The 115,343-nt window shown below is 64.5% G+C and carries 97 protein-coding genes and 1 tRNA gene (2 of these 98 cut by a window edge); 58 read left to right on the plus strand and 40 right to left on the minus strand.

Going from position 1 to position 115,343, the window contains the following annotated elements; translation table 11 throughout:
* The 5 genes from ffh to rimM form a co-directional block, all read left to right on the plus strand.
* Positions 1 to 323: the end of a signal recognition particle protein gene (gene ffh / locus EG244_RS02490; RefSeq protein WP_124963437.1), read on the plus strand. The gene continues 1,192 nt to the left of window position 1, outside the view; the window shows 323 of its 1,515 coding nt (coding positions 1,193-1,515); its start codon lies beyond the left edge, outside the window; its stop codon occupies positions 321 to 323.
* Positions 320 to 871, plus strand: a complete 552-nt coding sequence (locus EG244_RS02495) for a GNAT family N-acetyltransferase (protein ID WP_124963438.1) — start codon at positions 320 to 322, stop codon at positions 869 to 871. Before ffh ends, EG244_RS02495 begins: the two co-directional genes overlap by 4 nt.
* 17 nt (positions 872 to 888) lie before the next feature.
* Positions 889 to 1,185, plus strand: a complete 297-nt coding sequence (locus tag EG244_RS02500) for a chorismate mutase (protein ID WP_124963439.1) — start codon at positions 889 to 891, stop codon at positions 1,183 to 1,185.
* A 41-nt stretch (positions 1,186 to 1,226) separates the two neighbouring features.
* A complete protein-coding gene (gene rpsP / locus EG244_RS02505; protein ID WP_124963440.1) occupies positions 1,227 to 1,577 on the plus strand; it encodes a 30S ribosomal protein S16 in 351 nt (116 codons plus the stop codon).
* A 74-nt stretch (positions 1,578 to 1,651) separates the two neighbouring features.
* Positions 1,652 to 2,158 (plus strand): ribosome maturation factor RimM, encoded by a 507-nt coding sequence (gene rimM / locus EG244_RS02510; RefSeq protein ID WP_124963441.1) that lies wholly within the window; start codon positions 1,652 to 1,654, stop codon positions 2,156 to 2,158.
* Positions 2,159 to 2,161: 3 nt separating this feature from the next.
* Here the strand turns inward: rimM and EG244_RS02515 are convergent, their stop codons facing one another.
* The 5 genes from EG244_RS02515 to EG244_RS02535 form a co-directional block, all read right to left on the minus strand.
* A complete protein-coding gene (locus EG244_RS02515; protein WP_124963442.1) occupies positions 2,162 to 2,647 on the minus strand; it encodes a hypothetical protein in 486 nt (161 codons plus the stop codon).
* 76 nt (positions 2,648 to 2,723) lie between these two features.
* Entirely contained in the window at positions 2,724 to 3,977 is a 1,254-nt protein-coding gene (locus EG244_RS02520) for a DNA polymerase IV (RefSeq protein WP_124963443.1), read from the minus strand.
* Between the two features lie 39 nt (positions 3,978 to 4,016).
* Positions 4,017 to 5,378, minus strand: a complete 1,362-nt coding sequence (locus tag EG244_RS02525) for an FAD/NAD(P)-binding protein (RefSeq protein WP_124963444.1) — start codon at positions 5,376 to 5,378, stop codon at positions 4,017 to 4,019.
* Between the two features lie 253 nt (positions 5,379 to 5,631).
* Positions 5,632 to 6,183, minus strand: coding sequence for an RBBP9/YdeN family alpha/beta hydrolase (locus EG244_RS02530; protein WP_124963445.1), 552 nt, complete (start codon positions 6,181 to 6,183; stop codon positions 5,632 to 5,634).
* A gap of 102 nt (positions 6,184 to 6,285) precedes the next feature.
* The gene (locus tag EG244_RS02535) at positions 6,286 to 6,759 is read right to left on the minus strand and encodes an Lrp/AsnC family transcriptional regulator (protein ID WP_124963446.1); all 474 of its coding nucleotides are present in this window, start codon (positions 6,757 to 6,759) and stop codon (positions 6,286 to 6,288) included.
* 349 nt (positions 6,760 to 7,108) lie between these two features.
* Between EG244_RS02535 and EG244_RS02540 the strand changes: the two genes are divergently transcribed.
* The 7 genes from EG244_RS02540 to EG244_RS02570 all read left to right on the plus strand — a co-directional run bounded on the left by EG244_RS02540 (position 7,109) and on the right by EG244_RS02570 (position 14,128).
* Positions 7,109 to 7,339 carry a hypothetical protein gene (locus EG244_RS02540; RefSeq protein ID WP_124963447.1) on the plus strand — a complete coding sequence of 77 codons (231 nt, stop codon included), beginning with the start codon at positions 7,109 to 7,111 and terminating at the stop codon, positions 7,337 to 7,339.
* Positions 7,340 to 7,556: 217 nt separating this feature from the next.
* The gene (locus tag EG244_RS02545; protein WP_124963448.1) at positions 7,557 to 8,654 is read left to right on the plus strand and encodes a sulfate/molybdate ABC transporter ATP-binding protein; all 1,098 of its coding nucleotides are present in this window, start codon (positions 7,557 to 7,559) and stop codon (positions 8,652 to 8,654) included.
* Positions 8,651 to 9,652, plus strand: a complete 1,002-nt coding sequence (locus EG244_RS02550) for a sulfate ABC transporter substrate-binding protein (protein WP_124963449.1) — start codon at positions 8,651 to 8,653, stop codon at positions 9,650 to 9,652. The genes EG244_RS02545 and EG244_RS02550 overlap by 4 nt, the downstream gene beginning before the upstream one ends.
* A gap of 10 nt (positions 9,653 to 9,662) precedes the next feature.
* Positions 9,663 to 10,505, plus strand: a complete 843-nt coding sequence (cysT, locus tag EG244_RS02555) for a sulfate ABC transporter permease subunit CysT (protein WP_124963450.1) — start codon at positions 9,663 to 9,665, stop codon at positions 10,503 to 10,505.
* Complete coding sequence (gene cysW, locus EG244_RS02560; RefSeq protein ID WP_124963451.1) at positions 10,502 to 11,323, plus strand: sulfate ABC transporter permease subunit CysW; 822 nt, start codon at positions 10,502 to 10,504, stop codon at positions 11,321 to 11,323. The genes cysT and cysW overlap by 4 nt, the downstream gene beginning before the upstream one ends.
* A 221-nt stretch (positions 11,324 to 11,544) precedes the next feature.
* Positions 11,545 to 13,065, plus strand: a complete 1,521-nt coding sequence (amaB, locus tag EG244_RS02565) for an L-piperidine-6-carboxylate dehydrogenase (RefSeq protein ID WP_124963452.1) — start codon at positions 11,545 to 11,547, stop codon at positions 13,063 to 13,065.
* A gap of 73 nt (positions 13,066 to 13,138) precedes the next feature.
* Positions 13,139 to 14,128, plus strand: coding sequence for an aldo/keto reductase (locus EG244_RS02570; protein ID WP_124963453.1), 990 nt, complete (start codon positions 13,139 to 13,141; stop codon positions 14,126 to 14,128).
* On the opposite strand, the gene EG244_RS02575 is transcribed toward EG244_RS02570, so the two are convergent.
* The 3 genes from EG244_RS02575 to EG244_RS02585 all read right to left on the minus strand — a co-directional run bounded on the left by EG244_RS02575 (position 14,119) and on the right by EG244_RS02585 (position 18,201).
* Entirely contained in the window at positions 14,119 to 15,375 is a 1,257-nt protein-coding gene (locus EG244_RS02575) for a Wzz/FepE/Etk N-terminal domain-containing protein (protein WP_124963454.1), read from the minus strand. The genes EG244_RS02570 and EG244_RS02575 overlap by 10 nt on opposite strands.
* Positions 15,376 to 16,224, minus strand: a complete 849-nt coding sequence (locus tag EG244_RS02580) for a CpsD/CapB family tyrosine-protein kinase (protein ID WP_124963455.1) — start codon at positions 16,222 to 16,224, stop codon at positions 15,376 to 15,378.
* A gap of 1,221 nt (positions 16,225 to 17,445) precedes the next feature.
* Entirely contained in the window at positions 17,446 to 18,201 is a 756-nt protein-coding gene (locus tag EG244_RS02585) for a WecB/TagA/CpsF family glycosyltransferase (protein ID WP_124963456.1), read from the minus strand.
* Positions 18,202 to 18,331: 130 nt separating this feature from the next.
* Here EG244_RS02585 and EG244_RS02590 point away from each other — a divergent pair, with 130 nt between their 5' ends.
* From EG244_RS02590 to EG244_RS02620, 7 genes are all read left to right on the plus strand, one after another.
* A complete protein-coding gene (locus EG244_RS02590) occupies positions 18,332 to 19,714 on the plus strand; it encodes a hypothetical protein (protein ID WP_124963457.1) in 1,383 nt (460 codons plus the stop codon).
* Between the two features lie 96 nt (positions 19,715 to 19,810).
* The gene (locus EG244_RS02595) at positions 19,811 to 26,110 is read left to right on the plus strand and encodes a type I polyketide synthase (protein WP_233588898.1); all 6,300 of its coding nucleotides are present in this window, start codon (positions 19,811 to 19,813) and stop codon (positions 26,108 to 26,110) included.
* Positions 26,107 to 27,057 (plus strand): glycosyltransferase family 2 protein, encoded by a 951-nt coding sequence (locus EG244_RS02600; protein ID WP_124963458.1) that lies wholly within the window; start codon positions 26,107 to 26,109, stop codon positions 27,055 to 27,057. The genes EG244_RS02595 and EG244_RS02600 overlap by 4 nt, the downstream gene beginning before the upstream one ends.
* Positions 27,058 to 31,605: a MupA/Atu3671 family FMN-dependent luciferase-like monooxygenase gene (locus EG244_RS02605; protein WP_124963459.1), complete on the plus strand. Its 4,548-nt coding sequence runs from the start codon at positions 27,058 to 27,060 to the stop codon at positions 31,603 to 31,605.
* Positions 31,602 to 32,303, plus strand: coding sequence for a 4'-phosphopantetheinyl transferase family protein (locus EG244_RS02610; protein ID WP_124963460.1), 702 nt, complete (start codon positions 31,602 to 31,604; stop codon positions 32,301 to 32,303). Before EG244_RS02605 ends, EG244_RS02610 begins: the two co-directional genes overlap by 4 nt.
* A complete protein-coding gene (locus EG244_RS02615) occupies positions 32,285 to 33,256 on the plus strand; it encodes a hypothetical protein (protein WP_124963461.1) in 972 nt (323 codons plus the stop codon). The genes EG244_RS02610 and EG244_RS02615 overlap by 19 nt, the downstream gene beginning before the upstream one ends.
* Positions 33,257 to 33,446: 190 nt before the next feature.
* Positions 33,447 to 34,280 carry a glycosyltransferase family 2 protein gene (locus tag EG244_RS02620; protein WP_124963462.1) on the plus strand — a complete coding sequence of 278 codons (834 nt, stop codon included), beginning with the start codon at positions 33,447 to 33,449 and terminating at the stop codon, positions 34,278 to 34,280.
* Here EG244_RS02620 and EG244_RS02625 read toward each other — a convergent pair.
* From EG244_RS02625 to surE, 6 genes are all read right to left on the minus strand, one after another.
* On the minus strand, positions 34,277 to 35,482 hold the full coding sequence (locus tag EG244_RS02625; RefSeq protein WP_124963463.1) for a glycosyltransferase: 1,206 nt from the start codon (positions 35,480 to 35,482) through the stop codon (positions 34,277 to 34,279). The genes EG244_RS02620 and EG244_RS02625 overlap by 4 nt on opposite strands.
* 72 nt (positions 35,483 to 35,554) lie before the next feature.
* Positions 35,555 to 36,151 (minus strand): LysE family translocator, encoded by a 597-nt coding sequence (locus EG244_RS02630; RefSeq protein WP_124963464.1) that lies wholly within the window; start codon positions 36,149 to 36,151, stop codon positions 35,555 to 35,557.
* A gap of 67 nt (positions 36,152 to 36,218) precedes the next feature.
* Positions 36,219 to 36,557 carry a YnfA family protein gene (locus EG244_RS02635; RefSeq protein WP_124963465.1) on the minus strand — a complete coding sequence of 113 codons (339 nt, stop codon included), beginning with the start codon at positions 36,555 to 36,557 and terminating at the stop codon, positions 36,219 to 36,221.
* On the minus strand, positions 36,557 to 37,822 hold the full coding sequence (locus tag EG244_RS02640) for a peptidoglycan DD-metalloendopeptidase family protein (protein ID WP_124963466.1): 1,266 nt from the start codon (positions 37,820 to 37,822) through the stop codon (positions 36,557 to 36,559). The genes EG244_RS02635 and EG244_RS02640 overlap by 1 nt, the downstream gene beginning before the upstream one ends.
* A 71-nt stretch (positions 37,823 to 37,893) precedes the next feature.
* Complete coding sequence (locus EG244_RS02645) at positions 37,894 to 38,625, minus strand: protein-L-isoaspartate O-methyltransferase family protein (protein ID WP_124963467.1); 732 nt, start codon at positions 38,623 to 38,625, stop codon at positions 37,894 to 37,896.
* Complete coding sequence (gene surE, locus EG244_RS02650) at positions 38,622 to 39,410, minus strand: 5'/3'-nucleotidase SurE (protein ID WP_124963468.1); 789 nt, start codon at positions 39,408 to 39,410, stop codon at positions 38,622 to 38,624. Before surE ends, EG244_RS02645 begins: the two co-directional genes overlap by 4 nt.
* 257 nt (positions 39,411 to 39,667) lie before the next feature.
* Here surE and EG244_RS02655 point away from each other — a divergent pair, with 257 nt between their 5' ends.
* The 7 genes from EG244_RS02655 to EG244_RS02685 are packed head-to-tail and all read left to right on the plus strand — an operon-like array spanning position 39,668 to position 49,577.
* Complete coding sequence (locus EG244_RS02655) at positions 39,668 to 43,606, plus strand: PAS domain S-box protein (protein ID WP_158617221.1); 3,939 nt, start codon at positions 39,668 to 39,670, stop codon at positions 43,604 to 43,606.
* A gap of 54 nt (positions 43,607 to 43,660) precedes the next feature.
* Positions 43,661 to 45,025: a hypothetical protein gene (locus tag EG244_RS02660; protein ID WP_124963470.1), complete on the plus strand. Its 1,365-nt coding sequence runs from the start codon at positions 43,661 to 43,663 to the stop codon at positions 45,023 to 45,025.
* Between the two features lie 30 nt (positions 45,026 to 45,055).
* Entirely contained in the window at positions 45,056 to 46,330 is a 1,275-nt protein-coding gene (locus EG244_RS02665) for an ABC transporter substrate-binding protein (RefSeq protein ID WP_124963471.1), read from the plus strand.
* A gap of 47 nt (positions 46,331 to 46,377) precedes the next feature.
* Positions 46,378 to 47,256, plus strand: a complete 879-nt coding sequence (locus EG244_RS02670; RefSeq protein WP_124963472.1) for a branched-chain amino acid ABC transporter permease — start codon at positions 46,378 to 46,380, stop codon at positions 47,254 to 47,256.
* The gene (locus EG244_RS02675) at positions 47,253 to 48,188 is read left to right on the plus strand and encodes a branched-chain amino acid ABC transporter permease (RefSeq protein ID WP_124963473.1); all 936 of its coding nucleotides are present in this window, start codon (positions 47,253 to 47,255) and stop codon (positions 48,186 to 48,188) included. The genes EG244_RS02670 and EG244_RS02675 overlap by 4 nt, the downstream gene beginning before the upstream one ends.
* A complete protein-coding gene (locus tag EG244_RS02680; RefSeq protein WP_124963579.1) occupies positions 48,185 to 48,895 on the plus strand; it encodes an ABC transporter ATP-binding protein in 711 nt (236 codons plus the stop codon). Before EG244_RS02675 ends, EG244_RS02680 begins: the two co-directional genes overlap by 4 nt.
* A complete protein-coding gene (locus tag EG244_RS02685) occupies positions 48,882 to 49,577 on the plus strand; it encodes an ABC transporter ATP-binding protein (RefSeq protein ID WP_124963474.1) in 696 nt (231 codons plus the stop codon). Before EG244_RS02680 ends, EG244_RS02685 begins: the two co-directional genes overlap by 14 nt.
* A gap of 19 nt (positions 49,578 to 49,596) precedes the next feature.
* Here EG244_RS02685 and EG244_RS02690 read toward each other — a convergent pair whose 3' ends face one another.
* Together EG244_RS02690 and EG244_RS20315 are read right to left on the minus strand one after the other, a co-directional pair.
* Positions 49,597 to 50,295, minus strand: coding sequence for a sugar transferase (locus EG244_RS02690; RefSeq protein ID WP_124963475.1), 699 nt, complete (start codon positions 50,293 to 50,295; stop codon positions 49,597 to 49,599).
* A gap of 521 nt (positions 50,296 to 50,816) precedes the next feature.
* On the minus strand, positions 50,817 to 50,990 hold the full coding sequence (locus tag EG244_RS20315) for a hypothetical protein (RefSeq protein WP_158617222.1): 174 nt from the start codon (positions 50,988 to 50,990) through the stop codon (positions 50,817 to 50,819).
* A 231-nt stretch (positions 50,991 to 51,221) separates the two neighbouring features.
* Here EG244_RS20315 and EG244_RS02695 point away from each other — a divergent pair, with 231 nt between their 5' ends.
* The gene (locus EG244_RS02695; protein ID WP_124963476.1) at positions 51,222 to 54,680 is read left to right on the plus strand and encodes a chromosome segregation SMC family protein; all 3,459 of its coding nucleotides are present in this window, start codon (positions 51,222 to 51,224) and stop codon (positions 54,678 to 54,680) included.
* A gap of 95 nt (positions 54,681 to 54,775) precedes the next feature.
* Here EG244_RS02695 and EG244_RS02700 read toward each other — a convergent pair whose 3' ends face one another.
* Both EG244_RS02700 and EG244_RS02705 read right to left on the minus strand, forming a co-directional pair.
* Positions 54,776 to 55,747, minus strand: a complete 972-nt coding sequence (locus EG244_RS02700) for a quinone oxidoreductase family protein (protein ID WP_124963477.1) — start codon at positions 55,745 to 55,747, stop codon at positions 54,776 to 54,778.
* A 161-nt stretch (positions 55,748 to 55,908) separates the two neighbouring features.
* Positions 55,909 to 58,239 (minus strand): Tex family protein, encoded by a 2,331-nt coding sequence (locus tag EG244_RS02705; protein ID WP_325050379.1) that lies wholly within the window; start codon positions 58,237 to 58,239, stop codon positions 55,909 to 55,911.
* Positions 58,240 to 58,365: 126 nt separating this feature from the next.
* Between EG244_RS02705 and EG244_RS02710 the strand changes: the two genes are divergently transcribed.
* On the plus strand, positions 58,366 to 59,529 hold the full coding sequence (locus EG244_RS02710; RefSeq protein ID WP_124963479.1) for an amidohydrolase: 1,164 nt from the start codon (positions 58,366 to 58,368) through the stop codon (positions 59,527 to 59,529).
* A 121-nt stretch (positions 59,530 to 59,650) separates the two neighbouring features.
* Here the strand turns inward: EG244_RS02710 and EG244_RS02715 are convergent, their stop codons facing one another.
* Positions 59,651 to 60,001, minus strand: coding sequence for a hypothetical protein (locus tag EG244_RS02715; RefSeq protein WP_124963480.1), 351 nt, complete (start codon positions 59,999 to 60,001; stop codon positions 59,651 to 59,653).
* A 226-nt stretch (positions 60,002 to 60,227) separates the two neighbouring features.
* Here EG244_RS02715 and EG244_RS02720 point away from each other — a divergent pair, with 226 nt between their 5' ends.
* Genes EG244_RS02720 through EG244_RS02735 form a run of 4 tightly spaced genes read left to right on the plus strand, consistent with a single transcriptional unit; the run spans position 60,228 to position 63,493 of the window.
* Positions 60,228 to 61,406, plus strand: a complete 1,179-nt coding sequence (locus EG244_RS02720) for a lytic murein transglycosylase (protein WP_124963481.1) — start codon at positions 60,228 to 60,230, stop codon at positions 61,404 to 61,406.
* Positions 61,406 to 62,356: a glycosyltransferase family 2 protein gene (locus EG244_RS02725; protein WP_124963482.1), complete on the plus strand. Its 951-nt coding sequence runs from the start codon at positions 61,406 to 61,408 to the stop codon at positions 62,354 to 62,356. Before EG244_RS02720 ends, EG244_RS02725 begins: the two co-directional genes overlap by 1 nt.
* A gap of 8 nt (positions 62,357 to 62,364) precedes the next feature.
* The gene (locus tag EG244_RS02730; protein ID WP_158617223.1) at positions 62,365 to 63,150 is read left to right on the plus strand and encodes an SDR family oxidoreductase; all 786 of its coding nucleotides are present in this window, start codon (positions 62,365 to 62,367) and stop codon (positions 63,148 to 63,150) included.
* Positions 63,143 to 63,493: a dihydroneopterin aldolase gene (locus tag EG244_RS02735; RefSeq protein ID WP_158617224.1), complete on the plus strand. Its 351-nt coding sequence runs from the start codon at positions 63,143 to 63,145 to the stop codon at positions 63,491 to 63,493. Before EG244_RS02730 ends, EG244_RS02735 begins: the two co-directional genes overlap by 8 nt.
* 157 nt (positions 63,494 to 63,650) lie before the next feature.
* Here the strand turns inward: EG244_RS02735 and EG244_RS02740 are convergent, their stop codons facing one another.
* The 7 genes from EG244_RS02740 to EG244_RS02770 form a co-directional block, all read right to left on the minus strand.
* Positions 63,651 to 63,992 carry a DUF2853 family protein gene (locus EG244_RS02740; RefSeq protein ID WP_124963485.1) on the minus strand — a complete coding sequence of 114 codons (342 nt, stop codon included), beginning with the start codon at positions 63,990 to 63,992 and terminating at the stop codon, positions 63,651 to 63,653.
* 109 nt (positions 63,993 to 64,101) lie between these two features.
* Complete coding sequence (locus EG244_RS02745) at positions 64,102 to 64,677, minus strand: class I SAM-dependent methyltransferase (protein ID WP_124963486.1); 576 nt, start codon at positions 64,675 to 64,677, stop codon at positions 64,102 to 64,104.
* Between the two features lie 112 nt (positions 64,678 to 64,789).
* Entirely contained in the window at positions 64,790 to 66,178 is a 1,389-nt protein-coding gene (gene ahcY, locus EG244_RS02750; protein ID WP_124963487.1) for an adenosylhomocysteinase, read from the minus strand.
* Positions 66,179 to 66,600: 422 nt separating this feature from the next.
* Positions 66,601 to 68,640, minus strand: coding sequence for a DNA helicase RecQ (recQ, locus tag EG244_RS02755; protein WP_124963488.1), 2,040 nt, complete (start codon positions 68,638 to 68,640; stop codon positions 66,601 to 66,603).
* A gap of 3 nt (positions 68,641 to 68,643) precedes the next feature.
* Positions 68,644 to 68,928 carry a YggT family protein gene (locus EG244_RS02760; RefSeq protein WP_124963489.1) on the minus strand — a complete coding sequence of 95 codons (285 nt, stop codon included), beginning with the start codon at positions 68,926 to 68,928 and terminating at the stop codon, positions 68,644 to 68,646.
* A 119-nt stretch (positions 68,929 to 69,047) separates the two neighbouring features.
* Positions 69,048 to 69,872, minus strand: a complete 825-nt coding sequence (gene trmD / locus EG244_RS02765) for a tRNA (guanosine(37)-N1)-methyltransferase TrmD (protein WP_124963490.1) — start codon at positions 69,870 to 69,872, stop codon at positions 69,048 to 69,050.
* 48 nt (positions 69,873 to 69,920) lie between these two features.
* Entirely contained in the window at positions 69,921 to 70,790 is an 870-nt protein-coding gene (locus EG244_RS02770) for an N-formylglutamate amidohydrolase (protein WP_124963491.1), read from the minus strand.
* 187 nt (positions 70,791 to 70,977) lie between these two features.
* Between EG244_RS02770 and EG244_RS02775 the strand changes: the two genes are divergently transcribed.
* Together EG244_RS02775 and ykgO are read left to right on the plus strand one after the other, a co-directional pair.
* Positions 70,978 to 71,052: transfer RNA gene (locus tag EG244_RS02775), tRNA-Val, on the plus strand.
* Positions 71,053 to 71,125: 73 nt separating this feature from the next.
* Positions 71,126 to 71,251, plus strand: a complete 126-nt coding sequence (gene ykgO / locus EG244_RS02780) for a type B 50S ribosomal protein L36 (RefSeq protein WP_096520058.1) — start codon at positions 71,126 to 71,128, stop codon at positions 71,249 to 71,251.
* 64 nt (positions 71,252 to 71,315) lie between these two features.
* Here ykgO and EG244_RS02785 read toward each other — a convergent pair whose 3' ends face one another.
* Positions 71,316 to 72,029 carry a response regulator transcription factor gene (locus tag EG244_RS02785; protein WP_124963580.1) on the minus strand — a complete coding sequence of 238 codons (714 nt, stop codon included), beginning with the start codon at positions 72,027 to 72,029 and terminating at the stop codon, positions 71,316 to 71,318.
* 2 nt (positions 72,030 to 72,031) lie between these two features.
* Positions 72,032 to 73,978 (minus strand): hybrid sensor histidine kinase/response regulator, encoded by a 1,947-nt coding sequence (locus tag EG244_RS02790; protein WP_124963492.1) that lies wholly within the window; start codon positions 73,976 to 73,978, stop codon positions 72,032 to 72,034.
* 278 nt (positions 73,979 to 74,256) lie between these two features.
* Between EG244_RS02790 and EG244_RS02795 the strand changes: the two genes are divergently transcribed.
* The 14 genes from EG244_RS02795 (at position 74,257) to EG244_RS02860 (ending at position 89,892) form a co-directional block, all read left to right on the plus strand.
* Positions 74,257 to 76,176 (plus strand): AMP-binding protein, encoded by a 1,920-nt coding sequence (locus EG244_RS02795; RefSeq protein WP_124963581.1) that lies wholly within the window; start codon positions 74,257 to 74,259, stop codon positions 76,174 to 76,176.
* A gap of 2 nt (positions 76,177 to 76,178) precedes the next feature.
* Entirely contained in the window at positions 76,179 to 77,003 is an 825-nt protein-coding gene (locus EG244_RS02800) for an ABC transporter ATP-binding protein (RefSeq protein WP_124963582.1), read from the plus strand.
* A complete protein-coding gene (locus EG244_RS02805) occupies positions 76,996 to 77,982 on the plus strand; it encodes a branched-chain amino acid ABC transporter permease (protein WP_124963493.1) in 987 nt (328 codons plus the stop codon). The genes EG244_RS02800 and EG244_RS02805 overlap by 8 nt, the downstream gene beginning before the upstream one ends.
* A 150-nt stretch (positions 77,983 to 78,132) precedes the next feature.
* Positions 78,133 to 78,354 carry a hypothetical protein gene (locus tag EG244_RS02810; protein ID WP_124963494.1) on the plus strand — a complete coding sequence of 74 codons (222 nt, stop codon included), beginning with the start codon at positions 78,133 to 78,135 and terminating at the stop codon, positions 78,352 to 78,354.
* 84 nt (positions 78,355 to 78,438) lie between these two features.
* The gene (locus EG244_RS02815) at positions 78,439 to 79,515 is read left to right on the plus strand and encodes a branched-chain amino acid ABC transporter permease (protein ID WP_124963495.1); all 1,077 of its coding nucleotides are present in this window, start codon (positions 78,439 to 78,441) and stop codon (positions 79,513 to 79,515) included.
* 68 nt (positions 79,516 to 79,583) lie between these two features.
* Positions 79,584 to 80,867 carry an ABC transporter substrate-binding protein gene (locus EG244_RS02820; RefSeq protein WP_124963496.1) on the plus strand — a complete coding sequence of 428 codons (1,284 nt, stop codon included), beginning with the start codon at positions 79,584 to 79,586 and terminating at the stop codon, positions 80,865 to 80,867.
* Positions 80,868 to 80,928: 61 nt separating this feature from the next.
* A complete protein-coding gene (locus tag EG244_RS02825; RefSeq protein ID WP_124963497.1) occupies positions 80,929 to 81,750 on the plus strand; it encodes an ABC transporter ATP-binding protein in 822 nt (273 codons plus the stop codon).
* 13 nt (positions 81,751 to 81,763) lie between these two features.
* Positions 81,764 to 82,960: a phenylacetate--CoA ligase family protein gene (locus EG244_RS02830; protein WP_124963498.1), complete on the plus strand. Its 1,197-nt coding sequence runs from the start codon at positions 81,764 to 81,766 to the stop codon at positions 82,958 to 82,960.
* A 274-nt stretch (positions 82,961 to 83,234) separates the two neighbouring features.
* Entirely contained in the window at positions 83,235 to 84,068 is an 834-nt protein-coding gene (locus tag EG244_RS02835) for an ABC transporter ATP-binding protein (RefSeq protein ID WP_124963499.1), read from the plus strand.
* Positions 84,065 to 84,949 (plus strand): branched-chain amino acid ABC transporter permease, encoded by an 885-nt coding sequence (locus tag EG244_RS02840; protein WP_124963500.1) that lies wholly within the window; start codon positions 84,065 to 84,067, stop codon positions 84,947 to 84,949. The genes EG244_RS02835 and EG244_RS02840 overlap by 4 nt, the downstream gene beginning before the upstream one ends.
* Positions 84,950 to 85,993, plus strand: coding sequence for a branched-chain amino acid ABC transporter permease (locus EG244_RS02845; protein ID WP_124963501.1), 1,044 nt, complete (start codon positions 84,950 to 84,952; stop codon positions 85,991 to 85,993).
* Positions 85,994 to 86,043: 50 nt separating this feature from the next.
* Positions 86,044 to 87,231 carry an ABC transporter substrate-binding protein gene (locus tag EG244_RS02850; protein WP_124963502.1) on the plus strand — a complete coding sequence of 396 codons (1,188 nt, stop codon included), beginning with the start codon at positions 86,044 to 86,046 and terminating at the stop codon, positions 87,229 to 87,231.
* 3 nt (positions 87,232 to 87,234) lie between these two features.
* Positions 87,235 to 88,053 (plus strand): ABC transporter ATP-binding protein, encoded by an 819-nt coding sequence (locus tag EG244_RS02855; RefSeq protein ID WP_124963503.1) that lies wholly within the window; start codon positions 87,235 to 87,237, stop codon positions 88,051 to 88,053.
* A 9-nt stretch (positions 88,054 to 88,062) separates the two neighbouring features.
* A complete protein-coding gene (locus EG244_RS02860; protein ID WP_124963504.1) occupies positions 88,063 to 89,892 on the plus strand; it encodes an AMP-dependent synthetase/ligase in 1,830 nt (609 codons plus the stop codon).
* Between the two features lie 131 nt (positions 89,893 to 90,023).
* On the opposite strand, the gene EG244_RS02865 is transcribed toward EG244_RS02860, so the two are convergent.
* From EG244_RS02865 to regB, 11 genes are all read right to left on the minus strand, one after another.
* Positions 90,024 to 90,527, minus strand: coding sequence for a L,D-transpeptidase family protein (locus EG244_RS02865; protein ID WP_124963505.1), 504 nt, complete (start codon positions 90,525 to 90,527; stop codon positions 90,024 to 90,026).
* A gap of 97 nt (positions 90,528 to 90,624) precedes the next feature.
* A complete protein-coding gene (locus EG244_RS02870; RefSeq protein WP_124963506.1) occupies positions 90,625 to 91,848 on the minus strand; it encodes a class I SAM-dependent RNA methyltransferase in 1,224 nt (407 codons plus the stop codon).
* Between the two features lie 74 nt (positions 91,849 to 91,922).
* Positions 91,923 to 93,752 (minus strand): ABC transporter ATP-binding protein, encoded by a 1,830-nt coding sequence (locus tag EG244_RS02875; RefSeq protein ID WP_124963507.1) that lies wholly within the window; start codon positions 93,750 to 93,752, stop codon positions 91,923 to 91,925.
* Positions 93,753 to 93,824: 72 nt separating this feature from the next.
* Positions 93,825 to 94,145, minus strand: a complete 321-nt coding sequence (trxA, locus tag EG244_RS02880; protein ID WP_124963508.1) for a thioredoxin — start codon at positions 94,143 to 94,145, stop codon at positions 93,825 to 93,827.
* Between the two features lie 38 nt (positions 94,146 to 94,183).
* On the minus strand, positions 94,184 to 97,522 hold the full coding sequence (addA, locus tag EG244_RS02885) for a double-strand break repair helicase AddA (protein WP_124963509.1): 3,339 nt from the start codon (positions 97,520 to 97,522) through the stop codon (positions 94,184 to 94,186).
* Complete coding sequence (locus EG244_RS02890) at positions 97,519 to 100,452, minus strand: PD-(D/E)XK nuclease family protein (protein ID WP_124963510.1); 2,934 nt, start codon at positions 100,450 to 100,452, stop codon at positions 97,519 to 97,521. The genes addA and EG244_RS02890 overlap by 4 nt, the downstream gene beginning before the upstream one ends.
* On the minus strand, positions 100,449 to 101,129 hold the full coding sequence (locus tag EG244_RS02895) for a nucleotidyltransferase family protein (RefSeq protein ID WP_124963511.1): 681 nt from the start codon (positions 101,127 to 101,129) through the stop codon (positions 100,449 to 100,451). Before EG244_RS02895 ends, EG244_RS02890 begins: the two co-directional genes overlap by 4 nt.
* Positions 101,105 to 102,115, minus strand: a complete 1,011-nt coding sequence (locus EG244_RS02900) for an aminoglycoside phosphotransferase family protein (protein WP_124963512.1) — start codon at positions 102,113 to 102,115, stop codon at positions 101,105 to 101,107. The genes EG244_RS02895 and EG244_RS02900 overlap by 25 nt, the downstream gene beginning before the upstream one ends.
* Positions 102,112 to 102,612 carry a tRNA (adenosine(37)-N6)-threonylcarbamoyltransferase complex ATPase subunit type 1 TsaE gene (gene tsaE, locus EG244_RS02905; RefSeq protein ID WP_124963513.1) on the minus strand — a complete coding sequence of 167 codons (501 nt, stop codon included), beginning with the start codon at positions 102,610 to 102,612 and terminating at the stop codon, positions 102,112 to 102,114. The genes EG244_RS02900 and tsaE overlap by 4 nt, the downstream gene beginning before the upstream one ends.
* Positions 102,613 to 102,673: 61 nt before the next feature.
* Positions 102,674 to 104,239 carry a nitrogen regulation protein NR(II) gene (locus tag EG244_RS02910; RefSeq protein WP_124963514.1) on the minus strand — a complete coding sequence of 522 codons (1,566 nt, stop codon included), beginning with the start codon at positions 104,237 to 104,239 and terminating at the stop codon, positions 102,674 to 102,676.
* A 65-nt stretch (positions 104,240 to 104,304) separates the two neighbouring features.
* Entirely contained in the window at positions 104,305 to 105,705 is a 1,401-nt protein-coding gene (regB, locus tag EG244_RS02915; RefSeq protein WP_124963515.1) for a sensor histidine kinase RegB, read from the minus strand.
* Positions 105,706 to 105,814: 109 nt separating this feature from the next.
* On the opposite strand from regB, the gene EG244_RS02920 reads away from it, so the two are divergent.
* The 4 genes from EG244_RS02920 (at position 105,815) to EG244_RS02935 (ending at position 108,769) form a co-directional block, all read left to right on the plus strand.
* A complete protein-coding gene (locus EG244_RS02920; protein WP_124963516.1) occupies positions 105,815 to 106,435 on the plus strand; it encodes an SCO family protein in 621 nt (206 codons plus the stop codon).
* Between the two features lie 69 nt (positions 106,436 to 106,504).
* Positions 106,505 to 107,059 (plus strand): ActR/PrrA/RegA family redox response regulator transcription factor, encoded by a 555-nt coding sequence (locus EG244_RS02925; protein ID WP_124963517.1) that lies wholly within the window; start codon positions 106,505 to 106,507, stop codon positions 107,057 to 107,059.
* A 142-nt stretch (positions 107,060 to 107,201) separates the two neighbouring features.
* On the plus strand, positions 107,202 to 107,537 hold the full coding sequence (locus EG244_RS02930) for an H-NS histone family protein (protein ID WP_124963518.1): 336 nt from the start codon (positions 107,202 to 107,204) through the stop codon (positions 107,535 to 107,537).
* Positions 107,538 to 107,740: 203 nt separating this feature from the next.
* The gene (locus EG244_RS02935; RefSeq protein ID WP_199737748.1) at positions 107,741 to 108,769 is read left to right on the plus strand and encodes an LLM class flavin-dependent oxidoreductase; all 1,029 of its coding nucleotides are present in this window, start codon (positions 107,741 to 107,743) and stop codon (positions 108,767 to 108,769) included.
* 36 nt (positions 108,770 to 108,805) lie between these two features.
* On the opposite strand, the gene EG244_RS02940 is transcribed toward EG244_RS02935, so the two are convergent.
* Positions 108,806 to 110,434, minus strand: a complete 1,629-nt coding sequence (locus EG244_RS02940) for a long-chain fatty acid--CoA ligase (RefSeq protein ID WP_233588900.1) — start codon at positions 110,432 to 110,434, stop codon at positions 108,806 to 108,808.
* A gap of 256 nt (positions 110,435 to 110,690) precedes the next feature.
* On the opposite strand from EG244_RS02940, the gene EG244_RS02945 reads away from it, so the two are divergent.
* The 6 genes from EG244_RS02945 to EG244_RS02970 form a co-directional block, all read left to right on the plus strand.
* The gene (locus EG244_RS02945; protein ID WP_124963520.1) at positions 110,691 to 111,038 is read left to right on the plus strand and encodes a RidA family protein; all 348 of its coding nucleotides are present in this window, start codon (positions 110,691 to 110,693) and stop codon (positions 111,036 to 111,038) included.
* A gap of 120 nt (positions 111,039 to 111,158) precedes the next feature.
* Positions 111,159 to 112,553 carry an aspartate aminotransferase family protein gene (locus EG244_RS02950; protein ID WP_124963521.1) on the plus strand — a complete coding sequence of 465 codons (1,395 nt, stop codon included), beginning with the start codon at positions 111,159 to 111,161 and terminating at the stop codon, positions 112,551 to 112,553.
* Positions 112,550 to 113,194, plus strand: coding sequence for a GntR family transcriptional regulator (locus tag EG244_RS02955; protein ID WP_124963522.1), 645 nt, complete (start codon positions 112,550 to 112,552; stop codon positions 113,192 to 113,194). The genes EG244_RS02950 and EG244_RS02955 overlap by 4 nt, the downstream gene beginning before the upstream one ends.
* A gap of 74 nt (positions 113,195 to 113,268) precedes the next feature.
* The gene (clpS, locus tag EG244_RS02960) at positions 113,269 to 113,613 is read left to right on the plus strand and encodes an ATP-dependent Clp protease adapter ClpS (protein WP_199737750.1); all 345 of its coding nucleotides are present in this window, start codon (positions 113,269 to 113,271) and stop codon (positions 113,611 to 113,613) included.
* Between the two features lie 16 nt (positions 113,614 to 113,629).
* Entirely contained in the window at positions 113,630 to 114,628 is a 999-nt protein-coding gene (locus tag EG244_RS02965) for a class I SAM-dependent methyltransferase (protein WP_124963523.1), read from the plus strand.
* Positions 114,625 to 115,343, plus strand: the 5' portion of a protein-coding gene (locus EG244_RS02970; protein WP_124963524.1) for an SDR family NAD(P)-dependent oxidoreductase. Its footprint extends 91 nt past the window's final position; the window shows 719 of its 810 coding nt (coding positions 1-719); it begins with the start codon at positions 114,625 to 114,627; the stop codon falls past the right edge of the window. Before EG244_RS02965 ends, EG244_RS02970 begins: the two co-directional genes overlap by 4 nt.

Consider the following 115,343-nt stretch of genomic DNA (forward strand, 5'->3'; position numbering starts at 1 on the left):
GCCGCAAAAAGCGGATCGCGGCCGGTGCCGGCCTTGATGTGGCTGAACTCAACCGTCTTTTGAAAATGCACCGTCAGATGGCGGATGTGATGAAGAAGATGGGCAAGGGTGGCATGATGAAACAGGCCATCAAAATGATGATGTCCAAAAAGGGCATGCCTGACCCGTCGAAAATGAGCCCCGATCAGCTGGCAGAGCTGTCGAAGGGCATGCAGGAAGGCATGAATATGCCGGGTCTCGGCGGTATGGGCGGCGGTATGCCTGGCCTGCCGCGCGGCATGTCGCTGCCTTCGGGCCTTTCGGGGCTGATGAAGCGCAAATGATCACCCTCGCCAACACCCCTGTGCTGGAGACGGAACGTCTGATCCTGCGGGCACCGCAGGCGGATGATTTCGCGCCCTACGTTGCCTTTATGGCGGGCGATCGCGGCGGGTTTGTTGGGGGGCCGCTGGCGGCGGATCTGGCCTGGCGCGGCTTTGGCCATATCATCGGCCATTGGGTGATGCGCGGTTACGGCTTCTTTGTGATCACGGATAAGGCCTCGGGCCGGGCGATCGGCACCGTTGGTCCCTGGTGCCCCGAGGGCTGGCCGGAGCCGGAAATCGGCTGGACGCTCTGGGATCCGGCGTTTGAAGGCAAAGGCATCGCCCGCGAAGCGGCTGAAGCAGCCCGTGCCTTCGTCTATGGCCAGCTTGGCTGGAGCACGGCGATCAGCCTGATTGCGCCCGATAATGCCCCCTCTGCTGCGCTGGCGCGCCGGATGGGTGCGCGCCCGGACGGGCAGTTTGAGCTGCGCGGCACTGTGGTCGATATCTGGCGTCATCCGTCAGCCGATCAGCTGGCCGATGGCAGCCCCGAGGCTTACGCATGACCCAGGGAGGGGCCCCTATGACCGACGCCGTCAGCCGTGCCGCAGAGATTTTGCGGACGCATCGTGAATCCATCGACCGGCTCGATGCCGTTCTGGTCTTCACTCTGGCGGAGCGGTTCAAGCACACCCAGGCCGTGGGGAAACTGAAGGCTGAACACGCGCTTCCCCCCTCGGACCCCTCGCGCGAAGCGCGTCAGATCGAGCGTCTGGAACGGCTGGCCAAAGAGGCCGATCTGGACCCCGAATTCGCCAAGAAGTTCCTGGCGTTCATCATCTCGGAAGTCATCCGGCATCACGAGACCTTTCAACAGTAATCCGGTGTTGCCGGTCCTAACATCCTTAAGGAGATACCCTCATGTCCATGAAAATCCGTCTCGCCCGTGGTGGTTCGAAAAAGCGTCCGCACTACGCAATCGTTGCTGCTGACGCTCGCATGCCGCGCGACGGCCGCTTCATCGAGAAGCTGGGCACCTACAACCCGCTGCTGGCAAAAGACGCAGAAGACCGCGTCAAACTGAACGTTGAGCGCGTTCAGTACTGGCTGTCGCAGGGCGCACAGCCGACCGACCGCGTTGCACGCTTCCTGGAAGCTGCAGGCCTGAAAACCAAAGCTGTTCGCAACAACCCGAAATCGGCTGTTCCGGGCAAAAAAGCCACCGCACGCGCTGCTGAAAAAGCTGCAAAAGCGGAAGCTGCTGCTGAATAATGATCCCTGCGGATCAGTGATATCTGCCGGGTGCCTTCGGGCGCCCGGCTTTCTGCTTTCTGAGGACAGGACAAATGGCCGGATCGGATCGGATTTGCGTCGGCGCCATCGGGGGCGCCTTTGGTGTCAAAGGCGAAGTGCGCCTGAAAAGCTTTTGCGCGGACCCCGCCGCGATCGCGGATTACGCGCCGCTCTACTCGGAAGACGGCAAGCGGGAGTTTGACCTGGTTCTGACCGGCATTCTCAACAATGGCCTCTCCGCCCGGATGAGCGGGATCACCACCCGCGATCAGGCCGAGGCCGCCCGTGGCCTTCGTCTCTTTGCGGATCGCTCGCGGCTGCCTTCGCTGCCGGATGACGAGTTCTATCACACCGATCTGATCGGTCTGACGGTGCTTGATACCGGCGGCACGGAGCTTGGCAAGGTGAAGGCTGTGCTGAATCACGGCGCGTCCGACCTGCTGGAGATCATGGGCCCGGGGATGAAATCGCCGATGCTGCTGCCCTTCACCCTGGCCGTGGTGCCGACGGTGGATCTGGCCGGTGGCCGGATGATCGTCGACCCGCCGGAAGAGGTCTGAGCCTCAGAGCATCGCTGCGGCGCGCGAGTGCCGCAGCAGGATGCCGTATTGATCTGCGGCCTTTTGCTCATCCAGCACCGAATGCCCGTAATTCGCGGGCCGCCATTTCTCGCCGTTGAAATTCTTCCAGTCGCGCTGCGTTTCAGCCCAGCGGTGCAGCACAGTCTCGCACTGCAGGCGCAGAGCGGGATCTGCCAGGCGCGGATCGGTGGAAAGCGCAAAGGTTTCCAGTCCCAGGTCTCCCCAGTCCTTCGCATGATTGGCCAGCGGACCAGAGCGCTGGCTGCGGTTGCCGGTGCCCTTTTTCATGCTGCGCATCCAGGTCTTATGACCCCGATGCCGGGCGGCGATGTTTTGCGACACGCCAATGCGGATGCCGCGCACCGGCCAAAGCACCTCGCAGTAAATACCGTGAAGTTTTGGCAAGGCCGCTTCCGGGCTGTGACCCTGTTGCCAGGACATGTCAAAGCGGATGCCTTCGATGATCATCGCGAGTCCCTTCGGGCGAAGTGCGCTCCCGAGCATCCTGCTCTGTTGTGGCCTGATTATGGCGCAGCGGGAGGTTTTAGCGCAGGGCGCGGCCTTTGATGATCGCATCGGCTCCGAATTTCGCTCGGATGCGGTCGGCGGCCCGCTCGGCCGCGGCGCGGCGGGCGGCGTCGGGATCCAGCAGATCGCCCGCAGGATCGCGGCCCGATGCCGTGGTAAGATCCGAGATCCCCACGCCCAGCAGCCGGAAGGGCGCTTTGGGGGCCAGTTCGCGCAGCAGATCTTCCGCCACCCGCCAGATGGCATCGGCGAGCTGCGCAGGCTCGCGCAGGCTGCGGCGGCGGGTGAGGATGCGGTGATCGGCCTGTTTTACTTTGACGGTGACAGTCTTGCCTTCCAGCTCTTTGGCTTTGGCGCGGTCGGCCACCTGTTCGGTTAAGCGCCAAAGGTGGCTGAACAAAAGTTCGGTATCTGTCAGATCCTGGTCGAAAGTGGTCTCTTTTGAGATGGATTTCGGCCGGTCATGCGGGCTGATTTTGCGCGTATCAATGCCGCGCGCCAGATGCCACAACCGCTCTCCGGTCTGCCCGAAGCGGTCGGTCAGATCGCGCAGATCCCAATCCAGGATGTCGCTGACCGAGCGGATCCCGGCCTGCTCCAGCGCGCCCTGGGTGGAAAGCCCCACGCCCCAGAGAATGCGCAGGGGTTTGCCCTTCAGAAAGGCCGCGGTTTCCGAACGCCCGATCACCGAAAATCCGCGCGGCTTATCGAGGTCTGAAGCGATCTTCGCCAGAAACTTGTTATGCGACAGCCCGACCGAGAGGCTGATCCCCAGATCGCGCTCCACCTCATGGGCGAGACGGGCCAGAAGATGCGCGGCGGGGGCACCGTGCAGACGCTCGGTGCCGGTCAGATCGAGAAAGGCTTCATCGAGGCTCAGGGGCTCCACCGCGGGGGTCAGCGCCTCCATTCGGGCGCGAAGGGCGCGTGAGACTTCGGCATAGACCGACATCCGCGGCGGCACGATCACCGCTTCGGGGCAGCGCTTTCGCGCCTCAAACATCGGCATGGCCGAGCGCACGCCATAGATCCGCGCGATATAGCAGCAGGTCGAGACCACGCCGCGCGTGCCGCCCCCCACGATCAGCGGTCTATCCCGCAGCTCGGGGTTTAAGTGCTTTTCAACGCTGGCATAAAAGGCATCGCAATCGAGATGCGCGATGCTGAGGTCATGCAGTTCCTCATGCGCAATCACCCGCGGGCTGCGGCACTTCGGGCAGCGCGGGCCGGTCGTCAGCGGGGTCAGGCAGTCGCGGCAAAGGGCGGGCATGCGCCAGATATGCGCCTTTTGCCCGCCCCCGCCAAGGGCTCAGGCGGGGGCCAGCGCTGCGGCCAGCGCGGCGGCCTGGGCGCGGATATCGGGGATCGCGGTGATCTCCCACAGCGCGGCACGGGTGGGCGGGCCCAGGGCCACGACACCGGGCATCAGCGCCCCGCTTTGGGTGATCAGCCGCCCGTCCGTCGTCACATCCGGGCCAATGCTCAGGGGGTCTTTTCGCGCGAAGCCACGGGCAAAGAGATCCGCGAGAACCGGCGAAGCATGGGCGACCGGATCGCGGCGGATCCCGCGGCAGTCGACGATAAAGGCGGCCGGAACCTCCGTCAGAACCCCACTGCCGCGCGGCCGCAGAGTGGCGGTCAGGCTGCCGTCCCCGGCGCGGCCTGCGCTCTGAAAGCCTGCGCGCAGAATGCTCAACTGCCCGTCCTTCATGGCCTGGCGCAGACGCAGGTCAGAGGCATCGGGGATCCGGTGGCGGTGCACCTCCCACCAGGAGCTGCCGTGGCGCAGAAAGCGGCGGCGCTCTGCCTCGGGCCAGGCCTGCCAGATTTTTGCGATGAAGGGGCGGATCGCATCCACCACATCGCGCCAGGTGCCGCCCGCCGCCTCTGCCGCCCGCGCTTTGGCGCGCAAAAAGCGCAGCAGTTGCGAGACGCCCTGGTCCAGCGGCAGATCCTCAGGCACCAGCTTCAGCGGCTGCGACGGCGCATGGGCCAGCGGCAAAAGCCCCCGGCGGGAGACCGCCAGAATGGGCCCGCGGTGGCCTTTGTTCAGAAGCGACAGGGCCTGGTCGACCATCGACAGCCCCGTGCCGATGATGACGACCTGCGCCTCCTGGTCGGCGGGGGCGCGGAAATCCCAGGCGCCGGTCACCGGATCATCGGGATTGCTTTCGGGCAGCGCATGGCCGGTGGCCAGCACCGTCAGATCCGCCGTCACCACCCGCCCGGAGGCGAGGGTCACGCTGAGGCCATCTTCTGAAAGATGCAGCGCCTGATCTGCGATGATCTCCAGCCGGCCGCTGTCTTTCCAGGGGCTGGCAAGTTCGGTGAGATAATCGCCATAAAGGCAGCGGCTGATGAAATCCTGCGGGCCTTTATCTGAGGTCTCGGGGCGCGCCCGCAGCCAGGTCAGCAGATGCTCGGGCGCCTCAGGCCAGGCGGACATCTGCATGACGCGGGTGTTCAGCAGATGGTCAGGATCGCGGGTCGAATAGGCCAGGCCGCGGCCAGGCTCAAAGCGGCCCTCTATCAGGGTCACGTGAAACTGCGCGGTGTCTTTTGACAGAAGATGCGCCGCGATCAGCATGCCCGTGGCACCGCCGCCGATAATCGTGATCCGCGCCCCGGCGTGCAGGGGCGTCATCGGTGGGGCAGCGGGGCTGGGCGTCATAAGATCGGAGTTCCTGTCTGGCTGAGCGGTCCCACAGCGGGCCGCAGGGCAGGGACTGCCACCGGCGCAACCGCAGCGGGACCCGCGGTGCGGCCATTCTGGCCCTGCCGACAGGGGAAAAGCAAGGCGGGACGGGCATTTCCGATCACTCAGGACAGCAGGATAAAGTCCGCCAGAGAGATCAGCGTAACAACGGCGATGGCGAGCCCGGCATAATCCGGGAAATCCGGATTGGGATTGCGGAAAAACCCCTTCATGACGCTGCCCTTTGCTGTTCGGGATCAAAGCTGCGCAGAAGGTCATCGCGCAGCGCCTTACCCTCAGGCCAGGGGCCAAAGCCCGAGGCCACATTCACATGGCCGGCAAAGCCCAGATCGTGAAGGTTAGCCCCCCAGATTTTCGCAAGGCTGTCGGCCTGAGAAAAGGACATCCAGGGATCATTGCGGCTGCCCGCCAGGGTGACCGGCCCCGGAAGGGCCACCTGGGGAATGCCGCCGAAAGGCGAGGTGCGGGGGCTGACCGAAGGCTCTGCCGGGGCGACCAGCAGCGCGGCCCGAACGCGCAGCTGCGGCCAGCGGGCCAGCACCCGGGCGGAAAGAACCGCGCCCAGCGAATGACCGACCAGAATGGAATCAGGATGTTGCAGCAAAAGCCCCGCGAGTTCGGCCTCCCAGGTCTCGGGGTCGGGATGCGCGGGGTTTGACAGATCCACCATCAGCGCGGTCGGGTCCGTCACCGCCCACCAGTGCTGCCAGTGGGGGGGCTCTGATCCGTCAAGGCCAGGAACCAGAAGGGTGCGATGCATGGCGGTCTCCGGAGTACAGTCTGCTCACTACGGCCTGACTCTACTCCGGAAGTCGTGTTTCGGCACTTTCAAAGAAAATGTTGAAAAGAGAATAAAATTCCCTCAGCGGTCGCGGGTGTTGACCGGATAGGCCGTGGTAAACTTCATCCGCTCCATCGCGAAATGCGAGGTGACGTTCTTAATCGGCACCGCATCGGTCAGGCGTTTGTAAAGCCCGTCGAAAGAGCGGATGTCGGGAATAGCGACCCGCAGAAGATAATCCATCTCACCCGCCATCCGGTAAACTTCCATAATTTCCGGGATGTTAGTGGTGACATTCTCAAAGTTCTCACGCCACTCCGTGGAGTGATCCGGGGCTTCGATCCCCACAAAGACCGTCAGCCCGAAGCCCAGTCTGTTGGGGTCCGCCAGCGCCACGCGCCCGGTCAGAATGCCATTGGCCTCAAGCTTTTGGATGCGTTTCCAGCAGGGTGTCTGTGACAGTCCCACCCGATCCGCGATCTGGGCCACGGGAAGGGTCGCATCCCGCATCAGTTCGGCGATGATCTTCCGGTCTATGAGGTCAAGATCGTCCATGCTGCCACTCTCCTGAGGCTGAGGCCGATCTGGCCTGCGCGGGCGGAAAGATGACATTTGGCCTGAAAATGTCCAGTTTCATTCGCCAAAGAACCAGAATTTGCTCTCTGACGGGTCTTTGCGGGAAGAAACTTTCCCGGCGGCCGTGAGTCGTGCTGTTTTTATGCTGCGAAGGGCGCGCGGCCGCGTTGCAACGCGGAAAAGAGAATGGGCCTTTCGGGGGTGGAGAAGATTCCACCTAAAAGACGATTAACTTAGACGTGAATATTCTGTTGCCAAAGACGACCAGACGAGTCGATATTTGCTTCCGGAACGCCGCGGATGCGGTTTGACAGGGGAGACATGGGCTATGTCAGGCAGGGATGTGAAAGCTTACGCGGCACCTGGACCACGCCCCCGCGCTGAGGCTCTGGTTCTGGTGCAGCTGACCGATCGGCGCACGGGGGCGGTGCACCGCGTCGATGGTCGCCCGCTTGCCTCCTGGGTGCCGCCTTCGGGAATCGGAGAGGCTTCGGCGCAACTGATGGCAGGGCGTGATCCGCGGGTCTGGAGCGTGCGGGTGATGGAAATGACGCCCTGAGGCGCCCCCTTGTCAAATCAGAACAAGGGCTGGTCCGCAGCATCCAGGCTGGTCAGACGTCCCGGCCGGGATGCACAGGGTCGGGCAACTGCTCTGAAAGTCGCGCCGTGAAGGGGAAAACTTCCCTCTCATGCGGGAACTTAATGCCAATATTCCAGTCTGTTTTGCTTGATTGGCGATAGTTCAGGAACTATTTCCCATTCCCGGAGGTGCCCCCATGGCCATTGAGATCAGCGATATCAGCAAACAGTTCGGCAAAACGCAGGTTCTGCGCGGTATTGATCTGTCGATCATGGACCGTGAGCTTGTGGCGCTGCTGGGCCCCTCGGGCTCGGGGAAGACCACGCTTTTGCGCATCATCGCGGGGCTTGAATGGCCCGATGCCGGTCAGCTTGTGGTGGCGGGCGAGGACTGGATGCAGCTGGGGGCCAAAGACCGCCGCATCGGCTTTGTCTTTCAAAGCTATGCGCTTTTTCCCCATATGACGGTGCGCGAGAACCTGGCCTTTGGCCTGACGGTGCGCCCCAAAGCGCAGCGCCCCTCTGCGGCGCAGATCACATCGCGGGTGGATGAGCTTTTGACCCTGCTGCAGATCGATACGCTGGGCGAGCGCTACCCCGCGCAGCTTTCGGGCGGTCAGCGTCAGCGGGTGGCGCTTGGTCGCGCGCTGGCGATTGAGCCGCGGGTTTTGCTGCTCGATGAGCCTTTCGGCGCTTTGGATGCCGCGATCCGCCGCGATCTGCGCCGCTGGCTGCGTGAGGTGCATGAGCGCACCGGCTCGACCACGATTTTTGTGACCCACGACCAGGAAGAGGCTTTTGAGCTGGCCGACCGCGTGGTGGTGATGGAGCAGGGCCGCATCGCCCAGATCGGCACCGCCGATCAGATCCACGACCATCCGGCGACGCCCTTTGTGGCGCGCTTCATGGGCGCGGTGATTGAACTTCCGGTGACCCTGCGGGCCGGGCGGGCGGAATTGAAGGGCGTCGACACTTCGGCCCTGCCGCGCCGTCCGCTGGGCGATGGTCCGGCGACGCTCTTTCTTGCCCCCGATCAGGTGGCGCTGGAGGCCGATCCCGCCAGCCCCTTCCTGGTGACGGCTGTCAGCTCCACCGGCAAGCTTTTGCGCGTGACGCTTGAGGCCCCGGGACTGCCCGTCGTTGATCTTGATCTGCCGCGCCTTCAGGCGCGCGGCGTGGCTGTTGGTCAGAATTTCCGCCTGCGTCCGCTGGCTGGAGCGGTCTTTTCGGCACCGCGCAGCGCCAGCCCTGCAGGCCTCATTGAGATGACTCCGGTAAAGGAAAACATTGCATGAAACGCTCGATTTTCCGTGTCGCTGCTTTGGTTGCGGGCCTGACGGCCGCCGCTCCGGCGCTGGCGCAGGACAGCCTTCTGAACGTGTCTTATGACGTCGCCCGTGAGCTTTTTGAGGATCTTAATCCGAAATTCATCGCGCAGTGGAAGGCTGATAAGGGCCGCGATCTGACGATCGATCAAAGCCACGGCGGCTCGTCGCGCCAGGCGCGGGCGATCCTTGAAGGGCTGGCCGCCGATGTGGTCACCTTCAACCAGGAGACCGATATCGACGCCCTGGTTGAGGGCGGTCTGGTCGATCAGAACTGGCGTGAGGCTTTCCCCAACGGGGCCTCGCCCTATTACTCGCTTCCGGCTTTCCTCGTGCGCAAGGGCAACCCCAAGGGCATTCAGGACTGGGGTGATCTGGCGAAAGAGGGCGTGCAGCCGGTCTTCCCGAACCCGAAAACCTCTGGCAATGCGCGCTATACCTATCTCGCGGCCTATGCCTGGGGGCTGAATGAATTCGGCGGCGATCATGCGAAAACCCAGGAGTTCGTGAAGAATCTCCTCTCGAATGTGCCGGTGTTTGACACCGGTGGCCGCGCCGCAACCCAGACCTTTGCAGAGCGTGAAATCGGCGATGTTCTGGTCACCTTTGAGGCTGAGACCGGCGGGATTGCCGCTGAATATGCCGATAAAGGCTTTGAGCGGGTGACGCCCTCGATCTCGCTGTTCTCGGCCTTCCCGGTGGCTGTTGTTGCTGAATACGCGAAGAAAAAAGGCTCGGAAGAGGTGGCGACGGCCTATCTGAACTGGCTCTATTCGCCGGAGGCGCAAAAGGCGCTGGCAGAGCATTACTACCGCGTCACCGACAAAGATGTGGCGGCAGACTATGCCGACAAACTGCCTGAGGTGAAGCTTGTCACTGTGGATGAGATCTTCGGCGGCTGGGCGAAAGTCCGCGCTGAGCATCTGGCCGATGGTGGCATTCTTGACCAGGTCTTCGTTAACCGCTGAGGCTTTATACATGACCGCTGCCGCTCCGATCCGGGCGAAGCGCGTGCTGCCGGGGTTCACACTGAGCCTCGGCACAACGCTTTTATACCTGACCGTTGTCATCCTGATCCCGGTGCTGGCCCTGGTGCTGAAAGGCGCCGATATCGGGCCGCAGCGGTTCTGGGCCATTGTCACCTCTGCCCGCGCGCTGGCGGCCTTTCAGGTCACGCTGACGGCGGCGCTGATCGCGACGCTCTTTAACGCGCTTTACGGTCTGCTGATGGCCTGGGTGCTGGTGCGCTATGAGTTTCCGGGCCGCAGGCTGCTGGATGCGCTGATGGATATTCCCTTCGCGCTGCCAACCGCTGTGGCGGGGCTCTCGCTGACGGCGCTGTTCTCGGCCAATGGCTGGTTCGGGCAGTTCCTGGCGCCGCTGGGGCTGGCGCCGGTTTACACCATCTGGGGGGTGGCGATTGCCATGGCCTTCACCTCGGTCCCCTTTGTGGTGCGCACCGTTCAGCCGGTGCTGGAGGATCTGGATCCCGCTTATGAGCAGGCGGCCCGCACGCTTGGGGCCTCAGACTGGGCGATCTTCCGGCGGGTGGTCTTTCCGCAGATCCTGCCGGCCTTTCTGGCGGGGGTGACGATCTCCTTTGCCCGCTCGCTGGGGGAATTCGGGGCCATCGTTTTCATCGCCGGAAACCTGCCCTTTAAGACCGAGATCGCCTCGCTGCTCGCCTTCATCCGGCTGGAGGAATACGACTACCAGGGGGCTGCCGCCATTGCGCTGGTGCTGTTGATGTTTGCGGTGGTGCTTTTGGTCATCTCCAACCGGCTGCAGGCCTGGGCCGCGCGCTATCGGGGGCAGGCATGAGCATTGCGCATCACAAAGAAAGCCGCCTGGTGCCGCGCCTGCTGATCGGGCTGGCCGTGGCGCTGACCCTGCTGATGGTGGTGGCGCCGCTGGCCTTTATCTTCTGGAGTGCCTTTTCCAGGGGCTGGAATGTCTATGTTTCAAACATCCTCCATCCCGTCACGCTGCATGCGATCTGGCTGACCACGCTGGTGGCGCTGATCGTGGTGCCGCTGAACGTGGCCTTTGGGGTCGCGGCCGCCTGGGCGGTGGCGCGGTTTAAGTTCCCCGGGCGCGGGCTGGTGCTGACGGCCATTGAGATCCCCTTTTCGGTCTCTCCGATCATCGCAGGCATTTGTTACCTTTTGCTTTACGGCCGCCAGGGTCTGCTGGGCCCCTGGCTGATGGAGCATGAGATGCAGGTGCTGTTCGCGCTGCCGGGGATTGTGCTGGTGACCATGTTCGTCACCTCTCCCTTTGTGGCGCGCGAAGTGCTGCCGCTGATGCAGGCCCAGGGGTCTGAGCAGGAGCAGGCGGCGGTGACGCTGGGCGCGAACGGCTGGCAGATCTTCCGCCGGGTAACGCTGCCGAACATCCGCTGGGCGCTGCTTTATGGCGCGGTTCTGTGCACCGCGCGGGCGGTGGGGGAATTTGGCGGCGTCTCGGTGGTCTCGGGCAATATCCGGGGTCAGACCAACACGCTGCCGCTGCATGTGGAGCTGCTGTTTAACGATCTGAACGCCGTGGGGGCCTTTGCCGCCGCCTCAACGCTGACGGTGATTGCCCTGGTGGCGCTGGTGGTGAAATCCGTGCTGGAGAGCCGCCGCCATCAGGCATGAGGTCTGACAGACCAGAGGAAAAGGGGCCACATCTCTGACCGGGGTGTGGCCCTTTTCTGTCTCCTGACCCCGGGCGGGGCAACGTGGGGACCGCCTGAGATCATTCCGTTCCCGCATCATCCCAGGTGGAAACTTTGGATTTTCTCTGGCGGAGCAGGTGCTACACTGCCGCCAGTCATTCGGCCCGTGCACAGTCCGGGCCACAACTAAAGGACCCTGCCATGACCGCAGCGCTTCCCGCTTCCACCCGCGATCTGATGGCGAAATTCGGCATTGAGGCCGCGATTTTTACCGGCGGTCCCATGGCCAGTTTCAGCCCGCTGACCGGCGAGCAGATCGCCGGTCTGACCCCGGCCACCGAGGCCGAGACCAATGCCGCCATCGACCGCGCCCATGAGGCTTTCCTGAAGTGGCGCTCGGTGCCCGCCCCGCGCCGGGGCGAGCTGGTCCGTCTGCTGGGCGAAGAGCTGCGCGCCGCCAAGGACGATCTCGGCCGTCTGGTCTCGATTGAGGCGGGCAAAAGTGCCTCTGAGGGCTTGGGCGAAGTCCAGGAGATGATCGACATCTGCGATTTCGCAGTCGGTCTCTCGCGTCAGCTTTACGGTCTGACCATCGCGACCGAGCGTCCTGGTCACCGCATGATGGAAACCTGGCATCCGCTGGGCGTGGTCGGCATCATTTCGGCCTTCAACTTCCCCGTGGCGGTCTGGTCCTGGAATGCCGCGCTGGCGCTGGTCTGCGGCGATCCGGTGGTCTGGAAGCCCTCAGAGAAGACCCCGCTGACCGCATTGGCCAGCCAGGCGATCCTTGACCGCGCGCTGAAGCGCTTTGGGGCCGATGCGCCTGAGGGGCTGAGCCAGGTTCTGATCGGCGGCGCCGATGTTGGTAACGCCCTGGTGGTGAACCCGAAGGTTGCGCTGGTCTCAGCCACCGGCTCGACCCGCATGGGCCGGATCGTCGGCCCGAAAGTGGCGGAGCGCTTTGGCCGCACCATTCTGGAGCTGGGCGGCAATAACGCAGGCATCGTCACGCCTTCGGCCGATCTCGATATGGCGCTGCGCGCGATTGCCTTCGGGGCCATGGGCACTGCGGGTCAGCGCTGCACCACCATGCGCCGCCTTTTTGTGCATGAGAGTGTGTATGACACCCTGGTGCCGCGCCTGATCAAAGCCTATGCCTCGGTCTCGGTCGGCAATGTGCTGGAGACCCAGGCTCTCGTCGGCCCGCTGATCGACAAGGACGCCTATGACGGCATGCAAAAAGCGCTGGAGGCCGCAAAGGCGGCGGGCGGCACGGTTCACGGCGGCGCCCGTCAGCCCGTTGGTCCGGACACGGCTTATTATGTGAAACCCGCGCTGGTGGAGATGCCCTCGCAGACCGGTCCGGTCTCGCAGGAAACCTTCGCGCCGATCCTTTATGTGATGAAATACAGCGACTTCGATCAGGCGATCGGGATGCATAACGCCGTGGGTGCGGGGCTCTCGTCCTCGATCTTCACGCTGGATATGCGCGAGATGGAGAGCTTCCTGTCGGCCGCAGGTTCGGATTGCGGGATCGCCAACGTCAATATCGGCACCTCGGGTGCGGAAATCGGCGGGGCCTTTGGCGGCGAGAAAGAGACCGGGGGCGGTCGTGAATCCGGCTCGGACGCCTGGCGCGCTTATATGCGCCGTGCGACCAATACGGTGAACTACTCCCGCGCCCTTCCGCTGGCTCAGGGCGTGGTTTTCGACATCGACTGATCTCAGGCCCGCATTGGCTTGACCCTGCCCCGGTGCCCATTAGGGTGCCGGGGTTATCTTTTGGGGGACGGCCATGAAGCAACTCACTCTCGGCGCAAAGGGGCCGCAGGTCTCGCAGATCGGCCTTGGCTGTATGAGCATCGCCGGAGCCTATGGCCCGACCACCGAAGCGCAGGCCTTCGCCCTTCTGGATGCCGCCTGGGAGGCGGGTGTTACCTTTTATGACACCGCCAATATCTATGGCATGGGCCGCTCGGAGGAGATCCTTGGCCGCTGGATGGCGGACCGCCGCCCCGAGGGGCTGGTGCTGGCGACCAAGGCCTCAATCATTCCCGGCCCCCCGCGTGAGATCGACAATTCCGCCACCCATCTGCGGTCTGAGCTGGAGGGCTCGCTGAAGCGGCTGGGGCTGGAGCGGGTGGATCTCTTTTACGCGCATCGCCGCGACGCCCGGGTGGAGCCTGAGGTTCTGGCCGAGACCATGGCGGCGCTGGTGCGTGAGGGGAAGATCGACGGCTATGGCGTCTCGGAGTGGTCGCCCGCCAGCCTGCGCCGCGCGCATGCGGTGCATCCGGTCACTGCGGTGCAAAGCGAATATTCGCTCTGGACCCGCCAGCCCGAGCTTGGGATGATCCAGGCCTGTGAGGCGCTTGGGGTGGGCTTTGTGCCCTTCTCGCCCCTGGCGCGCGGGATCCTGACGGATGACGTGCAGCAGCCTGTGGATTATGCGAAGGGCGATTTCCGCACCCGCAACCCGCGTTTCCTGCCCGGCAGCTTTGAGCGCAATATGGCGGCCATCGCCCCCTTCCGGGAGTTTGCCGCCGCGCGCGGCACGGCCACGGCGACCCTGGCCATGGCCTGGGTGCTGGCCCAGGGCAACGGGCAGATGGCCCCCATTCCCGGCACCCGCAGCATCGCGCATCTGCGCGAATGCCTGGCCGCGGCAGAGGTGAAGCTGAGTGCTGAGGATCTGGCAGAGATTGCCCGCCTGCTGCCCGCCGGCTTTGCCGAAGGCGGCCGCTATGCTGAGGCGCAGACGGCAGGGGTGGAAAGCTACGGCTGAGGGACGCGGCGACCAAACAGCCGCGACAGCAGGCCTCGCCGACGGGCGGGGCCAAGTTCCGGCAGGGCGATGACCGGGCGGATCTTCAGCACGCTTTCCATCTGCCGGGCCGTTCGGATGGCGGGGTTCTTCAACTCCAGCAGGAACGCCAGGCCCACGGCCAGCAGCCCCGAGGCCAGGCCACCCGCCGCCATCACTTTGCGCCTGCCGCTGGACATCGCGTAATCCGGGGGCAATGCCGCCTCCAAAAGCGTAAAGTGCTCAGTCTGTTGCTCACTGTCGAGCCGCTGCGAGGTCTCGGCCTCGGCGCGGCGGCGGTTGATAACGGAATACTGGTCCTGCAACTGCTGCTGGCGGCGCAGATAAGTGCCGAGGCGGCTCTCGACCATCGGGGTGAGGGTGATCGATTCCTGCAGATCGCTGATGCGCGCGTCAACGGACTTCTGGCGGCTCTGCAGAGCCTCCATGCGCGATTCGAGCAGGGTCATGCGCCGCTGTTCCACCACGCGGGGGGCCACCACGGCCTGCAGCGGCAGGAGTTCCTGTTGCAGGTCCATGATCTGGCGGTCAAAGTCGCGGATCTGCTCTTCAAGCTGCGACAGTTCCTGACGGCGCGCCGAAAGGCTCTCCGGCAGAGCCGCAATCTGGGCGTTTTTGAAGGCGGTCATCTCAGCCTCAAGGGTTGCGAGCTCCCCCGAAATGCGTCGTTCCTCACTGGCAAAGAAGTCGAGCGTTTCACGCGCCACGGCGCTTTTGCGGGTATTGGTGCTCTCGAGAACCTGTGAAGCCAGCTCATTGGCCATATCGGCGGCAGTGACCGGATCCGGCATGACAACGCGGATCACGATGGCTGACACGGCGGTCTCAGAGTTGAAGCTATGCGGTGCCCGGATCGAGTCGAGTATGACCGAGTTGCGCATGATCGCAAGGCGCTGCCCGATCGGCAGATCCGGGATGGCGTCGAAGAGCCCGTGGCGATCCGCCAGGGCCAAAAGCGAATCCCGGCTGCGGATCTGCTGTTCAAGAAGCTGCATCCGCTGGCCGGAATGCGTCACCGATTCCGCAGCCGTGGCCCCCGCGATGCGCGGCATCTCCATCTGCAAAACCGCTGTGCTCTCATAGGAACGCGATTTCTGCATCGCCATGTAGAAAGAGATAACCGAGCCGATCAGAAAAATCGTCACGATCAGCACGATGCGGCGGCGGATCATGGCCAGAAGATCGGTAAGACTGCGGATATTGCCCATTCAGAACCACCGCCTCCTGCGGGCCGGGCTGTCATCGGCCCGGTTAAGAACCACCCCGATCAATTCACTGCGCTCGCGGATCATGTCCTCACAGCGGCGGATGTCGGCGGGCACAGAGCGTTTGCCATCGGTCACCAGAAGCACCCCGTCCACCTCTGGCAGAAAGCCAAAGACGTCATCGCTTTCAAGGAGTGGCGGCAGATCATAAAGGATAACATCCGGCCGCAGATCTTCGACCATATGATCGAGCGCCAGCGCGGTCGAAGGCTCCTGCAGCAGTTCGGCGGAATCACTTTCCGCCTGCTGGTTCAGGCCAAGCGCCAGATTGCGGCCATAGCGCAGGAAGTGGCTTTCGACCGCGTTCTGTCCGGTCAGCAGATCGCGCATGACCCCGGGCTCGGTCACGCCAAAGCGCTTGTGCAGCGAGGGCCTGCGCAGGTCAAAGTCCAGAAGCGCCGTCCGTCCCGAGGGCCGGCGCGCCAGCGAGAGCGCCAGATTGGCCGCCACCGTGGTGGTGCCACAGCCCCGGGTGGGCGCGGTGATCGCCACCCGCCGCCAGCCGCGCTCGCTCAGCGCATGAAGCAGCCGGGTTCGAAGATGGTCATAAAGCAGCCCCACCGGATCGTCGCGATGGGTCGCAATCAGATGGCGGCCAGCGGCAGATTTAGAATCAAGCGGTACCGGGGGCAGGCTGGCCCAGATCTGTGAGGTGGCCGAGCGCAGCGCATCATCGCCCGCCGGAGGCAGCACGACGGCTGCCGTGCGACGCCCGCCAAACGGTGTAAGCCCGCTGCTGCGAACTCTTTTCCCGCCTTCGGGCTCTTCGGTCGATTTGCCTGCCTTCATCATTTATTCTCAAATTCCGGGACTCGTAAAATACTGAGCGTCCCTGCCTGTCGGCCACGACTGCCCTGCTGGTAATGCGCAGGGGGCCAAACGGTTGCCTGACTTTAGCGGATTGGGAGCATTTGAGAAAGACATTCATCCGGAAACGGTTTGACGCCAGCCTGTGAAAACCGGGGTCATACCGGAAGGGTCCGGCGGCGGCGGGGCATGGCGGGGCAGATCTGTGATGCGGTGATCACCGGACGCAATGAGGGCCAAAACCTGAGGGCCTGCCTGAGCTCTCTTCTCTGCATGTTCCGGGGGGATCTGTGTCGGCGGTGGCTGCGGCGCCCGATCTCCCGGTGGCTTTTCCCGCGGTCCCTGGCCGGAAGGCGGGCTTTGCATGCCCCACCCGATTGCCGCCGAAATCATCGCCGCAGGGCGTGCAGGCCTGACCCAAAGCGGTGGTTGATTGAGCCTCAGCCCGCAAACCTGCCCGCCGATACCATCCGCTGCGCCTGATTTTGGCTTTTTAAAAATACTCCCGGGTGGGGTCCGGGGCGGGCAGGCAGCCCGCCCCGGCGATTCTGTGCAGTTTCCCCGAAGGCGACTGCCGGCTCGCTCCGCTCCGGCTGCTGCAGGCGGTGGGGTTTTTCTGGCGCGGCCCGATGTGGCGGTTGCCCGCGGGCGACGGCGCGAGAGTGCGCCTGGTGCCTCGGTCTGTAACCTTTCTGCCGATGCGGGCGGCTGTCGCGGGGATCTGATCGCCGGAGAAAAGCCGGAGCTCTGTCGCCGCTGTGGCAGGCATCTGCAGGAGGCTGCGATGACGCTGCACGAGGCTGCCATGCGCGGCTGTCGCAATGCTGGCAGCGGATCCGGCGCGGGCCAGGCCTTTGCAGAACATGCATGATCCAGACCTTTTCAGAGGTACGCTTTTGCAGCGCCTCAACCATCGGACGGCAAAGGTCTTTGGAGAAAGTGCCGGTCAGCTGGCGTTTGACGCCCGAAAGCAGCCCGGCACGGCACCCCGCCAGTGTTTGGGGGGGGGCGGCATTGCCGCTGGTCACGGTGATCGGCGGGTTTCGTTGCGCGCAACTTTGGGTTTTGCTGGTCATCTGGCCGCTGCATTGGTTGCGGCTGAGCCGAAGGCCGGGCGCAAAGCGGGGGGCTTCACTCTGCCCGGCTGCTTTTCCGAGGCGCCGGGCGACCATTGGCAAAGCCTCCGCCCTGATCGCACAGACATAATCAGCCGCTCTGCCGCAGCTTCAGGGCATCGCGGATGAGCGCGGGCAGCAGCAGCGCGCAGCGCAGATAGCGCCCCGCCAGGCGGCGCGGGGAAGACAGCATCCGCCAAAGCCATTCCATCGCGATCTTCTGTACCCAGACCGGCGCGCGCTTCTGATGTCCGCCAAGGAAGTCGAGGCCTGCGCCCACCGAGGCAAAGCCGGTCTGCGGCGCGATGTTGCGGGCGCGGGCGGCCAGGATTTCCTGGCGCGGTGCGCCAAGTGCCAGAAAGCACAGCCCCGCGCCGCTGTCGCGGACCTGCGCCAAAAGCGCATCTGCCGCCGGACTTTTCGGGTCAAATCCCATCGGCGGCGCAATGCTCGCGCTGATCTTCAGCCCGGGCAATCTGCGGGTCAGGCTCTCGGTGGCATCGGCCAGCGCCTCAGGGGAGGAGCCAAAGAGCGCCACGCTGCGCCCGCAGTCGCGCGCCAGCTGCGCCAGGGGCACCACCAGTTCGGATCCCGGCACCAGGCTGACCGGGCGGCGGGCAAGCCGCGAGAGCCAGACCACCGGATTGCCATCCGCCACCACCAGGTCCTGGGCCAGATAGGCGGCCCGGAAATCCGCATCATCGCGCAGCTTGACCAGGTGATCGAGGTTGAGCGTGGCCAGCGCAAAGCCCTGGTGCTCCGTCAGCCGCAGCCGCAGCTCTGCCATCAACCGCGCCCGATCGGGGATATTAACCCTGAGGCTGCGGTCCCCGATGCGAAATTCCATAAAACCCTCCAGACAGCGGCCCTGTCAGGGGAGCCGAAATCGCGTGTTACGGCAAGCCCATGCCGCTTAATTCGTTGTGAGACGCTGTGGCCATGCTACTCTGCCGGTCGCCGCGCTGCCAGAGACCCGAATGCCCAACCTGCTTGCCTATACCGTTCTGCTGCTCTGGCCGCTGGTCGTCCTGGTGCTTTTCAAAAAGCTGCCACCGGGGCGGGCGCTGATCTGGTCCGTGCTGTCGGGCTATATGTGGCTGCCACCGGTGGCCAATTTTGACCCGCCGGTTCTGCCGCCCTTTGATAAGAACACGATCACGATTCTTGCCTGCTGGTGCGCCGCCTGGTCGGTCACCGGCCAGCGGGCCGGGTTCATCCCGAAGGATCCGGCGGGGCGCATCCTTGGACTTGTTTACCTGTTCTGGCCGGTTGTCACGATCCTGAGCAATGCCGCGCCGGTGCCACTGGGGCGGTTTCCTCCACTGCCGGGGATGACACTGGTGGATCTGCCGTCGCTGATGTTTGAGCATTTCTTCGGGTTGGTGCTGCTGGGCCTTGCGCGACAGTTCCTGACCCGGCGGGAAGATCTGTATGATCTGCTTTACGCGCTGATGCTGGCGGGGCTGATCTATTCCGCCCCCATGGTGGTTGAGGTGGTCCTCAGCCCGCAGCTCAACACCTGGATCTTCGGGTTCTTCCAGCATGACTTTGGACAGATGATGCGCCAGGGCGGCTTTCGCCCGATCGTCTTCATGACCCATGGCCTCTGGGTGGCCCTCTTTGCGGCCTCGTCGCTCTGGGCGGCACTGGCACTGACGCGCCACGCACCAGAGTCGCAGCGCGCGGTTCTGATGGCCAGCACGCTCTGGTTGATGTTTGTGCTGGTCCTGTGCAAATCGCTGGGGGTGCTGATCTATTCTGCGCTGCTGATCCCGGCGATCTGGCTGATGCCGCCGCGGCTGCAGCTACGCATTGCGCTGATCCTCGCTCTCCTCGCGCTCTGCTATCCGATCTTTCGTGCCTCGCCCGGCTTCCCGGAGGCCTGGCTGATTGAGACCGCCGCGCGGATTGAGCCGGCCCGCGCGCAGTCGCTGGAGTTCCGTCTGGTCAATGAGACCATCCTGCTGGACCGCGCGGGGCAGATGCCCTGGGCAGGCTGGGGCGGATACGGGCGCAATATGACGTACAGCATCTGGGATGGTCGGATCGAATCCGTGACAGACGGCCGCTGGATCATCATGCTGGGCATGTTTGGCTGGCCCGGGTTCCTGGCCGAATTTGGCCTTCTGTCCCTGCCGATCCTGCGGGCGGGTCTGCGGCGGCAGTCAGAGGCCTGGCCGGTTTTCTCAGCACTGGCGCTGATGCTCGCAGCGAATATATTTGATCTGCTGCCCAATGCCACGCTGACGACGATTACCTGGCTGATCGCCGGAGCACTTTGGGCGGGGGTGCCCCCTGCGGAGGAGGAGAGTCAGAAAATTCGGGATCCCTTTCAGCGCGAAAAGCGTACACTTATCTGATGACCTGCATATAGGCCGGGGCGGCTCTCATTATTATTGCAGCATAAATTCCTTTCGCCGTGTCCTGGCCCGGGATGATTTTGAAAGATTACAGCAGTGGATTTGAACGAGCATCCGGACGGTGACATTGCCATTATCGGCATGGCGGCGCATCTGCCGGGGGCAAAAGATGTCGCCGGTTACTGGCAAAACCTCTGTGCGGGTCTCGAATCGATCCGCCGCCTCAGCCCGGAAGATCTGGCGCAGGCCGGGGAAGATCCCGCCCGTATGCGGCGCAGCAATTATGTGCCTGCCGCCGTGGTGCTCGACGGATTTGAAGAGTTTGATGCTGAGTTCTTCGGGCTTTCCCCGAAAGAGGCCGCCATCATGGACCCCCAGCACCGCCAGTTCCTGGAGGTGTCCTGGGAGGCGCTGGAAGACGCAGGCCACCCGCCAGGCAGTTTTGCCGGACCCACGGGGGTCTTTGCGGGCTGCGGGATGGGGAGCTATTTTTACTTCAACATCTGCTCCAACCCGGATCTGGTGCAGAACACCGGCATGTTTCTGCTGCGCCATACCGGCAATGACAAAGACTTCCTGCCCACCCGCGTCAGCCATATCTTCGATCTGAAGGGCCCCTCGATCACGGTGCAGACCGCCTGTTCCACCTCGCTGGTGGCGGTGCATCTGGCGGTGCAAAGCCTTCTGAGCGGCGAAAGCGATATGGCGCTGGCCGGGGGCGTCACGATTGAGCTGCCCCATGGCCGCGGCTATCTTTATCAGGACGGTGAGATCCTGTCGCCGGACGGGCATTGCCATGCCTTTGATCACCGCGCGCAGGGCACGATCTTTGGCTCGGGCGCGGGCTGTGTGGTGCTGCGCCGCCTGAAAGACGCCCTTGCGGACGGCGATCAGATCCATGCCGTGATCCGCGGCACCGCGGTGAACAACGATGGTGCGGCCAAGGCGGGCTATCTGGCCCCTTCGGTCGATGGTCAGGCGGCGGCGATCCGCGAGGCGCATCAGATGGCCGGGGTCGCGCCTGAGACCATCGGCTATGTCGAATGCCATGGCACCGGCACCTGGCTTGGGGATCCCATCGAAGTCGCCGCCCTGACAGAGGCGTTTCGCACAGGGACCGACCGCGGGAATTTCGCAAAAATCGGCTCGGTCAAAACCAATATCGGCCATCTTGATACCGCCGCCGGTGTCGCGAGCCTGATCAAGGCCAGCCTTGCCGTGCGCGAGGGGCAGATCCCGCCCAGCCTCGGCTATGAGGCGCCGAACCCCGCGATTGCCTTTGAGGGCTCGCCTTTCTCCGTCAACGACAGGCTGTCTGAATTTCCGCGCCTTGGTGCGCCGCGTCGCGCAGGGGTGAACTCGCTGGGCGTGGGCGGCACCAATGCCCATGTCATCGTCGAAGAGCCGCCCGCACGGCCCGCGCCGGAGGAATCTGACTGGCCGTTCCAGCTGCTCACCCTCTCGGCGCGCTCGAAAAAGGCGCTGGATGCGGCCTCCCTGGGTCTGGCGACCCATCTTCGCGCGCAGCCTGATCTGAACCTTGCCGATGTGGCCTTCACCCTGAAAGAGGGCCGCCGCCCCTTTGAGCATAACCGCGTTCTGGTGGCCGAAAGCCCGCTCCAGGCGGCGGAGATGCTGGAGACAGGCGATCGGTACCGCGTCTTTACCCAAAGCCGCGCCGGGACCCCGCCTGAGGTGGTCTTCATGTTCCCCGGCGGCGGCGCGCAATATATCCATATGGCCCACGACCTCTATGAGACCGAGCCGGTGTTTCGGGAGTGGATGGACCGGGGCTTTGCCGTTCTGGGCTCCGGGGCCGGGGATGAACTCCGCCGCCTCTGGCTGCCCGCGCCCGGGGAGGAAGCGGCGGCGGCCGCTGATCTGACCCGCCGCCCGTCGCGTCAGTTGCCGCTGATCATGATGGTGGAATATGCCCTCGCGCAGCTCTGGATGAGCTGGGGGGTGGAGCCCGATTATCTGATCGGCCATTCCATGGGCGAGAACACCGCCGCGGCCCTGGCGGGGGTGATGTCCTTTGAGGATTGCCTGCGTCTTGTGCGCCTGCGCGGCGAATTGTTCGACAGCATCCCGAAAGGCGGCATGCTCTCGGTGCCGCTGCCTGAGGCGGAGCTGCGCCGTGAGCTGGGCGACAGCCTGGACCTGGCCTCGGTCAATGCGCCGGGTCTGTGCGTGGTCTCAGGCCCCGATGCCGGGCTTGAGACCCTGGCGCAGCGCCTGGCCGGGCGTGGGATCGACACCATTCGGGTGCCGATCGACATCGCCGCCCATTCGAGAATGCTTGAGCCGATCCTGAAACCCTTTGGGGATTTTCTGCGCAGCATAAATCTTGCTGCGCCGCAGAAAATCATCATCTCCAACCGCAGCGGCAAGCCCCTGACGGCGGCTGAGGCGATGGATCCGGACTATTGGGTCATGCATCTGCGCGGGACGGTGCAATTCGCGGCCGGGATCTCCTGGCTCTCCGCTGAGCCGCGGATTTTCCTCGAGGCGGGTCCTGGTAAGGCCCTGTCTTCATTGGCACAAGCCAATGGCCTGGCGGCGGAGCGGGTGGTGTCTTCACTGCGCCATCCGGACCAGATCCTGGGCGATGATCTGCATTTCGTGACCATGTTCGGCCGTCTCTGGGGGCTTGGACTGCCGCTTGACTGGGCGCCGCTCTGGGGCGGCATGGCGCGGCGGCGGCTCTCTCTGCCGACCTATCCCTTCCAGCGCAGCCGCTATTTCATTGAGCCCGGACAGGCGCATGCTGCGCAGCATTCCGCGCCAATGCTGCAGCGCAGCGATGATCTGTCGACCTGGGGCTGGCAGGGGCAATGGCGTCCGCGCGAAACCGGCGGCGCCATCGCGGCCGAGCTTGCGGCTATGCCTGCCGAAGACTGGCTGATCTTTGCGGATGCGGGCGGCGTGATGGCGGCGCTTGCTGATCGGCTGCGCGGGGCGGGGCAGCGGGTGGTGACGGTTGCGGCAGGCGACCGCTCCGGTGGCTTTGGTACGGATCGGATCACCCTCGCGGCCGAGCTGGGGCGTGAGGGCTATGACCTTCTGATCCGCGATCTCTCTGAGCGCGGGCAGATGCCGCGCCGCATTCTGCATGGCTGGCTGCTGGACGGCGGCGCGGGCCCGCGGCCCGGATCAGATCTCTTTCAGCAGCATATGGAGCAGGGCTTCTGGTCGCTGTTCTGGCTGTCGCAAAGCCTGATTGAGACCGGGATTTCGGCCCCTGTGCAACTCACTGCCCTGACTACGGGGGCGGTCTCTGTTTCCGGCGAAGCTTTAGCTTTTCCGCAAAAATCGACGATTGACGGGGTGCTGAAGGTTCTGCCGAGAGAGCTGCCGGGGATGAGCTGCGCGCAGCTTGATCTGGCCCTGCCCCTTGAAAATGCAGATCTTCTGCTGGAAGAGGCTCTGGCCGCGCCGCTGTCCGGGCAGGCGGCTCTGCGGGGCGGGCGGCGTTTTGCGGCGCAGCTGCGCCCGATGCCGCTGCCTGCGCCGGTGGATGTAAAGCCCGGCGCGGTGGTGCTGATCACGGGCGGTTTTGGCGGGATCGCGCAGAGCCTGGCGGCGGATCTGGCGACCCGCTCGAAGGCCAGGATCGGTCTTTTGTCGCGCCGCCCGCTGCCGCCGGAAGCGGAGTGGGACGCCGTTTTATCGCGCAGTCCGGCAGGCCCGGAGGCCGCGCGTATCCGGCAGATCCGCGCTTTGCAGACGGCAGGGGCGCAGGTCCTGGCGCTGACAGGCGAGGTGAGCAACCTTCAGGATATGCAGGCCGCAAAGGCCGCGCTGCAGGCGGAGTTTGGTCCGGTCGATCTGGTGATCCATGCCGCAGGCACGGTGGATGACGGCCCGCTTTTGTCGCGCAGCGAGGCGGCGATTGATCAGGTCTTTGCGCCGAAGATCCAGGGCACCCGCGTGCTGGATGCGGTCTTCCCGGCGGATGCGCCCTGCACCATCGTCGTCTTTGCCTCGACCTCGACGGTGATCGGGGCGGCGGGGCAGGTGGATTATGTGGCGGCCAATGCCTTCCTGAACGCCTGGGCGCAGGCCCGGACCGGGGGGGCACGCCGCGTTGTGGCGCTGAACTGGGGGATCTGGGCGGATATCGGGATGGCGGCTGCAGCTGCCGGAGAAACCGCGTCAGATCAGCCGCTTGAGGGTGCGCCCCTGCTGTCGTCTCTGCGGCGTGAGGCGGATGGCCGGCTGATTTTCAGCGGGCATTGGACGATCCGGGACTGGTGGCTCGATGGCCACCGCACCCGCGCGGGTGAGGCGCTTTTGCCGGGCACCGGGTCTTTTGATCTGCTGGCCTCGGCGCTGGCGGCCAGCGGTCATGCGGGGGGCTTTACCCTGCGCGACATCAGCTTCCTCAGCCCGCTTGCGGTGACCGACAGCCGCGATATCCGTCTGGTTCTGCGCCCCGCAGCGGGGGGCTGGCGGTTCACGCTGCAGTCCAGGGTTCAGGCGGGCGGCACCGCGGGCTGGCAAAGCCACAGCGAGGGAGAGGTTGATCTTTCTGCGCCTGCAAAGGGCATTGTCGATCTGGCTTCGCTGCGCCTTCGCTGCGGTGCAGCAATTGCCGGTGAGGGGCTGCGCAGTCCGCAGGAGGCGCATCTCTCCTTTGGCCCGCGCTGGCGTGTGCTGCGCTCTCAGGCCATGGCCGGGGGAGAGGGTCTGGCGGAACTTCAGCTGCCCGAGGCTTTTGCGGGCGATCTGACGGCGGGGCACCGCGCGCATCCGGCGCTGCTGGATCTCGCCACCGGCTGGGCGATGGCGCTGATCCCGGGGTATCGCCCCGATCACCTCTGGGTGCCGGTGAGCTATCATGAGGTGAGTTTCCTCGCGCCGCTTCCGGCGCGGATCTTCAGCCATGTGCGGCTCTCTGAGACCGGCCATGCCGAAAGCGGCTCGGTGCGGTTTGATGTGACGCTGACCGACCCGGAGGGGCGGGTGCTGTGTGAGGTGACGGGCTTTGAGATCCGCCGCCTCGATCACGGCCTCAGCTTCCCGGCCCCCGATCCGCGCAGCCTCGAGCCGCTGGCAGAGAGCATCCATCACTCCCCCGGCCAGGAGCGGCTGCGAGAGGCGCTGGCGCTTGGCATCCGCGCCGCCGAGGGGGGAGAGGCCTTCCGCCGCGCCCTCGCTGCCGGTCAAAGCCCGGTCTATGTCACGCCGGTGCCGCTGCCCGATCTGATCCGCGCGGCGGATGCCGAGGCCACTCCGGCCCCGGTGTCAGAGACCGGCTTTGCGCGGCCTGAGCTGGACAGCGATTTCATCGCCCCGCGCAGCGCCGTTGAAAAGCAGCTGGCCGCGCTCTGGAGTGAGCTGCTGGGGGTGGCTGAAGTCGGGGTTGAAGACAGCTTCTTCGATCTGGGCGGGCATTCGCTGATCGCCGTGCGGCTCTTTGCGCAGATCCGCAGGCTCTGGTCGGTGGATCTGCCGATGTCGGTTCTCTTTGAAGCGCCGACCATCGCCGCCTGTGCCGCGCTGATTGAGGCGCGCATCGGCCCGCAGGACGGGGGCGACGCCGCCGTCCCCGCAGCCGCCGCGCCCGTGGTGCGCCGCACCCATCTGGTGGCCATGCATCCGGCCACTGCGCCCATGGATCAGGCGCCGCTCTTTGTGGTGGCGGGGATGTTCGGCAATGTGCTGAACCTGCGCCATATGGCGCAGCTGATTGGTAAGGACCGCCCCTTCTACGGGCTGCAGGCCCGGGGTCTCTTTGGCGATGCACAGCCGCATGACGATTTCGTTGAGGCCGCAACGGATTACCTCGCTGAGATGCGTGAGGTGCATCCCGGTGGCCCCTGGCTTTTGGGGGGCTTTTCCGGGGGTGGTCTGATCGCCTGGGAAATGGCGCGCCAGCTTGAGGCGGCGGGAGAGGTCGTGGCGGGGGTCGTGCTTCTGGATACACCCCAGCCGCTGGCGCCAAGAATGACGAAGTCGGATGCGGTGCGGGTGCGTCTGCAGGGGCTTTTGCGCGGCGGTGCTGGTTACTGGCGCGCCTGGCAGGAAGAAAAGCGGGCCTATGCCCGGGAACTTGCGCTGGCTGAGCGCGGAGAGGCCGAGGGCCAGCACCAGAACCGCGCCATTGAGGCTGCCTTCCGCGCCGCTCTGCCGGGTTACAGCGTCGAGCGCCGGGAGGGGCCGGTGATGCTCTATCGTCCCGCGCCCGATCCGCGCTGGCAGGTCGGCGGGCGGATGATCGCTGCGAACCGCGATTATATCTATCCCGACAACCTCTGGACCCCCTATGCGCCGGGGCTGGAGATTATTGAGGTGCCGGGCGATCACGACAGCATGGTGCTGGAGCCCAATGTCCGTGTACTCACCGCAGATCTGCGCCGCCGCCTGCGCGCAGTAAGCGGGGCCGGGGCATGAGCGCCCGGGTTCTGACGGTCATCCTGAACTGGCGCACGCCTGAGATGACGCTCCAGGCCGCTGAGACGGCGGTGGCGGCCATGACGGGTGTTGAGGGCGGGATCATCATCGTCGACAACGACAGCGGCGACGGCTCGGAAGCGCAGATCCGCGCGGGCGTGGCGGCGCGCGGCTGGGACCGGGTGCAGGTGCTCCAGGCGGGCCGCAATGGCGGCTTCGGGGCCGGGAATAACGTCGGCATCCGTGCCGGTCTGCCCGGCGGGCAGCTGCCGGATTACGTCTATCTGCTGAACTCCGACGCTTTTCCCGCGCCCGAGACCATCACGCGGCTGCGCGATCATCTGGACGCTCATCCGCGGCTTGGCATGGCGGGGGGCTATGTCGGCGGCCCGGACGGGGTGCCGCATCAGACGCTCTTTCGCTTCCCCTCGATCGCCTCGGAGTTTGAGGGCGCGGCCCGCACCGGCCCGGTCACCCGGCTTTTGCGCCGCCATGTCGTGCCGCTGCCGATCCCGCAGGTCCCCGTCTCTCCGGCGGATTGGAGTGCGGGATGCTCGCTGATGCTGCGCCAGCAGATGCTCGATCAGATCGGCCTCTTTGATGAGACCTTTTTCCTTTATTTTGAGGAAACCGACCTCTGCCGCCGTGCGGCCGGGGCGGGCTGGGGTCTGGACTATCTGCGCGATGCGCCGGTGGTTCATATCGGCTCTGAGAGCACGGGCATGAAGCGCTGGGCGCGCACGCCGGGCTATTGGTTTGACAGCCGCTGGCATTATTTTCGCAAACATCACGGGCGCAGCGGGGCGGTTTTCGCCACGCTGTCGCATCTGGCGGGCGGTCTGCTGCACCGGATGCGCGCGGCGCTCAGCGGCGGGGCGGTAGGGGATCCGCCCCATTTCCTGAAGGACCTTGCACGGCATATGCTGCGCCAGGGTAAGGGGGGTTAAATGCACAAGGCATTGTTTATCGGTAATGAATCGCTGCTGGCGGAATGCGTGTCGCTTTGGCGTGCGGCGGGGCATCAGGTGGCGGCGGTCATCACCCGCAACGCGGCCCTGGGTGCGCGGCTCTCGCAGGAGGGGATCACCGTCAGGGCCCCGGGAGAGCCGGTGCCCGAGGCGGGCTATGACTGGCTTTTCTCCATCGCCAATCTCTCGCTGGTGCCAGAGGATCTGCTGGCGAGGGCGCGTCATGGCGCGATCAACTTTCACGATGGTCCGCTGCCGCGCCATGCCGGGCTGAACGCGCCGGTCTGGGCGCTGCTGGAGGGGGAGAGCCGCCACGGAATCACCTGGCATTTCATCGAGGGCGGCATTGACGAAGGCCGCATCCTTCTGACGCGCGGCTTTGACATTGCCCCCGATGATACGGCGCTGACGCTGAACACCCGGGCCTTTCAGGCGGCGCTGGAAAGCTTTGGCGATCTGGTGGCGCAGATCACCGAGAACCGCCTGCAGCCCCGGGCGCAGGACTTCAGCCAGCGCAGCTATCACGCCCGCGATGACCGCCCCGAGGCGGCGGCCCGGCTGGATTTCAACCGCCCCGCAGGGGAGCTGGCGCGGCTGGTGCGCGCGCTTGATCATGGCAGCTATACCAACCCGCTGGCCCTGCCGAAAATCCTCGGCGGCGGGCAGATCCTTGCGGTCAGCAGCGCCGAAGAGGTGCCGGGGCAGGGGGCCGCGGGAGAGATCCTTGCGCTTGATGCGGCTGGCCTGACGGTGGCCTGTGGCGGCGGCACGGCGCTTCGGCTGGGCGGGTTGCGCGATCTTCAGGGCGCGGCTTTCACCCCGCTGCAGGCTTTGCGCCAGGGTGAGGTGCTTCCCGCCCTCACCACCGGGGAGGCCGCGCAGATCACCGCCGCCCTCGCCGCCGTGACCCCTTCTGAGGGGCGCATTCGCGCGCTTTTGCGCCGCTTTACGCCGCTGGAGGTCACCCAGGTGCCTGCGGGCGCGGTTTCTGACTGGCAAAGCCTGCCACTGCCGCCGATCTCGGATGGGGCCATTGCGCTCTGGGCCTGTCGGATGGCGGGGGCAGAGACGGCGGATCTTTCCTTCAGCACCCAGGGCCTGCCGCAGGCGGCGGGCTATGTGGTGCCCTGGGCGCCGCTTCGTCTGACGGCGGTGGCCGGGGCGATGCCTGTCGATCATCAGGCCGCCCAGGGGGCTGCAGTGGCGCGGGCGGCGGGCGGGGCGGGCTTTGCGGCGGATCTGCCGCTTCGCACCCAGGGGGTGGCCCAGGTGCTGCAGCCGCAGGTCGCACTGTCAAAGGGCGGTGCGGTGGCGGGCAGCGTGATCACGCTTTCTCCGGGGGCGTTTCATTTTGACGCCGCCCGGCTGGACCCGGCGCTGGCGCGGTTGCTGGCCGACCGTCTGTTCGCCATGGAAGAGGCGCTGTCGCACGCGCCTGCGCGCCTCGGCGATATCCCGGGCCTGACCGGGGCAGAGCGGGATCTGGTGCTGAACGCCTGGAATGCCACCGCCGCGCCCTATGAAGCGCTGAGCATGTCTGCCGCCTTTGAGGCACAGGTTGCCCGCAACCCCGAGGCAGTGGCTCTGATCCATGAGGACCAGAGCCTGAGCTATGATGCGCTGAACCGCATGGCGAACCGTCTGGCGCATCTGCTGCGCGCGCGGGGCGTCGGGCCGGGGATGCTGGTGGGGCTGTCGCTGCGCCGCTCTCCCTGGCTGGTGGCCGGGGCGCTGGGCATTCTGAAGGCCGGGGCGGGCTATGTGCCGATGGACCCGTCTTATCCCGCCGACCGGCTGGCGCTCTTTCTGGAGGACAGCGGCGCGCCCCTGGTGGTGACGGACCGCGCCAGCCAGGCGCTGCTGCCCGAAGGGGCGGTGGCCCTGGTGGTGGAAGATCTGCCGGAGGCGGCGCAGAGCAATCCCGAAGGCGGTGCGGGTCCGGAAGATCTGGCTTATCTCATCTATACCTCCGGCTCGACCGGGCGGCCCAAGGGGGTGATGCTGACCCACCGCAATGTGGCCAATTTCTTCGCGGGTATGGATGCGCGCATCGGCACCGATCCGGGCACCTGGCTGGCGGTCACTTCGCTTTCCTTTGATATCTCTGTTCTTGAACTGTTCTGGACCCTGTCGCGCGGCTTTCGCCTGGTGGTCATGGGAGAAGAGGAGCGCAGTCTGGTCGCAGGGGGCGGCACGGCCACCGCCGCTGTTGCGGGTGGCATGGAGTTCAGCCTCTATTACTGGGGCAATGACGACGGCGCAGGCCCTGCGAAATATCATCTGCTGCTGGAGGGCGCGCGCTTTGCCGATCAGCATGGCTTTACCGCCGTCTGGACGCCGGAGCGGCATTTCCACGCCTTTGGCGGCCCCTATCCCAACCCTTCGGTGACCGGGGCTGCGGTGGCTGCGGTGACCCGCAATCTCGCCGTGCGGGCAGGCTCCTGCGTGGCGCCGCTGCATCATCCGGCGCGGATCGCTGAGGAATGGGCGGTGATCGACAATCTGACCAATGGCCGGACGGGGATTGCCATGGCCTCCGGCTGGCAGCCGGAAGACTTTGTGCTGCGTCCTGAGAACACGCCCCCCGCCAACCGCAAAGCACTCTTTGACAGCATTGAGACCGTGCGCAGGCTCTGGCGCGGAGAGGCGGTGGAATTTCCGCAAAAAAGCGGTGAGATGCTGCCGGTTATCACCCAGCCCCGCCCGGTCCAGGCCGAGCTTCCGGTCTGGGTCACCACCGCCGGCAATGCCGAGAGCTGGCGTGAGGCCGGGCGCATCGGTGCCCATGTGCTGACCCACCTCCTGGGCCAGACCCTGGCAGAGGTGCGTGAGAAGATCGCCATCTATCACCAGGCGCTCAGAGAGAATGGCCGTGACCCGAAAGACCACAAGGTCACCCTGATGCTGCATACCTTCCTTGGCACCAGCACCGAGGAGGCCCGCCGCATCGCCCGGGAGCCGATGAAGGACTACCTGCGCTCGGCAGCGGGGCTGATCAAGCAATATGCCTGGGCCTTCCCGGCCTTCAAAAAGCCCGCGGGGGTGACCGATCCCGGTGCGCTCGATCTGCGCGATCTCGGCGAGGAGGAGATGGAGGCGATCCTCGACTTCGCCTTTGAGCGCTATTTCGCGGATTCGGGCCTCTTTGGCACGGTAGAGCAGGCGCTTGCGCGGGTGGCAGAGGTTCAGGCCATCGGCGTGACCGAGATCGCCTGTCTGATCGATTACGGCATCGCGCCGGAGGTGGTGCTGGCCGGGCTGCGCCCGCTGGCGCAGGTGGTGGCCAAGGCCGGGCCTGCCGCAGGGGGGGCAGCACCTGAGGCGGGGGATTACTCCATCGCCGCGCAGATCCGCCGCCATGGGGTGACCCATCTGCAGTGTACCCCCTCAATGGCGCGGATGATCGCCATGAATGAGCAGAGCCGCGCCGCGCTGGGGCAGCTCTCGCTGATGATGATCGGCGGAGAGGCGCTGCCCGGGGCCCTGGTGCGCGATCTGCGTCAGGCGGGGGTGGGGCGCATCCTCAATATGTATGGCCCGACCGAGACGACGATCTGGTCCACCACCGAGGAAGCCTCTGAGGGCGAGGCCGTGGTGAATATCGGCACCCCCATCCTCAACACCCGGGTCTATGTGCTGACCGAAGAGATGGAGCCCTGCGCCATCGGCGTGGCGGGCGAGCTGTGGATCGGCGGCGAGGGCGTGGCGCGTGGCTACTGGCAGCGCCCGGACCTCACGGAGGAGCGGTTTAAGCCCGATCCCTTCCATGCCGGGGGCCGCATCTACCGCACCGGCGATCTGGTGCGCTGGCGGGCGGATGGCAGGCTTGATTTTCTGGGGCGGGCCGATTTCCAGGTGAAGCTGCGCGGCTACCGCATTGAGCTGGGCGAGATTGAGGCGGTGCTGGAGGCCGCGCCCGGAGTGCGGCAGGCGGTGGTTCTTGCGCGTGAGGATGTGCCGGGGGATCTGCGGCTGGTGGGCTATGTGACCTCCGACAGCTGGCTGGTGCCCGAAACGCTGCTCTCTGAGGTGGCAAAGCAGCTCCCCGCCCATATGGTGCCGGGGCAGATCGTAAAGCTGGCCGCCTTTCCGCTGACGCCGAACCGCAAGGTTGACCGTAAGGCGCTGCCCGCGCCTCAGGTCGCTGCCGTGCGGGCTGAGGCATTCGAGGCGCCGGAGGCCGGGGTCCAGGGTGTCATTGCCGCCGTCTGGCAGAAGGTGCTGAACCTGCCCCAGGTCAGCGCCCAGGACAATTTCTTCGCGCTGGGCGGGCATTCGCTGCTGGCGGTGCAGGCCCATCGGGAAATCCGCGAGGCGCTGGGCACGACGCGGCTCTCGATTACCGATATCTTCCGCTTCCCGACCCTGAAGGCGCTGGCGGATCACCTCGGGGCGGCCCGGACACCGCCGCCTGCCGCCCCTGCGGCCTCTGCCCTGGCCGCTCCTGCGGCAGAGACCGGCAACAGCCGCCTTGATGCCATGCTGGCCCGCCGCGCGCTTCGCGCCAGCCGGGGGCAGTCGGCATGAGCAGGAAGGCCGCCGCTCTGACGCTGCTGCGCGGGCTCTTTCCGGGGGCCGTGGCGGGCTTTGGGGCCGCTGAGGCCGCAGAGGGCGGGCAGCTTTACCCGGGCGAGCAGGCGGGCACTCCGGGGCGTGTGGTGCCCCATCGTCAGGCCGAGTTTCTGGCCGGGCGCATGGCCGCCCGCGCCGCCATGGCGGATCTCGGCTTTGCCCCTGCGGCGGTGCCACGCGGGGCGGATCGGGCACCGCTCTGGCCGGAGGGGCTTTGCGGCAGCCTGACCCATACCGAAGGGCTGGCCCTTGCGGTGGTCCTGCGGCAGGGGCTGCTGAGCCCGGGGCTTGATCTCGAACCGGCGACGGATCTTCCGGCGGAGCTGATCCCCGCGATCCTGACCCCGGCAGAGCGGATCTGGGCCGCCGCGCAGCCGCAGCCGGGCCTGGCCGCGCGGCTGATCTTCGTGGCCAAAGAGGCGGGCTATAAAGCACAATACCCCCTCAGCCGCAGCCTTCTGAGCTTTCAGGAGGCCGAGTTTGAGCAAACCACCCCCGGCCGGTTCCGGCTGCGCCTTTTGCGCGCGGCAGGGGGGCTGCCCGCAGCCACGGTGCTTGAGGGCCGCTGGGATGCGGGCTCGGGGTTCATTCTGGCGGGGGCCACGCTGCCCGCCCTGACGACGGAGGGCTGCCAATGCAGCGGCGCAGCATGATCGGTGCAGGGCTTGCCCTGCTGGGACTTGGGGCGGCGGGGGGCGGCTATGCGCTCTGGCGTCGCAAAAGCGGCAGGCTGCCGCTGCCGCCGCTGCCACCCATGGCCGAAGAGGCCGCTTTCCTGGCCGATTTCAACGCTCCCCTGACGCCGCCGTCCGGCCCGCTGCGGGTCTTTCACATCGGCCATTCGCTGGTCGGGCGCGAGATGCCGGCCTTTCTGGCGCAGATGGCGGGGCATGAATATGAAAGCCAGCTCGGCTGGGGCACCTCGCTGCGCGAGCATTGGGAAGAGCGTCTGACCATCAACGGCTTTGATGTGGAGAACGCCCATCCCCGCTATCGCCCGGCCCGGGCGGCGCTGGCCTCGGGCGAGTATGACGCCCTGGTGCTGACGGAGATGTCTTCGGTGGCTGACAGTCTGCGCTGGCATGCCACGCCGAATTACATCGCCGAATGGGCAAAGGCGGCGCGGGCCGGACGGCCGGATATCAGGGTTTATCTCTATCAGTCCTGGCCCAATCTCGACACCCCCGGCGGCTGGGAGGCGCAGACCGATGCGCAGCTGCCGCAGTATTGGATCGGTGAGTTTCTGCGCCGCGCCCATGCCGCAGGCTCAGGCCCCGTGCATCTGATCCCGGCGGGGGCGGTCCTGCTGGCTGCCGTGCGCGCGGCAGAGGCCGGGCAGATCCCCGGCGTCACCGAGCGCCAGGCCTTCTTTTCGGTGTCGCCCGAGGGGGTGCCCGATACGGTGCATATGAGCGATCTGGGGGCCTGGCTGGTGGCCCTGACCCATTTCGCGGTGCTTTATCATCAGGTGCCTGAGAGGCCGCTGACAGAGGTGAGCCACCCCGATGGCCGCAGCTTCTCGCTGAGCCCGGAGACCGCGCAGGCCCTGGCGGGCGTGGTGCGCGGCGTGATCGCTGGCCAGCCGGGAACCGGAGTGGTGCTGTGAACCCTGCCTTTCGGGCGCTTCCCCCCTTGATGCGGGGGGCTGCGAAAACCGGGCGCGGCCTGATCCCGCGCCGGAGCCATGGCCCGAAGCTCAGATCTCTGACCTGGGCGCGCGGCCTCGCAGAGGGCGCATCGCTGTGCAGCCCTGGCGGCCGTCAGACGGGAGAAAAGCTGTCCCGGAGGGCGCGGGCATGAAACTCTCGGTGATCCTGCCCGCCAGCAATGAGGCGGAGTATATCGGCAGCTGCCTGCAGGCGCTGCTGGCCTCTGAGCCGGTCGCGGGCGGGGCCGAGGTGATCGTGGTGGCCAATGGCTGCCGCGATGCGACCGCCGATGTGGCGCGCAGTTTTGCCCCTGCAGCGGGGACAGCAGGCTGGGGCCTGAGGGTGCTGGAGCGTGCAGAGGGCGGCAAAACCGCCGCGCTGACCTCCGGAGACGGCCTGGCTCTCGGGGAGATCCGCGCCTATCTGGACGCCGATGTCTGCGTCTCTCCTCCGCTGATGGCGGCCCTGACGCGCGCGCTCGCCGGGCGCAGCGGCGCAGCCTATGGCAGTGGTCAGGCGGTTTTGCCGCCTGCGAAATCCATGCTTTCGCGGGCCTATGGGCGTTTCTGGCAAAGCCTGCCCTTTAATCGCGACACCACGGCGCCGGGCTATGGGCTTTTTGCGGTGAATGAGGCGGGCCGCGCCCGCTGGGGGGCTTTTCCGCAGATCATTTCAGATGACACCTTTGTGCGGCTTTCCTTTGCCCCGCCTGAGCGGCTCTCGGTGCCTTACAGCTATACCTGGCCGCTGGCCGAGGGCTTTGCCCGCCTTGTGCGGGTGCGGCGGCGGCAGAACCAGGGGGTGGCTGAGATCGCGGCGCTTTATCCGCATCTGCTGGCCAACAGCGATCACCCGCGGCTCAGCGCCGGGGGGCTTGCGGCTTTGGCATTGCGCGAACCGACAGGCTTTCTCGCCTATGGCCTGGTGGCCCTGGCCGTGCGGCTGGGCCGGGCAGAGCGCGGCTGGACGCGCGGGCGTTAACGGGCGAAGGCCGCGGCGAGTTTGGCCGCCTCGCGGGCAATGTCATGGCGTTGCAACACCCGCTCGCGCCCGCGCAGGCCCATGGCTTCCAGCTGCGCAGCGGGCGTCTGCGCCAGCTCCAGCATCGCCGCAGAGAGGCCCGCCGCATCGCCCGCCGGGATCAGCCAGCCGGTCGCACCGGGCAGCACAAGCTCGGGGAGGCCCGCGATATAGGTGGCGAGAACCGGGCGGGCGGCGGCCATGGCCTCCATCACCACCATCGGCAGTCCTTCGGCAAAAGAGGGCAGCACCAGGGCATGGGCGCGGGCGAGTTCCGCACGCACCCCCGCCTCATCAAGCCAGCCGGTCAGGGTGACACGGTCCTGCAACCCGTGACGGGCAATCGCCGCCTCAATGGGCACCCGCAGCGCCCCATCGCCGACCAGCGTAAGATGCAGATCGGCAGAACGCGGCGCAGCGAGAGCCAGCGCCTCAATCAGCAAAAGCTGGCCCTTTTGCCCGGAAAGCCGCCCGATTGAGACCATGCGCCCGCGCCCTTCGGGCAGCGGAAGGGGGCTTGCGAATTTCAAAGGCTCAATGCCGCAGTGCACCACTTCGAGGCGCTGCCAGTCCTCAGGTGCCGACCAGCGCATCAGCTGCGAGCGGCCAAAATCCGAGATGGCGGCCACGAATTTCGCCGAGGCGATCTTGGCCGGTAAAGACAGCGGCAAAGGCGCGTCAAATTCTTCGGGTCCGTGCAGGGTGAAGCTATAGGGCAGCCCGGAGATTTGATGCGCCAGATGCGCCACCATGGCGGCATTGGTGCCGAAATGGGCGTGCAGATGGCTGGCCCCTTCGGCCTTTGCGATCTGCGCCACCCGCGCGGCCTCTGCCAGATAAATCAGATGGCGCAGACGCCCGCCGGTGCCCGGCACCCCTGCGCCGCTGCCGGCCTTTCCGGCGGCCCAGGCCCGGGGCAGCGCCGCCGCCACGCCGCGGGCTTCGGCCAGCATGGCCTTCAGCAGGGGGCCCGCGCCTTCGCGCAGCAGATGGCGGGTGCGGGTGGCCTCTTCGCGGTCCCCCGCATCTTTCAGGGGGGCGCTGTCGGCGCGCATCGCCAGACGCAGCACCTCATGGCCCTGGGCCTCAAGCGCGCGGATCTCGCGGCGGATAAAGCTGTGCGAGGGGCTGGGATAGGTATTCAGAACATAGGCAATTTTCATTCCGGCACCGACTCCGCATGGCTCATCGGCCTGACCATAGCGGGGGATGACGGCTTTGCCGCGCAAAAAATCTCAACTCAGCAGGGCGGGCCAGAGCGAAAGCACCAAAAGCCCCGCCATCAGCCAGTTAAAGATCTTCAGCCGGACCGGATCCTGCAGCCAGCGCCGCATCAGCGTGCCCGCCAGCGCCCAGGTCGAGACCGAGGGCAGGTTCACCGCCCCGAAGACCGCCGCCACCAGCAGCACCTGACCCGTGGCCTGCCCCGGCGCATAGATCGGGATCGCGCTCAGGGCCATGATCCAGGCCTTGGGGTTCACCCATTGAAAGGCCGCGGCCTGAAGAAAGGTCATCGGCCGCCCGCCGGGCCTTGTCTCACCCTCAGGGGCTGAGGATTGTGAGATCTTCCACGCCAGCCACAGCATATAGACTACGGCCACGACCTTCAGCAGGATCTCCAGCTGCGGCAGGCGGGCGAAAATCCCGCCAAGCCCGAGGCCCACCAGGACCAGCATGACGGTAAAGCCGATGCCGATGCCCAGCATATGCGGCAGGCTGCGCCGGAAACCGAAATTCACCCCTGAGGCCATGAGCATCAGGTTGTTCGGTCCCGGCGTGATCGAGGAGACGAGCGCATAAAGCGTGAGGGCTGAGAGCATGTGCAGATCCATGCCGCAGCTTTGCGCGGAGGCGGGCCGACTTGCCAGAGGGCAGCGGGATTTTGGGTGAAATATTTCCTCAGCCGCTGCGCGCGCCCGACAGGATCAGCGCCGCGCCGCAGAGGCACAAAAGCGCCCCCGCCAGATCGCGCAGCCCCGGGGCCTGGCCCTCAACCGCCCAGAGCCAGCCCAGCGAGCACAGGATATAGATCCCGCCATAGGCCGCATAGGCGCGGCCCGCGAAATCGCTTTCGGCCCGCGTCAGGAGCCAGGCAAAGAGCAGCAGGCCGCCCAGCCCCGGCAAAAGCCAGAGCGCGGATTGCTCCATCCGCGCCCAGGCCCAGAAGGCAAAGCAGCCTGCAATCTCCGCCAGGGCCGCCAGCGCAAAAAGTGCCAGCGTCGGGGCGGCGCTGCCCATCAGGGCAGCATGCTCATCGGATCGACGCTGTCGGCCCCGCGTCGCACCTCAAAGTGCAGGAAGGCCGGATTACCCGCGCGGACCTGGCCGATGGTCTGTCCCCGGCGCACAGTGGCGTCTTTGGCCACCGAAAGGCCGTCGACATTGGCATAGACCGTCAGCAGGTTATTGGCGTGGCGGATCACCACGATCGGTACCTGCCCGGTGTCGCGGGTGATGGCGGCCACGGTGCCGTCGGCTGCGGCACGAACCGGGCTTCCGGCGGCGGCCCCAATGCCGATGCCGTCGTATTTGCCCTTCTGATAGGCGCGGATCACCTTGCCATCCGCAGGCATCGCCAGACGCGAGGCCGTGCTGCTGGTGGTCGGCAATACCGGAGAGGCAGGGGCCGCTCCGGTATTGCCGCCGCCGGCGCGGGTCGGGTTCTCTTTTGGCAGCGGCTTATTGGCCGAGGGCGGCTGCGGCGTGGGCGAGCTTTGCCCCGGCGGATTGACCATCGGCGCGGTGGCCACCGGAGCCGGGGCCGGGGCCGCAGCGGCACTGCGGGTCGCGGTCGGCGGGATCAGCAGATATTGCCCCTCGCGCAGCGTCAGGCTGCTGTTGAGCCCGTTCCAATCCGCCAGCGCCGAGGTGGTCACGCCATATTGCCGCGCGATGGCCTGCGCCGTTTCACCCCGGGCCACGCGGTGACGCGCAGGCTCTACCCCGCCTGCGGTGCTGCCGGAGGTGCCAAAGGGCACCTGGGTGCTGCGCGGCGGCGCGCTGCTTTGTGCCGTGCTGCCGCCGCCTGAGGGGACGCGGTCCAGCGCGGTGGTGGCAATCGCGCCGATATTGGCGGAGCCTCCGGACTGCGCGGGGGCCATCGGCTGGCTCCAGGAGGGGCCACCGCCGCTTTCGGCAACGCGGCCCGGCAGAACCAGAAGCTCGCCGCCCTGCAGCATGATGTCGGGCTGAATGGCATTGGTGCGCGCCATCTGATCGGCGCTGACGCCCAGGCGCGAGGCGATGGTGCCCACGGTCTCGCCGCGCCGCGCCACCACGACCTGATAGCCCGGATAGGAAATGATCCCACGGCTGTCGACCTGCGGACGGCTCATCGAGGCCGACCGCGCCGCATCGGCCGTCGAGCCGAACTGCTGCGGGCGCAGATCCCAGTCCATCGGCTGGCCGTTCTGCGGCATACAGCCCGACAGCATCAGCGCCACCGCGCTTAATGCGACTGCGCCACGCAGCACGGAAGCCTGCCGGGGGGAACGAAGGGTCATGGAAGTGGACATACCTGCTCTGCCTCGTCACCTGGCCGGTTTGATCCCGGCACTGTTTCTCCTGCGGCGGATTACTCCGGCGCGATACCTTCTGTCAGAGGAACGAAGCGCACGGGCCTCAGTTCCTCATAGGCGAAGCCCTCATCAAGGCGGCGCACACGCACCAGCTGCTGCACGGCGTCAGACTGCCCGACGGGGAGAACCATTATACCGCCGATCCGCAACTGGTCCAAGAGGGTGGGGGGCGGATCCTCGGCGGCGGCGGTGACGATGATGCGATCAAAGGGCGCCTGATCGGCAAAAGGCGCCACCGCTTCGCGGCGCGGCGGCACCACCGGCAGATCTGCGCGCGCAGGCGGCAAAGGCCCCAGACTGCCATCGCCGGTGCGGGCGGTGATGTTATGCAGGCCAAGCCGCGCGAAAACCTCTTCGGCCTCGCGCACCAGCCGGCGGTGACGGTCGACGGTATAAACCCGCCGCGCCAGCTGGCTCAGGACCGCTGCCTGATAGCCCGATCCGGTGCCGATTTCGAGCACGATATCGCGCGGCCCGACCTCCAGCGCCTGGGTCATCAGCCCCACGACAGAGGGCTGCGAGATGGTCTGCCCGCAGGCGATCGGCAGCGGCATATCTTCATAGGCCCGCCCGGCGAAATGACCGCGCACGAATTCGCCGCGGTCGATCTTCTCCATGGCCGAGAGCACGGATTTATCCGTCACCCCGCGCGAGCGCAGCGCGAAGAGGAAGCGCATCTTGCGCTCTGCGAGGGTTTCTTCCGTTTCAGAACCCTCGTCTGCGCTCATGTGAACCGTGCCTCAAGATCCGCCAGACGGTCATGCGCCGTCAGATCGCAGCGCATCGGCGTGATCGAGATATAGCCCTCAAGGTTCAGCGCCACATCCGCCCCCGGAGCGGTCTCAGCGCGCTGATCCGCCGAGCGGATCCACAGGAAACGACGGCCCGAGGGGGAGAAATGCGGCTCAACCCCATAGCCGGTGCCCTGGCGGAAGCCCTGGGTGGCGATCTTCACGCCCTTCACATCTTTTGAAGCCCGCGGCGGGAAGTTGACCGAGTAGAAGATCCGGTAATCGCGGTCCTCCTCCCAGATGCCCTTGTCCAGCAGATCGCGGACGACCTGCACGCCGTAGTCGCGGGCCACCTCAAATTCATCTTCCAGGTCTTTGGTCTCCGGGCCGAGAAACTGTGACAGGCCAATGGCTTTGACGCCCTGAAGCGCCCCCTCCATTGCCGCACCCAGGGTGCCGGAATAAAGCGTGTTCTCGCCCGAGTTATTGCCGCGGTTGACGCCTGAGAGGATCAGATCGGGCTTTTGCCCCTCCAGGACGTCAAAGATGCCGACCAGCACGCAGTCTGCGGGGCTGCCCTCGGTCGCATAACGCTTTTCGGCCAGTTTTGAGACCATCATCGGATGGGTATAGCTGATGCAATGCCCCACGCCCGACTGCTCAAAAGCCGGGGCCACAACCCAGACTTCGCCCCCGGGGCCCGCCACCTCAGTGGCAATGGCGATGAGGGTCTTCAGACCCGGTGCATTGATGCCGTCGTCATTGGTCACGAGTATGCGCATGATGATCCTGAGGTCTTTCCGTCTCTCCCGAATAGGGCAGACTTAAAGCCTGCGCATGAAAAAGGGAATTCAAGTGAGGGTTTTTCGCGGCCGGGCCCGCCGGGGGGCGGCATAAATCCCGATCTGTGTTCTTTGCGCCGCAGAAGCCTGCGTTTTTATCGGGCAGAGGCTGATCGCGCAGGATCGCTGCCCGCTTCAGCCTTCCTTAAGACCGTCGGGTCAGAATGGGCGCGTTCACCCCGGGCAGGGAGAGGCGCGTGACCGAATTAAAGCCGGAGCGGCGGGGCGGTTTTCCCCGGAAAGGATCGTCCGACGCGGTCTCAGCGCTGGTGCTGCGCGCGCTGCGGCAGCCTGCGGATCTGGCGGTGCAGACCCTGCTGGCGGGGGCGGTGCGGCTGTGTCCGGGGGCTGTGGGGGCGACACTTCTGCGCCCGCCCGGCGGGGGGCAGCCCGCCTTTCTGCCGGATGAGCATTTTGGCGGTACCGGCCCGCCGGTGGAACTCTGCGCGGATCATCTGAAGGCCTTCCGGCAGGGCCGCAGTTTTTGTGCGCAGGACAGTCTGTTTCTGCCGGTTCCTGGCGACGTCCGGCCTGCGGGTCTGCTGCGTCTCCATCTTTCGCCCGGGGCTGCGGCCCCGACGGCCGCGACCTGCAGGGCCCTCGGCCTGCTGGCCGGGGTTCTGGCGGCGCTGCTCCTGCGGCTTGAGAGTGAGCGTGCCGCACAGGCTGCAGCCCTCGCGCTGGAGGCGACAAAGCAGCGGCTCCACGCCACGCTGCGGGCGATGCCGGATCTGGTGCTCGAAGTCGATGACGACGGGGTCTACACCGATATTCACACCTCTGAACCCGCGCTGCTGGCCCAGGTGCGCGAACAGATGCTGGGCCGTTCTTACCACGACGTGCTGCCCCCCGATGTCGCGGACATCGTGGGAGACGCCATGGAGCGTGCGCGTCATGCGGGGCGGGCACACGGCTGTCGCTACATGCTGAAGATCGCGGGCGGTGAGCGGTGGTTCGAAGCCTCTGTCGGCCGCACCCGGCCCGCGCCGCACCAGCCCGGCGGGGGCTTTGTCGTGGTCGTGCGCGATATCACCGCCGAAGAGCAGCGGCGGACGGAGCTGATCGGGCTGGGCCACGTCGCGCGTCAGATGAGCAATTATGCCCTGATGATGGATGCCGGGTTTCGCGTCACATGGGTGAACCGCGCCTTTGAAGAGCGCTGCGGTTACCGCCTGCCGGAACTTCTCGGCCGTGACCCGCGGGAGGTGCTGCGCCACGCCGAGGCTGACAGCGCCAGTACCGCGCGGATGGATGCGGCCATCGCCGCCTGCCGCCCCGAGCGGGTGGAGGTCTGCAACGCCGATCGCAGCGGCCAGGCCTATTGGGTCGACAGCAGTCTCACGCCGATCCGCGATGAGGCGGGCGGTCTGATCGGCTTTGTCGCGGTTGAGGTCGATATCACCGAGCGGCGCGCCCAGGATCAGGCGCTGGCCGCCGCCTCAGCAGAGGCGGTGCGCGCGCGCGATATCCTGGAAGCTGCAATCAATGTGCTGCCCGATGCCTTTTCGATCTATGATGCGGAGGATCGTCTGGTTCTGTGCAACGAAAAATATCGCGAGTTTTTCGCCCCCATCTCAGATGAAGTAAGGCCCGGTGCCACCCGGGAGGCGCTTTTGCGCAGCGGCCTGCGCCACGGTCGTCACCCGGAAGCCGTGGGGCGCGAAGAAGATTTCATTGCCGAACGGGTGGCCCGCGCCCGCATCTGCCCGGGTGTGGAAGAGGTTCGTCTGGGTGACGGGCGCTGGTATCGCCTTTGGGACCGGCTGACCCCTTCGGGTGAGCGGGTCGGGATGCAGATCGACATCACTGACATCCGCATGACGCAGCAAAAGCTTGAGGATGTGCTCGCGGTTTCGGCAGCGGGGACCTGGGAATATGACAATATGACCGATGTTCTGACCTTCAATGACCGCTGGGCGGAGATGCTGGGATTTGACCCCGGCGCCCTGACGGATGAGGTCCGACGCGCCTGGACAAAGCTGATCCATCCCGAAGATAAAGTCTGGCTGCGGCCGATCTTCCGCGCGCTGGCCACCGGGGAGATCGATGATTTTGCGGTGGAATATCGCCTGCGCCACCAGGAGGGACACTGGATCTGGGTGCAAACGCGCGGCCGGGCGATGCTGCGCAGCCACGACGGCACCTCGCGGCGGCTGGTGGGTGCGAATTTTGACATCACGCCCCTGAAACAGGCCTCGGCCCGGATTGAGCAGATCATCCGCGGCGCTGCCGTCGGCACCTGGGAAGAGGATGAGCGCAGTGGCGAGACCCGCGCCAATGATCTCTGGTGGCAGATGCTGGGCTATGACACCGCGGTCGAGAATTTTGGCGACTGGCGGCGGCTGTTGCATCCCGATGACCGCCGTCAGCTTGACGCGGTGCTTGAACGCGTTCGCACAGGCGAGCAGGAGCAGTTTGAGATCACCATGCGCCTGCGTCACCGCGAGGGGCGATGGGTCTGGGTGCTGTCGCGCGGGCAGGCCACGCAGCGCGCAGATGATGGCCGCACCGAGGTGCTGTCGGGAATCCATATCGATGTCACCGCCGCCAAAGCGCGGGAGATTGATCTGCAGCAGGCCAATGCCAGGCTGCGGGAGGCCCTGGCCGGGCGCGATCTGGCCGAGCGGCGCTTTGCCGATATCGCCGCCGTCTCGCCCGACTGGTTCTGGGAGACTGACAGCGACAGCCGCTTCACCTTTGTTTCCGACGGGTTCGCCGCGCAGACCGGGCGCCCGGTTGCCCGCCTGATGGGTATGGATCTGCGCAGTTTTGCGCGGATGTCTCCCGCCGTCCCGCCTTCAGCCGGTGGCCGTGACTTTGAAGAACGGCTCCGCTGCGGTGAGGTTTTTCGTGATTTCGTCTGGCTTTATCCGGCCCGGCTGGAGGGGGAACGCGAAATCTGGGTCCGCAGCAGCGGGCTGCCCTTCTTCGATGCCGATGGCATCTTTATGGGCTACCGCGGGGTCTCCTCGGATATCACCGATCTTTATCTGGCGAAGGAACGCGCAGAAGCCGCCAGCCGCGCCAAATCGCAGTTTCTGGCCAATATGAGCCATGAAATCCGCACGCCGCTGAACGGTGTTCTGGGCATGGCCGATCTGCTGGCAGCGCGGATCAAAGATCCCGAAGAGCAGTCGATGATCGCCACCATCCGCGACAGCGGAGAGGGTCTTTTGACCGTTTTGAACGACATTCTGGACATCGCGCGGGTGGAGGCCGGAAAGCTTTCCGTGGTGCGGGAGCCGTTCCGCCCCGCCGATCTCGCGGACCGGCTGACGGCGGTCTATGCGCTGCGCGCAGAGCAGCAGGGGCTGTGGTTCACCCTCTGCCGCGATGCCGGGGCCTCCGGGTACCGCTACGGCGATGCCCACCGTCTGCTGCAGGTGCTTTATAATCTGGTCAGCAATGCGCTGAAATTCACGCATGCGGGCGGGGTGGATGTGGCGCTTGTCACTGATGAGGCCGGGGGGCTCTGTATCACGGTGCGCGACAGCGGGATCGGCATGTCGCCCGCGAAACAGGCGCGCGCCTTTGAGGATTTTGAGCAGGCGGATGGGGCCATCACCCGGCGCTATGGCGGCACGGGTCTGGGTCTTGCGATCTCGCGCCGGCTGATCGCGCTGATGGGAGGAGAGATCACTCTGAAGAGCCAGGAGGGCGAAGGGACTGAAATGACGGTGCGCCTGCCCCCCGACCCTGTCCCTGCCGATGCGCTGCCGGGCGAGGTGCGAGCGCAGGCGGATCTGACGGGGATGCGGGTGCTTTTTGCCGACGACAATGCCACCAATCGGTTGATTTTGAAGTCTATGCTTACTCGTCTGGGGGTGGATGTAACGCTGGCCACTGACGGGGGTGAGGCTGTGGCGCTGTCGCAGACCGGGCAGTTTGATGCGCTGCTTCTTGATATCTCCATGCCGGATCTCGATGGGGTGAGCGCGCTGGCGCAGATCAGGGCGACTGCTGCGGCCGGGGCGCGGACGGCACCTCCGGCGGCGGCGGTGACGGCCAATGTGATGACGCATCAGATTGAGAGCTATCTGGCGGCGGGCTTTGACGGCTGCCTGGGGAAACCCTTTCGCCGGACGGATCTGGTGCGGCTGCTGTCAGATTTTCGGAATTCTGCGGCACAGACTTGAAATTTACGCCATTGTCAGGCTTTAGCCCCCTTAATGAGAGAGGCGGGGAGCGGAATGCAGCGCAGTGGCGGAACCCTTCTTACGGCGGCTCTGGCCATTTTGCCGGGGCTGGCGCTGGCCTGTGCGCTGCCGCCTTCGATCGTGATGACGCTGCCGATCAGCCATTACCTGGCCGGGGCCGCGCTGACGGTGGCGCTGACCGCGCTGATGGCGGGGGGCGCGGCCTGGCTGCGGCTGCCCGCGCCGATGGCTCTGGCGCGCTGGCCTGCGGGCAGTGGCGCGGATTGGCTGAGCTATCTTTCTTTTCTGATCTTTCTGGCGCTTCTGCTGACCGGATATGCCGGGCCCCGCGATCCGATGCACAATCTGCTGACCCTGGTTTTCTGGGCCGGGATCTGGGTCGCGCTGCCGCTGCTGTCGCTTTTGACCGGCGATCTCTGGGGGGCGCTGAACCCCTGGCGGGGGCCGGTGCGGATGCTGCGTCTGCTGACCGGCTGGCAGGGACGGATCGGGCTGTCGCGGCTTGGGGCCTGGCCTGCGGTGGCGGGGCTGGCGGGGTTCAGCTGGTTTCAGATCGTCTCGCTGGCGCCGGAAGATCCGCTGATCCTGGCGCAGGCGGCGGGGGCCTATTGGCTGGTGATCTTCGTCGCCGCCTGTCTGGAGGGAGAGGACTGGCTGCGCGAGGGCGAGTTTTTGCACCTGACCTTCGCCATGATTGCCCGGCTGGCGCCTTTGCACCTCAGCACTGAGGGGGGGCAGCGCGTCCTTTCGCTGGGCTGGCCGGGCGCGCATATTCTGACGGCCCCGCCGCTCAGCCGCGCGACACAGGTCTTTGTGCTGTTGCTTCTGGCGGCGCTGTCCTTTGACGGGCTGCAGGCGACCTTCTTCTGGCTGGGGCTGATCGGGGAGAACCCGCTGGAATTTACCGGCCGCTCTGCGGTGCAGGGCGTCAATACCCTGGGACTGATCGGCAGCTTCGCGCTGACGGCAGCGCTGATCTACGGGGCGCTGGCGCTTGGCCGCTGCCTCTCGGGGGAGGTGCTGCCTGCGGGGCCGGTGATGCTGTCGTTTCTCGCGATTGCGGCGGGCTATCACGGGGCGCATTATCTGATGATGCTGCTGACGGCGGGGCAATATCTGCTGCTGGCGCTGAATGATCCTCTGCTGCAGGGCGATGCGTTTCTGGGGCTGGAGCCCTTCTGGGTCTCGATGGGATTTTTGACCGATCGGTCGGTAATGACGGCAATCTGGAACCTGCAATTCGCTTTAATTGTTGGCGTTCATGCGCTCGCCGTCATGTTAGCGCTGCAGATCACGCCGGGGCGGCGAAGCGGACTTGCGCATCTGCCGCTGAGCGTGCTCATGGTCGGTTACACGATATTCGGCCTGTGGCTTTTGTCCTCGCCCACCGGGGTCTGAGCGCTGCAGGATCAAGAGGGGAGAGAGCGCATGTCGCAGTCCGTTATCCACCGCCGCAGCCTTCTTGCGGGTCTGGCCGCCGGGGGGGCGGCTCTGGCACTGCCCGCCCGTTTTGCCTCGGCGCAGTCGGCCGCGCCGATCAAACTGGGGTTTCAGTTGCACCGTACCGGGATCGGCGCCGCCTATGGCCGCTGGTATGAGCGCACCGCCCAGGCCGCGCTGAAGCGGCTGAATGACGCCGGGGGCATCAATGGCCGGCCCGTTGAGATCCTCTTTGAGGATGACGGCACCGACCCGAAACGCGGCTCGGAGGTGGTGGAGAAACTCGCCACTCAGGCGAAATGTGATCTGATTTTCGGGCCGCTTTTCAGCCATGTGGTGATCGGTTCGGCCCCGCGGGCGGGGGAGCTGAAGATCCCCTATCTGGTTTGTTCTGAGGGGTTTCATGTCGCCTCAGGTGCGCTGAACCGCTGGGCCATGCAGCCGGGGATTTCGGATGTGCGTGCGCAATGCACCTCGGTCGCGCCTTTTGTGACGCAGAACCTGGGCAAAAAAGTCACGCTGATCTTCCCGGATTACGCCTTTGGCCATGACCACCGCGATTACTTCTCGGCGGCTGTGAAGGCCCAGGGCGGTGAGGTCGTCGGCATGGTCGCGATCCCGCCCAGCGAGACCAGCTTTACCCGCTATTTCCCGCGCATCCCGCGCGAGACGGAAGTGATCTATCACGTGATGATCGGCCCCGCCGTTCTGACCTTCGTCAAAGAGCTCGGCCAGTTCTACGGCAAGCGCGCGCGGCCGGAGATTTTCGGCTTCATCGACAGCCTTGAGGCGGTGGATCTGAACTCGCCGGGGCTGGAGTTCCTTGAGGGCACCCATTTCTGGGAGGGTCATTGCCGCAATCTTCAGGCCGATGCCACGGAGCATGAAAAGGCTTATCGCGCGGCGGTGGGGGTGGATGACAACGGCGCTTCGGTCTCGGATGCGCGGGATGTCTCGACCTATGGCCATATGTTCTCGGTCTGGGAGACGCTTTCGGTGATCCGCCAGGGCATGGAGGCTGCAGGCTACCAGGGCGTGGCAGACCGCCAGAAATTCGTTGAGGCCGTGGAGGCCATGACCGGCTGGGAGGAAAGCGCCGATCACCCGCAGGGCCGCAAGGTCTTTAACGGCAGGACCCACCAGGTCTTTGCCGAGCAGGCGATCAGCCGGGTTGAGGGCGGTAAACTGATCCGCGTTCATAAGACCGCGATTGAAGACAGCTTCTATCCCGATGCGGTCGATTATACGACGCAAAGCTTCTGAGACTTCGCCCCGCGCCCGGACCGGCGCGGGGCCACAACGGGCCTTCGGTGATGTTTGACCCCTATTTTCTGTTGGCCCTGCTGGAAGGGACGGTCACGGCGGCCATTCTGGCGCTGACCGCCGTGGGCTTAAGCCTGGTTTTTGGCGTGATGCGCGTGGTGAATGTGGCGCATGGCGAATTTCTGATGCTGGGCGCGGTGGTGGCCTGGTATGTGGCGACCTTCGTGCCGGGCCCGCCGCTGATGACCTGGGCTGCGGCGCTGGTCATTGCGCCTCTGGTGGTGGGCGGCGTCGCGGCGCTGGCCGACCGGCTGGTGCTCCGGCGGCTGAACTATGAGGCCGAGGGCACCATCGTCGCCACGATCGGGCTGATGTATATTCTGCAGCAGGCCGTTCTGACGGGCTTTGGCCCCGGCGCGCGGGCGGTGGAGCCGCCCTTTGACTGGATGATCGATACGCCCTGGTTTGGCTATTCCGGCTATAAACTGGCGGTGGTGGGGCTGGCGGCCCTGGTGCTGGGGGCGGTCTGGCTGTTTATGACCCGCTCGCGCGCGGGGCTGGTGATGCGCGCCACGCAGATCGACCGCGATATGGCGCGGGCCTTTGGCATCAATGTTGACCGGGTCTATGCCCTGGTCTTTGCGCTTGGCGCGGGGCTTGCGGCGCTGGCGGCGGTGCTGCTGGTGCCGGTGCAGCAGGCGCATTATCTGATGGGGCATGACCCCATGCTGATGGCCTTTACGGTGGTGATTATCGGCGGGCTTGGCTCTGTGCGCGGCACGCTGATTGCGGCGCTGCTGATCGGGCTGAGCGACGGGGTGATCTCATTTTACTGGTCGCCGCTGCTGGCGAAGATCCTCGCCACGCTGTTCGTGGCGCTGGTGCTGGTCTTTCGGCCCCAGGGGCTGTTCGGAGAGCGCGCATGAACCGGGCCCTTGCCCTTCATCTGATCGTGGTCGCGGCGCTGGCGGCGGGGATTTTCCTTTTGCCGGTCTATCACGCCACCAATCTGGCGCGCATCATGGTGCTGGCGGTCTTTGCCATGGGCTATAACCTGGCCTTTGGCTACACCGGGCTGCTGAGCCTTGGTCATGCGATGTTCTTTGCCGCGGGCATGTATGCGGCGGGGCTGGGGATCACGCTCGGCGGCTGGCCTGCGGGGCTGGCGCTGCTGGCGGGGCCGCTGGCCGGGGGCGCGCTGGCGCTGGCGGCCGGGGCGCTGGCTTTGCGCACGGCCGGGGTCAGCTTTATGATTGTCACCCTGATGCTGGCCCAGGCGGGCTATCTGACCATCCTTTATTACACTCCGATCACGCGGGGCGAAGAGGGCTTCGTGCTGGCCCAGGGCCTGCGGCGGATCGGAGCGTTCGATCTGTCGCAGGATCTGAACCGCGGGCTTTTTGCGCTTGGCCTCTTTACTGCGGGGCTGCTGCTGTCGCTTGCGCTGGTGCGGGCGCGCTTTGGCCGCATCATGGTGGCGATGCGCGAAAACGAAGAGCGCTCGCGGATGCTGGGCTATAATCCCTTCACCGTGAAGCTGGCGGTTATGGGGATTTCCGGGGCCTATGCCGGCGCGGCGGGGGCGGCCTATGCGCTGCTCTTTGGCTCGGTGGGGGCGAGTTTCGGGGCGATTGCCTTCTCGATCCTGCCGCTGCTCTGGGTGCTTTTGGGCGGTGCGGGGACGACGCTTGGCCCGCTTCTGGGGGCGGGGCTGATGTTTTATCTGACCGATATCGCTTCGAGCTATACCTCGGCGCATCAGTTTGTGGTGGGGGCAGCGCTGCTGGTGCTGGTGCTGTTCGCGCCGCGCGGGATCCTTGGCGCTTTGCGCGAAAGGGGGCTGAAATGGCTGCCGTGACGCTGCTGGAGGCCAGGGGGCTGCAACGCCATTTCGGCGGTATTCCGGCGGTCGATGGCGTGGATCTGACGCTGCGGGCGGGAGAGATCCACGCGCTTATCGGGCCGAATGGGGCCGGAAAGACCACGCTGGTCTCGCTTTTGTCGGGGCGGATCACGCCCCAGGCGGGCCGCATTCTCTTTGCCGGAGAAGACATCACCGCGCTTCCCGCGCATCGGCGGGTGGCAAAGGGGATCGCCTATACCTTTCAGATTACGTCGATTTATCCGCGGCTGACGGTCTTTGACAATGTGGCCCTGGCGCTGCGCGACAGCCGCGATCTGCCGCGTGCTGTGGGGGCGGCCCTGGCGCGCACCGGGCTTCAGGCCCTGGCCGGAGAGACCGCCGGAGAGCTGTCTTACGGTCACCAGCGGCTTTTGGAGCTGACCATGGGGCTGGCGCTGAAGCCGCGGCTTTTGATCCTTGATGAGCCGACCCAAGGGCTCGCCAATGAAGACATCGCAGGCTTCAAAGCCCTGGTGCGCAGCCTGGTGCCCGAGACCACCGTTCTGCTGATTGAGCATAATATGGAGGTGGTGATGGATCTTGCGGACCGCATCACAGTGCTGAATTTTGGCCGCAGTCTCGCCAGTGGCACGCCGGCTGAAGTTCGCGCCAATGCCGATGTGCAGGCCGCCTATCTGGGGGGCGATGATGCTGAAGCTTGAGGGGGTATCGGGCGGTTACGGGGCGGTGCAGGTGCTGCGCGGCTTTTCGCTGGAGGTGCCACCGGGGCAGGTGACCTGCCTGATGGGCCGCAACGGCGCGGGCAAAACCAGCGCGCTTCGGGCGATTATGGGGCAGTTGCGGCTGAGCGCGGGCAGCATCACCCTGAACGGTCAGGCGCTGCACAGCCTGCCTGCAGAAGAGGTCCCGAAGACCGGGATCGGCTATGTGCCCCAGGGGCGGCGGCTCTTCGGGCCGCTGAGCGTGCAGGAAAATCTGACCATCGGCTTGATGACGCGCCGCCGCGGTGCTGATCAGCTTGAGCGCGTTCTGACCCTCTTTCCGCGCCTGCGCGAGCGGCTGACGCAGCGCGCCTCCACTCTTTCGGGGGGCGAACAGCAGATGCTGGCCATTGGCCGCGCCCTCTGTCTGGAGCCTTCTGTTTTGTTGCTAGATGAGCCTTCCGAGGGGTTACAGCCTTCGATGGTGGCGCTGATCCGCGAGACGGTGCTGCGCCTGAAGGCGGAGGGCGTGGCCACTCTGCTGGTCGAGCAGCGGGCCGAAACCGTGCTGGCTCTGGCCGATCAGGTCGCCTTTGTCAGCGCCGGTGCAGTGGCAGAGGTGTTCGCGCGGGAAAGCCTGACGAAGGATCATCCGGCCTTCGGTCGCTGGGTGGGAATCTGACGGCTCCCGGCCCCCGGGTTCAGACGCCGGTGCCCTTCAGCACGACATCGACGGTTTTATACATCACTTTGACGTCGTTGAAGAGCGAGAGCTCTTCTTCATAGCGGTCGTCATGCCAGGCGCGCTCGGCAAAGCTGGAGTGGTTGCGCTCGGTCACCTGCCAATAGCCGGTGAGGCCGGGGCGCAGGGCGTAATAGCCCAGACCCGGATACAGCGGCTGCTGGTATTCCAGCATGGGGCGCGGGCCGACCAGGCTCATATCGCCCTTCAGCACGTTCCAAAGCTGCGGCAGCTCATCCAGCGAGGATTTGCGCAGAAAATGGCCGAATTCAGAGATGCGCGGATCATTGCGCAGCTTCTGGGTGCGGTCCCACTCTGCCTTCGCCTCAGGATTTGAGTTGAGATAGCCGGTGATCATCTCATCGGCGTTCACGACCATGGTGCGCAGCTTCCACATCCGGAACAGCTTGCCGTCTTTGCCAACGCGCAGTTGCGAATAGAACGGCCGCCCGCCTTTGCGGGAGACGACGAAGGCCAGCATCAGCACCATGGGCAACACCATGGGAACTGCCAGCAGGACCAGCAGAATATCTGCGACGCGTTTGACGACAGAACGATAAGCTCCGCGTTTCCGGCGATGAGAGGCCCGTAATTTCCTGGCCTGAAGGGCGCGGGGGGCCTGGGGATCTTCAATAAATCGGCCGATGGGAGCTGTCATTTGGCAGTCTTCTCAACAGTGAGCCGGAGCTCTGAAACAGGTGCGACTTTTAACTCGGTTACTAATAAAATTTCCAGGATTAAGCGGGATCCGGAGACTGAAATCTATCCCTTGAGGATCCGGTTCCACTGGAGCCGTTTCAAGGAAACATTAACGGAAAATTGACGCTTCGCGAAGGACATTATCCGCCGATAGCCTGGTTTCCGTCGCAGAAAGAGGGGGGGATTTCCCACTTACCTCAATCTAATGTTGTATTCCAGGCAATATCAAAATCCTTAAGTTGTAATCACTTGATTCTGGACTCATCTTGGGCCTTTCGCGCCGGGGGTGATTCGCCGGCTTGCCTCGCGCCCTTTCACGGGTTTTCGAAAAATGAACGAGATCGCTCGTCATCGGTTCCCACCATATCTTCCAGTCACTTACCGGAAACTGACTGTTTCTCAGGCAGCAACGACCTTCTCCTCCGTGAGTTCCACCCGGGCACCACTGGTCTGACCCGTGGCGGCACCGCACCGCTGCATTCAGAGGCGAATGGTCACGGGTGCCGGGATCAGCGCAGATCCGCCGATCCGGCTGGGCATGTAAACCGCCAGCGCAGAGACCAGGCTTTCGCTCGACCAGAAGGTGAGCCCGAAAGTCAGAATAGCGGTAAATGCGCCAGCCAGGGATGACTGCCGGTGTCGAACTCCCTTCATTCTTCAATTCTTACAGGCGCCAGATGAGACTCCGATTGCGGCAAAATCCTGGCAATCTGAGAGCGCTGCGAAGGAAAATACTGCAGATTTGACAGATGGCCTCTGCGCGGTGACCGCTACAGCTGCCGTCACTTGTCAATATCTGGTGGATGCGTCAGTTTAAGGCCCGAAATCCCGGCAGGCGGGCCGGTGTCACGCCGGTGCTGATCTGCTGTTTCTCACAGGTGTGGTTTGCGATTCTCTAAACTCCGTCTCAACGGCTTTAAAAGCTTTGTCGATCCGACCGATCTGGTGATCGGGGACGGGCTGACGGGGGTCGTCGGCCCGAACGGCTGTGGTAAATCCAACCTGCTCGAAGCGCTTCGCTGGGTGATGGGGGAGAACCGTCCCACCGCCATGCGTGGCGGTGGTATGGAAGATGTGATCTTCGCAGGCACCGCCACCCGCGGCGCGCGCAACTATGCGGAAGTTGCCCTCAGCATCGACAATGAAGACCGCCTGGCCCCCTCGGGTTTCAACGAGTCTGTCATGCTGGAGGTGGTGCGCCGTATCACCCGCGATGCCGGGTCGAACTATAAGATCAACGCCAAAGATGTCCGCGCGCGCGATGTGCAGATGCTCTTTGCCGATGCCTCAACGGGCGCGCATTCGCCCGCGTTGGTGCGTCAGGGCCAGATTTCTGAGCTGATCAACGCCAAGCCCCGTGCCCGCCGCCGGGTGCTGGAAGAGGCTGCCGGGATCTCGGGGCTTTATCAGCGCCGTCATGAGGCGGAACTGCGCCTCTCTGCCGCCGAGACCAATCTCACCCGCGTGGATGATGTGATTGAGCAGCTGGCCCAGCAGCTCATCAGTCTTTCGCGTCAGGCCCGCCAGGCAGCGCGGTACCGCGAGATCGGCCGGGATCTGAAGCGCGCTGAGGGCATGTTGCTGGCCCGCCGCTGGCACGAGGCCGAGATGGCGCGCCTGGGGGCTCTCGCCCAGTTCTCTGAGGCCCTTCGCCTGACCGCCGAGGCCGAGACCCGCACTGAGGAGACCGCCGCGGCCCGCGAAGCCGCCGAAGCGGCCCTGCCGGCGCTGCGCGAGGAAGACACGATCGCGGCCGCGCTTTTGCAGCGCCTGATCTTGCAGCGCGAGACCCTGGCCCAGGAAGAAAGCCGCGCGACCGAACGGGTCGCCGCCCTGCGCGCCCGCATCGCCCAGCTGGCCCGCGATGCCGAGCGTGAGGCGGTGATCAACCGCGATGCCGGTGAAACCATCCGCCGCCTTGAGTGGGAGCTGGAACAGCTCGCCCGCGCCCAGGACGGCGAGGTTGAGCGGCTCGACGAACTCGCAGCCCTGGCCCAGGAAGCGGCAATGGCCGTGGCCACGGTGGAAAGCCGCCTCTCAGATGCCACTGAGGATGCGGCGGAACTGTCCGCCCGCGCCCAGAGCATCCGCCGCAGCCGCGGCGAAGGCACCGCCGCCCTTGAGCGCGCCCGCAGCGAGGCCACCCGCGCCGCCGCCGCCGCCGAGGCCGCTTCTGAGGCACTGGAAGCCGCAAGCGAGGCCTTCTCTGAGGCCGAAGAGGCCCAGGCCGAAGCCCTCGACGCCGCCACCGAAGCCGAAGAACGTCTCGCGGGCGCCGAAGAAGCCCGCGAAGCGCTGCAGGCCCGTGAGGCCGCGGCCCGTGCCGCCCGCGCGACCGCTGAGGGCGATCTCGCGGCCCTGACCTCTGAGGCCGCAGGTCTGGACCGCCTTCTGGCCCGCGCCACCTCCAAAACCGGCGAGGCCCTGCTTGAGCGCCTCACCGTCGAACCCGGCTTCGAAGCGGCCCTCGGGGCTGCGCTGGCCGATGATCTGCGCGCCCCGGAAATCAGCGCCGCAGATCCCACCGGCTGGGCGCCGATGGTGGATTACACCGATGCCGAAGCGCTGCCCGCCGGTCTTACCCCGCTGCGCGCGCATGTCACCGCCCCCGAGGTCCTGGATCGCCGTCTGGGCCGCATCGGCCTGGTCGATCGCGCCCAGGGCATGGCGCTGCAGCCGCTGCTGCGCCCCGGCCAGCGCCTCGTGTCGCGCGAAGGCGATCTCTGGCGGTGGGACGGCTACCGCGCGGCCGCAGGCGATGCCCCCTCCGCAGCCGCTCTGCGCCTGCAGCAGGTCAACCGCCTCGCCGCCCTTCGCGAAGAACTGACCATGGCAGAGGCAAAGGTCGCCGAGGCCACCGCCCTGCATACCCGCCTGCAGTCTGACCTCGCCGCCCTCACCCAGGCCGATCAGTTTGCCCGTGAGCAGCGCCGCAGCGCCGACAGCCGCCTCACAGAGGCCGGCCGCCGCCTCGCCCGCGCCGAAGGTGACCGCTCGCTGGCCGCTGGCCGCCTCGAAGCCGCCCGCCAGGCGGGGGAACGGGCCGAACGTGCGGCCGATGACGCCGCCGCCCGCCTCGAAGAGGCCGCCGAGGCTGAAACCGCCCTCCCCGATCTCGCCGATCTGCGCGCTGAGGTTGAGGCCCTGAAAACCGAAGTCGAGGCCGCGCGCAGCACCATGATCGCCCGCCGCGCCGCCCATGAAGAGGCCAGACGCGACGGCGAAGCCCGCACCCGCCGCCGCCAGGAAGTGATGAAAGAGCTCTCCGGCTGGCGTCACCGCCTCGAGACCGCCGAGCGGCACTCAGAAGACCTGCAGGAACGCCGCGAGGCCGCGGAAGAAGACCTCGCCGAAGCCCTGGAACAGCCCGACGAAATCCTCGCCCGCCGCGAGGAGCTCGCCGAAGCCATTGAGACCGCCGAGACCCGCCGCCACAGCGCCCGGACCCACCTTGCCGAGGCCGAATCTGCCCTGCGCAGCGCCCAGGACGGCGAACGCCTCTCCGCCACCGCCCTCACCCAGGCGCGCGAAGCCCGCGCCCGCGCCGAGGCCCGCGCCGAGGCCACAAAAGACGCCACCGAGGCTGCCGCCGCCCGGATCCGCGAAGACCTTGAACAGGAGCCGGCCGAGCTTCTCGAAACCCTCGGAACACCCCCGGACCAACTCCCCGATGCGCAGGAACTGGACCTTGAGGCACAGCGCCTGCGCCGCGCCCGCGACCAGCTCGGCGCCGTGAACCTGCGCGCCGAAGAAGACGCGCTCGCCATACAGACCGAACACGACAGCCTGCGCCACGAGAAAGAAGAACTCGAAGAGGCGATCCGCAAACTCCGCTCCGGCATCTCCTCACTCAACCGCGAGGGGCGTGAGCGCCTGCTCGCCGCCTATGATGTGGTGAACGGCAATTTCGCCCTGCTCTTCACCCATCTCTTCAACGGCGGCGAAGCCCGCCTTGTGATGGTCGAATCCGACGACCCCCTCGAAGCCGGCCTTGAGATCATGTGCCAGCCGCCGGGCAAAAAGCTCTCGACCCTCTCGCTCCTCTCCGGCGGCGAGCAGACCCTGACGGCCCTCGCCCTGATCTTCGCAGTCTTCCTCGCGAACCCCGCCCCGATCTGCGTGCTCGATGAGGTGGATGCGCCGCTCGATGATGCCAATGTGACCCGGTTCTGCGACCTTCTCGATGAGATGACCCGCCGCACCGACACCCGCTTTCTCATCATCACCCACCATGGCGTCACCATGAGCCGCATGGACCGCCTCTTTGGCGTGACCATGCAGGAACAGGGCGTCAGCCAGCTCGTCAGCGTCGATCTCAAACGCGCCGAAGCCCTCGTCGCCTGACCCACAAAAAGCGGGGGGCCCCCCGCCCGGGCCCCCCGCTTTGGCTTTTCAAAAATACTCCGGGGTCCGGGGCAGCGCCCCGGCGCTCTCCCGCCTCACAGCGTCAGAATGGTGGCCCCCGTCGTGGCCCGCGCCTCAAGGCTGCGATGCGCCCCGGCGATGTCCTCCAGCGCATAGCGCTGATCAATCCGGATCTTCACCGCCCCCGATGTCACCTTCTCAAAAAGCATCTTCGCCATGGCCTGGCAGTCTTCATGCCGCGCAATATGGGTGAACAGCGTCGGCCGCGTCAGCTGATAAGAGCCCTTCGCCAGCACCCCCAGCGAGACCGGCGGCACCACCCCCGAAGCACTCCCGAAAGAAATCATCATCCCCACCGGCCGCAGCGAGTCCATCGAGCCCTCAAAGGTCGAAGCCCCCACGGAATCCATCACCACATCCACACCACGCCCGCCGGTCAGCTCCCGCACCTTCGGCGCGAAAGGACCGTCGTTGTAATTGATCGCCGCATCCGCCCCATGCTCCAGCGCGAGACGACATTTCTCCTCCGATCCGGCCGTGGCAATCAGCCGGATCCCCTCCGATTTCGCCCATTGACAGGCGATCAGCCCGACCCCCCCGGCCGCCGCATGAAAAAGCACAGTATCCCCGGCCTTCAGCGGCACGGTGCGGTGAAAAAGATACTGAACGGTCAAACCCTTCAGCATCATCGCCGCGCCTTCTTCAAAGGAAATCCCCTCCGGCAGCGGACAGACCTGGGCTGCGGGCATCACCCGTGCCTCGGTATAGGCCCCGGGCGGCTGTGCCGCATAGGCCGCGCGGTCCCCGGGCTTCAGATGGGTCACCCCCGCGCCCACGGCCTCCACCACCCCGGCCGCTTCCATCCCAAGCGCCTGCGGCATCTGCATCGGATAAACGCCGGCGCGCTGATAGACATCGATGAAATTCAGCCCGACGGCATGATGCCGGATCCGGATCTCTCCCGGCCCCGGCTCACCCACCGCGCGGTCTTCAATCGTCAGAACCTCCGGCCCGCCATGGGCATGGATCACAACTGTTTTCGCCATTCCGGATCTCCCCCTGAAATGCGCCCAGTCTGACCTGCAACGGCGGCCCTGAAAAGCCATTCCCGGACCTGGCCCGCCCGAATGCGCGCCACGCCCCTGACTTTGGCTTTTTCCAAATACTCCGCGGGGGTCCGGGGGCGCGAAGCCCCCGGGGCTCGCCCTCAGCGCTTCTTCATGGCATCGAGAAGCGCCGCGCCAAAGCCGCCCGGCGCATCCTGACGCGGCTTCGGCCCCGAGGACATCGGCCCGCGCCCGCCTTTGGGCGCAGCTCCCTTCGGCCCGCCCGCCGCGCGGCGCTCAGCGGCCTCCTCACGCCCGCCGCCATCGCTGCGCATGCTCAGCGCGATGCGCTTGCGCGGCACATCGACCTCGGTCACCCGCACCTTCACCACATCACCGGCTTTCACCACCTCATGGGCGTCTTTCACAAAACGGTCCGCCAGCTGGCTTACATGCACCAGACCGTCCTGATGCACACCGATATCCACGAAGGCCCCGAAGGCCGCCACATTGGTCACCGTGCCTTCCAGCAGCATCCCGACCCGCAGATCGGTAATGCCCTCCACACCATCGGTGAAAGTCGCGGTCTTAAAGGCCGGACGCGGATCGCGGCCCGGTTTTTCCAGCTCGGCCATGATGTCTTTGACGGTGGGCACCCCGAAACGCGCATCGGCAAAATCGCGCGGCTCCAGACGCTTCAGCGGCGCGGAATCCGCCATCAGCGCGCGCAGATCCCGCCCGCAGGCCTCGATGATTTTGCGCGCCACATCATAGGCTTCCGGGTGCACGGACGAGCCATCAAGCGGCTCTTTGCCGTTTTGAATGCGCAAAAAGCCCGCGCATTGCTCAAAGGCTTTCGGGCCAAGCCGCGCCACCTTCAAAAGCTCTTTGCGGGTCGCAAAAGGCCCATTGGCATCGCGGTGGCTGACGATGGTCTCGGCCAGCCCCGCCCCGATCCCCGCCACCCGCGCCAGCAGCGGCGCCGAGGCGGTGTTGAGATCCACCCCGACCGCGTTCACCGCATCTTCGACCACCCCGTCCAGCGCCTTGCCCAGACGGTGCTGGTCCACATCATGCTGATACTGGCCCACGCCGATCGATTTTGGCTCAATCTTCACCAATTCCGCCAGCGGATCCTGCAGCCGCCGCGCAATGGAAACCGCGCCGCGCAGACTGACATCGAGCCCCGGGAATTCCGCCGCCGCCAGCGCCGAGGCTGAATAGACCGAGGCCCCGGCTTCCGAGACGATCACCCGCGTCGGCTTTTTCGAACCCGGCATCAGCGCCAGCAGATCGCCGACCATCTTCTCGGATTCCCGGCTCGCCGTGCCATTGCCGATGGCGATCAGATCGATGTTATATTTGCCGATCAGCGCGGCCAGCGTGGCCTGGGCGCCGCGCAGATCATTCTTCGGCTGGAAGGGGTAGATCGTCGCCGTCTCCAGCAGCTTGCCGGTGCCGTCAACCACGGCCAGCTTGCAGCCGGTGCGGATCCCGGGATCAAGGCCCAGCGTCGTGCGCCCACCCGCCGGAGCGGCCAGCAGCAGGTCCTTGAGGTTGCGGCCAAAGACCCGGATCGCCTCTTCCTCAGCCCGCTCGCGCAGCTCCATCATCAGATCGACCGAAAGCGAGGGGCGCAGTTTCACCCGCCAGATCCAGCCGGAAATGGTCGAAAGCCACTCATCGCCCTTGCCGCCGCGCCCCACATTCAGCGAGGCTTTCACCATAATCTCGCTGCGGCCCTGACCCGGCGCGGCCTCCGTATCGGCCTCCAGATCCATCGACAAAAAGCCCTCATTGCGGCCACGGAACATGGCCAGCGCCCGGTGACCGGGGGCGGTGGCAAGGTTCTCGCTATGGCCGAAATAATCCGAAAACTTCGCGCCCTCAGCCTCTTTGCCGTCGATCACTTTGGCCACGATCTTCGCTTCGCGGCGCAGGAAATCGCGGATGCGGGTCTTCAGATCGGCATTCTCGGCCACGCCTTCGGCGATGATATCCCGCGCACCCTCCAGCGCGGCTTTCACATCGGCGATGTTTTCCGACAGATAAGCGGCGGCAAGACCCGAAGGATCTGCCGCGCGGTCACCCAGGATCGCATCGGCCAGCGGTTGCAGCCCGTTTTCCCGCGCGATCATCGCCTTGGTGCGGCGCTTGGGTTTATAGGGCAGGTAGATATCTTCCAGCTCAGCCTTGGTGGTGACGCCGGCGATTTTCGCGGCCAGCTCATCGGTCAGCTTGCCCTGCTCGCGGATCGAGGAGGTCACGGCCTCACGGCGGCTGTGCAACTCTCGAAGATAGCTCAGCCGCTCATCAAGGGTGCGCAGCTGGGTGTCATCAAGGCCCCCCGTCACTTCTTTGCGGTAGCGCGCGATGAAGGGCACCGTGGCCCCGCCGTCGAGCAGCGCCACGGCCTGCACCACCTGATCGGCGCGGGCCCCGATTTCACTGGCAATCGCAATGGCAATCTGGCGGGCGGGGTCTTGGGCAATCGCCATGGGGCACCTGTCTTAAAGTCTCGGGAGGCAGAGGTAACCCCGGCTTCGCGCAGGTTGCAAGTGGCCCTTGCGGTGCCCGCGGCTTCCCGCCAGTCTCGCCGCATCAACAAGGAGAGTGACATGGCTCTTATTCCCGCGATTGCCGATCATGCCGCAGAGCTGACGGCGATTTTCCAGGACCTCCACGCCCATCCCGAAATCGGTTTTGAGGAAACGCGCACCGCCGCGATCGTGGCGGCAAAGCTGCGCGACTGGGGCATTGATGAGGTGCATGAAGGGGTCGGCGGCACCGGCGTCGTCGGCATTATCCGCGGCGCGCGCCCCGGTGCGCGCCGGGTGGGTCTGCGCGCCGATATGGATGCGCTGCCGATCGAGGAAACCTCAAACCTCGCCTATAGCTCAAAAAATCCGGGCAAAATGCATGCCTGTGGCCATGACGGCCATACCACCATGCTGCTCGGGGCTGCGAAATATCTGGCCGACAGCCGCGATTTCGCAGGCACCGTGGTGCTGATCTTTCAGCCCGCCGAAGAGGGCCTGGGCGGTGCTAAGCGCATGATCGCAGAGGGGCTTTTTGAGCGCTTCCCCTGCGATGAGATCTACGGCATGCACAACAGTCCCAATGGCAAATCCGGCTGGATGGGCATGCGCAAAGGCGCGGCCATGGCGGGGGCGGCTTTCTTTGACATTCGCATCACCGGGGTCGGCAGCCATGCCGCGCAGCCTCAGGACAGCAAGGATGCGCTGCTGATCGCGGCCTCGCTTGCCTCTGAGTTGCAGACCATCCGCGCCCGCAACATCCATCCGCTGGATATGCTGGTGCTTTCGGTGACCAAGCTGAACGCCGGAACCGCCTATAATGTGGTGCCGGAAACCGCGGGCATGGGGGGCACGATCCGCTATTTCTCGGATGCGGCTTTTGAGCTGGCCTCGCGGCGGATGAAAGAGATCTGCAAAGGCTATGCCCTGGCGCATGGCGTTGAGATCGACTGCGATGTGCGCGGCGCCTTTGATGTGCTGGTCAATGGTGACGAATATACCGAGGCCTATCTTGAAGCCGGCCGTGAGATCCTGGGCGAAGAGGCGGTTGAGGGCGAAGTACCACCCGTCACCGGCTCAGAGGATTTCGCCGATATGCTGCGTCTGGTGCCGGGGGCCTATTGCCAGATCGGTCATGCGGGCACCGTGCCGCTGCACAACCCGGCCTTCCGTCTGGATCCGGCGATCCTTCCGGTGGGCGCATCGGTCTATGCGCGCCTTGTCGAAAAGCGCCTCGTGGCCTGAGAGAGGGCAGGGCGGCGCCGCGCGGCTCTTTGCGCAGGCAAAAGACAAAGACGTGCTGCCCGACCCTGGTTGGGCAGCACAGAGAAAGAGGTCAGGGCGGCTTGCCGCCCCGCCTTGCAGTTTAGCCGCTGGTCAGCAGCCAGACCGGCTCATTGTCGCGGGCGACATAGTCCAGCGCCGCGCGGTCCTGCACTTTGGAGGCGCGTTTGAAGCTGCAGAGCAGCTCATCGCCCTCAACCTCGACCGCATTGATGAGGCAGGTCAGAATATGCCGTGGCCCCTCATGGATTTCCACAAGCCCGCGCAGATGTGTGACGTCATCCAGGGCGAGGGAGAATCCGTCGGTCCACATGCGGCGGATGGAAAAAACCATATCCCCCTGATGCAGGGACAGGCGACGGCGGCGGCCACCCTGGCGCAGCCTGGCGCCCTGCAATCCATCACGAATCTCGGCCGGCAGATATTCCATCATCTCACACCTCCAACTGACCCGAGTTTGCACCGCAATAGATGAAGATCAAGTCAAGGTTGTGACAGGCCTGCCGCTCTGTCTGATCTTTCCAGTGCCTTTCCCGGGCTCTTTGTGTAACGCCCGGCGCTGCGCCCTGGCTCCGGGGGAAATGCAAAAGACCTCACGGGAAAGTCCCTTGGCGCGGCGGCCTGCGCGGGACTAAGCTCTGATCAAACGGGAGAGCGGAATGTGGCAGCGGTTCAGCGGCGCACTGGCCCTTTGTCTGGGGCTGACGACAACGGCGGCAGGGGCTGCGACCTGCGGCGGTGATTTCGCAACCTGGCTTCAGGGCCTGCGGGCGGAACTGCTGGCCACCGGAGCTTCGGAGGCCGGGGTGAGCCGCTTTCTGCGCGGTGCAGCGCCCGATCCGAAGGTGCTGGCAGCCGACCGCCAACAGGGGGTGTTTCAGCGCAGCTTCACGGATTTCTCCCGCCGCCTGATCAGCGCCGACCGGCTGAACAAAGCGCGCGCGAAGCTGACATCAGAGGCCGCTCTGCTGGCGCAGGCGGAACGGGACTACGGAGTGCCGCCCGGAATTCTGCTGGCCTTCTGGGCCTTTGAGACGGACTTTGGCGCGGTTCAGGGGGATTTCAACACCCGCAACGCGCTGCTGACCCTGGCCCATGACTGCCGGCGACCTGAGCTGTTTCGCCCGCAGATCGCCGCCGCCTTTGAGCTGAGGCAGAGGGGCGATTTTGACCCCGCCACCACCAGGGGGGCCTGGGCCGGAGAGATTGGCATGGTGCAGATGCTGCCCGCCGATCTGCTGGCGCGCGGTGTGGACGGCGATGGGGACGGGCGGGTCGATCTGCAGCACTCGGTCGCCGATGCGCTGTTGTCAGGCGCGGCCCTGATCCGCGATCACGGCTGGCAGGCCGGGCAGCCCTGGCTGACCGAGGTGCGCCTGCCGAAAGACTTCGACCTCAGCCACAGCGGGCTGACGGACTGGCTGCCGGTCGCTGACTGGCGCGCAAAGGGCCTGGCCCCGCGCGAAGGCGATCTGCCCGGGACGGGTGAGGCGGCGCTGCTGCTGCCCCAGGGGCGTCTGGGTCCGGCTTTTCTGGTCTGGCCGAATTTCCGCGTGCTCTCCGAATGGAACAAGAGCCTCGTCTATGTCACCACGGCGGCCTATTTTGCCACCCGCATTGAAGGCGCGCCGGTCTTTGATCCCGGCAACCCGGTGCCGGGGCTGACCCCCGCAGACATGACCGCGCTTCAGGAAAAGCTGAAGCAGCGCGGCCATGATGTGGGCAGGGTCGATGGCATTCTGGGGCTGATGACGCGCGAAGCCGTGCGGCGCGAACAGATCCGCCTTGGCCTGCCGCCTGATGCCTGGCCTGACCGCAACCTGCTGGAGCGGCTGTGATGGCGGCGGAGGGCTGGGGCGTCGCCGTCACCCTGAAAGCGCCTGTCGCGCAGGTCCTGGCCTTTGTGGCCTGGTATCTTGAGCTGGGGGCCGCGCGCCTCTGGCTGCATTTCGATGACCCCGAAGATCCGGCCGCGACGCTGCTGGAGGGGCAGGATCGGGTGCAGGTCATCCGCTGCCATGAGGGCTATTGGGCGAAGGTGGCGGGCCGGCGGCCCGAGACCCACCAGCAGCGCCAGGTGCGCAATGTCACCCGGGTGCTGCGCCGCACCGGATTGCCCTGGGTGGCGCATTTCGATGTCGATGAGTTTCTGCTGCCCGCCCGTCCGGTGTCCGGGATCCTGTCGGAGCTTGCGCCCGACCGGCTGATCCTGCGCGCCGAGCCCTGGGAGGCGCTTTGCGATCCGCGCCTGCCGGATGACATCTTCACCGGACGGATTTTTCGCCAGGCGTTGCCGCCGGGGCGCGAGGCGCTGGCTCATGCGCTTTACGGCGATCTCGGCGCGCTTCTGGAGCGCGGGATGTTAAGCCATACGGTCGGAAAATGCTTCTTTCGCAGTGGCATACCGGGCATGACCGGGCGCATTCACGGTGCGCGCATGAACGGAGAGCCGGTGCCGGGCGGCCCGTTTCACCCCGATCTGGCGCTCCTGCATTTCCACGCCCAGGACCGTGAGGGCTGGCTGTCGCGGCTGCCCTACCGGCTGGCGAAGGGGGCCTATCAATACCGCCCCGCGATGCAGGCGTATCTGCTGCAGCAACCCCCTGAGGGGGTCGCGGATTTCTACGACTGCGTGCAGCGCGCCCGTCCGGCGCTGGTGGCCGCGCTTGAAGTGGAAGGGTTTATGCGGACAGAGGATCTGGCGCTGCGTCAAAGGGTTGAGCGGCATTTCCCTGGCCTGCTTCGCGGTTTCGAAACAGAGCAAAGCGGCGTAAACCCTTCAGCATGACGGATCTGATGACGACCCCTCCGCGGCGCGCGGCGCTGATCACCGGCTCTGCGAGGCGGCTGGGCGCGGCCATGGCGCGCGCGCTGTCCAAAGAGGGCTGGTTTGTGGTGCTCCACTGCCATCACTCCCGGGGCGAGGGCGAGGCCCTGGTGGCAGAACTGCGGGCGGCGGGGGCGGATTGCGGGCTGGTCTGCGGGCCGCTGACCACGAAAGCCGGGGCCGAGGCCGTATTTGCAGCCGCCGTCGCACTGGCAGGGCCGCTGTCGCTTTTGGTCAATAATGCTTCCGCCTTTCTTGGCGACGATCTGGCCACTGCGGAGGAGGCCGGGCTTGCGCAGCATATGGCGGTCAATCTTGCCGCGCCGCTCTGGCTGATGCAGCGGTTTCAGGCGCAGGACCCGCTGCCCGAGGGGGCATTGGTCGTGAATATGCTCGACAATAAACTCATGGCGCTGAACCCGGATTTCTTCACCTATACGCTGTCGAAAGCCGCGCTGAAGGCTGCCACGGAGATGGCGGCGCAAAGTTTTGGCGGCCACCCGAGGGTCTGCGCGATTGCGCCCTCGATTACCCTGATGTCGGGCGCGCAAACCGCTGAGGACTTTGAGCGCACCGCGCGGATCAACCCGCTGGGCCGCCGTGTGGCCCCCGCCGATATCTGTGAAGCGCTGCTTTTGCTATGGGCTGATCGGGGGCTGAACGGCGAAATTCTGGTGATTGACGGCGGGCAGCACCACTGGAACCTGCCGCGCGACGTGGCCTTTCTGACTGAAGAGGACATTCCCCTTGGCTGAATTTCTGGTCGAAGTCACCGGGCAGGAGGTGGAGATCATCCTCGGCCTGCACGACTTTGAGCGCCATGCCCCGCAAAGGGTGGTGATTTCAGTGCAGGTGCTGACCGCGGATCTGACCGGAGATGCCGGGGGTTTTATGGATTATGACGCGATCGTCGCGCATATCCGCAGCTATGCCGGGCAACGCATCGAGACCCAGGAAGAACTGATCCTGGCGATTCACAGCTATGTGAGCGGGCTTCCCCATGTGGCCAGGGCCCGGGTCTCAAGCCGCAAGCCGGATATTTTCAACGATGTGGATTGGGTCGGGCTGAGCTATCCGGCCCGCAGCCTTTTCACCTGAGCACAAGGATCGGACCCCGGCCTCAGCCGGGGTCCGCACCACACCCTGGCGCACCCCTGCACCCGAACCGACGACAGGTCCGCAGTGTTATAATAGCGCAAAGCCAGGGGTCGCGGCTAATTCAGAGTGACCCGTCTTTTAGAAAAATCCGACAGGCTCAGCCGTAAACGGCTTCTTTCTTAAAATGCTTTACCAGCATGTAATACATCACGGCGCGGTATTTATTCCGCTCGGATTTGCCATAGATTTCGACCACGCTGTCGATGGCTTTTTGCAGATCCGGGGTCTCCGGCAGGCCCAGTTTCTTCATCAGGAAGTTGCTGCGAACGCGCTCTACTTCTGCGGGATCGCTGGCCGCGACGGTCTCGCTGTCGGCGTTGTAGATCGCCGGACCGCAGCCGATGGTGACCTTGCGCAGCAGGTCCATATCAGGCTCGACCTTGCATTTGGTCCGCAGGTCTGCGGCATATTTCTCGATCAGTACGTCACGCTTGCTCATTAAAAATCGTCCCCTGTATCGCGAAAAGCCCTGCCCCCCGCAGGCGCCTGCCTCAGGCTATGCGCCGGAATGGCAGAGCACCAAGCAAAATCTGCCTGCGGCGGTAAAATCAGTCGGAGGATCGCTTCAGGCGGATTATATACTGATTGGCCATCACGCTCAGTTCCGCCTGCCGGCCCAGATCCTGCATCACGGCGCTGACCGCGCGTTTCACCGGCCCGCCGAGTTCCGCGACCTTCCAGTTGTAGTCATCCCCGGCAATGATGCCGTCGGGTTTGACCTTTTGCAAAGACAGCTCAAGGTCGCGTTTTACAAAGGCTTCATGGTGGTTGCCGTCGATATAAACCCAGTCGAGCGCGTGATCGGGCAGCGCGCTGAGCGCCTCTTCTGAGGTGGCGCGGTGGATCACCACGCGCGGGTCTGTGCCATAGGCTTTGACCACATCGTGATACTTCACCTCCATCAGATCGGCGTTCTTTTTACGTCCGAATCCGGTGTCGGAAAACTGGGGCATATAGGCCCAGGGGTCGATCAGATGCAGTGTCGAGGCATCCGTTTCGGCCAGAATGCGCGCGGAGAATTTCCCCTCCCAGACGCCGATTTCCGCGCAGACCGCGCCTTTGGGCATCTGCGCCAGCAGGCGGCCCCGGTTCGCTTCGCGCCGGTCGGGAGCGGGTTCTTCCATGGTGTCTCTCCTCTCTGGTCCGTCGCTACTATGGTAAAGCGATTAACGCCGGGCAAAGAAAAACGCCCGCCCCTTTGAAAAGGAGCGGGCGCTGTGGTCGTCAGGCCAGAGATCAGTAGCGGTAATGCTCAGGCTTGAAGGGGCCTTCCGGGGTGACGCCGATATAGGCGGCCTGCTCGGAAGACAGCTTCGAGAGTTTCACGCCGATGCGGTCGAGGTGCAGGCGGGCCACTTTTTCATCCAGCGCTTTGGGCAGGATATAGACGCCGGGCTGATACTCATCGCCCTTGGTCCACAGCTCAATCTGCGCCAGCACCTGGTTGGTGAACGAGGCCGACATCACAAAGCTCGGGTGGCCGGTGGCATTGCCGAGGTTCAGCAGACGACCTTCCGACAGCAGAATGATCCGCGCGCCCGAGGGCATCTCGATCATATCGACCTGGTCTTTGATATTGGTCCATTTGTGGTTCTTCAGCGAAGCCACCTGGATTTCATTGTCAAAGTGGCCGATGTTGCCGACGATCGCCATGTCTTTCATGGCGTGCATATGCTCAAGACGGATGACATCTTTGTTGCCGGTGGTGGTGACAAAGATATCCGCCGTCGCCACAACGTCTTCCAGGGTGGTGACCTGGAAGCCATCCATCGCGGCCTGCAGCGCGCAGATCGGGTCCACTTCGGTCACGATCACACGAGCGCCTGCGCCTTTCAGCGAAGCAGCCGAGCCTTTGCCCACATCGCCATAACCGCAGACCACAGCGACCTTACCGGCCATCATGGTGTCGGTGGCGCGGCGGATCCCGTCGACCAGCGATTCCTTGCAGCCGTATTTGTTGTCAAACTTCGACTTGGTGACCGAGTCGTTGACGTTGATCGCCGGGAAGGGCAGCTGGCCCTTTTTGTGCAGATCATAGAGGCGGTGAACACCGGTGGTGGTCTCTTCCGACACGCCCTGGATATCGGCGCGGGTTTTGGCGAACCAGCCCGGGCTTTGTGCCATGCGCTTCAGGATCTGTGCCTTGATGACGGCTTCTTCTTCCGAGGCCGGAACCGCCAGAACGTCTTCGCCCGCTTCCATGCGCGCACCAAGCAGCACATAAAGCGTCGCGTCGCCGCCGTCGTCGAGGATCATATTGGCGCCTTCCGGGAACTGGAAGGAGCGGTCGAGATAATCCCAATGCTCTTCCAGCGACTGGCCCTTGATCGCAAAGACCGGGGTGCCGCCCGCCGCAATCGCCGCCGCCGCGTGATCCTGGGTCGAGAAGATATTGCACGAGGCCCAGCGGACATCAGCGCCCAGAGCCACCAGGGTTTCAATCAGCACAGCGGTCTGAATGGTCATATGCAGCGAGCCGACGATGCGCGCGCCTTTCAGCGGCTTGCTCGCGCCAAATTCCGAGCGGCAGGCCATCAGGCCCGGCATTTCGGTCTCAGCAATGTCGAGTTCTTTGCGGCCGAAATCGGCCAGGCCGATATCCCGGACGATGTAATCCTGTGCCATCAGGGCCTCTTTCATCAAAAGCGTTGCAGGGTCTGCGATGGGGGTCACATAGCACCGGGCGGCCTTTGCAGCAATGCGGCAGGACCTCCGGGCAGGGCGATGTGACCCCGGGGCCACCCGTTTTGCAGGCTGCCCGGTGCGCCCCCGCGCCGGAGTTGCGCTCCCGTCCCGGTCTTGCCCTGTCACGCAATCATGGCGCGATTGTCGCTGTGATATGGGGCGTCGCTTGTGGGTGACTGCGGAGATGGTCGCGGGGCGCAGAGTTCTTCGGGCAGGCCTGACCCCCTCAGTGCTTTTCTGCAGTCCCGCGACGAGGGGCGGTGCCCCCTGCCGTATCAGCGCGGCTCTGGCGATGATCTGACCGGGCGGCGGTTCGGGCGGGATGAGGAGCCGCCGCTATAGACCCCCGAGGGGACACGTGCTTAATCCGCCGCGATCAGCGACAGGAAGGCCGGGCCGAACCGCTCGGTCTTTTGCGGCCCCATGCCCTGGATGCCCTCAAGCTGCGCCAGGGTCTGGGGTTTGCGTTCGGCAATGAGGCGCAGGGTGCTTTGCGTCAGGCTGAGGTAGCGCCCGATGCCGTCTTCGCCGCGCGCGAGATCATTCGCGCGCTCCTGCAGGCGATCAAAGAGAAGCCCCGCCGGTTTTCCCGCCAGACGCATCCTTTGCGGGTGAAGCCCCTCAGACGCGCCCGAGATCACGGCCAGAAACTCCGCGCCGAAGCTGTCGAGCTTTTTGGCGCCGACCCCGGAAATCCCCGCCATCTCATCCATCGAGCGCGGGCGCTTTTCGGCCATTTCAATCAGGGTCTTATCGGTGAAGATGATATAGGCGGGCGCGCCCTGAGCTTCGGCCAGCGCGCGGCGTTTGGCCTTCAGCGCCGACAGAAGCGGGGCGTCTTCTTCCGAGACCAGCGCTTTGGCTGCGGGACGCTCAGAAGACTTCAGCGTGTCGCGGCGCAGGAAGATCGTCTCTTCGCCGCGCAGGATCGGATGGGCGGCCAGCGTCATGCGAAACGCGCCATGCCGCTCAGCATCGGGGCGGATCAGGTCGCGGCCCATCATCTGCCGGAAGACCGCTTCCCACATGGCTTTCGACAGATCTTTGCCCACGCCAAAGGTCGGCAGGTTCTGATGACCGCGCCCGCGCACCTTCTCCGTTTCAACGCCGCGCAGAATGTCGATCAGATGGCCCGCGCCATAGCTTTCACCCGTCCGCAGGCAGGCCGAAAGCCCCTTGCGCACGGCATCCGTTGCGTCAAACACATCGGCCGGGCGGTCACAAAGATCGCAATTGCCGCAGGGCTGCGACTCCTCACCGAAATAGCCCAGCAGGCGCTGGCGGCGGCAGCCGATGGCCTCTGCCAGCCCCAGAAGCGCGTTCAGCCGGCCATGATCGGCCTCCTTGCGCTCGGGCGGGGCGAGGCCCTCGTCGATCTGGCTGCGGCGCAGGCGGATGTCATCGGCGCCGTAAAGCGTCAGGGTTTCGGCCGGCGCACCGTCGCGGCCCGCGCGGCCGATTTCCTGGTAATAGCCCTCAATGCTTTTGGGCAGATCGGAGTGGGCGACCCAGCGGATATCGGGTTTGTCGATGCCCATGCCAAAGGCCACGGTCGCCACGACGATCAGCCCGTCTTCCTGCTGAAAGCGCGTTTCGGCATGGCGGCGGGCCCCGGCCTCCATGCCGCCGTGATAGCAGATGGCGGGGTGACCCGCCTCGCGCAGGGCCTGGGACAGGGTTTCCGTGCGCGCACGGGTGCCGCAATAAACGATGCCCGACAGGCCCTTACGGGCAGCCACAAAGTTCAGGATCTGTTTGCGCGGCTGGTCTTTGGCGCCAAAGGCCAGGTGGATATTCGGGCGGTCAAAGCCGCGCAGAAAGGTCTCAGGCTGCACGCCACCAAAGAGGCGGTTGACGATTTCTTCACGCGTCTCGGCATCTGCGGTGGCGGTGAAGGCCGCAAGCGGCACATCCAGCATCTCCCGCAGCTCACCGATGCGCAGATAATCGGGGCGGAAATCATGGCCCCACTGGCTGACGCAATGCGCCTCATCCACCGCAATCAGGCTGCATCCGGCGCGGTGCAACAGGCTTTGGGTGCCAAAATTCGCCAGCCGCTCGGGTGCGAGATAGAGAAGCTTCAGTCGCCCTTCATCAAGCGCGGCAAAGACTTCCGCGTTTTCTTCCTCGGTATTGCCCGAGTTCAGTGCGCCCGCCTCAACCCCCACGGCCCGCAAAGCGCGGACCTGATCGCGCATCAGCGCGATCAGCGGCGAGATGACCACCGTCAGCCCCTCACGGCAGAGCGCAGGCAGCTGAAAACACAGCGACTTCCCGCCGCCGGTCGGCATGATGGCCAGCGTGTTGCGCCCCCGCATCACCGCCTCGACGATTTCGGCCTGTCCGGGACGAAAGTCAGAGAACCCGAAAATCCGGGCGAGTTCCTCGGCGGGATCGGGCATGGGTCAGAAGTAACCGAGATTATTGATGATGATGATCCGCAGCGCCTCAATGCCCAGCAGCACGACCAGCGGTGCCAGATCAATCCCGCCAAGGTTCGGCAGGATCGAGCGGATGCGGTTATAGACCGGCCCCAGCAGGCGTTCGAGCCCGTTCCAGATCTGATAGACCAGCGGCTGGCGCAGGTTCAGGACCTGGAAGTTGATCAGCCAGCTCATGACGACATGAACGATGACGACGAACTGCGCGATTTTCACGATCAGCAGCAGAATTTCCATCAGCGACATCATGAGGGGTGGTTCTCCGGTGAGTTGATCCAGACAGACCTAATGGCGGCAGGGCAGAGGGGCAAGAGCCTGCGACAGCCCGCCCGCCCCATCAGAGTGGATTAAAGTTAACGATGCTTTGATCAGCGCTTTTTTTTCGGCGCGGGCTGGCGGGCCATAAAGGCCTCATGCAGCTCCGGGCGGCGGGCTTTGGTGATCTCCAGCGACTGCGCGCGGCGCCATTTCCCGACCTCACCGTGGTTGCCTGAGTTCAGCACGGCCGGGATCTCCAGCCCCTCCCAGACCTGGGGGCGGGTGTATTGCGGATGCTCCAGCAGCCCGTCGGCGAAGCTTTCCTCCTCCGCCGAGGCGGCATTGCCGAGCACACCCGGCAGCAGGCGCACGGTGGCGTCGATCATGGCCTGAGCGGCAATCTCGCCGCCGGTCATGACGAAATCGCCCAAAGAGACCTCTTCGATCTGATAGCGGTCCAGCACGCGCTGATCGACGCCCTCAAAGCGGCCGCAGATCATCACCACGCCGTCGGCTTCCGCCCATTTGCGCGCCATGGCCTGGTCAAAGCGTTTGCCGCGCGGCGAAAGATAGATGATCGGGCATTTTTCGCGGTCCATCGGCAGGCCGTGGCAGGCCTCACCCAAAGCGCGGGCCACCACATCGGCGCGCAGCACCATGCCCGCGCCACCGCCCGCCGGGGTGTCATCGACATTGCGGTGCTTACCCTCGCCAAACTGGCGCAGCGGAATGGCATCGAGCGCCCAGAGCCCCTGGTCCAGCGCCTTGCCGGTCAGCGACAGGCCCAGCGTGCCGGGGAAAGCTTCGGGAAACAGCGTCACAATCCTGGCGCGCCAGGCGTTTTTCACCCGCGGCGGCTCTGCCATCAGATCGCGCGGCTTCAGTGAGACCTGCACCGACAGTCGTCCATGCGATTTGCCCTTCACTTCCGTCATGCGATTGCCCTTCCTGGCGCTGCTCAGGGGCTTTCCCTAGCAGAAGGCTTATTCCGCGGCCAGCGCCCGAGGGGTGTCGCCCTGCCGCAGGATCTGCACCACGGTGCCCACCGCCATGGCCAGACGCGCGCGGATCCGGTCAAACTCAGGCCGCGGGGTCAGGGTGGCTTCCTCCATATAGAGGCTGCGGTCGATCTCTATCTGAATGGCATGGCTGCGCGTCTGAGGGCGGCCCCAGGTCTGGGTGATATGGGCCCCGGCAAAGGGCATATTGCGGCTGGTGCGAAAGCCCGCCGTCCGGAAGGCCCCTTCCACCTTTGACATCAGCGCCGGGGCGCAGGCAGCACCATGGCGGTCGCCCAGCACGATCTCCGGCGGCTCGCCTTCACAGATCCGCAGATGCGAAACCGCGTCATGGGGCATCGAATGGCAATCGAGCAGCAGGACCTGGCCAAAGCGGTCGCGCTGCGCGGCGATCACCTCGGCCAGCTTTCGGTGCCAGGGGTGCCAGTGGCGCGCAAGGCGCTGATCAGCCTCCTCGCGGCTGATGCGACCGGGGTGAATCACCCGCCCGCCGCCGACCACCCGCGGGATCACCCCCAGCCCGGATGAGAGCCGCGGATTAAGTCCGGATTTCTTCACCCCCTCAATCAGCGCGGGGTCAAGCTCGGTGGGGCCGCGGTTCAGGTCCACATAAGCGCGCGGCGCACGGGCGGTCAGCAGCGGCGCGCCAAGGCGCGGCGCATCCTGAAAGAGCAGATCGACAAAGGCATCCTCAGACGAGCGCAGCGCCCGCGCCGAGAGCGGGCTTTGTGCAATGAACTCCGCAGGATAGTCCCGCCCGCTATGCGCAGAGCTCAGCACCAGCCCGCAGCGGGGCTTTTCCGGCTCATAGAGATCAAAGGCCGCGCGCGTCATGGCATCCTCCTGCTTGGGCACAGCCTAAGCCCCTGAAAAGGCCGGAGTCGAGCGATTTGAAAGAAATACGATTTTTCTTCACGCACCCCCCTTGCGGCCCCCTGCGACTCTGGCTAAAAGCCCTCTCAACGAAGCTGCACCGGCCCACGGAACTTCGGTTACAGGGGGCCAGCAAGGTGTTGCTGAGGGGCGCGTAGCTCAGCGGTAGAGCACTACGTTGACATCGTAGGGGTCACAAGTTCGATCCTTGTCGCGCCCACCATTTAACCGCCCGTTTCGACGGGTATGAACGAAACCTGAGGCGCTCGACGCGCCGCGAAGTTAAGGAGAGCGCCATGAAAGTCGCAAACTCGCTCCGTTCGCTCAAGCAGCGTCACCGCGATTGCCAAATCGTGCGCCGCAAGGGCCGTGTATACGTGATCAACAAAACCCAGAAGCGTTTCAAAGCGCGTCAGGGCTGAGCGAACGAGCTCTCTTGAGTTTGAAAAGGCCGTGCGATCCGCACGGCCTTTTGCTTTATGTGCCTCATGTCCAGGTGACATCGGCAAGGAAGATATAGCCCGCGCCATAGATCGTCTTGATCAGCCGGGGATTCTTCGGGTCTTCCCCCAGTTTGGTGCGCAGCCGCGAGATGCGCACATCCATCGCGCGATCAAAGCTTTCCCCCGCCCCGCCGCCGAAATTCTGCTGCATCTGCGCGCGTGAAATCAGCCGGTTCGGGCTTTCGAGAAACATCCGCAGCACTTCGCCCTCGGCATGGCTGAAGGGCACCTCCGGCCCCTGGTCGGGGCTCAGCACATAGCGGTCAAAATGCGCACGCCACTGGGCGAATCGCGCGGTCTGCGGCGTGCTGCGCGGCGCATCGCTGCGGGTTTTGCGCAGCCTTGCGCGGATGCGGGCCACCACTTCGGCGGGCTCAAAGGGTTTGATGATGTAGTCATCGGCCCCAAGCTCCAGCCCGGTCACCCGGTCCTGCACCTGCGCACGGCCCGAAATGATGATGATCGCCGCCCCCGATTCGAGGGCGAGGCGGTGCACCACCGCCAGACCATCCCGGTCCGGCAGCCCCAGATCCACCAGACAGACATCCGGCGTGGCGCGGTTCAGCGCGGCCTCAAATTCGGTGGCGCGGGCAAAGGTGGTGACGCGGTAGCCCGCCTCTTCGAGGGCATCTGAGAGGATGCGGCGGATCTCGGGCTCATCGTCGAGAATGGCGATATGGGGCGTCGTTATGGGCATCGTCATCGGCGGCCTCCGGACAGGATCGGCAAAGTGGCAAGGAAGCCGGCAAGGCTCAGGGCGTCGAAGGGTTTGATCAGCAGCGGCCCGCGCGCCGAAGCCGCCTCGCGCCGCGGATCCCCCGGCGGAGAGGAGGTCATCAGCACCACGGGCGGGGAATCAGGATCGGCCTCAAAGCGGGCGGCCAGATCCAGCCCGGTCATCGCGCCGCCAAGGTGAATATCTGACAGCACCAGCGTCAGGCAGGGCAGACGCATCAGGGCCAGGGCCTCCTCGGCGCTGTCGCTTTCGACGACGCTGTGGCCAAGGCTGACCAGCATGGCGCGCACGGATTCGCGGATCTCGGTATTGTCTTCCACCAGCAGCACCATGCCCGGCTCGGCCGCGCGGTCTTCGGCGGGGCGCAGCGGCAGCCGCAGGGTGACAGAGGCCCCGCCAGACGCCTGGTTGGCCAGCCGCAGGTTGCCGCCCGCCAGCTTCACCCGGTCATAGACCATGGCAAGCCCAAGGCCCGAGCCTTCACCGCCTTTGGTGGTGAAAAACGGCTCCAGCCCGCGCTCCAGCGCTTCGGGGGTAAAGCCCGGACCCTCATCGCTGACCGTGACCTCCAGCCAGATATCGCGCACGGGCCGGATCGACAGCACCATCCGCCCGCCCTGCGGCTTCATCGCGTCGCGGGCATTCAGCACCAGGTTCAAAAGGGCATCCTGGAGCATGCCGGGGTCAAACATCAGCGGATGGGCGAAGGGCGCGATCTCCAGCTCGGCGCTGATCCGGTCGGGCAGCGCCGCGCCGATCAGCGGGCGCAGTTCCGAGACGAAATCCGCAATCCGCACCGGCACGATCTGCAACTCGCGCCGTCCGGAGATCGAGGCAATCCGGTCCAGAAGCACGCCGCCGCGCCGCCCCGCATTCAGCGTGGCATGGACCAGATCCCCCGCCCCTGGCGGCAGATCTGCGCGGCTCAGGCGTGACTGCAGCCCCAGGATGATGGTCAGAAGATTGGAGAAATCATGCGCAAGACCTGAGGTCAGCTGTGCGGCCAGCTCGCGCTTGCGGGTCTGCATCAGCACCTCGCGGGCCTGGGCCTCGGCGGTGACATCGGTCGACAGAATATAGACCCCGTTCACCGGCCCCTCGCCCTGACGGTCGGGGGTAAAGGCCCCCCGGATGCGGCGCCCGCTTTCTTCTTCGGTGAACTCCAGCACCGTTGCCTGCCCCGCCAGGGCCCGGCGCAGGGCCGGGGCGATATGCGCAAAGGTCTGCGCCCCAAGCGCCTCATGCCCGGTCAACCCGATGATATCGGGGCTGCGCGTGGGGGCGACGATGTTCAGCCGCCGGTTCGAATAGGTATAGCGCAGATCGCGGCCGACATGGGCGATATGGGCGGGCATCATCTCGGTGGTCATCCGGGTGCGCGCTTCAATTTCAATGAGGTCCCGCCGCGCCTCATCCAGCATGGCATTGGCAGCGGCCAGTTCGCGATTCGCCAGCGCCAGCCGCTGGGCATGGGCCAGCACCTCACCGCTGAGTTCTTCTGAGCGGGCGCGCAGAAGCTCCTCCTGAAGTTTCACCTCGGTGATATCGGTATAGATCGTCACCCAGCCGCCCTGCGCCAGCGGAGAGCCCTCAACCGAGACCCAGCGGCCATTGGGGCGGCGGCGCTCCATGTAATGGGGCAGAAAGGCCCGGGCGGCACTGACGCGGGCCGCCACGGCCTCTTCGGTGTCGTCGAAATGGCCGTATTCACCGCGGCAGACCATATAGCGGATGGTATCTTCAAAGCTGACGCCGGGGGTCACATAGGCCTCAGGAAAGGTGAACATCTCCTGGTAGCGGCGGTTGCAGACCGCCAGCCGCAGCGAGGCATCAAAGATCGAGAGCGCCTGGCTGATGCGATTGAGACCGGTGCGCGTCAGCGCGGCAGTGGTATTCTCCGTCAGCGACACGTCCCGGCCCTTCCCTGGAGGCGCGGCAGCCGCGCCCTCCCCCCTGGCGGGAATGTTAACAGCGCCCGGCTTGGGCGCAAACTTTTTGTCACCTGTTACAATTTGTTAGGATTTCGCAAAATTCGGGCAAGTTTTGCCTGTGACGACTGTGTCATCAGCAGGTCAGAACCGGAGACCGCCCGAGGAGGGGCGCCGGCTCTGAACAGGCGAGGGGGAGGACAGACGTGGCCGCTGCAGTGACGCCTTCGGGCGATCCTCAATCCATACCGGCGCTTTTGATGCGCAATGCCGCCACCATGGGCGGTCGTCCGGCGTTTCGGGAGAAAGAATTCGGGATCTGGCAAAGCTGGACCTGGGCCGAAACGGCCGAAGAGGTGCGTAATATCGCCCGCGGGCTGATGGTTCTGGGTCTGAACCCCGGCGATCATGTGGCCATCATCGGCCGCAACCGACCCGCGCTTTACTGGTCGATGATCGCCATTCAGATGTGCGGCGCGGTGCCGGTGCCGCTTTACCAGGACGCCGTGGCCGATGAGATGGCCTATGTGCTGGAGCACTCGGGCGCGCGTTTCGTGATCGCCGCCGACCAGGAGCAGGTCGATAAGGTCCTTGAAGTGCAGTCCCGCGTGCCGGGGATCGAGCAGATCCTTTATCACGACAAACGCGGGCTTCGGAAATACGACCATGCCGCGCTGACCTGGCTGGAAGACATCGCCCGTGACGGCAGTGCCGCACAGCAGCGCGTCGATGCTGAGTTGGACGCCCGGATGGCGGTCCTTGGCCCCGACAGCAAATGTGTGATGCTTTACACCTCAGGCACCACCGGCACGCCGAAGGGTGTGGTGCTGTCGAACCGCAACGTCATTGAGACCGCCAAAGCCGGTGCCGCCTTTGAGGGGCTGACCCCGGATGAGGATGTGCTGGCCTATCTGCCGATGGCCTGGGCGGGGGATTACATCTTCTCGATCGCGCAGGCCCATGTGGTGGGCTTTTGCGTCAACTGCCCCGAGAGCACGCAGACCATGATGACCGATCTGCGTGAGATCGGACCGACCTATTTTTTCGCAACCCCGCGCGTCTATGAAGGCCAGCTCACCTCGGTGATGATCCGCATGGAAGACGCGGGCCGGATGAAGAAATGGCTCTTTCACACCTTCATGGATCACGCCCGCAAAGTCGGCGGCAGGATCCTTGACGGCGAGACCGTCAGCTTTGCCGACCGGCTGAAATACCGCCTTGGCGATCTGCTGGTTTACGGGCCGCTGAAAAACACGCTGGGCTACAGCCGCATCCGCGTGGGCTATACCGCGGGCGAAGCCATCGGGCCGGAGATCTTTGAGTTCTACCGCGCGCTCGGGATCAATCTGAAGCAGCTTTACGGGCAGACCGAAGCCACCGTTCTGGTCGCGGGTCACCCCAATGGTCAGGTGCGCCCCGATACCGTGGGTGTGGCCTGGCCGGGGGTTGAACTCAGGATCGACGACAAGGGCGAAGTCTTCTACCGCAGCCCCGGCACCTTTGTGGAATATTACAAAAACCCCGAAGCCACCGCCGCCACCAAGGATGCGGAAGGCTGGGTGGCCACCGGAGACGCGGGTTACTTCGTGGAAGGTCTCGGCCATCTGCGCATCATCGACCGGGTCAAGGATGTCGGCAAACTGTCCTCGGGCCAGATGTTTGCGCCGAAATATGTTGAGAACAAACTGAAGTTCTATCCCGGCATCCTCGAAGCCGTGCTTTTCGGCAACGGGCGGGACTATTGCACGGCCTTTTTGAACATCGACCTGACGGCGGTGGGCAACTGGGCAGAGCGCAACAATATTTCCTATACCAGCTACCAGGAACTGGCGGGTCATCCGAAAGTCCTTGAGATGATGCAGAGCCATGTCGAAGAGGTGAACGCCAGCCTTGCCGATGATCCGATGCTGGCGGGTTGTCAGATCAAACGCTTCCTCGTGCTGCACAAGGAACTTGATGCCGATGATGGCGAGCTGACCCGCACCCGCAAAGTGCGCCGCAATATCATCGCTTCAAAATATGAAGATCTGATTGAGGCGCTTTATTCCGGCGCGCCTGAGGTCTCGACCCGCACGGAAGTCTCTTATGAAGACGGCCGCAAGGGCTTTATCTCCGCCACCCTTACTTTGCGGGAAGCGAAGGTTTTCCCCGCGACCCCGAGCCGCAGAGAGGCCGCATGAGCATGGCACAGGCCTATTCCACCGAGGGCTGGATCACCGCAGACGGGCGCAAAATCGGCCCCGTGCTGATGGAGATGAAAAACATCACCCTGCGCTTTGGCGGCGTGAAAGCGATCACCGATATCAGCTTTGACATCCGCGAGGGCGAGATCCGCGCCATCATCGGTCCGAACGGCGCGGGGAAATCCTCGATGCTGAACGTGATCTCAGGCTTCTACGTCCCCCAGGAGGGCGAGGTCTGGTTTCGCGGGGCAAAACGCCCGCCGATGAAACCCTATGAGGTGGCCCGTCAGGGCATCGCGCGGACCTTCCAGAACATCGCGCTCTTTGAGGGCATGTCGGTGCTCGACAATATTATGACCGGCCGCCTGACCATGATGGAGACCAACCTTGCGCAACAGGCGCTCTGGTGGGGCAAGGCCGCGCGGGAAGAAGAGGAACACCGCGCCGCTGTGGAACGGATCATCGATTTTCTGGAAATCCAGCACATCCGCAAAACCCCGGTGGGCCGCCTGCCTTACGGCTTGAAAAAGCGCGTGGAACTGGCCCGCGCCCTGGCCGCCGAGCCAAAGCTTTTGCTGCTCGATGAGCCCATGGCCGGGATGAACGTTGAGGAGAAAGAGGACATGTGCCGCTTCATCCTCGATGTGAATGATGAATTCGGCACCACCATCGCGCTGATTGAGCACGATATGGGCGTGGTGATGGACCTGTCGGACCGGGTTGTCGTGATGGATTACGGCAAGAAGATCGGCGACGGGCCGCCCGATGATATCCGCAGCAACAAGGCCGTGATCGACGCCTATCTGGGGGTGAGCCATGAGTGACACCATTCTCTATGCCATGGAAGTCACCCTGAACGGGCTGATGGCCGGCGTGCTTTATGCGCTTGTGGCGCTTGGCTTTGTGCTGATCTTCAAGGCCTCGGGCATCTTTAACTATGCCCAAGGGGTGATGGCGCTTTTTGCGGCGCTGACGCTGGTGGGTATTCAGAACGGTCAGATCCCGTTTTCGCATCTGATCAACGCCATGTTCGGCACCCAGCTGCACCATTTTGGCTGGAAGGTTCCGGCGGTGCTGGCGATCCTTCTGACCGCGCTGGTCATGGTCGGCCTTGCCATCCTGGTTGAGCGCTATGTGCTCAAGCATCTCGTCAACCAGGAGCCGATCATCCTGTTCATGGCGACCATCGGTCTGGCCTATTTCATGGAAGGTTTCGGCGATGTGATGTGGGGCGCGGACATCAAGAAACTTGATGTCGGCATCCCCCAGGGCATGTCTGAGACGGTGGATCAGCTGACCTATAACCTTTTTGGCTACGGCTTCTTCATCGACACCCTCGATATTGTGGCGGCCGTGGTGGCGGTGATCCTGGTGGTCACGCTGACGCTCTTTTCGCAATATTCCAAACAGGGCCGGGCTTTGCGCGCGGTGGCAGATGACCACCAGGCCGCGCTGTCGGTCGGCATCTCGCTGCGCTTCATCTGGGTGCTGACCTGGTCGATCGCGGGCTTTGTGGCTCTGGTCGCCGGGATCATGTGGGGCTCAAAATCGGGCGTGCAGTTCTCGCTGTCGCTGATCGCGCTGAAGGCGCTGCCGGTGCTGATGCTGGGGGGCTTTACCTCGATCCCGGGCGCCATTGTCGGCGGTCTGATCATCGGTGTGGGTGAGAAGCTTTTTGAGTTCTTCATCGGCCCGATGATCGGCGGCGCAACCGAAAACTGGTTCGCCTATGTGCTGGCGCTTCTCTTCCTCGTCTTCCGTCCGCAGGGACTGTTTGGCGACCGCATTATCGAGCGGGTGTGACCATGATCGAAAATCTTCACAAACTGGTAAATTTTCGCTCTCCCGACGCAGCGGAATCCGCTTCATCGCAGTTGACTCCCTGCCGCGCACGGTGGTTCACTCTGCGGCAGAGTGACGCAGATGGCGCCGCATTTGACGGAGAGACCGCGCATGAAGAAGTTTCTGGCAATTCTCTGCACCGTAGCCTTCTCGGCCTTCTGGGTCTTCGGGGGGCTGGCACTGCTCGCCTTTATGGATGCGCATCCGCTGATGCCGCATGTGATGGTCCTCGCCCTGCTGGGGCTGGCCATTGGCATCTGGGCGCGGCTGCGGCTGCTGGCGCTGACGCAGGATCTGCAGCGCGGCGAGCGGGTGTATCAGGCCGAGGCCTGAGCCAACTCTACAATCTGACCCACATAGCGCGCCGTCCCGCGGGGACTGGCGCGTTTTCTTTTGTCAGCGGCCAGGAGGCATAAGATGCTCTATCGTGAAGCCGGGCAGTTCAAAACCTCCTACCGTGCGGACAATCAGACCTTTCCGATCCGCATCGACCGCATCGGCTATTTCGTGCTGCTGGCGGTGGCCTTCCTGGTCGTGCCCTTCTTTGTCACCGATTATATGGCCAATGCGGTTCTGGTGCCCTTTCTGATCTATGCGATCGCGGCTCTGGGGCTGAACATTCTGACCGGCTACTGCGGCCAGGTCAGCCTGGGTACCGGCGGTTTCATGGCGGTGGGCGCCTATGCGGTCTACAAGCTGATGACCACCTTCCCGGAGGTCAATCTGGCGATCCATGTGCTGCTGGCGGGCGGGATTACCGCGCTGGTCGGCACGGCTTTTGGTCTGCCAAGCCTGCGGATCAAGGGGTTTTACCTCGCCGTGGCGACGCTGGCTGCGCAGTTCTTCCTGGTCTGGCTCTTCAATAAGGTGCCGTGGTTTTACAACTATTCGGCCTCGGGCATGATCACGGCGCCGGAGCGCACGCTTTTTGGCGTCAGCATCGCGGGACCGGCCACGGCGGCCTGGGCGAAGTATCTTTTCTGCCTCGTATTCACGGTCGGCCTGGCCTGGCTGGCGCGCAATCTGACGCGCGGGGCGACGGGGCGCAAATGGATGGCGATCCGGGATATGGATATCGCTGCTGAGATCATCGGGGTGAACCCGCTGCGCGCCAAACTCTCGGCCTTTGCGGTCAGCTCGTTCTTCATCGGGGTGGCGGGGGCGCTGTTCTTCGCGGTCTATCTCGGCGCGGCTGAAGTGGGGGAAGCTTTCGGGATCAACAAAAGCTTCCTCGTGCTCTTCATGGTCATCATCGGGGGTCTGGGCTCTATCTTTGGCAGCTTTGCGGGTGCGGCCTTCCTGGTGGTGCTGCCGGTGGTGCTGAAGAACGTCCTGGTGGGGCAGCTTGGCTGGCCCACGGATCTCGCGGCCCATATCGAGCTGATGATCGTGGGCGCGCTGATCGTCACCTTCCTGATCCTTGAACCTCATGGTCTGGCGCAGCTCTGGCGCGTGACCAAGGAAAAACTCCGGCTCTGGCCCTTCCCGCATTAAGGGCGGCCCAATCAGAAGAACCAGGAAAACCCTGGCCCCTGTCACCAATTCCGGGAGGAGAAATCGGAATGAAAGTCAGATTTGCTACCCTGGTCGCCGCCGCTATTGCCACTGGCATGCCGGCCTTCGCCCAGGAACTGTTCTTCCCCAGCATGGTCTATCGGACCGGGCCTTTCGCGGCCTCCGGTATTCCGCTGGCCGATGGCTATGCCGATTACTTCACCATGCTCAATGAGCGCGATGGTGGCATCGGCGGCGTGAAGATTAAGCTGACCGAATGTGAGACCTCCTATAACACCGAGAAAGGTGTGGAGTGCTATGAGGGCTTCAAGGGTCAGAAACCGCTGCTGATCCAGCCGAACTCAACCGGCATCGCCTATCAGCTGATCCCCAAGGTTGAGGCCGATGGTCTGACCATGCTGACCCCGGGCCTTGGGCGGACTTCGGTGAAAAACGGTGCGGTTTTCCGCAATACCTTCAACTTCCCGTCGAACTATTGGGACGGCGCGTCGATCATCATCAAGCACCTGCTTGCTGAGAACGGTGACGATCTGAAGGGCAAGAAGATCACGCTGCTCTATCACAACTCGGCCTATGGCAAAGAGCCGATCCGCACTCTGGAAGAGCTGTCGAAGAAACACGGGTTTGAGTTCAATACCCTTCCCGTCGACAGCCCCGGCCAGGAGCAGAAAAGCCAGTGGCTGCAGATCCGCCGTGACCGCCCGGATTTCGTCATCATGTGGGGCTGGGGTGTGATGAACTCGGCCGCCATTCAGGAAGCCGCCAACGTGCGCTACCCGATGGAGAATATCTACGGCTCCTGGTGGTCGGGCTCTGAGAACGACGTGCGTCCGGCGGGCGATGGTGCCAATGGCTATAAATCGCTGAACATGCATGGCGCGAACGGCGATTACCCGATCTTTGCCGATGTTGCGAAATACGTCAAAGACGCGGGCAAAGCGGCGGGCGCGGGCGATCAGATCGGCTCGATCATGTATCTGCGCGGTGTCTATGAAGGCGCGCTGGCCCATCTCGCGGTGCTGAAGGCTCAGGCCGACAACAACACCAAAGAGGTGACGCCTGCGATGATGCGCGACGCCCTGGAAGGCATGGAGGTGACCGAAGAGATCATGGCCGGTCTTGGCCTGCCGAACTTCGCGCCGCCCTTCAAAGCGACCTGTGAGAACCACGGTGGTGACGGCTATGCGCTGATCCAGCAGTGGGACGCGAAAGCCGGTAAATGGAGCGCGATCACCGACTGGATCCAGTCGGATCTCGAAGTGATCGACCCGCTGGTGAAGGCCGACTCGGAAGCCTACGCCAAAGAGGCCGGCATCACGCCGAAGTGCTGATCTGACGACGGTGGCCCCCGCGCGGGGCCACCGTTTTCCTGACGTTTCAAGAGGTTCAGTCATGCTGGATGCGGCCCCGACCCGTGAGACCGTGCTTGAGGTCAACAATATCGAGGTGATCTACAACCACGTCATTCTGGTGCTGAAAGGCGTCAGCCTGACCGTGCCGAAAGGTGGCATCACGGCGCTGCTTGGCGGCAATGGCGCTGGCAAATCCACCACGCTCAAGGCCATCTCGGGCCTGCTGAAATCAGAGCGCGGGGAGGTGACCAAGGGCCAGATCCTCTACCGCGGTGAGAACACTGCCGACAAAGACCCCGCCGATCTGGTGCGCCGCGGCGTGATCCAGGTCATGGAGGGGCGGCACTGCTTTGAGCATCTGACGGTGGAAGAGAACCTTCTGACCGGCAGCTATACCGGCAACAGCCGGGCTCAGGTCGCTGAAGATCTTGAGATGGTTTATAATTATTTTCCGCGTCTGCGGGAGCGGCGCAAATCCCAGGCGGGCTATACCTCTGGCGGTGAGCAGCAGATGTGCGCCATCGGCCGCGCCCTGATGAGCCGGCCCGAGACGGTGCTTCTGGACGAGCCCTCCATGGGTCTGGCCCCGCAGCTTGTGGAGCAGATCTTCGAGATTGTGCGCGAAGTGAACGCCCGCGAAGGGGTGACTTTCCTTTTGGCTGAACAGAACACCAACGTCGCTCTGCGCTATGCCCATACCGGCTATATCCTGGAATCAGGCCGCGTCGTGATGGAGGGGACCGCGCAGGAGCTGCGTGAAAACCCTGATGTTGCAGAATTTTATCTCGGCATGTCCGACAAGGGGCGCCGGAGCTTCCGGGATGTGCGCAGCTATCGCCGCCGCAAACGCTGGCTGGCCTGAGGGAGGGCAGACCATGTCCTTTTATGATGATCTCGAAACCCGCAGCCAGGACGCCCGCGAGGCCGCCCAGCTCAAATTGTTGCAAGCGGCGCTGACAGCGGCCGCCTCTGCGCCCGCGGGGCAGCAGTATGCTGAGGCCCGGGTGCAAAGCCTTGCCGATCTGGCGCGGCTGCCGGTCACCCGCAAGTCAGACCTTGTCGCCCGCCAGCAGGCGGCGCCGCCTTTTGGCGGTTTCGCGGTGAAGGGCCTGTCGCATTATTTCCAGTCGCCGGGGCCGATTTATGAGCCTGGTGGCGCGGGCAATGACTGGTTCCGCCTTGGTCGCTTTTTGCATGCAAGCGGTGTGCGCGGCAGTGACATCGTGCAGAACTGCTTTTCCTATCACCTGGTCCCCGCAGGCATCATGTTTGAAAGCGCGGCCCGTGCGGTCGGCGCCGCCGTGCTGCCCGCAGGCACCGGGCAGACCGATCTGCAGGTGCGCGCGGCGCGGGATATCGGCTCAACCGTCTATGCAGGGACGCCGGATTTTCTGAAAATCATCCTCGATAAAGCGGATGAGCTGGGGGTGTCGCTGAAATTCGCCCGCGCGGTGGTGGGGGGCGGCGCGCTTTTCCCCAGCCTGCGCCAGGAATATGCCGATCGCGGGGTCATCACCCGGCAGTGCTATGCCACCGCGGATGTCGGCAATATCGCCTATGAGACCGAGGCCCTGGAAGGCATGGTCGCGGATGAGGGGATCGTGCTGGAAATCGTGCGCCCCGGCACCGGCGATCCGGTGCCGCCAGGCGAAGTGGGAGAGGTGCTGGTCACCAATCTTAACACCGATTATCCGCTGATCCGCTTTGCCACGGGCGATCTTTCTGCGGTGCTGCCGGGGGTGTCTTCCTGTGGCCGCACCAATATCCGGATCAAAGGCTGGATGGGTCGCGCCGATCAGACCACCAAGATCAAGGGCATGTTCGTGCGCCCCGAACAGGTGGCCGATTTCGTCTCCCGCCACCCGGAGGTGCTGCGCGCGCGCGTGGTGGCGGGGCGCGAGGGCGAGATGGACAGCATGACCGTGCAGGTCGAGACCCGCGCCTCCAACCCCGCGCTTTATGAGGCCTCGGTGATGGAAGCGCTGAAACTGCGCGGTCGGATCGAACTGGTGCCGCCGGGCTCGCTGCCCAATGACGGTAAGGTGATCGACGATACCCGCAGCTATGGCTGAGGGGGCAGAACCAACGGATTTTGCCTGATATTTGGGCAAATGACGTTGGGGGACAGGGAAAGAAATCTGTTGCCTGAAGCGGCTTTCCTCTCATAGCCTTGAGGGGAGAGCAGCCAGAATCCTGAAGCGAATATGGGATTCGTCACAGGCTGCGACCGGGGTTTCCAGGAATGACGTCACGGGAAAGCGGCTTTCACCGCTCTCTCTGCGCATGTCCGGAACACCGGCTGACTGAGGGGGGAACTGCCATGCTGAGAACCTGCGGAGGGATCTCTTGAGCGCGCCGTCAGACCGCGGAGCGACCCTGGAGGTCGAGCGCGTGAGCCTGGCCTTTGGCGGGCTGAAGGTGCTGCGCGATGTGTCATTCAAGGCCGAAGCGGGCTCTGTGACCGCGCTGATCGGGCCGAATGGCGCGGGAAAAACCTCGATGTTCAACTGCATCTCGGGGTTTTACAAACCAAGCCAGGGCCGGGTGCTGCTCGACGGCAAAGACGTCTCAAATGTCAAAGCCCATGGCCGCGCGGCTTTGGGCATGGCGCGCAGCTTTCAGAACATCGCGCTCTTTCGGGGCATGACGGTGCTCGATAACATCAAGCTTGGCCGCCACACGCATCTGAAAACCAATATCCTTCAGGGCCTCTTTCACATCGGCCCTGCCGCGCGCGAAGAAGAGGCGCTCCGCGCCGAAATTGAGCGTAAAATCATAGACTTCCTGGAAATCGACCACATCCGCAACAAGCCGGTGGCGATGCTGCCCTACGGCCTGCAAAAGCGCGTTGAGCTGGCGCGGGCGCTGGCGATGCAGCCGCGCATCCTGCTGCTGGATGAGCCGGTGGCGGGGATGAACCGCGAAGAAACCGAAGACATGGCGCGCTTCATTCTGGATGTGAAAGAGGAATGGGGCGTGACGATCCTGATGGTAGAGCATGACATGGGTCTGGTGATGGATATCTCGGACCATGTGGCGGTGCTGAACTTTGGCCAGAAAATCGCCGAAGGTGTGCCCTCGGTGGTGCAGAATGACCCGGAGGTCGCGGCGGCCTATCTCGGCTCGGGGGACCCGGCGGCGCTGATGCGGCGTCTGCAGGCAGAGGAGGCGGGGGCATGAATGATGATCTGTTGTTCTTCACCGAAGTCACCCTTGCGGGGCTGGGGTCCGGCGCCCTGCTGGCGCTGACGGCGCTGGCCTTTGTGCTGATCTATAAGGCGACGCGGGTAATTAACCTTGCCGTCTCTGAGATCCTGATGCTGGGCGGCTATCTCTTTTTCACTTTCGCGGCCTCGCTCTCGCTGCCCTGGTGGGGTGCGCTGCCGCTGGCCATCCTCGGCGGCGGTGCGGTCGGCGCGATTGTTGAGCGCGGGCTGATCCGGCCGATGCTGGGTGAAAGCGCCATTTCGGTCTTCATGGTGACCGTGGGGCTGGGCTCGGTGCTGGTGGGGCTGGTGGAGGCGTTCTGGGGGACGGATCCGAAGTCGCTGCCGAATTTCATCGCCAATACGCCGGTGTTTTTCGGCGAGGCCTATGTCTCGCGCAAGATCCTGGTGGCCTTTATCGCCGCCACGGTGGTGATCGGCATTTTCCTGATCCTCTTTCGCTTCTGGCGCGGCGGCGTGGCTTTGCGGGCCACGGCGTCCGATCAGGCCGCGGCCTATAGCTGCGGGATCAATGTGCCGGGGGTCTTCTCGATCGCCTGGATCATCGGCTGCGCCACTGCGGCCGGGGCCGGGGTTCTGCTCGGGGCCATCGGCGGCATCTCTCCGGTCATGGGGGTCTTTGGCCTGTCTGCGCTGGTGGTGGTGATCGTGGGCGGTCTCGACAGCCTGCTTGGCGCGCTGGTGGGCGGGCTGGCGCTTGGCGTCATTCAGGCCTGGGTCTCGTCTTTTCTCGGCGGTGAATATGTCTCGCCCATCACCTTCGGCATCCTGATCCTCACGCTGGTGATCCGGCCCTACGGGCTTTTTGGCACCCATGAAATTGAGCGTCTTTAAATGATTATCGGCACCGCAAAAGAAAGCTACCGCGCCGATGAGGCGCTGCTGACCACCACCCCGCAACGGATCTGGATGGCGATCCTGATGGCCGGGCTGGTGGCACTGCCCTTCTTCTTCAACACCTATTGGATCTATCTGGCCTGTCTGGTGATGATCAATGTGATTGCCGCCACCGGACTGAATGTGCTGACGGGCTTTACCGGTCTGGTGAGCCTTGGCCATGCCGCTTTCATGGCGGTTGGCGCCTATGCCGTTGCCTGGCTTGAGAAAAACACCGGGCTGCCCTTGCCGGTGAACCTGCTGGCAGGGGGGCTTTTGGCGGCTGCCGTGGGCGTGCTGGTGGGTCTGCCAAGCCTGCGCATCAAGGGGCTTTATCTGGCGATCGCCACCATCGCGGCCTCTTTCATTCTGCATTTCATCTTCATCGACTGGCGGTCCGTCACCGGCGGCACCGCCGGGCTGACGCTGGAGCCGGGGCGGATCTTCGGCTTTCAACTGGTGGAATACCGCCATCTTTACTGGCTGATCATGCCGGTCACGGTGCTGATGGTGACGGGGGCGGCGAACCTCTTTCGCAACCGCATCGGCCGCGCTTTCATCGCCATTCGCGACCGCGATATCTCGGCCGAAGTTCTGGGGATCCCGATCCTGCGCTATAAGCTGTTAAGCTTTGGTCTCGCCTCGTTTTACGCAGGTATCGCGGGCGGGCTCTGGGTGCTGTTCTTCCGCGTGGTGACGCCCGAAAGCTTCCCGCTGGTCACTTCGATCTTCCTGCTGGCGGCGGTGATTGTGGGCGGCATGGGCACCATCATCGGCGGCGTGATCGGCGCTTTGTTCATGACCATGGTGCCGGAACTGCTGCGCTATGTGGTGGACTTCCTGTCGCCCGTCATTCCCAACGCCAGCCTGATCCTGTCGCCGGTGCGGACAATCGTTTTCGGCGCGCTGATCGTGGGCTTTCTGGTCTTTGAGCCCCAGGGCCTTGCCGAGATTATCCAGCGCATCCGCCGTTTCTTCCGGGTCTGGCCGTTCCGGACCTGACACTTCACCTGACGACCACACGCAACCCAATGACATCCGGGGAGGAACTCATGTCACAGGTTTCACGTCGCTCACTTTTGCAACTGATGGGCGCTACTGCCATGGCCACGGGGGTTCTGGGAGGGACCACCCTGGCCGCCTTCGCCGATGACAGCGAACTGGTGATCGGCGGCTCGCTGCCGCTGACCGGGGTGTTCGGCTTTGCCGGCGTCGCCATTGAAAAGGCGATGCAGGATTATGCGAAGATCATCAACGATCAGGGTGGCATCGCGGGCCGCAAGGTGCGCCTTGCCTATGAGGACACGGCCTATAAGCCCGATACCTCGGTTGCCGTCTTCAACAAGCTGACCAGCCAGAACGACATCCATCTTTACTATGGCGACTCGACGGCTTTCGCGAAAACCATCTCGCTGGAACTGGCCCGTGCGGACCGCATCCTGATGGGTGGCGCTTCTTTCGCGACCGAGCTGAATGACCCGGTCAAACACCCCAATATCTTCATTCCGGGGCCGGATTATTCCGAGATGTTCTCGATTCTGCTGGAGCATATCGCCAGGGAAAAACCCGGCGCGAAGGTGGTCTTCGTCTGCTCAGACTCCGAGTTCGGCCGCGACCCGATTGAGCCTGGAGCCGCGCGGGCCAAGGCCCTTGGCCTCGATATGGGGGATGTGATCATCACGCCGCCCGGCTCGGTTGATGTCTCGACCGAGGTGCTGAAGCTGCGCCGTGCGCGGCCGGATTACGTGATCTTCCACGGCTATATCAAAGCGCCGCTGCCGGAGTTCATGAGTCAGGCGAAGCAACTGGGTCTTGAGACCAAATTCATGGGCACTTTCTGGTCGATGGACAGCTCAATCTGGGATGATGTGGGCGATGTCGCGGATGGCTTCATGGGCATCATGCCCTACCGCTATTACTACGACACCGAGCCTGCGCCGATGCTGGATAAGATCCGTGAGATGCGCGGCGAATATCAGGCCACCGGCTATATGCAGGGCATGATCTCGGCGATGATCCTGCTGGAAAGCGCCAAACGCGTGCTGGAGGATGGTCAGGAGCTGACCGGCAAAAACCTGAAAGCCGCGATGAATACCATCAAGGACTTCGACACCGGCGGTATCATCGGCGTGCCCTTCTCGATGGCCGGAAACTCGATCCCGGTGGGCCGCGTGTATCAATACTCAGCCGCTGAGAAAAAGATGAACCCGGTCTCTGACTGGATCAACGTCGGAGGCTGAGACATGCAGGCTGCACCGTCTGACCTGATCTTGCAGGTCGAGAATATCGAAGTGATCTACAATAAGGCGGTGCAGGCCCTGCGCGGGCTGTCTCTCTCCGTCCCAAGGGGCCAGGTGGTGACACTTCTGGGCTCCAACGGGGCGGGGAAATCCACCACGCTGAAAGCGATCTCCGGCCTTTTGGGGCTGGAGAATGGCGAGCTGACGGCGGGGAAAATCCTGCTCGATGGCCAGGATATTTCCCGCATGAAGCCGCATGAGCTGGTGCGGGCGGGGCTGTTCCACATCATGGAAGGCCGCCGCATTTTCGAAGACCTGACGGTTGAGGAAAACCTGACGGCGGCCACCTTTGCGCTTTCAGGTCGCGGGCTCACGCGCACGCCCTTTGATCTGGTCTATGACTATTTCCCGCGGCTCGCCGAGCGGCGCAACCAGCGCGCGGGCTATATGTCGGGGGGCGAGCAGCAGATGCTGGCCATTGGCCGCGCGCTGATCGCACAGCCAAAGCTGATCCTGCTCGATGAGCCTTCGCTGGGGTTGTCGCCCATTCTGGTCGAAGAGATCTTCACCATCATCTCGCGCATCAACCGCCAGACCGGTGTGTCGATGCTGCTGGTTGAGCAGAACGCCAATGTCGCCATGGCGGTCGCCCATTACGGCTATATCATGGAGACCGGGAAAATTCAGCTGAACGGCCCGACCTCGCGGCTGATTGAAGATCAGGATGTGCGCGAGTTCTACCTTGGCCACGGGGGCGGTGGGGGTGAGAAATCTTACCGCAATATCAAGCACTACAAGCGCCGCAAGCGCTGGCTGTCGTGAGGATCTGCCATGAAAGCCAATGATCTGCCCGACCTCACCCTGCCGCAGATGCTGGCGGAAAATGCCCGCAGCATCGGCGCGCGGGTGGCGATCCGTCAGAAGGACTTCGGGATCTGGAACCCGACGACCTGGGCGGGCTATTTTGAGCGTGCCTCCGATGTGGCGCATGGCCTGCGTCTGACGGGGCTTGGTCCGGGCGGCCATCTGGCGATCCTGTCGGAAAACCGCATCGAATGGGTGCTCGCGCAGCTTGGTACGGGGCTGTCGGGGGCGGTGACCGTGGGGGTCTATGCGACCTCGCCCGCCAATGAAGTGGCCTATGTTCTGAACCACGCCGAGGCAGAGGTGATCCTTTGTGAGGATCAGGAGCAGGTCGATAAGGTTCTGGAAGAACGCGCAAATCTGCCGCATCTGAAGCGCATTCTGGTGATCGAGGCCAAGGGGATGCGGGCCTATGACCCGGATCTGGTGCTCTCGTTTGAGGAACTGGAAGCGATGGGCCGGGCGGACCGCCGCCGCAGCCCTGGTCTGGTGGCGGAGGTGCTGGCGCGTCAGAGCCTCAATGACATCGGGCTGATGATCTATACCTCCGGCTCAACCGGCAAGCCCAAGGGCGCGATGCTGAGCTACCGTAACCTGCGCGCCGAAGCCTTTGCGGTGCGTGACATGCTGGAGCTGACGCCGTCAGACAGCCATCTGAGTTATCTGCCGCTTTGCCATGTGGCCGAGCAGATGCTGACCACCATGGGGCCGATTTACTGCGGCTCGCGCATTGATTTTGGCGAGAGCCTGCGCACCGTGCAGGAGGATCTGCGCGAGGTGGCGCCCACCACCTTCCTGGGTGTGCCCAGGATCTGGGAGAAGCTGCACAGCGCCATTCACATCGGGCTGATGGAGGCGGGCGGGCTCAGGCGCAGGCTGCATGACCGCGGTGTGGCGGCCTGTGAGCCCTTTGCCACCACGGCCCCCGCGGATCGCAGCCTTGGCCAGAAGCTGACCTTTCAGTTCTATTACTGGACGGTGTTTCGCGCTTTGCAGAACTTCATCGGTTTGCGCCGTGCGCGGCTGGCCTATACCGGCGCGGCACCGATTTCGCCGAAGATCGTGCAGTATTTCCGCACCATCGGCGTGCCGCTGATTGAGATTTACGGCGCGACCGAGACCACGGGGATGGTTCTGGCGCAGAAGCTTTCGCATCTTGAGCCGGGCTCGGTTGGCGTCGGGATCCCGAATGCCGAGTTGAAGATCGCGGAGAGTGGTGAATTGCTGATCCGCTCGGACGTGGTGTTTTCGGGCTATTGGCGCAACCCGGAGGCCACGGCCTCGACCATCGTTGACGGCTGGCTGCATACCGGGGATGTGGCGGAGATGCGCGGCGGGCAGTTTCGCATTATTGATCGTCTGAAGGATATTATGATCACCGCAGGCGGGAAGAACCTCTCGCCCTCGGAGATTGAGAATACGATGAAGGCCTCGCCCTTTATCAAAGAATGCATCGTGGTGGGTGAGCAGCGCAGGTTTGTCTCGGCGCTGATTCAGATCGATGCGGAGACCGTGGGGAAATGGGCCGAAGAGCAGGGCCTGGCTTATACCACCTTCCGCTCGCTGGCGGAGGAGCCGCGGGTGCGCGATCTGATCGGGCGCGAAGTGGCGGCGGGCAATGCGACCCTGGCTCAGGTGGCGCAGGTGCGGAAGTTCTCACTGCTCGGCAAAGAGCTGGACCATGATGATGGTGAGGTGACGGCCACCATGAAGGTGCGGCGGGCCGCGATCTATGCGAAATATGCTGGTGAGATTGAGGCGCTTTATGGCGCGGGACGCGGCGGGGCGGCGGCCTGATATGATCGGGCCGGGGGTGCGGGCTTCAAGCTGCGCCTCCGGCGGGAGTATTTGGAAAAAGCCAAAGTCATGGGCCCGCGCCGTTTCGGGGCGGTGGAATTGAAAAGGGCCGGCGCGATGCCGGCCCTTTGTTATGGGAAGACCGCGATGGGGGTTCCCACCCGCAGCATGGAATAGATCTCTTCCATTTCTTTGTCGGTGACCGCGATGCAGCCATCCGTCCAGTCGCGGCCACGGCCGCGGTTGTTTTTCAGGCCGTTCTCGCCGTGGATAAAGATGTCACCGCCGGGGCTTTTGCCATGCGCACGGGCAAAGTCACGATCGGCCGGATTTGGGTAGGACATGCCGACCGAAAGGTGGAAGCGCGAGTTCGGGTTGAGGCGGTCGATGTAGTAGAGCCCCTCGGGGGTGCGGCCATCGCCTTCGAACTGTTTGTGGCCGGCCGGCGCAAAGCCAAGGCCGATATCATAGGTTTTCAGGATGCGGCCATGGTGCAGCAGATACATCTGCCGCGCGGACTTATGCACCTCAATCCGGGTGACCTCAGGGCCGTTATAGGTTTTGAATTTTGACGAGCTGCAGGCAGCAAGGCCCACCGCCATCACGATGACGAGAAAGAACTGAAAAAAGCGCATCACTGCCCGCGGGTTTTTAATTGCTTCTTTGCCGGATGCGATGATCCGGCAAAGAAGGCAATAAAAATCTGCGTGGGGGGATGGATTGTGATCAGGCTCAGCCGCGGCGGAAGGTGGCGACCATCTCCACATGGGTGGCCCAGCGGAACTGATCGACGATCTGCAGATCCGACATGACATAGCCCGCAGCGGTCAGCGCCTTTGCATCGCGCGCAAAGGTGACCGGGTTGCAGGAGACCATGGCGATGACCGGCACGTTGGAGCGCGCGAGCTCGCCGATCTGCGCTTCGGCACCGGCGCGCGGCGGGTCGATGACCACGGCGTCGTAGCGGCGCAGCTCATCCGGGATCAGCGGGTTGCGGAAAAGATCGCGGGTCTCGGAGGTGATCTTATGGGTGCCTTTGGCCATCCGGGCGCTTTGGTCGAGCGCGCGGGTGAGCGGGGCTGCGCCCTCAATGCCGTGGACTTCGGACTGCAGGGCCAGCGGCAGGGTGAAGGTGCCGCAGCCCGCGAAGAGATCGGCCACGCGTTTGGCACCTTTGGTGGCGGCGGTGACGGCATTGACGAGCGCGGCCTCTCCCTCGGCGGTGGCCTGGAGGAAGGCGCCGGGGGCAAGGTGGATCTGGCCCGGGCCTGCGGGGACCAGCGGCTGGGCGCGGGTGGCGGCGGCCTCGCCGTCCCAGGTGATGCGGGCGATGCCCGAGCGCTCACAAAGCTGGCCAAGATCCTGCAGGAGCATGGCATCGAGCGGCTTGCCGCCGGTGACCGCCAGATCGGGGCCTGAGACCGAGGCGGTGATGGTGATCGACAGCTCGCCCTTGCGGGAGGCACCGAGTTTGGTGATTTCCTCAAGGGTCGGGAAGTGACGTTTCACCTCTGCGTCGAGCAGCAGGCATTCGGGCACCGCGATGACCTGGTCCGAGCCGCGCATGTGAAAGCCCAGCGTCACCCCCGCTTTGGTGCGGCGTGCCGAGAGCGTGGCGCGGCGGCGGCTGTTGGCGGGCGAGGTATGGATCGCCGTGACCTCGGCCGTCAGCCCCTGGGCGTTCAGCGCGTGGAGGACCACGCCCGCTTTCCACCCGGCCACGAAATCATCATGGGCGTGTTGCAGCGCGCAGCCACCGCAGGCGCGGTAATGCGGGCAGGGCGCTTTGCGGCGGTGCACCGAAGGGGTGACGATCTTTGCGCCCTCAAGGCGGTCGCCCTTCAGCTCGCCCTCTACCTCTTCGCCGGGCAGCATGGCGGGGACGAAAACCGGGCCTTCGGGGCCGCGTGCGATGCCGTCACCGTGGTGGCCAAGGCGTTCAATGGTCAGTTTCATGGCTTACCTCAGGGGCGGCTGCTGGCGGGAAGGCTGCGGTTTATGGCAAAAGAGCGCGAATGACCAGAGCGGCGTCAGGTCTTCAGAAAGCCGCCGGACTGCCGCGCCCAGAGGCTGGCATAGATGCCGCCCCGCGCAAGCAGGTCCTGGTGGCTGCCTTCCTCAATGATGCGGCCCTCATCGAGGACCAGAATGCGGTCCATGGCGGCGATGGTCGAGAGGCGGTGGGCGATGGCGATCACGGTCTTGCCCTCCATCACGCGGTAAAGCGCCTCCTGGATCGCGGCTTCCGACTCGCTGTCGAGGGCGGAGGTCGCTTCATCGAGCACCAGAAGCGGGGCGTTTTTCAGGATCACCCGCGCAAGGGCAATGCGCTGGCGCTGGCCGCCTGAGAGTTTCACCCCGCGCTCACCGACATGGGCGTCATAGCCCATGCGGCCCTCGGGGTCCGAGAGCGTGGTGATGAAGTCATGCGCCTCGGCCAGCTTTGCGGCGGCGATCATCTCAGCTTCGGTAGCCTCGGGGCGGCCATAGAGGATATTGTCGCGCACCGGGCGGTGCAAAAGGCTGCTGTCCTGCTGCACCATGCCGATGCGCTTGCGCAGGCTGGCCTGGGTGATCTGTGAGATGTCCTGCCCGTCGATCAGAATGCGGCCGGATTCGGCCTCATGAAAGCGCAGCAGCAGTTTGACGAGGGTGGTTTTGCCCGCCCCCGAGCGGCCGATCAGACCCACCTTTTCGCCCGGCGCGATCTCAAAGGAGGTATCGCGGATGCCGCCTTCGCCGCGGCCATAGCTGTGGCTGACCCTCTCAAAGCGCACGCGGCCGCCCTGCCAGTCGAGGGGCTTTGCATCGGGCTTATCCAGCACCGAAAGCGGCTGGGTGATGGTCTCCATGCCCTCCTGTACGGTGCCAAGCGCCTGGACAAGGCCGGTGGTCGCCCACATCAGCCAATAGGTCAGGTTGTTCAGCCGCAGCACCAGGGCCGAAGCCGCTGCCACCGCGCCCACGGAGGCCTGACCCTGATACCACAACAGCCCCGCCCAGCCGATGACCGAGACGATCAGCAGGCCGTTCAGCACCGTCAGCGTGACATCCATCCGCACGATGATCCGCATCTCTTCCTGAAACTTCAGGCGGGCGTGCTGGATCATTGACTTCGCGGTGGCCTCTTCGCGGTCGTGATGGGCGAAAAGCTTCAGCGAGGTGATATTGGAATAGGCATCCACCACATGGCCGGTCACCGCCGAACGCGCATCGGCGCTGGCTTTGGCGGCGGGTCCGGCGCGGCGGATGGTCCAGCGCACGAGGGCTGCATAAAGCGCAAGCCAGACCAGCAGCGGCAGCACCAGGCGCGGGTCGGCATCGGCCAGAAGGATCGCCGCGCCGATCACGGTCACCAGGCCAAAGGACATGGCATCAAAGGTTTGAAAGACCGCGTCCCCGGCGGCGGGCGGGGCCTGCATGATGCGGTTGGCAATGCGGCCGGCGAAATCGCTTTCAAACCAGCCGACCGGCTGGCGCAGCACATGGCGATGCGCGCGCCAGCGGATCATGGTGCCAAAGTTCGGCAGAATGGTATTGTGCAAAAGCGCCGTGCCCGCGCCGGAAATCACCGGCCGCAGCAGCGCAATAATCAGGGTGACGGCCAGAAACTCGGGCCAGTGGGTGGCGATCACCTCAGCGGGGGCGCCTGCGGCCATCAGATCGACCAGCCGCCCGACATACCAGATCAGCGCAATATCGCCCGAAGCGATCAGCACTGACAGCACCGCCGTGACCAGAAACACACCGCGGAAGGGCCGGATATAATCTTTCAGCCAGGGCCAGAGGCGGCGCGGCGGGGCATCCTGGGGCTCATAAGACTGCCAGGGATCAACAAGGGTCTCAAAAAATTTAAACATCGCATCCGTCTTGAAATCGCGGCGCGATGGGGTGTCCGGGCGGGGCTCGCCCGGACGAAGCTCAGCCTGGGATCAGAGCGCCTCGCTGATCCAGGCCTGCAGCGCAGCTTTCGGGGCGGCGCCGACTTTATTGGAAACGACCTTGCCGTCTTTAAACAGGAAAAGCGCCGGAATGCCACGCACGCCCAGCTGGGCCGCAGCGGCCTGATCCTGGTCGACGTTGATCTTCACGATCTTCACCTTGCCTTCATATTCGGCCGAAAGCTCTTCGAGCGCCGGGCCGATCTGACGGCAGGGGCCGCACCATTCAGCCCAGAAATCGACGACAACGGGGACGTCTGCGTTGACAACTTCGGCCTCGAAGGTCGCATCGGTGACGGGAACGGTGGCCATGGACTTCTCCTTGCATGGAGTATTGCGTTGGGCTGAACCTAGGTTCGCCCCTCCTCAGCGTCAAGGAGGGCAGGAAGTGAGCCGGAGCGGCTGAGCGCGGCAGTGGTCAAACCCGCAGGCAGCGGCATAAGTTCCCCCAAAGCCGTCCAAAGGATCGCCGTCTCAATCCGACGCCCGGGCCAGATCTGTGCCAGGGCATGGGCATAGGCCCCCATTTGGCGCAAAATGCCTTCGGGCACCTGTTCGGGGCTTTGCGGCACGGTGGCGTTGGATTTGAAATCCACCGCCAGGATGTGATCTTCCGCCACGATCAGCCGGTCAATCGCACCCTGCAGCACCCGACCGCCCAGATCGGCATGGATCGCCACCTCGGCCAGCGTCTCCGGCGCGAAGATATGCGCAAGTGCGGGATCGGTCAGCACCTGCCGCGCCTCTGCCAGCAGATCCTCATCGACGCCCGGAAGGCTGGCGGCGATCGAGGGCCAGTCGCTTTGCGGATGCTCGGGCAGCCGCTCCAGCAGCAGATGCAGCGCGGTGCCGCGGTTCATCGCCAGCTCTTCGGCAAGGCCGCCTTCCCCGCCAAGCGCCTTGGCACCGCCCAGATCTGAGGGGCGGATCGGCAGCGGCCTCGCTGGCGGCACAGGCGGCGGGCGGCGAGCCCAGTCGGGCAGGGCCACCAGCGCCTCCGCGCGGGCTTTCTCCGGCGTGCCATTGGCGGGCCAGGCGCCGCTTTCCAGCCGCAGACCGGGGCCGACGGGCGTCTCAAAAGGCGTCGCGCCCGCGACCCGCAGCCCTTCGGCGATGGCATTATACCAGCTGTCGGGCTTTTCGGCCTTGCCTGCGGCGGCGACGATCAGCCAGGTCTCCGCCCGGGTCATGGCGACATAGAGAAGCCGTTGATTTTCCTCAGCCCAGGCGCGGGCAAGATCTTCTTTCGCCGCCAGGATCGCGGCGGGAGAGGTGCTGTCGGGCGTGCGCCAGACCGGCACCTCCCCCTCAATGAGAATGGTCTCCCCACCGCCTGCGGGCTTGCGGTCACCGGTGTCGGGCAGGATCACCACCGGCGCCTCCAGCCCCTTGGAGCCATGCACCGTCATCACCCGGATGCGGTCGCCCGCCGCATCGGCCTGGCGTTTCACTTCGACATCATCGGTCTCAAGCCAGGTCAGAAATCCGGTCAGCCCCGGCACTTCCATCCGCTCATATGACAGCGCCTGGCCGAGGAACTGGTCGATCCCGTCCTCTGCCTCAGCCCCCAGCCGCGCGATGAGTTTGCGCCGCCCGTCATGGCGCGTCAGGATGCGGTCGATCAACTCGAAGGGGCGCAGATAATCGGACTGGCTGCGCAGATCATTCAGCACCTCCAGCGTCGCCGCATGGTCTTTGCGGTGGCGAAGCGCCTCCCAAAGCCAGCCTTTGCGGCCCTGCGCCAGATCATAGACCTGCGCCTCAGACCAGCCAAAGAGCGGCGAGCGCAGCGCCGTGGCCAGCGACAGATCATCCTCCTGGGTGGCGAGAAACGACAGCAGCGCCGCCAGATCGCGCACCGCGATTTCCGCCCCAAGCTTCAGCCGGTCCGCCCCGGCAATCGGCAGGCCCGCGGCTTTGCAGGCGCGGATCACCTCATGAAACAGCATATTGCGCCGCTGCACCAGGATCAGCACATCCCCCGCCCGCATCGGCCGCGACCCTTTATGGGTGGGAAGCTGCGTGCCCGCGTCGATCAACTCTTTGATATGGCTTGCGATGGTTTCGGCCAGCACCACCTGGGGCGCGCGCGCGCCTGGCAGATCCACCGGGTCAAACCAGTCGCCGGGCTCAGGATCCTCTTCGGCGGTGATGACGGGCCAGTGATCCACCCGCCCCGGCAGAGCCTGGTGAAAGGCAATATGCGAGACCGGGCCCATCGAGCCAAAGGGCGCGCAGGTGGTATCCACGGCCTTCAGAACCGCCGGAGACGAGCGGAAGGAATATTCCAGCGGCAGCGAGCGCAGCCCCGTGCCAAGCGCCTGAAGGCGCTCAGAGAAATGTTCCTGCATGGCGTCAAACTTCGCCAGATCCGCGCCCTGGAAGGAATAGATCGACTGCTTTTTGTCGCCGACCACAAAGATTGTGCGCGGATTGTCCCGCGCGCCCTGGCCTGCGGTAAATTCCTGCGCCAGCAGCTCAATCACCCGCCACTGATCCGGCCCGGTGTCCTGAGCCTCATCGACCAGGATGTGATCGATGCCGCCATCGAGGCGGTAAAGTACCCATTGCGCCACCGAGCTTTCCGACAAAAGATCCCGCGCGCGCAGGATCAGATCGTCGAAATCAAGCCAGCCGCGCAGCTGCTTGCGCCGCTCATATTCGGGCAGGAAGTGATCGGCGAACGCATAAAGCGCCTCAGCTTTTTCCAGTGCGGCCAAAGCGATCCGCCGCGCGCGGGCCTCTTCCACCCGCTCCATCAGCGCGTCGAGTTCCTCCGCCAGATCGCCGAGGCCTGCGCGGGTGGCCTTGGTCGGGAAGCTGCCGAGCTTGGCCCTGAAGGGCTCTTTTGCGGAAGCGCCGGTCAGCAGCATGCCTTCGAGAAGCTGCAGATCTTTCAGCCTTGGATCGCGGAAATTCACTGCCGCCCATTTCGCCGCCGCCTTCACGTCATTGGCAGAGCCTTTGCCAAGCGCTTCCCCCAGTTTTGAGGCCCATTGCGCCTCATCCCCGGTAAAGACAAAGCCCAGAAGCTGATCGGGGCTGTCACCCGGCACCGCATCCAGAAGCCCCGGCAGATCGGCGCGGTTGACGGCAGCATAGCGCGCGCGTTTGCCCGCCACATCGGCGGCGAGAGAGAGAAAATCCTCGCCGGTATAAAGACTTGCCAGCCGCGCGATGACATGGGGGGCGCGGTGTTCGGCCATCTCTTCGATGATCTCGGCGCGCAGAAGCTCTGCCGAGCGGTCGTCCATCTCCACGAAAGAGGGCGAGACCCGCGCCTCCAGCGGAAAGCGGCGCAGCAGCGAGGCACAAAAGCTGTGGATGGTCTGAATTTTCAGCCCGCCCGGCGTCTCAATCGCGCGGGCAAAAAGCCGCCGCGCCGCGCGGATGGTCTCAGGCCCCGGCGCTTCCGTCAGCCCCAGATCCAGCAGCGCGGTGATCAGCCGCTCCTCCTCCAGCATGGCCCATTCGCCGAGGCGCCGGAACAGGCGGTTCTGCATCTCGGCGGCGGCCGCCTTGGTATAGGTCAGACATAAAATCCGCTGCGGCTCGGTGCCTGAAAGCAGCAGCCGCGCCACGCGGTCGGTCAGCACCTTGGTCTTGCCCGAGCCTGCGTTGGCAGAGAGCCAGGTGGACTGACCGGGGTCAGCCGCCAGGCGCTGACGCTCAGATGCCGGGTTGCTCATGGCGTCTCCTCGGGGCGGGGCAGATGATCGACGGCCAGCCGCTCGGGCTCTTCGGTCATATCCCATTCGCCAAAGCGCGAGAGCTGATCATAGTCCGAGCCAAAGGCATGTTTATGCATGGCGCGGCGGGCCGAATAGCCAAGCGCGGGGTCACTATAGCTCTCAATCAGCTTCTTCAGGCCCTCGCGGGCGCGGGCCAGGTTTTCGCTGTCGACTGCCACGGGAGAGGCTTTCGGCGCGCTGCCAAGCCCCACATAGGTCGCCGCCGCCACCTCGCTGGGGCCAAGGCGCGGAAAGCCGCCATCCTCGGCCATCATGGCCTGCAACAGAAGCTGCTGGTTGAAATACTGCTGCTGTTTTTCCGAAGGTGGCGCGCCGGTCTTATAGTCGTAGATATGCACCCGCCCGTCTTCCAGCCGGTCAATCCGGTCGGGTCGCGCGGTCAGGGTGAAGGTCGTGCCCGGCACCAGCAGCGCGCCACCTTTTTCCAGCATCACAGGCTCTCCGGCCTGGGCTTCTTCAAAGGCCAGAAACCAATCCGCGATGCGGGCAATGCGGCTGCGCCAGAGGGCGCGGGCGGCGGGCCAGGGGACTTCGGCCTCCAGCACCTCATCGGCGGCGGACATCAGGGTCTGCCAGCCGCCCGCCTCAGCACGGTGACCGCCGCGTTTTGCAAAGACTTCCATGACCTTATGCAGCACTGTCCCGCGCAGGCGCACGTCAGGTTCGGCCCGCAGCGGATCGAGCTTTCTGAGCCGCAGGATCTCGCGGGCATAGATCGCATAGGGGTCACGGATCAGCGTCTCAATCCCGGTCACCGGCAGGGTGGTGGGGCGGGCGGCCAGCGGTGGCACCGGGGCGGGGCGGCGGGCGCGGGGCACCTCGGCCTCCGGGCGCTCCAGCGCGCGGGCCATCTCCAGCCAGACCTGGCCTTTCGCGCGCATCTCAGCCAGAGCCTCGGGCCCGTGTTTGTCGGGCAGGCCCTGCATCAGGTTCACCAGCCGGTTCAGCCAGCGCGAGGGGACGGTCTCAGCCTCCGCCCCGCGGGCGGCGCGGGTGATGATGACCTCTGCCCCGGCCACGGCCTGCTGAAAGTCATGCGCCGACAGGCCGATCCGCCGCTCTGGCAGCAAAAGGCCTGCAGCCACGCGCATATAGCGGTTGAGCCAGGGATCAGGCGGCGGCAGCCGCGGCCAGGAGCCGTCGTTCAGCGCGCCGAGGATCAGCAGATCCGAGGGCAGTTCCCGCGCCTCGCGCGAGCCTTTGATGCGGATCAGCGGATGGGCGAGAATGGTCTCGCGCACCTGCTGCGCCGCGATCACCCCGTCAAAAAGCGCCGTGTAATCGCCGGGCGACAGGATGCCACCATGCGCCGCCTCGCGCTCCAGCGAGGCGAGGGCGGCCTCGGCCCCCTCTCCCGCAGCGCCTTCCCAAAGCCGACCCGTGCCCTCGGCCAGATGCCCCCTGGCCAGGGTTTCCGTCAGGCGGCGGTGGCGGGCGAGATGTTCGGTCAGGCTGACATCGCCCGCCTCTTCAATGCCGTCAAAGGCTGCGCCCAGCCAGAGCCCCCAGTCGGGCGCGTTCTGCACGGATGCCCATTTGCGCAGGAAAGCGGCATCGGGATGGGCCGGACCCTTGCGGCGCAGATGCAATTCCAGCGTGCGGGTCAGCATCATATGCGGCCCGCGGGCCTCGGTGCTGGCGACCAGCGGGTGCTTTAACAGCCCCAGAAGCTGATCCCCGGTCATCTGCCGCCCGAAGAGCCCCGAGGTCATCCGCAACAGCCGCCCCGGTGCCGAAAGCGCTAAGGGGCGGCCCGAGCTGTCATCGGGCACAATGCCCCAGCGGTCGAGCACCGCCGAGACCTGCCGCGCCAGATCGCGATCCTGGCTGACCAGAGTGGCCGAGCGCCCCTGCTCGGCCGCTTCGCGCAGGATCAGCGCGACGGACAGCGCCTCAGCCCGTGGCGAGGAGGCCTCAATCAGCGTCATCTGCGCGGCGGCCAGACGCAGATCGGGCAGATCTTTGCCCTCCTCCAGCCATTGGTCGGTGACCGGCGCGGGGCGCAGCGCCAGCGAGACCAGTTGATTGCGCTCAGGCGCGGGGGGCGGGGTTTCGGTCCAGGGCCGGATCTGATCGGGGGTGACCTCCAGCATCTCCATCAGCCTGCGGGTGCGGTATTGCGGATGATCCTCCGCCGTCAGCGCATCGCCAAGGCTGTCCCAAAGCGCATGGGGCATGTCAAAATCATGCCCCGGCATGACCAGCACATTGCCCGGAAAGGATAAAACTGCCTTGATCAGCAGCGCCGTCGCCCCGCGCGAGCCGGTGGTGCCTGCGATGATCTGCGGCCCGGGCGGCGGATTTTTTGCCCAGAAGTCGGCCAGTCTGGTCGCCACCATATGACGGCGCGTCTCGGTCTGGGGGCTGGCATCGGGGCCGAAGAAAGGCGCGATGATGCTGAGAAACCGCTGCGTCCGCGCCCAGTGCAGCGAATGGTCGGAGACATCAATCGCGGCCAGCGCTTCAGGTTCCACGCCCTCGCCCGCCATCTCATCCATCAGCCCCGCAAGGCTGTCGGCCAGCGCATAAAGCGAGGCGCGCGGTGCCAGATCCGGCTCAGCGTCGAGAAGCTTTGAGATCAGCTGCGTCAGCTGCAGACGGCGCCGCAAAGGCGGCTCGGTCGGCGGCAGGCCAGGCAGGGGGATCGCCTCAGCGAGATCGGTGACAAGGCGGATCTTCGGCAGGATCGCGGGCGGCGTGAACTGCGCCCTGACCCGGCTGCGCATCCCCGAAGAGTTCACCCAAAGCGTGACCCGCGCCATAGCCTCAGGCGGTTGTCCGGCCATCCGTTCCCGCAGGCCGCGCACCAGTTCTTCTGCGAAATCAAGGCCCGGAGGCACGCCGCGGATCTCGCTTGCCGGGTTCATGCGATCATCTCTTCCGCGATCTGAATGCCCTCAGGATGGCCCACATCGCACCAGAGCCCCTCGTGGATCACGCCAAAGGCGGTGCCTTCGGCGATCTGCACATCCCACAAACGGTTGAGCGAAAAGACATCCTCAGGAATGTCGTGAAGCCCCTCAGGGCAAAGGATCTGCGCCCCGAGATAGGTCAGATCGCCGCCGCGCGAAATGCGCCCCGCCTCATCAAGCGAGAAGTCTCCCGCGCCCCGGCGACCCCGGATCTGCCCGGCGCGCCCCAGCAGCAGCAGCGCCCGCATCTCTCCGCCCTCCCAGGCCGCGCCAAGCTCGCGCAGCGGGTTCGCCCCGGTCCAGACCGCATCAGAGTTCAGCGTGTAAACCGGCCCCTCGCCCAGCAGCGGCAGGGCTTTGCGCAGCCCGCCCCCGGTCTCCAGAATACGGTCGGTTTCATCGCTGATCGCAATGCCGCGCCCGGCCAGGTGTTCGCGCAGCTGATCGCCGCGGTAGTGGATATTCACCACCACCTGCGCGATTCCGGCCTCATCGGTCAGGTTAAGCGCATGATCAATCAGCGCACGGCCCGCCACTTTGATCAGCGGCTTGGGCTGATGCGCGGTCAGCGCAGCCATGCGGGTGCCGAAACCGGCGGCAAAGAGCATCAGGGATCGGGGCAGGTTCCGCACAGGTCTTCGATCCTTTTCAGGGCAGAGGCATCAGGAGGGGGCAGGCTGGCCGCGATGTCGCGCAGGTCTGCCAGCTCAGGCCGCGCGAGGCAGCGTTGCAGATGGCCCCAGACGCGGGGGATCAATCGCACATATCCGGGCTTGCCGAAATGCAGCGAAAGCCGGGTAAAACCACCCAAAATCCGCAGGTTACGCTGTGCGCCAAGAACGGCGCAGGCAAGGGCGGTCCGGTCGGGATCAGCACCGCGCAGAGCGGCAAATTCAGCGATCATCGCATCGGCGAAGGCCGGATCCACATCGCGCCGCGCATCCTGCAACAGCGAGACCACGTCATATTCGGGCTGGCCAAGCGAGCCCATCTGGAAATCCAGCAGCCCCGCGCGCGCAGCGCCCTGCCGGTCGGGCAGCCAGAGCAGATTTTCGGCATGGCAATCCCGTAGCACCAGCACCGGCGCGGCGGTGCAATGCGCCGCCATGGCGCGGGCCATGGCTTTTGACAGGGGCGCGGGATCCTGCGGCGCGCCGGTGACCGCCCGGGCATACCAGCTGACCGCCAGCCCCGCCGCAGAGGCCATAAACTCCGGGCTGTGATCGGGCAGCCCCTCCGGAGCGGGGGCCTTTTGCAGGATATGCAGCGCCGTCAGAGCCGTGCGGTATAGCGGAGCAGGATCCGCGCACTGATCGAGGACGCGGGCGTAGAGATCATCGCCCAGGTCTTCGAGGACGAGAAATCCGTTTTCCTCATCAGCGGCAAGCACTTCCGGTGCGGAAAGGCCTAAGTCGCGCAGGTGGCGCGCCATTTTGACGAAAGGGCGGACATCCTCGCCACGCTCGGGCGGGGCATCCATCAACACAAGGGTTTTGCCCTGATGGTTCAGCCGGTCATAGCTGCGCGGAGAGGCATCCCCGGCCAGAAAGCGGCGCTGCCAATGGCCAAGGCCGTTCGATTGCAGGAAGCTGCGGGAAAGCTCGGCGCGGGGGGTCATGGCTGCAGGCAGGTCCGGATCTCGGGAAGGTTTTGAAGGGCGGCGAGCCGCCCGGCAGGACCGGTCAGGGTGAGGCGGCGTCCCTCTCCCTCGGCGGCCCAGGTGAGATGCAGGGCCTGTGGCGGGGTCAGATCGCCCAGACGGTCGGGCCATTCAATCAGGCAGACCGCCTGTTGCATGGCCTCATCAAGCCCGAGTTCGATCACTTCCTGCGGGTGGCCGAGGCGATATAGATCGGCGTGCCAGATCTCAAAGGCGGCGGTCTCATAAACCTGCACCAGGGTGAAAGTCGGAGAGGGCACATCTTCAAAGCGTCCTTCCCGTGCCAGAGCTGCATGGATCAGCGCGCGCGACAGATGGGTTTTTCCCGAGCCGATCGGCCCGTCAAGCAGCAGAACATCGCCGGGGCCGATCACTTCGGACAGGGCCGCGCCGAGGCGGGTGGTCGCGGCCGCATCCGGCAGCAGGAGGGTGAGGGAAGCGGGCGTTAAGGTCATGGCAGTGTTCTAACGCCAAAGGCCCCGGCGGGGAAGCCGCTTGCCGCGGGACGCGCGCCGGTCAGCCCGCCGGACTGGCGCGGCTGCGCGGCCTGCGGGTGGGGGCGGCGTTGGAAGTTGGGGCCGTGGGCGGGCTGCGGAAGGTAACGAGCACCGCATCGCCCGGCAGATGCTTCAGATGCAGCCGCAGGGCGCGGCCATCTTTGCGCCGGATCATGCCGTCAAGGGGGTCACGGCGTTCGGGCCTTTGCAACCAGCGCTCCACCTCGGGCCAGAGGGGGTCCGGGGTGGACTGCGCGCGCCAGGCGGCGCAGATGGTGCCGATGCGGTGCAGCGTCAGGCTTTCAGAAATGTTCTGATGCCAGAGACGGTCATAGGCGCTGTTCGACAAAAGCACATCCCCTGAGGCGGAAAAGACGATTACGGCCTCTTCCATGGCGTCCAGAACCGACTGACCAAGCGCGAGATCCGTGCGCAGGCGGCGCGAGCGGCTGACCTCATGGCTGATGTCGTGGATCAGCAGGGTGATGGCCCCGGGTGCCGGGCTGTGACCGGCGACCTGAAAGGTCTGCCCGTCCGGCAGCGGCCAGATTTCTTCATAGCCGAGCGCCTCTTCGCTGCCGATTGACGCGATGCGCGCGCGCCATGCCGGATAGTCGCGCGGCTCGGGCAGCATATTGCGATGGCGCAACTCATCGAGCAGCACCGAAAGCCGGGGCCGTGCGGCCAGAAATTCCACCGGAAGCGTGGTCAGATCTGCCAGCGCGGGGTTGAACAGCCGCAACTCCCCGGAGGGTGCGAAGACCGCAAGGCCGATAGGCAGGCCCGCGAAGGTCAGCGCGAGGGTCCGCACAAAGGCGTTCATCGCATCTTCACCCTCAGGGCTTTCCTCGGCAGGCAGAGCGAGGCGCACCGGGGGCCCTGGCACAGCAAGGCGGCGCAGCCGCCATCGGCGTGCGCCCGTGCCACTGCCCACCGTCAGCAGGGCACCGTCTTTGCTGCCCGGGGGAATGACCGGGGGCGGCGGCCAGCCGCGCCGCGCTGCAGGCCGCTCGCGGATATGCTCGGGCAGGAGGGAATCATAGGCGGAATTGACGCTGGTCACGATCCCTTCGCGCGGATCTTCGGACCAAAGCGGGAGGGGCAGGGCCTCGATGATGGCGCGCAGCCGCGCCAGTTCGCTGTCGCGCAGCCGGGCGGCGGCGGCATCAGCGTGCTGGCACTGCGCCGCCTCAGGAGACACAAGCGTGAGATGCTGCAATCCGCTGCGCCATTCGCCGCGCAGCACCAGGCCGCTGTCGGCGGCGGGGCCGATCTGCACAACGCCTGCGGATTTCAGATCCTGCAGCGGGGATGCCTCATCCCCGTAACTGCTTTTGGCCCAGGCAAAAAAACGGTGCCAGTCCCCCGGCCCCCCGGGTGGCAGCGCTGCAAGAAACGCACGGCCCGCCGCCGTGGCGTCGAGTATCCGGTCACCATCAAAGAGGAGCGTCATCCCGCCCCCTTCCGCGTTATGGGGCGGGGTGCGGGGGCGGCGGGGCAGGGCGTATAACCCCGCGCAGCCCAGAACGAGCATCGACAGGAGAAATCCCGCCAGACCGAGATAGGGTAAATACTCAGCAATCATGGGCCATCCTGAAGTCTGAACGCTCAGGATGGCGCTGAATGATTAAGTTGAGATTAACTCACACCTTACACCCCAGGATTGTTTCGGTTCTCGCCAAGGCCACCGCTTTTGGTGCCTGAGATTGCCGCAAGAGACCAGACCAGCTCAACAATCGCGCCCGAACGCTCGGGGCGCTCATGCTGATCAAGAAAGGGATCGCCGCCATTGCGGAAGGTGATCGTCGCACCGGAGCGCTCAAGCAGGGTCTTGGCGATGAAGAGGCCGAGGCCCATCCCGTCATAGCCCGGACGCGGCTTCACCTCATCGGGACGCGCGCGCAGGAAGGGATCGCCGATGCGGCCCAGCAGATGCACAGGATAGCCCGGGCCATCATCAATCACCCGCACGATCAGATGCTCATCGGTCCAGTGACCGTCGATCCAGACCGTTGAGGCCGAGAAATCCACCGCGTTCTGAATAAGATTGCGCAGCCCGTGAATCACCTCAGCGGCCCGGCGGATGACGGGTTGCTTTCCATCGCTGCCATCGGCGGGGCGCAGATCGAAAATCAGCTGACGCCCGCGGTCCATATGGGGCTCTGCCGCCTCATGCAAAAGGCTGTCGAGCGGGGCCTGGCGCAGGTGCAGATCATCTTTGCCAGCCCGCCCCATGGAGTGCAGAATGTCGCGGCAGCGGTCGGCCTGGTCGCGGATCAGCTCTGCATCCTCGCGCAGGGTGTTCAGATTTTCGTGATCGGACAGCTCATCAATCAGCTCGGCGCTGACCAGTTTGATGGTGGCCAGCGGCGTGCCAAGCTCATGAGCGTAAGCCGCGACGACACCGCCCAGATCGGTTAGTTTCTGCTCTCGGGAGAGCGCCATTTGGGTTGCCATCAGGGCGCTGGCCATATTGCGGATCTCAGCAGACACGCGGTGGGTGTAAACAGAGATAAAAATCGTCGTGATCAAAATGCCGAGGAGGTAGCCGTAGCTGAGCAGCGGCGGAATGGTGATGACCTCTCCGCTGCTATACATCAGCGGCAGGCTGAAGACCGAGGCGCAGACGGCAGCGATCAAGGTGGCGATACAGATTGTCGTTGCAGATCCGCGCCTTAAGCCGGTCGCGGCAATGGCCACCGGGGCCACCATCAGCAGCGCAAAGGGATTGGTCGTGCCCCCCGTCAGCGCCAGAAGAACCGCCAGCTGCACCAGATCAAACAGCAAAAGCGAGCGCAGCTCTTTTGTGCTGAGCCGGTAGCTGACCGGCAGCAGCGTCGAGGTCAGCAGGTTCGACAGCACCAGCGCCCCGATGGTCACCGCACAGGCAAACAGCGGCAGCGCCAGATCGAGCCAGAGCGTCACCGTGAGGATCGCCCCGATCTGGCCCGCAACGGCCGTCCAGCGCACCAGGATAACGGTCCGCATCCGTACCCAGGTGCTGTCCCCGCTGAGGAATTCTGCGTCCGGCTGGACGTGTGGCATTGACATGAAAAGACCCCGGTCGCTTCTGGAGTTGTTGTCTGTCCCGGGTCCGGGGCGTAAAAGGCCGACTTTCCTGCCCGGGCGCAGGGTCGAGTATATACGGAGATTGATCTTCATGACCAGGGTCTATGCCGCAGTTGCGGTGGGTGCTGTGGCCGCGCTGCTCGGCGGAACGGCTTGGTATGTTTCCGCGCGCAACAGCGCGGATCCTTTTGCGCCCTGCCGCAGTTCCGTCGTGGCCGGTGGCTCAGGTGCGATCGGCGGGCCGTTCACGCTGATTGATCAGACCGGGACCAGTGTCACGGAAAAAGATGTGCTGACGAAACCGTCGCTGGTCTATTTCGGTTACACCTTCTGCCCGGATGTCTGTCCGGTCGACACGGTGCGCAATGCGGAGGTGATCGATATCCTGGATGAGATGGGCCATGATGTGACCCCGGTCTTCGTAACCGTGGACCCGGGCCGTGACACGCCTGAGGTGCTGGCCGATTATGCGGAACATATTCATCCGAAGATGATCGGCCTGACCGGCTCTCCCGAGCAGATCGCTGCTGCGGCGAAGGCTTACCGCGTGGTCTATCAGGCGGAAGAAAAAAAGGACGACTATTATCTGGTCGGCCATATGACATTTACCTATCTCATGGACCCGGAGAAGGGTTTCCTTGACTTCTTCCGCCGCGAAATTCCTGCGGACCAGATGGCGACTCAGGTCGCCTGCTTTCTGGAAAATTCCTGAGTAAGTGCCGGCTGCCCCTGAGCCGGCCTGTGTGATGTATTTCGGGGTGTGATGTAAACGGAGGGACTGATGTCCGATTTCGATCCTGCCGATCTTGGCGAAGACCGTTCACTGCTTCTTGTTGATGATGATGAAGCATTTGTAAAACGCCTGGCCCGCGCCATGGAAAAGCGCGGCTTCCTGCCCGAAACTGCCGAAAGCGTGGCGGCCGGAAAGGCCATCGCGCTGAGCCGCGCGCCCGCCTATGCGGTCGTCGACCTGCGCCTTGAAGACGGCAATGGTCTGGATGTGGTTGAGGCTCTGCGTGAGCAGCGCCCGGATTGCCGCATCGTGGTGCTGACCGGCTATGGCGCAATTGCCACCGCCGTTGCTGCGGTCAAAATCGGCGCCATTGATTATCTGTCAAAGCCGGCCGATGCGAATGACGTGATGAATGCGCTTCTCGCAAATCCCGATGCCCTGCCGCCGCCGCCGGAAAATCCGATGTCCGCCGACCGCGTCCGCTGGGAGCATATTCAGCGGGTTTACGAACAATGCGACCGCAATGTTTCTGAAACAGCCCGCAGGTTGAATATGCACCGCCGTACTCTTCAAAGAATTCTTGCAAAAAGAAGCCCGAAGTAAGGAACCATAAATACTTCTGTGCGTAATTCAGCCTGATGGGAGATCGGGCTGGATTTCTAATTAAATATCCCATATGCCCGTCAGTCATGTCGTTTTAAACGACAGCATAATTTTTAAGTAACCGGATTTACCGGGGGGTCGTATGGAACTTGATCTGAACACACTGTCTTTGCGCGAACTGAAAGATCTGCAGGTTCGTGTGAACCGCGCAGTGGTGACTTATGAAGACCGCCGCAAAAAAGAAGCCCTCGCTGAGCTGGAAGATAAAGCCCGCCAGCTTGGTTTCAGCCTGAATGAACTGCTGTCGGGTCAGCCGCAGCGCGCAACCCGTGCCCGCACGGGCGGTGGCGCGGCGAAATTCGCCAATCCGCTTAATCCGGCTGAAACCTGGACCGGGCGCGGCCGCAAGCCGAAGTGGTTTACCGAAGCTCTGGCTATGGGCCAGACTCCGGATGAAATGGCAGTTCCGGAAGCCTGATTTTATAATCTGAGATATCAGAAGGGGCCGGTTATCCGGCCCTTTTTATTTTATCGAACGGTTGAAATTTAAAAGATAATCATAGCTGCTCACCATTATCTCCAGGGCTCTGTGCATTTTTAGAAAAGGGACTGTGCGTTTGCGGAGATGTCAATCGGACATCCCGACCCCATATCAGCGGAGATCAGAACAGGGAGATTGCAATGTCAGTGGAATTTGCGCTCGATACTTTCGGGGATGTTACCCGCGGTCCGGATGGGCGCATTTTGTCGCAGCCCGAAGTTTTGCGCAATGTCGTGGCTGAAGCGGTGCTCGCCGATCAGGTTGGCATTGATTATATTGGCCTCGGGGAACACCACCGCGATGATTTCGCGATTTCCTCCCCGGAAGTGATCCTCGGCGCAATTGCGGGCCAGACCTCACGCATTCGGCTGGGCACGGCGGTCACCGTTCTGTCGACCGATGATCCTGTCCGTCTTTTCCAGCGGTTCTCCACGCTCGATGCCATCTCGAATGGCCGGGCTGAGGTGATCCTGGGCCGGGGCTCGTTTACGGAAAGTTATCCGCTCTTCGGTTATGAGCTGCAGGATTACGAGAAACTCTTTGAGGAGAAGCTGGACCTTTTCATGCGCCTCGTGCGGGAAAAGAAAGTCAACTGGAAGGGTGAAACCCGCAGTCCGCTGAAAAACACCACCGTCTATCCGCCCCTTTCGGAAAAGGGGCTGAAAGTCTGGGTCGGTGTGGGCGGCAGCCCGGAATCTGTGGTGCGTGCGGTGCGGCATGATATCCCGCTGATGCTGGCGATCATCGGGGGCGACCCGCGGCGTTTTCAGCCGTTTGCCGATCTTTACCGCAATGCGGCCGGTCAGATGGATCAGAAAGTGCAGCCGATCGGGGTTCACAGCCCCGGCCATATCGCACCCACCGACGAAGAGGCGGTGGAGCAGGCCTGGGCCGGTTATGAAACGCTGCGCGGCCGCCTTGGGCGGGAGCGTGGCTGGGGGCCGCCTTCGAAGCGTGAATTCCTGGCCGAAGTGGCCAGCGGCTCGATGTATGTCGGCTCGCCCGAGACGGTGGCAAAGAAGATCGCGGGCACGGTGAAGGCGCTTGGGCTGTCGCGCTTTGAGATGAAATATTCGCAGGGCACGCTGTCGCATGAGGCGATGATGCGCTCGATTGAGCTTTATGGCACGCAGGTCATTCCCCGCGTGCGTGAATTGATCGCCGCATAAGGACAAGGCCGCCGGATCAACCGGCGGCCTTTTTCGTCAGCTCTGGTAGTAATCCTTCAACTGCACCCGCAGATCCTTTTTCGAGATCTTTCCGGTCGCGGTCAGGGGAATGCTTTCCACAAAGACCACATCATCGGGCAATTGCCATTTCGGCATCCGCGCGGCCATCACTTCCAAAATCGCCTCGGGCGTCACCTCAGAGCCCGGCGCGCGGATCACCGCCAGCAGCGGGCGCTCATCCCATCTGGGGTGCGGCACGGCGACGGCGGCGGCCATGGCGACGCCCGCACAGGCGATCGCGGCATTCTCCAGATCGATCGAAGAGATCCATTCGCCGCCCGATTTGATCAGATCTTTGGTGCGGTCGACGATGGTCAGCTGCCCCTCGGGGCTGATCCGCGCCACATCGCCGGTGCGAAACCAGCCCTCGGCGTCAAACGCTTTGGCAGAGGCTGCGGGGGCGTCATAATAGGCGGAAATCACGCCATGACCGCGCACCAGAAGCTCTCCGGTGGCCTGATCGTCATGGGGCAGGATCTGGCCCTCTTCATCGACAATGCGGATCTCGACGCCAAAGGTGCGCTTGCCCTGGGGGGTGGCTTCGGCGATCCGCTCTGCGGGATCCTGAGAGGGGGTCGGGCGGGTGATGGTGCCGATCGGGCTCATCTCGGTCATGCCCCAGGCATGCAGCGCCCGCACATTGAAGGCGTCAAAACTGCCGATCATCGCCGGAGCCAGGGCCGAGCCGCCGATATAGAGAACCTCCAGCCCTGCGGGTTTACGCCCCGCTTTGCGCATCTCCTCCAGCAGTCCGGCCCAGACGGTCGGCACCCCCCAGGAGGCGGTCACCCCGGTCTCCTCCATCAGCGAAAAGACCGAAGCTCCGTCCAGTTTCGGCCCCGGAAACACGATATCCGTCCCGGTCAGCGGCGCGGTATAGGGCAGGCCCCAGGCATTGACGTGAAAAAGCGGCACTACCGGCATGACGCGGCGGCCCTGGCCGAAGCTGTCGGGCGCGGCCAGCGCCGTGGACATGGCATGCAGTATCGTGGAGCGGTGCGAGTAAAGCGCGGCCTTGGGGTCGCCGGTGGTGCCGGAGGTATAGCACATGGCAACCGCCGTCGCCTCGGGCACTTCGGTCCAGGCGGAGAGTTCCTCTGCACCCGCGATCAGCGTCTCAAAGGCGGTGGCGCCAGGCATCACGGGGGTGTCGCTGAGGCTGTAGAGTTTGATCCCCGCGGGCATCTGCGGATGCAGGCTCGCCACCAGATCATTGAAAGTGGTGTCAAAAAACAGCGCCTGGTCTTTGGCGTGGTTCATGATCCAGGAGATCTGTTCGGGAAAGAGCCGCGGGTTGATGGTGTGGCAGACAGCCCCGATCCCCGCGATGGCGTAATAAAGCTCAAAATGGCGATAGCCGTTCCAGGCCAGCGTCGCGATGCGGTCGCCCGGACCAAAGCCCTGGGCCTGCAGCGCCGAGGCGAGACGGCGGATCCGGACACGGGCCTCACGGATGGTGTAGCTGTGCAGATCCCCCTCAACCCGGGCAGAGGTGATCCTGAGCCCGGGCGTCACCTCGGCGGCATAATCGAGGATCGCCGGGATCGACAGTTCACGGTGCATCATCAGCCCGCACATCGGTGCGGCCAGGCCTTCGGTCTTCATCGTCTCTCTCCCCTTCCACCGCTGTCTGCGGCGGTCTTCACGCAAAGCCGCTCCGTTCCGGAGCCCTCCCGGCCGGGGGGGATGGTGCACGAACCGCCCCCCGAATGTCCATAATTTTCCCTGCTTTGCTTAAATTCCGGGCGTCTGGCCGCGAAAGACTGGCGGCCTCTGCCGCGCTTTTCTATAGCTCAGCCTGCGGACGTTTCCGCCGGCGGCCCGTCCGGGCCCGCCTGAGTTCAGGACCCGAGGATATCCCATGATCCAGCGCATCAACATCGGCCCGCGTATGTCAGAGGCCGTCATCTATAACGGCACCGTCTGGCTGGCCGGTCAAATCGGCGAAGGCGTCACCGTCGCCGAGCAGACCCGCGACGTTCTTCGCCAGATTGACGCGCTGCTGGCCGAAGTCGGAACCTCGAAAGAGAACATCCTTCAGGCGATCATCTGGCTGGCCGATATGGCTGATTTCGCTGAGATGAACTCGGCCTGGGATGAGTGGGTGCCGCAGGGCCATACCCCGGCGCGCGCCACCGGCGAAGCGAAGCTCGCTGCGGATAAATACAAAGTTGAGATCATCATCACCGCGGCTGTCCCGGCGAAATGATTTTGCACCCGGCCGTGCCCCCTTCAGGTGGCGCGGCCGGGGCTCACGGAAAATTTTGATCAAAATTCTTGCCAGAGCGTCGCGGCCCCCCCAGGCTTGGGCGCAGCAGGAGTTTTCATCATGTCGCGCATCACCAATCATCTGCCCACCGCTGAGCTGCAGGCGCTTGACGCCGCGCATCACATGCATCCCTTCACCGCCGGCGCGCAGCTTGCCGAAAAGGGCGCGCGCGTCATTACCCGCGCGAAGGGCATCTTTCTGACCGACAGCGAAGGCCATGAGATCCTTGATGCCATGGCGGGCCTTTGGTGCGTGAACATCGGCTATGGCCGCGAAGAAATGGCCGAAGTGGCCGCCGCCCAGGTGCGCGAACTCAGCTATTACAACACCTTCTTTCAGACCACCCATGTGCCGGCCATCGCTTTGGCTGCGAAAATGGCCGAACTGGCGCCGGGGGATCTGAACCATGTGTTTTTCGCAGGCTCCGGCTCAGAGGCCAATGACACCAATATCCGTCTGGTGCGGCAGTATTGGGCGCGCAAAGGCCAGCCCGAGCGGCGGGTGATCCTGTCGCGCTGGAACGGCTATCACGGCTCTTCCATGGGCAGCGGCAGTCTGGGCGGCATGAAGCCCATTCATGCGCAGGGCGGCATGCCGATCCCGGATATTCACCACATCGGCCAGCCCGACTGGTGGTCGGAAGGCGGGGAGATGTCGCCCGAAGACTTCGGCCTGATGCGCGCCCGCGCCCTTGAAGCGAAGATCAAAGAGATCGGCCCCGGGCGCGTTGCGGCCTTTATCGGAGAGCCGGTGCAGGGCGCGGGCGGTGTGATCATCCCTCCCGCCAGCTATTGGCCGGAAATCCAGCGCATCTGTGACGATTACGGCATCCTTTTGATCGCGGATGAGGTCATCACCGGCTTTGGCCGCACCGGGCAGTGGTTTGGCAGTGAGGCCATGGGGATCCGCCCTCATATCATGACCGTCGCCAAGGGGCTCTCGTCGGGCTATGCGCCGATTGGCGGCTCGATCATCTGCGATGAAGTGGCCGATGTGATCGCGGGGGATGAGTTTAACCACGGCTATACCTATTCGGGCCATCCCCTGGCCGCGGCCCTCGCGCTGGAGAACCTGCGGATCCTGGAGGAGGAGCGGGTGGTGGAGCATGTCCGCAATACCGCAAACCCCTATCTTGCGGTAAAATGGGCGCAGCTGACCGATCACCCCATGGTGGGAGAGGCGAAGCTCTGCGGGCTCATGGGCTCCATCGCGCTGACGCCGGATAAATCCCGCCGCGCGGCTTTTGCCGCCGGAGAGGGCAAGGTCGGCTACCTCACGCGTGAGCGCTGCTTTGCCAATAATCTCGTCATGCGCCATGTCGGGGATCGCATGATCATCGCCCCGCCGCTGGTGATCACCACCGATGAGATTGATCTGCTGATCGCGCGGGCTTGGACCTCGCTGGATGAGGCGATGGCAAAGGCGAAGGCGGAAGGGCTGTGGCAGGCGGCATGAGCGCGGTCACACCGCAGCATGATCTGGCCAGAAAACGCCTGCGCGAGGCGCTCTTTGAGGGGCGTCTTGCACCAGGTCAGGCGGTGACGGTGGCGGCCCTTGCCGCAGAGCTCGGCCTTGGCACCATGCCGGTGCGCGAGGCGCTGCGCCAGGTGACCGCCGAAGGGGGCTTTGAGGCCTCTGCGACGCGACGTCTCAGCGTGCCGGATCTGACTTCCGCGCAGCTGACCGCCCTGATCCGCGCCCGTGCGCTGCTGGAGCCTGAGGCGGCCGTCGCGGCGCTGCCCCATATCAGCGCGGGCCTGCTGACAGAGCTTGCCCGGGTCGATGCGGCGCTCTCTGACGCGATCCGTCAGGGCGACCGCGCGGGCTATATGCGGCTGAATTTCCGTTTTCATTTCAGCCTTTACCGCGCTGATCCCGGCTCTGTCCTGGTGCCTTTGGTTGAGAGCCTCTGGCTGAAAACCGGGCCGCATATGTCGCGGCTCTTTGACCGCGCGCCCGGCTTTCTGCGCGAAGACCGCCACCAGCAGGCGCTTGGCGCGATCCGGCGTGGCACCCCTGATGCCCTGCGCGCGGCCATCGCCGGGGATATATCGGACGCCCTTGAAGCACTCTCTCTGGTTCCCGCTTTACCGTGAAGGGGCGCACCCCTTTTGCAGACCGCCCCTCTCGGCTATATATCATGACATCCTGAGAGAATGAGGCACTGGTGATGACTGAGACCTGGACCATGAGCACCCCGCCGGATGACCCGGATGGTGGTTCTGATGCATCCGTCGTCACAAAGACCAGACCGAAAACCCAGCGGCCGCCGATGTATAAGGTGATGCTGCTGAATGATGATTATACCCCGATGGAATTCGTGGTGCATGTTCTTGAGCGCTATTTCGGCATGACCCATGCCGAGGCCTTTGAGATCATGCTGACGGTCCACAAAAAGGGCCTCGCGGTGGTCGGGGTTTACAGCTTTGAAGTGGCGGAGACCAAGGTCGCCCAGGTGATGGAGGCCGCGCGCCGCCATCAGCATCCGCTTCAGTGCACGATGGAAAAGGAATAGGGCCGGAGGCCCGCTCATGCGTTCTGAACGACTGACTGCCGCGCTTAACAGCGGTGTTTTCGCCTGGCCCGACGCGGGCCGTACCCTGATCCTGCGCCCGCGGGGTGAGGATCATTTTGATGACATTGAGGCGTCCCGCCTGCAGGTGGTCACCGGCTTCCGCCCTGATTTTAATGCTTTTTCTGCCCGCGGCATCCCGGTCTCGGCAGAGGTGGAGGGCGCGTTCGCAGCCGCGCTGGTCTGCCTGCCCCGTGCGCGGGAGTTGTCGCGCGCCATGCTGGTTCAGGCTGTGGCCGCGCTGCCGGAAGGCGCGCCTGTCTGGGTCGATGGCCAGAAGACCGACGGCATTGAATCGCTGCTGAAGGACCTGAAGCTTGCCGGGCTTGCGCCGGGCGAGGCCTGGTCCAAGGCGCATGGCAAACTGTTCATGTTCCGCGCAGCCCCGCTGCCGCAGGACTGGGCGGCGCAGGATCGTCAGGTTGACGGCTTCACCACCCGTCCGGGCGTCTTCTCGGCGGATGGCATCGATCGCGGCTCGGCCCTGCTGGCGAAGGCATTGCCGGAAAAGCTGCACAGCCGTGTGGCTGATTTCGGCGCGGGCTGGGGCTATCTCACGTCGGAGATTCTCAAGCGCCCCGGCGTGCAGGAAGTCCATCTGATCGAGGCTGAGGCCGAGGCGCTGGACTGCGCGCGGCGCAATATCACCGATCCGCGCGCGCAGTTTCACTGGGCCGATGCGACGGGCTTTAAGGCCGACGTTCCCTTCGGCGTCATCGTCTGCAACCCGCCCTTCCACACGGCGCGTGAAGCCGATCCGAAACTCGGGATCGCGTTTTTGCAGGCGGCGGCGCGCAATCTGACCACCTCAGGCACGCTGTGGCTGGTGGCCAATAAACAGCTTCCCTATGAGCCGGAACTGCAAAAGCTCTTCCGCGAGGTTGAGATGATCGGCGGCGACAACAGCTTCCGTCTGTGGCGTGCATCGCGGCCCATTCAGGCGCGCGGCGCAAAATGAGCCTCTCTGTCGCTGGCAAAGTCGCGATTGTGACGGGGTCGGCGCATGGCATCGGGCGGGCAATCGCCCGCCACCTTGCCGATCGCGGCGCGCGGGTGATGTGCGCCGATTTTGACGAAAAGGGCCTCATCGCTGAGCTTGGCGAAGAGGCTTACTCAGAGGGTCCGGTGCGCTGGTTCGCCGCTGATCTTCGCAAAAAACTCAGCATTTCCAATCTGATGTCCGCCACGGTCGATGCCTTTGACCGGATTGATATTGTGGTGAACGCAAGCCGCGCCACCGCGCAGTCCGATCCTTTGTCGCCCGAGGGGGACCTGGTCGAAGAGATGCTCGCGCAAAACCTGATGACGGCGCTGCGCGTGAGCCAGATGGCGGCGCGGCGGATGATCGATCAGGCCGGCGCGCTTTCGGATGACAGCGCACCGGCGGGCACCATCATCAACCTCTCGTCGGTGACCGCCCGCGCGACCCGGCCCGAGCTTCTGGGCTATTCCATCGCCTGCGCGGCCGTCGAGCAGATGACCCGCTCGCTGGCCCTGGCGCTGGCGCCGTCGCGGATCCGGGTGAACTGCGTGGCCCCGGGGTCGGTGATGTCGGCGAGCCTTCAGGCCGGTCTGAAGGCCGATCCGGCCTGGCGCGAAGATATTCTGGCAGGCACACCGCTGGGCCGGATCGCCGCCCCCTCAGAGCTGGCAGAGGTGGTGCAGTTTCTGGC

It is taken from the genome of Falsigemmobacter faecalis (assembly GCF_003863335.1).
Taxonomy (GTDB): domain Bacteria; phylum Pseudomonadota; class Alphaproteobacteria; order Rhodobacterales; family Rhodobacteraceae; genus Wagnerdoeblera; species Wagnerdoeblera faecalis.

Coding starts and splice junctions, on each gene's coding strand:
- ahcY (WP_124963487.1), bottom strand. CDS start 66,178: ATGGCACAGGATTACATCGTCCGGGATATCGGCCTGGCCGATTTCGGC.
- EG244_RS02600 (WP_124963458.1), top strand. CDS start 26,107: ATGAGCGCCCGGGTTCTGACGGTCATCCTGAACTGGCGCACGCCTGAG.
- EG244_RS02825 (WP_124963497.1), top strand. CDS start 80,929: ATGCTGGATGCGGCCCCGACCCGTGAGACCGTGCTTGAGGTCAACAAT.
- EG244_RS02530 (WP_124963445.1), bottom strand. CDS start 6,183: ATGCATCGCACCCTTCTGGTTCCTGGCCTTGACGGATCAGAGCCCCCC.
- EG244_RS02640 (WP_124963466.1), bottom strand. CDS start 37,822: ATGACCCTTCGTTCCCCCCGGCAGGCTTCCGTGCTGCGTGGCGCAGTC.
- EG244_RS02850 (WP_124963502.1), top strand. CDS start 86,044: ATGTCACAGGTTTCACGTCGCTCACTTTTGCAACTGATGGGCGCTACT.
- trmD (WP_124963490.1), bottom strand. CDS start 69,872: ATGACGGAAGTGAAGGGCAAATCGCATGGACGACTGTCGGTGCAGGTC.
- cysW (WP_124963451.1), top strand. CDS start 10,502: ATGAGCATTGCGCATCACAAAGAAAGCCGCCTGGTGCCGCGCCTGCTG.
- EG244_RS02745 (WP_124963486.1), bottom strand. CDS start 64,677: ATGGAAGAACCCGCTCCCGACCGGCGCGAAGCGAACCGGGGCCGCCTG.
- EG244_RS02685 (WP_124963474.1), top strand. CDS start 48,882: ATGCTGAAGCTTGAGGGGGTATCGGGCGGTTACGGGGCGGTGCAGGTG.
- EG244_RS02830 (WP_124963498.1), top strand. CDS start 81,764: ATGTCCTTTTATGATGATCTCGAAACCCGCAGCCAGGACGCCCGCGAG.
- EG244_RS02610 (WP_124963460.1), top strand. CDS start 31,602: ATGAGCAGGAAGGCCGCCGCTCTGACGCTGCTGCGCGGGCTCTTTCCG.
- EG244_RS02935 (WP_199737748.1), top strand. CDS start 107,741: ATGTCAGTGGAATTTGCGCTCGATACTTTCGGGGATGTTACCCGCGGT.
- EG244_RS02545 (WP_124963448.1), top strand. CDS start 7,557: ATGGCCATTGAGATCAGCGATATCAGCAAACAGTTCGGCAAAACGCAG.
- EG244_RS02630 (WP_124963464.1), bottom strand. CDS start 36,151: ATGGATCTGCACATGCTCTCAGCCCTCACGCTTTATGCGCTCGTCTCC.
- EG244_RS02500 (WP_124963439.1), top strand. CDS start 889: ATGACCGACGCCGTCAGCCGTGCCGCAGAGATTTTGCGGACGCATCGT.
- EG244_RS02615 (WP_124963461.1), top strand. CDS start 32,285: ATGCAGCGGCGCAGCATGATCGGTGCAGGGCTTGCCCTGCTGGGACTT.
- EG244_RS02580 (WP_124963455.1), bottom strand. CDS start 16,224: ATGATGAAGGCAGGCAAATCGACCGAAGAGCCCGAAGGCGGGAAAAGA.
- EG244_RS02625 (WP_124963463.1), bottom strand. CDS start 35,482: ATGAAAATTGCCTATGTTCTGAATACCTATCCCAGCCCCTCGCACAGC.
- EG244_RS02660 (WP_124963470.1), top strand. CDS start 43,661: ATGCAGCGCAGTGGCGGAACCCTTCTTACGGCGGCTCTGGCCATTTTG.
- EG244_RS02520 (WP_124963443.1), bottom strand. CDS start 3,977: ATGCCCGCCCTTTGCCGCGACTGCCTGACCCCGCTGACGACCGGCCCG.
- EG244_RS02715 (WP_124963480.1), bottom strand. CDS start 60,001: ATGATGGAATATCTGCCGGCCGAGATTCGTGATGGATTGCAGGGCGCC.
- EG244_RS02535 (WP_124963446.1), bottom strand. CDS start 6,759: ATGGACGATCTTGACCTCATAGACCGGAAGATCATCGCCGAACTGATG.
- EG244_RS02840 (WP_124963500.1), top strand. CDS start 84,065: ATGAATGATGATCTGTTGTTCTTCACCGAAGTCACCCTTGCGGGGCTG.
- EG244_RS02890 (WP_124963510.1), bottom strand. CDS start 100,452: ATGAACCCGGCAAGCGAGATCCGCGGCGTGCCTCCGGGCCTTGATTTC.
- EG244_RS02900 (WP_124963512.1), bottom strand. CDS start 102,115: ATGACCCCCCGCGCCGAGCTTTCCCGCAGCTTCCTGCAATCGAACGGC.
- ykgO (WP_096520058.1), top strand. CDS start 71,126: ATGAAAGTCGCAAACTCGCTCCGTTCGCTCAAGCAGCGTCACCGCGAT.
- EG244_RS02550 (WP_124963449.1), top strand. CDS start 8,651: ATGAAACGCTCGATTTTCCGTGTCGCTGCTTTGGTTGCGGGCCTGACG.
- EG244_RS02785 (WP_124963580.1), bottom strand. CDS start 72,029: ATGCCCATAACGACGCCCCATATCGCCATTCTCGACGATGAGCCCGAG.
- EG244_RS02855 (WP_124963503.1), top strand. CDS start 87,235: ATGCAGGCTGCACCGTCTGACCTGATCTTGCAGGTCGAGAATATCGAA.
- EG244_RS02690 (WP_124963475.1), bottom strand. CDS start 50,295: ATGACAGCTCCCATCGGCCGATTTATTGAAGATCCCCAGGCCCCCCGC.
- tsaE (WP_124963513.1), bottom strand. CDS start 102,612: ATGACCTTAACGCCCGCTTCCCTCACCCTCCTGCTGCCGGATGCGGCC.
- EG244_RS02575 (WP_124963454.1), bottom strand. CDS start 15,375: ATGGGCAATATCCGCAGTCTTACCGATCTTCTGGCCATGATCCGCCGC.
- EG244_RS02795 (WP_124963581.1), top strand. CDS start 74,257: ATGCGCAATGCCGCCACCATGGGCGGTCGTCCGGCGTTTCGGGAGAAA.
- EG244_RS20315 (WP_158617222.1), bottom strand. CDS start 50,990: ATGAAGGGAGTTCGACACCGGCAGTCATCCCTGGCTGGCGCATTTACC.
- EG244_RS02925 (WP_124963517.1), top strand. CDS start 106,505: ATGTCCGATTTCGATCCTGCCGATCTTGGCGAAGACCGTTCACTGCTT.
- EG244_RS02525 (WP_124963444.1), bottom strand. CDS start 5,378: ATGACGCCCAGCCCCGCTGCCCCACCGATGACGCCCCTGCACGCCGGG.
- EG244_RS02590 (WP_124963457.1), top strand. CDS start 18,332: ATGCCCAACCTGCTTGCCTATACCGTTCTGCTGCTCTGGCCGCTGGTC.
- EG244_RS02585 (WP_124963456.1), bottom strand. CDS start 18,201: ATGGAATTTCGCATCGGGGACCGCAGCCTCAGGGTTAATATCCCCGAT.
- EG244_RS02725 (WP_124963482.1), top strand. CDS start 61,406: ATGGCGGCGGAGGGCTGGGGCGTCGCCGTCACCCTGAAAGCGCCTGTC.
- EG244_RS02495 (WP_124963438.1), top strand. CDS start 320: ATGATCACCCTCGCCAACACCCCTGTGCTGGAGACGGAACGTCTGATC.
- EG244_RS02950 (WP_124963521.1), top strand. CDS start 111,159: ATGTCGCGCATCACCAATCATCTGCCCACCGCTGAGCTGCAGGCGCTT.
- EG244_RS02770 (WP_124963491.1), bottom strand. CDS start 70,790: ATGACGCGCGCGGCCTTTGATCTCTATGAGCCGGAAAAGCCCCGCTGC.
- EG244_RS02620 (WP_124963462.1), top strand. CDS start 33,447: ATGAAACTCTCGGTGATCCTGCCCGCCAGCAATGAGGCGGAGTATATC.
- EG244_RS02920 (WP_124963516.1), top strand. CDS start 105,815: ATGACCAGGGTCTATGCCGCAGTTGCGGTGGGTGCTGTGGCCGCGCTG.
- EG244_RS02515 (WP_124963442.1), bottom strand. CDS start 2,647: ATGATCATCGAAGGCATCCGCTTTGACATGTCCTGGCAACAGGGTCAC.
- EG244_RS02665 (WP_124963471.1), top strand. CDS start 45,056: ATGTCGCAGTCCGTTATCCACCGCCGCAGCCTTCTTGCGGGTCTGGCC.
- EG244_RS02605 (WP_124963459.1), top strand. CDS start 27,058: ATGCACAAGGCATTGTTTATCGGTAATGAATCGCTGCTGGCGGAATGC.
- EG244_RS02675 (WP_124963473.1), top strand. CDS start 47,253: ATGAACCGGGCCCTTGCCCTTCATCTGATCGTGGTCGCGGCGCTGGCG.
- EG244_RS02875 (WP_124963507.1), bottom strand. CDS start 93,752: ATGTTTAAATTTTTTGAGACCCTTGTTGATCCCTGGCAGTCTTATGAG.
- EG244_RS02710 (WP_124963479.1), top strand. CDS start 58,366: ATGGCTCTTATTCCCGCGATTGCCGATCATGCCGCAGAGCTGACGGCG.
- EG244_RS02635 (WP_124963465.1), bottom strand. CDS start 36,557: ATGGGCAGCGCCGCCCCGACGCTGGCACTTTTTGCGCTGGCGGCCCTG.
- EG244_RS02845 (WP_124963501.1), top strand. CDS start 84,950: ATGATTATCGGCACCGCAAAAGAAAGCTACCGCGCCGATGAGGCGCTG.
- EG244_RS02820 (WP_124963496.1), top strand. CDS start 79,584: ATGAAAGTCAGATTTGCTACCCTGGTCGCCGCCGCTATTGCCACTGGC.
- EG244_RS02810 (WP_124963494.1), top strand. CDS start 78,133: ATGAAGAAGTTTCTGGCAATTCTCTGCACCGTAGCCTTCTCGGCCTTC.
- amaB (WP_124963452.1), top strand. CDS start 11,545: ATGACCGCAGCGCTTCCCGCTTCCACCCGCGATCTGATGGCGAAATTC.
- EG244_RS02870 (WP_124963506.1), bottom strand. CDS start 91,848: ATGAAACTGACCATTGAACGCCTTGGCCACCACGGTGACGGCATCGCA.
- EG244_RS02955 (WP_124963522.1), top strand. CDS start 112,550: ATGAGCGCGGTCACACCGCAGCATGATCTGGCCAGAAAACGCCTGCGC.
- EG244_RS02945 (WP_124963520.1), top strand. CDS start 110,691: ATGATCCAGCGCATCAACATCGGCCCGCGTATGTCAGAGGCCGTCATC.
- surE (WP_124963468.1), bottom strand. CDS start 39,410: ATGCGCATACTCGTGACCAATGACGACGGCATCAATGCACCGGGTCTG.
- EG244_RS02910 (WP_124963514.1), bottom strand. CDS start 104,239: ATGATTGCTGAGTATTTACCCTATCTCGGTCTGGCGGGATTTCTCCTG.
- EG244_RS02540 (WP_124963447.1), top strand. CDS start 7,109: ATGTCAGGCAGGGATGTGAAAGCTTACGCGGCACCTGGACCACGCCCC.
- trxA (WP_124963508.1), bottom strand. CDS start 94,145: ATGGCCACCGTTCCCGTCACCGATGCGACCTTCGAGGCCGAAGTTGTC.
- EG244_RS02940 (WP_233588900.1), bottom strand. CDS start 110,434: ATGAAGACCGAAGGCCTGGCCGCACCGATGTGCGGGCTGATGATGCAC.
- cysT (WP_124963450.1), top strand. CDS start 9,663: ATGACCGCTGCCGCTCCGATCCGGGCGAAGCGCGTGCTGCCGGGGTTC.
- rimM (WP_124963441.1), top strand. CDS start 1,652: ATGGCCGGATCGGATCGGATTTGCGTCGGCGCCATCGGGGGCGCCTTT.
- EG244_RS02645 (WP_124963467.1), bottom strand. CDS start 38,625: ATGAGCGCAGACGAGGGTTCTGAAACGGAAGAAACCCTCGCAGAGCGC.
- EG244_RS02865 (WP_124963505.1), bottom strand. CDS start 90,527: ATGCGCTTTTTTCAGTTCTTTCTCGTCATCGTGATGGCGGTGGGCCTT.
- recQ (WP_124963488.1), bottom strand. CDS start 68,640: ATGCCCGATCCCGCCGAGGAACTCGCCCGGATTTTCGGGTTCTCTGAC.
- addA (WP_124963509.1), bottom strand. CDS start 97,522: ATGAGCAACCCGGCATCTGAGCGTCAGCGCCTGGCGGCTGACCCCGGT.
- EG244_RS02700 (WP_124963477.1), bottom strand. CDS start 55,747: ATGGCGAAAACAGTTGTGATCCATGCCCATGGCGGGCCGGAGGTTCTG.
- EG244_RS02805 (WP_124963493.1), top strand. CDS start 76,996: ATGAGTGACACCATTCTCTATGCCATGGAAGTCACCCTGAACGGGCTG.
- EG244_RS02930 (WP_124963518.1), top strand. CDS start 107,202: ATGGAACTTGATCTGAACACACTGTCTTTGCGCGAACTGAAAGATCTG.
- EG244_RS02570 (WP_124963453.1), top strand. CDS start 13,139: ATGAAGCAACTCACTCTCGGCGCAAAGGGGCCGCAGGTCTCGCAGATC.
- clpS (WP_199737750.1), top strand. CDS start 113,269: ATGACTGAGACCTGGACCATGAGCACCCCGCCGGATGACCCGGATGGT.
- regB (WP_124963515.1), bottom strand. CDS start 105,705: ATGTCAATGCCACACGTCCAGCCGGACGCAGAATTCCTCAGCGGGGAC.
- rpsP (WP_124963440.1), top strand. CDS start 1,227: ATGTCCATGAAAATCCGTCTCGCCCGTGGTGGTTCGAAAAAGCGTCCG.
- EG244_RS02740 (WP_124963485.1), bottom strand. CDS start 63,992: ATGAGCAAGCGTGACGTACTGATCGAGAAATATGCCGCAGACCTGCGG.
- EG244_RS02800 (WP_124963582.1), top strand. CDS start 76,179: ATGGCACAGGCCTATTCCACCGAGGGCTGGATCACCGCAGACGGGCGC.
- EG244_RS02965 (WP_124963523.1), top strand. CDS start 113,630: ATGCGTTCTGAACGACTGACTGCCGCGCTTAACAGCGGTGTTTTCGCC.
- EG244_RS02720 (WP_124963481.1), top strand. CDS start 60,228: ATGTGGCAGCGGTTCAGCGGCGCACTGGCCCTTTGTCTGGGGCTGACG.
- EG244_RS02730 (WP_158617223.1), top strand. CDS start 62,365: ATGACGACCCCTCCGCGGCGCGCGGCGCTGATCACCGGCTCTGCGAGG.
- EG244_RS02760 (WP_124963489.1), bottom strand. CDS start 68,928: ATGATGTCGCTGATGGAAATTCTGCTGCTGATCGTGAAAATCGCGCAG.
- EG244_RS02860 (WP_124963504.1), top strand. CDS start 88,063: ATGAAAGCCAATGATCTGCCCGACCTCACCCTGCCGCAGATGCTGGCG.
- EG244_RS02815 (WP_124963495.1), top strand. CDS start 78,439: ATGCTCTATCGTGAAGCCGGGCAGTTCAAAACCTCCTACCGTGCGGAC.